Here is an 81,833-nt window from a genome sequence, read left to right as displayed (position 1 = left end):
CTCAACCCACCGGTCATCCGGCAGGTCGGGGTATCAACATATCTGGCGTTGACTTTTGGCACGCTGTTGAGTTCTCAAGGAACGGACGCTTCCTTCGGTCCCGTTTCCGGTCCCTCCGGGCGCTTCCCTTCGGCATTTCGTGTTTCAAACTCTATCAGGCCTTTTTGCTCTTCCCGACCACTCGTTCCGCAGGCATGCTAAAGCGGATTCCGGGTTGGGATCGAGGCTTGATAGGTGCCGCCGACCCCCGACTCAAAGTCGCGTTGGGGCCAGGCAGGAGTACGACAGTACATGCGGTCGGCCGACGCAGGCAAATCGGTTTCGGTGGGCCCATGGCCCGTCAACCCGCAGCACTCACGCGGAACCGTCACTTCCTATGACTTACCCTTCTGAACAGCACGTCGCCCCCTCACGGACGGTGACGACGGCCCCGCACTTTTCTCCACCCCTGGAGGCTCCCCCATGACCATCGTGACGGCCCCTCTCGCCGGACGCGCAATCGGATTGCCCGCTGTACCCGACCCGGTGTTCGCCGGTGCGATGGTGGGGCCCGGTACGGCCATCGATCCCGTACGAGAGCCGGGTGAGGCCGTCTCGCCGGTGGACGGTGTGGTGGTCTCCCTGCATCCGCACGCCTTCGTCGTGGTCGACTCGGACGGGCACGGAGTGCTGACGCACCTCGGTATCGACACCGTGCAACTCAACGGTGAGGGCTTCGAGCTGCTCGTCAACAAGGGCGACACGGTCACGCGCGGACAGGCCGTGGTGCGCTGGGATCCCTCCGCCGTGGAAGAGGCCGGCAAGTCGCCCGTCTGTCCGGTCGTGGCACTTGAGGCCACCGACGATTCCCTCTCCGACCTCCGCGAGGACGGCGATGTGAAGACCGGCGACGCACTTTTCGGCTGGCAGTGACGCCGTCGACGTATGTCAGGGACGGGCGCGGTGCGCTCGTCGTACATCCATCGCGGCGACCGGGTCGCCGCATAACCGGAGACGGGTGAAATGGAGACAACGCTGCGAGGCGTCGGGGTCAGCCACGGAGTGGCGATCGGCGAGGTCCGGCACATGGGGACCGCGATGCTGGAGCCCCCGGCCAAGTCGATCCCGGCGGAGGAGGCGGAGCGCGAACAGGGGCGTGCTCACCAGGCCGTCGAGGCGGTGTCGGCCGATCTGATCGCCCGCGGCAATCTGGCCGGTGGCGAGGCGCAGGCCGTGCTTGAGGCGCAGGCGCTGATGGCACAGGACCCGGAGCTGATGGCCGATGTGGAGCGGCGGATCGCCGTCGGGAGCACGGCCGAGCGCGGGGTGTACGACGCGTTCGCCTCGTACCGCGCGCTGCTCGCCGGTGCCGGGGAGTATCTGGCCGGGCGGGTCGCGGACCTGGACGATGTGCGGAATCGTATCGTCGCCCGGCTGCTGGGCGTTCCGATGCCCGGCGTGCCGGACAGTGACGAGCCGTATGTGCTGATCGCGCGTGATCTCGCGCCGGCCGATACGGCGTTGCTCGATCCGACGCTGGTGCTCGGCTTTGTGACCGAGGAGGGCGGGCCGACGAGTCACAGCGCGATTCTGGCGCGTGCGCTCGGGGTACCGGCCGTTGTCGCGCTGCCGGGCGCGGGTGAGCTGGCCGAGGGCACCGTGATCGCGGTGGACGGCAGTACGGGCGAGATCTTTGTCGAGCCGAGCGCCGAGAAGCGTTCCGAGCTTGAGGCGGCCGCCGCCGCGCGGAAGGCCGCGCTGTCCGCCTCCACCGGGCCGGGTGCGACGTCGGACGGTCACAAGGTGCCGCTCCTCGCCAATGTCGGCGGTCCCGCGGATGTGCCGGCGGCTGTCGAGGCGGGCGCGGAGGGCGTGGGGCTGTTCCGTACGGAGTTCCTGTTCCTGGACGACAGCAAGCAGGCCCCTTCGGAGGAGAAGCAGATCGCCGCGTACCGCGCGGTGCTTGAGGCGTTCCCCGAGGGCCGGGTGGTCGTACGGGTGCTGGACGCCGGCGCGGACAAGCCGCTGGACTTCCTCACCCCCGCCGATGAGCCGAATCCGGCGCTGGGTGTGCGTGGTCTGCGGAGTCTGCTTGATCACCCGGATGTGCTGCGGACGCAGCTGACCGCGCTGTCGAAGGCGGCCGAGGGTCTGCCGGTGTATCTGGAGGTCATGGCGCCGATGGTGGCCGACCGCACGGATGCGAGGGCGTTCGCGGACGCCTGTCGTGAGGCGGGGCTGCACGCGAAGTTCGGGGCCATGGTGGAGATTCCGTCGGCCGCGCTGCGGGCGCGTTCGATTCTCCAGGAGGTCGAGTTCCTTTCGCTGGGGACCAATGACCTGGCGCAGTACACCTTCGCCGCCGACCGGCAGGTGGGTGCGGTGTCGCGGCTCCAGGATCCGTGGCAGCCGGCGCTGCTGGATCTGGTGGCGCTGTCGGCCGAGGGCGCCAAGGCCGAGGGCAAGAGCTGCGGGGTGTGTGGTGAGGCCGCCGCCGATCCGCTGCTCGCTTGTGTGCTGACGGGGCTGGGTGTGACCTCGCTGTCGATGGGCGCGGCGTCGATCCCGTATGTGCGGTCGGCCCTGGCGAAGCACACGCTGGCGCAGTGTGAGCGTGCCGCAGCTGCCGCGCGCGCGGCGGACACCGCGGCGGGTGCGCGGAAGGCCGCGCAGGCGGTGCTGTCCGGCGAGTGAGCTGAGACGGCCGGGTTCCGGTCCGGGTTCTGGAGGGGCTTCCCGCCGCACAGGGCGGGAAGCCCCTCTGTCGTCGGCTCCGTTCAGTTCGGTAGTGGGTCCCGGTGTTCGGTGTTCAGTGATGGGTCCCGGTGTCGTCCGGGCCGAGATCGAAGCCGGCGCAGTACTCCACGCCGGATTCGGGGGAGACCGGGTCACCGGTGTCCGCGTCGGTGCAGTAGGCGCTGAAGACCTCGCCGACGGTGAGCGGTACGAGACTGCCGTGCTGGAGGCGCCAGCCGTGCAGCCGGTCGGGGTCGCCGCCTCTGGTCGTACGGAGCACCACTCCCCCGGTGCTCTCCAGGGCGATACCGACGGCCAGCACGGTGACGAATTCGGTGGCCCGGGACGAGTCGAGCCGGGCGAGCGCGCCGTCAGGGACGTCCGAGCCGTCGGAGCCGTCCTGCCTGTTGTCGGGGTACTCGGTGCGCTCGGGGAGTTCGGTGCTCTCGGTGCGCAGGACCGCGAGGAGTTGCTCGTCGGCGGCGGGGACGCTGCAGACGAGGTGGTGCGTGCCGGTGCCGGCTCCTTCGAGCAGCCTCAGCAGCAGGTGGGAGGCGCGGTCGAAGGCCGCGCGCCCGATGTCCTGACCGCAGTCGGCGCACTCCCCGAGATCGGCGAGGAGCGTGGTCGCGTACTCCCAGGTGGCCCTGCGGACGGCGGTGCTGATGAGCTGTGGGACGAGGGTGTCCATGGGCTGGCCTGTATAGGCGATGGCGGCGCCGCTCCCGGGGATTCGGGCCGTGAACCGGCCGCGGCTCTCCGCGGTGTCGGGGTCGAGGCCCGAATCCGCGCAGTACTCGGCGTACTCCTCCGGGTCGAAGAGCGCCACGGTGGTGTGGAGCCCCTGGGACGCCAGGGATTTCAGCAGTCCGTCGATCTGTCGCAGATACGTGGCGTGGTCGTCGAAGGTGAAGGTGCGGTAGCGCCGCATCGCCGTGAAGTCCCGCTCGTCGGCCAGCAGGCCCACGGTGCTGGGGACTTCGCGGCGCAGACTGCGCCGCGAAGTCCTGAATGTCTGTTCGCTGTGGTCGGTGTGCGGCATAGCTCCCCCTGAGCACGGTCGATCATTGCTCACTCAGCGTAACCAGGGGGTCTGACAACGGGGTCAGTGGCGCTCGCGGGCGAGGTTCTCGTAGAAGCGGAGGAGTTCGAGGTTGTCCACGGATCCCACGTTGACCGCCTTGTCGAGCGCCGCGCCCTGGAGGAGGCGTTTGACCGGGACCTCAATGCGCTTGCCGGTCAGGGTGTGCGGGATGCCGGGGACCTCGATGATCTCGTCCGGTACGTGGCGTGGCGAGAGCTGTTCGCGGATCGTCGCCTTGAGGCGGGCGCGGAGTGTGTCGTCGAGGACGGCGCCCGGGGCGAGATGGACGAAGAGCGGCATCCAGTAGCCGCCGTCCGGCTCCTCCAGGCCGATGACGAGGGATTCGCGGATTTCGGGGAGGCGTTCGACGGCCTCGTAGATGTCGGCGGAGCCCATGCGGACGCCCTGCCGGTTGAGCGTGGAGTCGGAGCGGCCGTGGATGACGACCGAGCCCCGGTCGGTGAGGGTGATCCAGTCGCCGTGGCGCCAGACGCCGGGGAACATCTCGAAGTAGCTGTCGCGGTAGCGGCTGCCGTCGGGGTCGTTCCAGAAGCGGATCGGCATGGACGGCATGGGGTTGGTGACGACCAGCTCGCCGACCTCCCCGATGACGGCTTTGCCGTGCGGGTCCCAGGCCTGGAGGTCCGTCCCCAGACAGGCCGCCTGGAGTTCGCCGATATGCACGGGGAGGGTGGGTACGGCGCCGGCGAAGCAGCTGCACACGTCAGTACCGCCGCTGACGGAGGCGATCCACAGGTCCTCGGCCACCTCGTCGTGGAGCCAGCGGAACCCGTCGGGCGGCAGCGGCGAACCGGTGGTGGCGACGCACCGCACCCGGGAGAGGTCGTGGTCGCGGCCCGGGTGCGCCTCCGCCTTGCGGCATGCCATGACGTAGGCGGCGGACGTGCCGAAGAAGGTGGCGCCGGTCCGTTCCGCGATGCCCCACTGGGCGTCGACGGCGGGGAAGCCGGGGCTGCCGTCGTACAGCACGATCGTGGTGCCGGTGAGCAGGCCGGAGATGAGGAAGTTCCACATCATCCAGCCGGTGGAGGTGTACCAGAAGAAGCGGTCCTCGGGTCCGAGGTCGCAGTGCAGACCGAGCTGTTTGAAGTGCTCCAGGAGGATGCCGCCCTGGGACTGGACGATCGCCTTGGGCAGGCCGGTGGTGCCGGAGGAGTAGAGGACCCACAGGGGGTGGTCGAAGGGGACCGGTTCGAAGACGGGCCGGGTGGCTTCGGACGCGGCGGTGCCGGCGATGAGGTCCGCCCATTCCAGGGCGCCTTCGGGCGCCGGGGTGCCGAGGAGCGGGACATGCACCACGGCCCGCAGGGTGGGCAGTTCGCGCCGGAGTTCGGCGACGGTCTCCGTGCGGTCGTGCTCCTTGCCGCCGTAGCGGTAGCCGTCGACGGTGACCAGGACGACGGGTTCGACCTGCTGGAAGCGGTCCAGCACACTGCGGGCGCCGAAGTCGGGGGCGCAGGAGGTCCAGACTCCGCCGACGGCCGCGGTGGCGAGCAGTGCGGTGACCGCCTGCGGGACGTTGGGGAGATAGCCGCTGACGCGGTCTCCTGGGCGTACGCCGAGGGCGCGCAGCTCGGCGGCGAGTGCCACCACCTGACGGCGCAGCTCGGTCCAGCTGACCGGCGTCACCTCATGTGTCTCGTCAATATGCAGGAGTGCCGGCTCATGGGCGCGCGCCGGGTCTTCCGCGGTACGCAGCGCGTGTTCCGCGTAGTTCAGGGTGGCGCCGGGGAACCACTGGGCGCCGGGCATGGTGCGGTCGCCCAGGACTCGCTGGTACGGGGTGGTGAACCGTACGTCGAACCAGTCGGCGACGGCGGCCCAGAAGGTGTCGAGCTCATCGACGGACCAGCGGTGCAGCGCCGCGTAGCCGCCCTCGGCGGGAGCGCCGTACCGGTCGGCGGCCCACTCCTGGAAGCGGGTGATCCGGGCGGCGGCGATACGGTCGGGGCCCGGCTGCCAGAGGGGGGCGGGGCTTGCTGCTGCGGTCATGGGGCGGCTCCCGGGCTGACTCGGCGCTGAGATGATCGACGCTGGTGCACTCGACGCTGGTGTGCGTCGGTCGCGTGCGCGTGCGGGGTGTGCGCGGGCACGCGACTGAGACGGACGATGCCATGTGATCGTCTTTCGCACCAGGGTTGCTTCCCCATCGTCGACCAGGCAGATGTGTGCTCCCACCACAGGTGAACGGGAGTTGAACGGAGCACCCGAGGCTCCGGACGGATGGCAGGCTGAGCAGCATGGACGGTCGTGAACTGGTGCGTTCGATGAAAGTGGTCGGTTCGGTGCGGGGGCTGCGCGCGGTGCGGTCCGCCTGGCGCCAACGACGGACGGATGCCAGGGAACTGGCGCCGCGCGGTCCCGAGCGGGCCCGGGTGCCGGGGCCGGTCACGGGCGCCGAGCCGCTGCCCGGCGGTGGCACCGTACGGTTCGCGCGCGCGGAGCTGCATGTGTGCGTCATGGTGGGCGGCGCCGTCTTCTGGGGATGGGACGGCGCGGAGCCGCTGCCCTCGTACGCGCTCGCCGACGTGCCGCCGGAGCCCGATCCGCGGGCCGGGCTCGAACCCGACAAGGACGGCGGCTGGCGGATCGTGTCCGAGCGGGTGACGGTCGCGGTCTCGCGCAACGGCGGGGTGGAGGTCCGTACGCCGGGTGGTGTCGTGCTGCGCCGGGAGCTGCCGCCGCGCTGGTGGGAGCCGGTCGCGGGCGGTCCCGCGCGGTGGGTGCAGCGGACCGAGGTGTCCGCCGACGCGCGCTTCTTCGGGCTGGGCGGGCGCGCTTCGGGGCCCCGGCTGCGGGACGGCACGTACCGGCTGTGGAACACCGATCCGGGCGGTGATTTCGACCCCGGCGACGATCCGCTGTACGTGACGATGCCCGTGCAGCTGGTGGTGGCCGACGCCGGGACGCATCTGGCGTTCCACGACAACTCCTGGGACGGCCGGGTCACGCTCCGGGAGGGCGAGGAGGGCGCGGGCTCGGGGCACGACCGGCCCGGCACGAGCGAGCTGCGGATGGACGGCGGGCCGCTGCGCTGCTGGGTGGTGACCGGTACGCCCGCGCGGGTGCTGCACAGCTGGACGGCGCTGAGCGGGGCGCCCGTACCGCCGCCGGCCTGGGCGCTGGGGCCGCAGCACGCGCGCTGGGGGTTCGGCAGCGCGCGGGAGGTGCGGCGGGTCGTCGCGGGGTACCGGGAGCGTGGGCTGCCGCTGTCCGCGCTCCATCTCGACATCGATCACTACGACGCGCATCAGGTCTTCACGGTGGACCGTGAGCGCTTCCCCGATCTGCCGGGGCTCGCCGAGGAGTTGCGCGCGGACGGGGTCCGGCTGGTCTCGATCGTCGATCCGGCGGTGAAGGCGGAGCGCGGGAACGCGGTGTACGAGAGCGGGCGCGCGGTCGGTCCGGCGGGCGCGTTCGTACGGGACGGGCGGGGGCGCGAGGTGCTCGGTGTCGTCTGGCCCGGGGATTGCGTGTATCCGGACTTCACGGATCCGGCGGTGCGCGACTGGTGGGGCGGGCTCTATGAGGAGCGGCTGGCGCAGGGGTTCGCCGGGGTGTGGCACGACATGAACGAGCCGGTGTCCTTCGCGCCGTTCGGTGACACGACCCTGCCGCGCTCGGCCAGACATCAGCTGGAGGGTAGGGGCGGCGACCATCGCGAGGCCCACAATGTGTATGGGCTCACCATGGCGCGAGCCGGTTATGAGGGGCTGCGGCGACTGCGGCCGGACGAACGGCCGTTCCTCTTCTCGCGCTCCGGCTGGGCCGGGATGCAGCGGTACGGCGGCACCTGGTCCGGCGATGTGTCGACCGGCTGGCCGGGGCTGCGGGCCTCGCTCTCGCTGGTGCTGGGGCTCGGGCTGTGCGGTGTGCCGTACTCGGGGCCGGACGTGGGCGGTTTCGACGGGAGCCCGACCCCGGAGTTGTATCTGCGCTGGTTCCAGCTGGGGGCGTATCTGCCGCTGTTCCGTACCCATGCGGCGATCGACGCGGGGCGCAGGGAGCCCTGGGAGTTCGGCCCGGAGGTGCTCGAACACGCGCGGGCCGCGCTCAGCGGGCGGGAGCGGCTGCGGCCGTACTTCGTGACGCTGGCTCAGCTGGCCCGGCTGACCGGGGCGCCGTACGTACGTCCCGTGTGGTGGGGCGCGCCGGAGGACCGGGCGCTGCGCGACTGCGAGGACGCGTTCCTGCTCGGCGACGCGCTGCTGGTGGCGCCCGTGCTGGAGCACGGTACGGACCGGCGGGCGGTGCGGCTGCCGCGCGGCCGGTGGTACGACACGGCCACGGAGAAGGCGTACGAGGGTCCCGGCCAGGTGCTGCTGGACGCGCCCCTGTCACATATCCCCGTCCTGGCACGGGCGGGCGCGGTGATACCGGTACGGGGCGAGGACGGCCGGCCCGAGCTGGAGGCGTGGGCCCCCGCCGCGGGGCGCTCGGGGGGCGGTCTGGTGGTACGGGACCCGGGTGACGGGCCGCGGGAGGCGGAGGTGGAGCGCTACACCTCGCGGATGGTGAACGGCGAGGTCCGGGTGGAGCGGGTGACGGACGAGGGCTCCGTGGAGCCGGAGTGGCCGGTCCGGGTGCGGGGGCGCTGAGCCGGGGCCGGGGTCGGGGCCGGGGTCGGGGTCGGGGCCGGGGCCGGTGGGGTCACGCCCGGCGCCCGGCGCCCGGCGCTCAGGGACGTGCCCCCGTACCCTCCGTCCCGTAGCGGCCCGCGAACCAGGCCCGTACGGCGACCGTGTGCAGCGGGAACGCCAGCTCGGCCGGGCCGCGCAGCAGTCGCCAGCCGGTGGTCTCCTCGGTCGGGACCGAGGGCGGCAGCCGGTCCGCCGGGCGCTCCGGGAGCAGCCCGAAGAGCAGCAGATGTCCGTCCGGGGAGCTGAGCGCGTCGGCGAGCCGGACGTCGTGCGCCGGTGCGTCGATGCCGGTCTCCTCCCGCAGCTCCCTGACGACGGCGTGCCGCCAGTCCTCGGTACGGTCGATGAACCCGCCGGGGAGGGCGAGACCGCCGTACGCGGGCTCGATGGCGCGGGTGATGACGACGAGCGCGGTGCCCTTCTCGTCGGTCACGGGGAGCAGCGCGACGGCGACGGGCAGCGGGTTGAGATAAGCCGTGGCACCGCAGGCCGCGCACGTACGGGGCCAGTCGGCTCCGGGCGGGTACGGAGTGCCGCAGCTGCCGCAGTGCGCATGCGCCCCCGCGGGCTTCTTCTGGGACTCGGACACGCGCGGACTGTATCCGACCGCTCTTCCGCGCGGTCCCCGGAGCTGATAGATGAAGGTGCCCATGACACGTCTGATATCCGCACTCCGCGTCCTGGCCGCCTCCGCCGCCGCTCTGCTGACCGTCGCCGCCACCGCGCCCGCCGCGCGGGCCACGGCCGAACCAGTGGCTCCGGAGGGGTTCGTGGCGCTGCGCACGGTCGCGCCGACGATCATCCAGGAGATGCGCTACCTCACGCCGCACAACTTCGTGGGCGAGCCCGTGGACGGCTACCGGCAGCCGGTCTGTCTGGTCACCCGCCCCACCGCCGAGGCGCTGCGCACCGCGCAGCGGAAGCTGCTGCGGCAGGGGTACTCGCTGAAGGTGTACGACTGCTACCGGCCGCAGCGGGCCGTCGACCACTTCGTACGGTGGGCCGAGGATCTCCAGGACGAGCGCATGAAGCCGGAGTTCTATCCGCGCGTCGACAAGTCGCGGCTGTTCGCGGACGGTTACATCGCGGAGAAGTCCGGGCACAGCCGCGGCAGCACCGTCGATCTGACGCTCGTCAAGCTGCCGGCCCTGCCGACGCGGCCGTACCGGCCGGGTGAGCGGCTCACTCCCTGCTACGGGCCGAAGGCCGAGCGGTTCCCCGACAACTCCGTCGACATGGGCACCGGCTTCGACTGTTTCGACACGCTGTCGCACACCGACGATCCACGTGTCCAGGGCGAGCAGCGCGCGAACCGGCAGCTGCTGAAGTCGACGCTGGCCGGGGTGGGGTTCACCAACCTGCCCGAGGAGTGGTGGCACTTCACGCACAAGCCGGAGATCTTCCCGGACAGCTACTTCGACTTCCCGGTGGCGTGGCGTTCGGTCATGGGGAACTGAGCGGGCGACGGCCGGCCGGGGCCACCCCCGTCGGCTCCGGCCGGCCGTCTCCCGGTGGGACGCGTGCGACCCGTATCCGGTTCACGGGAAAGCCATTACGGTGCCCGTATGGCGCAGCGAACATATGAGCATCGGACGAGTGAGCGGCAGACGAACGAGCGACAGCCGGCCGAGCCGCGGACCTTCGATTCGTACGAGGAGTTCTGGCCCTACTACGTCGCCATGCACTCCAGGGCGGCGACCCGCTGGCTGCATCTCACCGGCACGCTCACCGGACTCGCGGTCAGTGCCTACGGGCTGGCGCGCGGGCGGAAGCGGTACGCGGCGGCCCTGCCGCTGATCGGATACGGGACGGCCTGGCCCGCCCACTTCCTCATCGAGAAGAACAACCCCGCCACATTCGGTCATCCGGCCTGGTCGCTGCGCGGGGATGTGCAGATGATCCGGATGATGCTGGCGGGCCGCGACCGGGAGCTGGCGGAGACCGCCGCCAAGTGGCTGGCCGCGAACCGCCCCTGACGCGCCGGGGCGGTCCGTACGGGCGGGGTCCGGCCGTACCGCTCAGGTCGTGGTGGCGTGCTCGCGCTGCCGCGCCGCCAGGGTCATGGCGTGCTCGACGACGGCCACCAGCACTTCCTTGACCGACTCGCGTTCGCGCGCGTCACACATCACCAGCGGGACCTCGGGGTCGAGGTCGAGCGCGGTGCGTACGGTCTCGCCCGGGAAGCGGTCCGCGCCCTCGAAGCAGTTGACGGCGACGGTGAACGGGATGCCGCGCCGTTCGAAGTAGTCGACGGCGGCGAAGGAGTCCGCGAGGCGGCGGGTGTCGGCCAGCACGACCGCGCCCAGGGCGCCCTGGGCCAGTTCGTCCCAGAGGAACCAGAAGCGGTCCTGGCCCGGGGTGCCGAAGACATACAGCACCAGGTCCTCGCGGAGCGTGATCCGGCCGAAGTCCATGGCGACCGTGGTGGTCGTCTTGCCCTCGACCCCGTCGACGTCGTCGACAGGCTGACCGGCCTCGCTCAGCACCTCTTCGGTGCGGAGCGGTCTGATCTCGCTGACCGCGCCCACGAGAGTGGTCTTGCCCACCCCGAAGCCCCCGGCGACCAGGATCTTCAGCGTCACCGGTTCGGCCGGACGCTGCCTGTGGCTAGAGCGCCCGAAGACCATTGATCACCTCGCGGAGAATGCTCACGTCCGGCAGTTCGGCCGGCGGAACGGGACGGGTTACATGCACGATTTCGTCCTCCACCAGATCGCCGACGAGGACCCTGACCACCCCGACGGGGAGGTCGAGGCCCGCGGCCAGCTCGGCGATCGACTGGGGGCTGGTGAAGCAGCGTTCGACGATCTCCACGTGCTCGGGGGAGAGCGTCTGGTCCCGGCCGGGGTCACCGGCCGCGGGTTCGCAGACGACGAGCGCGATCAGGTCGAGCCGGTGGCGCGTCGCACTGCTGGTGCGGCCGCGCGTCATCGCGTACGGACGTACTACCGGTCCGGCTTCGCCGTCGAACCAGTGCTGCTGATCCTGATCCGCCTCGCTCATCGCAGCCCGCTCACCCTCCGGCGGGCAGGCCGGTCCGTGGGGCCGTGCCCAGGTGGACGCCGACCCGCTTGACCATGAGCGTCATCTCGTAGGCGACCTGTCCGACATCGGAGTCCGCGTCGGACAGGACGGCCAGACAGCTGCCGTCGCCCGCCGCGGTGACGAAGAGGAACGCGTCGTCCAGCTCCACGACGGTCTGCCGGACCTGGCCCGCCTCGAAGTGCCGGCCCACGCCCTTGGCGAGGCTGTGGAATCCGGAGGCGACGGCCGCGAGGTGCTCGCCGTCCTCACGCGTGAGGTCCTTGGACGTTCCGGTGGCGAGCCCGTCACCGGAGAGCACCACCGCTTTCCGGATGCTGGCGACCCGGTCCACGAGCTCGTCGAGGAGCCAGTTGAGCTCTCCGACGGCGTTGGGGTCCATGGCGTGGCGTGCTGCGGCGTTCGGTGCGGTCATCGACCGTCCCCCTCCGATGTGGTTCCTTGTATCTCGCCGGGGCCGGTGGGGTCCTCGGCATCGTTCTGCAGACGACCGCGCTGCCAGCCCCGCTGGAGCGAAGCCATGCGGCTGCGCACTTCGTCCGCGTCCCGCTCGGTGTCCTGGCCCGTGGCGGGCGTGCGGTCGGTGCCACGGTCCGGAGCGGCGTCCTTCAACTGGGGGGCCAGACTGGCCTGCCGGATACGGCGGGGCAGTCCGTCGATCGTGGGCGGGGCCCCGTCGGACACCGGTCCGCCCGGTGCCGAGGAGCGTGCGGGCTGGGCCGGTACGCCGGACCAGGTGCGGCCCGTTCCGCCGGCCGGCGGTTCCGGCTCCGCCGCGGCGCGGCCCGCCTCGTCCACGCGCCGGCCGCGGTCCACGACCAGGGTCGGGGGCTTGCGGCGGGGCAGTCCGACCGGGCGGTCGGACGCGGCGGCGTCCACCGGGCGCTGCGGCTGCGCGTGCCGGCCGCGCGCGTGCTGCGCGGGGCGGCCGTCGCGCCGGTCGCGGAAGTCCCGGGCGTCGGCCCGCGGACCGCGTACGTCATCACGGCCCAGCAGCCCGTCAGCCGCGTCGCCGGTGTCCCGGACGCCGTACGGGTCGCGTCCGTCACCGGCGTACGGAATGTCGAGGCTGGAGTCGCGGAGATGCTCCCGCGCGCGGAACAGTCCGCCGCGCTCGCTCTCCGTGTCCTCGATATCGGCGATGCCGTCACCTCCGCCGAGCAGCGGCCCGCTCTCCCTTTCGAGAGCGCGTACCGGAGGTTCGAGTTCGACCGGGCCGTCGAGCACGGACGGGTCGCTGCCGAGTCCGGCGGGGACCTGTGCGAGCGCGGTGCGCCGGCCGCCGCCACCGCCGTCGGCGCGATGGCGGCCGCGCTCCGTGGTGGACTTGCGGTCGAGCCGGAAGCCGGTGCCCTCGGTCTCGGGCGCGTCGGTGAGCAGCGCGACCGGCAGGAACACGATCGCGGTGGTCCCGCCGTACGGGGAGGGCTGGAGCGAGACGCGTACGTTCTGCCGCTGGGCGAGCCGGCTGACCACGAACAGCCCGAGGCGGTCGGTGTCGGACAGCTCGAACTCGGGGGTCTCGGCGAGCCGCAGATTCGCGTCGAGCAGCACTTCCGGGGCCATCCCGAGACCGCGGTCGTGGATCTCCAGGGTGAATCCGTTGGCGACCCGCTCGCCGTGCACCTGCACCGCGGTGTGCGGGGGCGAGAACACCGTGGCGTTCTCCAGGAGTTCGGCGATGAGATGCGTCAGGTCGGCGACCGCGGGGCCGCCGACACCGATGCGCGGCAGCCTGCGGACCTCAATGCGCTCGTAGTCCTCCACCTCGGCGACCGCCGCGCGCACCACGTCCATGAGCTGGACCGGCTTGCGCCACTGCCGGGACGGCGCGGCTCCGGAGAGGATCACCAGGCCCTCGGCGTGCCGTCGCATACGGGTCGTGAGGTGGTCGAGCCGGAAGAGGTCGGCCAGTTCCTCGGTGTCCTCCGTACGGCGCTCCATGGTGTCCAGGAGGGTGAGCTGACGGTGGAGCAGGACCTGGTTGCGGCGGGCGAGGTTGACGAACACCTCGGAGACGCCGCGCCGGAGGTCGGCCTGTTTGACGGCGGCCTCGACGGCGGCGCGCTGGAGCGTGTTGAGGGCCTGGCCGACCTGGCCGACCTCGTCCCTCTCGTAGTCGAGCCGCGGCGCCTCGGTCTCCACGTCGACCGGTTCGCCCGCGGCGAGCCGGCGCATGACGCTGGGCAGGCGTACGCCGGAGACCTCGTGGGCCTCCTTGCGGAGCCGGGACAGGTCGCGGATCAGATCACGTCCGACGCGTACGGACACGATGATGGAGACGAGGAGGGCGACGAGGCCGAGGGCGGCGGCGAAGCCGACCCGTACGAAGATGTCGTTGCGTACGGGGTCGATGTGGTCCCGGTACAGCTCGGTGGCCGCGTCGCTCTCGCGGGTCAGGTCCTCCAGGACCGAGGCGGTCATCTGCTGCCAGCCCGCGGCGTCGAGCGTCTTCGGACTCTCGGTGGCGCCGGCCGCGATGAGACGGTTCTCCGCCTCGCGCAGGGCGAGTGTGGCGGGGGTGCGCCAGTACTGTTCGAGCGTCGCGCGGTCCGAGAGCGGGAGGTCGGCGAGGTTGGTCTCGTAGAGCAGCGTGCGGTTGGCGACGAGGTCGGAGGCGGCGCGGACGTCCTCGGGGGTCACTCGGCGCGCGATCAGCGCGGAGGCGACGAGCGCGTCCTCGCGGGAGAGCATCTCCCGCGCGCGGTCGAACCCGATCAGTGCCCGGCCCCAGTTGTCGCCGTCGACGTCCTCGTGTCCGTACAGGGAGGCCAGGAAGTTGTGGCTGGGGTCGACGAGTCCGTTGTAGAAGGCGAGCGCCTTCTCACGGGTGACGGTGCTCTCGTCCACGGAGCGGCGCATCAGCGCGAGGCCTTCGAGGGAGCCGATGACCCGGTCGAGCCGCTCGGCCGAGATGGCGTCCAGGCGGTCGCGCACCGCCGATTCGGCTTTTCTGACGGTGACCAGGGCGCGGTCGGTGTCACCGCGCCGGGCGCGGAGTTCGGTCAGGGAGTCCGCGGCCGTGGGGTCGGCCAGAAAGATGAGCGTCTGGCGCCGTTCGCTCTGGAGGACACCGACCGACTCCTCGACGGGGTTGCCGACGGTTTTGATGACATGTCTGACATCGATGAGCTGTTTGGCCTGGCTGCCGGCGAGCGTCGTGGCCAGACCCCAGAGGACGGTGAGTGCGACGAGCGGCACGAGCAGCAGCGCCACGATCTTCCGGCGGATGGATTTCCCGCGAAAGCGCATGGCCTCCCCCAGCTCGATCTCCCGCCCGGTCGCGGAAGATTCTCCGTCAACAAACGGCGCGAGCCTACTACTGTCGCACCGGCAACTCGAAGACACATCCGGATGATTTTCGGCCGCCCCTTGATGCCTTGATCATGAGTTGTCCTGGTATTCGGCGAGTTGGCTTCCTTGACGCGCACGACGAAGAGCAGACGGGACGGTAGATATCCGGCCGGAACAGATGGCTGAAACTTAATGTTCGGCGAGGGTACCGGGAATCTTCCGGGGCTCCCATTCGTCCTTGTGTGCGGGGATCAGGGGTTGGTTGGGAGCACTGCGGGCGGTTTCGCGTATCACATTCGGTTCCGTGGCCGGCGTGAAGCGGAGCGAGCCGGGCAGTCACCCTTGAGACGGACATGGGTGGGGAGTGACGGTCCATGGAGACGGACGAGCGGCGTGGCGCGGCGTCGGCGGAAGGGTTCACGGAGGTGTCCCGTGGGCTCTGGGTCGAGGAGCCCGCGAAGCGGTATCGCATGCCGGACGCGGTCAGAACGGCCGCTGTACGCGCGGTGATCATCGCCGCGGTCACGCTGATTCAGGCCATGATTGCGTTCCTCAGTACGCTCGCCGGTTCCTGGCTGGCGTTTCCGATGGTGCTGAGCAGTGTGGCCTCCACGGTGGTGGCGACCTGGGGTGTGCTGGACGTATGGGTGACGCGCCAGGTGTGGAACCAGCGCAACGGCGTGGTGTCCGTACCGAGCAGCACCGCGCGCCAGTTGCGCCGGGAGCGGCGCAGGGCCAGGCGCGCGGCGCGTGCCGCCGCGCGGAGTGCGGACCATGGAGGAGGCCGGATACGACGCGGGGCCCGGGCCGAGGGAGAAGCCGGGGCTCCGGAGACGGGCGTCCAGGACGCGGGTGTTCAGGACGCGGGTGTTCAGGAGGCCGGGGCTGCTACTCCGCTACGGGCTCCGGCGTCCGTCTGAACATCCGCGTCGCGGTGATCTCCCCGTGCACGGTCTCGCCGTCCGGGTCCTGCTGCGGCAGCCCGGGGCGCAGATGCTCCTCCACACTGATGTACTTCAGGCCCGCTCGCAGATCGGCGTCATTGCGCAACCGGATGACCAGCGGGAATTCCGCGAGCGCGGTCGTGTCGAAGAGGCCCGTGGTGTAAAGGAGCTGCACTCCCAGGGCGTCGGAGACCGCGCGCTGGAGCTCCAGCAGATAGGTGGCGTTGGCGCGGCCGATCGGATTGTCGAGGAAGAGCGTGCCCGCGTGCCGGTGCTTGTCGCGGCCCCGGTCATTGCTGCGCAGGGCCGCCATCGTGCAGTAGAGGGCGATCGCGGCGGTGAGCAGCTGACCGCCGGAGAAGACATCGCCCATCTGTCCGACGGGAACCCGCTCGGCGCGCAGGACCGCGTCGGGCTTGAGGATCTCGACGGCGACGCCCCGGGGCTGGAGCGCCGCCTGAACTCCGCGCAGCAGCAGGGACATTCCGTCCCTGCGCAGATCGGAGTTCTTCTTGAGGGCCGCGCGGGTCGCCTCGTCGACGACCTCGCCGAGCCGCTCGGTGAGCGTCGTACGGTCCGGCTCCTCGAAGCGGATCCGCAGGAACTCCTGGCCGGACCACTCCCCCAGCCCTTCGGGCAGCCGGGAGAGCCGCTGGGCCGAACGGAGCGTCGTGAGCGCGGATTCCACCAGACCGCGCAGCCGGTCCACGATCGAGTCGCGGTTGCGCTCCAACTGCGCGAGCTCGTCGGTCAGTACGCGCAGCCGGGGCGCGAACGCCTGGGCCCACGCGGCGGCGTGCTCGGGCAGCGCGGAGGCGGGCAGTTCCCGGATCTGCTGACGGGCGGGGGTGCGGACCTGCTCGTAGCGGGTGGCGTTGGCGTGCCGTACGAGCACGTCGCAGGCGTCGCGTACGCCGGCTTCCGCCGCGGAGAGGTCGGCCGCGCAGGCGCGCAGTGAACGGCGGGCCTCCGCCGTGGAGTGCCGCGCCTCCTCCGGCGTGCCGGGGTACGGCTCCGGCGCCTGGGCCTCCTCGTCGCCGCGCTTCGGATCGTGGTCGTCGGCCGCCGCGCCGCGCAGCAGATCGCGCAGGAGGGCGGCCGTCTCGTCGAAGCCGCCGGCCCCGTCCTCGGCGGCGCGGTGCGCGTACAGCAGCTCGCCGTGCGCGGCCCGCGCGGCCTCCAGCGCGTCGGTCCGTACGGCCAGTTCGGTGGTGGCGGTACGCAGCAGGGTCTGCGCCTGCTCGGCGTCGGCCGGGACCAGCTCCGCCGGCAGCTCGGTGTGCGCGTCGCCGTCCTCGGGGGCGAGCCGCTCGGCCTCGCCGCGGAACCGGCCCAGCTGCTCGCTCGCGGTGGAGGCGCGCGACTCCAGCATCTGGACCAGCGACTCGGCGCGGGCGGCGGCGGCCTGCCGGGACGGGCCGTCGGCGCCGTCGGTGGATTCGAGGAGCTGGGCGGCGCGGGTACGGACCTTGTTGGTGAGCCGGTCCAGCTCGGCGAGGGCGGCGCTCTCGTCGCTCTCCGCGCGCGCCTGCTCGGCCCGCAGATCGGCGCCGACGCCCACCTTCTCGTAGAGCTGGGAGGCGGCGCGGTAGGCCTCGCGCAGAGCGGGCAGCGCGGCGCGCGGGGCGTCCGCGTCCGGCTCGGGGACGGTCTCCGGGGCGCCCGCGATCTCGGCGCGTTCCGCGCGCAGGGCGCGGGCGGTGCGGCGGGCGTCGTCGGCGGCGCGCTGGGCGGCCCTGCGGTCCTCGTCGGCGGCGCGCGCCCGCTCCAGGCATACGGTCGCGCGCGCCTCGGACTCGGCGGCGTCGTCGGCCAGTTCACGCAGCTTCGCCTGCCAGCCCGACCGCTCGCGGAGCCGGAACGCGAGACCGGCCAGGGCATCGGCGGCGCGGCGGGCGCGCTGCGCGGCCTCCTGCCGTTCGTCGCGTACCCGCGCGGTGTCCGCGGCGGCCTCGTCCGCCTCGGCGCGCGCCGTACGGGCCTCGGCGAGCGTCGTGGCGGCGGTCTCGGCCGATTCCCGTGCGGTCGCGGCGGCTGCCGCCAGCTCCAGCAGCATGCCGGGCGGGCAGTCGGCACGCCAGGAGCCGAGCCGGGCGGCGAGCGAGCGGTCACCGGTGAGCCGGGCCGCGAGCACCCGGATCTCCTCGTCGCGGGCCGCCGCCCGGCTGCGCAGCGCCTGGCGTTCCTCGTCGGCGGCGTGTTCGTCGTGCATGGCCGGGTTCGGCGGGACGAGGAACACCCCGCTGTCGGCCGGTCCTTCGGAGCCGGGGCCCGGTACGGGGGCCAGCAGCGCGGCGGCGGTGCCCACGGCGACGGCCGAGCGCGGCAGCAGCGCGGCGCCCGCGAGGGCCTCGCGGGCGCGGGCGTGCGAGGCGGGGTCGGTGATCACGACGCCGTCGACCAGCTCCGGCCTGGCGGCCAGCACCGCGGCGTGGTCGCCCGGGTCGACGGCCTGGGCCAGATAGCGCCAGCCGGGGAGGGCGGGGATGCCGTGCTCGCCGAGGTACTCGACGGTGGCGAGGACATCGGGCCCCGGCGGCAGCAGCCCGCCGTCGCCGAGCGCGCCGAGGATACGGGAGTCGTCGGCCGCGGCGGTGCGCAGATCGAAGAGCTGCCGCTCGGCGGAGGTGACGCCCTGGTCGAGCAGTTCGCGCAGCTCGTCGGCGTACCGGTCGAGGTCTTCGGGGCTCAGCGGCCCGTCGGCGGTACGCCGGGAGGTGTGCCTCACCGGGGCGTCCGGCTCCTGGTCGCCGGTGCCGTCGCGCGGGGCGGGGACCGGGGCCTGGGCCGCGGCCGTCGCGGGCAGGCTGAGCAGTTCGGCCAGCCGCTCGTCCTGGGCGATCGACTCCGCCGCGCGGCGCTCCGCGTCGTACGCGTGCTCCGCGGCCCGCGCGGCGTCGGCGGCGCGGGCGGCGGCCAGTTCGGCGCGGGTCTCCGCGGAAGCCGTCTCCCTGGCCCGGTCGGCGGCCGTGCGCGCGGCCTCGCGCGCGGTGTCCCAGCCGGCGACGGCGGACTTCTCCGCGTCGCTCGCGGCCAGCGCGGCACGGGCCGGATCCGCGTCGGGCGCCGTGTCGTCGAGCCAGCCCGCGCGTACCGCCTCGGCCGTCTCCTGGCCGACCTCGGCCAGACGCAGGCGCAGATGCCCGGCCTCACTGCGGGCGCGCTGCGCCTCGGTGGCGGCCGAGGTCGCGTCGCGATGGGCGGCCTCGCCCGTCTCCTGCAGCGTGGCGGAACGCTCCTCCTCCTCGTTGGCCAGCCGCTCGCCGTCCTCGGCGGCGGCGTGCAGCGCGCGGACGAGATCGGCCGCCGCGGTGGCACGCGCGGCCAGCGCGGGCGCGGCGTCGCGCTCGGCCTCCCGGATGGCGACGGCCACACGCGTGGAGCGGTCGGCGGCGGCGCGGTGGCGCAGCACGGCCTCGGCGGCCTGCCAGGCGGAGTGCAGCGTACGGGCGTCCGTCAGCTCGCGGCGCTGCGCGGCGGCGCGCTTCTCGGCGACGGTGAGGGCCAGCGAGGCGTGCCGGTAGGCCAGTTCGGCGGCGATCAGCGCGCTGCGGCCGCGTGCCTGCTCGGCCGAGGTGACCGTATGGGCGGCGGCGGTCACCTGCTGCGCGAGATCGGCGGCCCGCTCCCGCTCCTGGGCCGCGCGGGCCGTGAGCCGGCGTACGAGCGTACGGGCCCGGCGCTCGGCGCCGGCGTGGATGTCACGGGCGCGGGCGCGGGTGTCGGCGGCCTCGACGATCCGGCCGAGCAGATCGACGGACCCGGCCGTGAAGTCGCGCTCGGCGGTGAGTTCGGCACGTCGGCCGAGCTTGTTGCCGAAGCCCCCGACGAGATCCGCGAGTCCGTCCGTGTCCCGGGTGTCGGTGACGGCCCGCAGCAGCAGATCGGTGAAGTCGGAGTCCTTCTTGACCGCGAAGAGGCCCGCCGCCTCGCCCTCGTCGGCGTTCATCTCCCGCTGGTAGCGGAAGAGTTCGGGGTCGAGGCCCAGATCGCCGAGGTGCTCGTTCCAGCGGTCGTGGATCTCCTCCCAGTGGACATCGAGATGCGGATAGAACTTGCCCGCCTCGGTGAGCGAGTCCCGGAAGCCCTTCATGGTGCGCCGCCGCCCCCGGGCGCCGGAGGCGCCCTCCACGGGCGGCCGGACAGCGGTGGACTCGGCGACGGGCAGGGAGTCGAGGCTGAGCCCGGGGCCCGGCCGGAAGGAGTACCAGCCCTCGGCGAACTTCCGCGGATCGTTGGACACCTGACGGCCGCGCCACTCACTGGCCTTGCCGACCACCACGAGTTCACCGGTGAGCGTGTGCTGCCACTCCAGCGCGACATGCCCGCAGTCGTCCGCGAGGAGGAACTTCCGCAGCACACCGGAGCTGGCGCCGCCGAGCGTATTGCGGTGTCCCGGCAGCATCACCGAGAAGATCAGCTTGAGCAGTACGGACTTGCCGCCGCCGTTCTCCAGGAAGAGCACGCCCGCGGGGGCGGGGCGGCGCGGCGGGCCGACCGGCTCCTCCTCGAAGAACTCCGCCTGGGCAGGGGCGGGGCGGGGCACGGGCGCGCCCACTCCGCGCAGATCGAGCACGGTGTCGGCGTAGCGCGCACCGGCAGGGCCGATGGAGTAGAGGCGGACCCGGGACAGCTCGTACATGGCGGGACTCTCGTCGTGGTGGGGGGCGGGTTCAGGCGTGGAACGGCAGGCCGGCGTCGGCGGCCAGCTCCAGATCATCGCCCTCGGGCGGTGGCAGCAGGGTGGCGGAGCCGTCGGTGACGGGGACGACGCCCAGCTCCAGCAGCTCGGCCATGGCGGCGTGGCCCGCCATGTCGCGGACCTGGAGCTGGTAGCGGGCGGTGGTGCGGTAGGCGCCGCCGGCGTCGTCGCCGGTGCGCTGGAGAAAACCGGAGTCGGTGAGGAACGCGACGGCCTTGCCGACGATGCCGGTGGTGGAACCGGCCAGCCTGCGGGCGTCCTTGGTGGCGCCCGTGGCACTGCGCCGTGCGTAGATCCGCCACGCGGCTTCCAGTCCCGGCTCGCCGGTCGACGGGTCGGTGTTCTCCCCCTGCTCCTCGGCGCGCTCCTCCAGCCGACGGCACGCCTGCCGTACGAACGCGTCGACGCCGTTGACCGTGATCCGGCCGATGTATCCGTCGTCGGCGAGGTCGGCGGGGCGGGGGAACGCCATGGCCGCGACGGCGAGATGGGCGAGGCCGTGCAGGAAGCGGTCGGCGGAGTCGGTGGAGGCGCGGCGGGCGTAGTCGCCCATCCGGACGGCGAAGACCGAGTCCTCGCCGGCGGTCACGGCCATGCCGGCGCGGGGTGAGACCTCCAGGACGACGAGACCGAAGCCGGTGGCGATGGCGTCGGCGACGCGGGCGAAGGCGGGGTCTTCGCGGTAGCGGCGGAGGAGTTCGGTGTACTCGGTGTCGCGGGCGGGGAGCAGCTTGGGCTGAAGGCCGAAGGAGACGAGGCGGGCGGCGTCGGCGGCGTCTGCGGGCGTTACGCCCGCGGGGGGCGTGGTCTCGGCCGCGTCGCCGTCGCCGGTCTCGGTCCACGCGGCGGGGTGCTCGGCGTGGTGGTCGCTCACGGGGGGGTCTCCTTGTGCGGCTTCGGTTGCGGTCGTTGTCGCTGGGCCGGGGGCGGTGCGGTGCGCCGTCCGGCGGGGGTGCGGTTGCGGTTGCGTCGTCGTGGGCCGGGTGCCGGGGCCTCCGGAGGTGCGTATCCGGACTGCGCTGCGATCGATATGCGACTCCGTCGCGTGGTCACCGCGCTTCGCGCGAGCTGCGACGCTTTACGTCCGGACACGCACCTCCTCCGACCCCGACCCCCTCTCCCCGGTGGGCCCGCTCGCCTCGCGCACGGCCGGGCCGGTCCGTGACGGGCGGCGAAGGGGGCGCGCAGGGGTCGTGTCCGGGACACTAAAGCGTGATGTGTGGCGCGCGACCGCCCGTGTCCTGACTGTGGCCAGATCCGCGCCGTAAATCATGCCGTCCCGGGCGCGAGCCCCGGAGCGCACCCCGGCAACAACCCACACACGGCCACCGGCCCCGGCCAAAGACGCCCGACCCACGACCCCCCGCCGGAGGCGTACCGCCCCGGAGCGCACCCCGGCAACAACCCGCACCGCAACACCGACCCCGGCCACAACTCACGCGCCCCCGGCCCGCACCGCGCCCCCGGCGCGCACGCGCACGCGCAAGCGGGCCGTGCCCACGATCAAGTCCGCCCCGCCGAACTCGGGGTCGTCCAGCCGCGTGCCGTCGTCGACCGCGAACAGCAGGCTCTCCTCCCCCTGCCGGTACGCCGTGCCCACCGGCGGGCTCGCCGCGTGGATGGCCAGGAGCGCGACCAGGTACGGCAGTTCGGGATCGCGGCGGCGCGCCTCCGCCAGCAGGCCCGAGAGGCGGCGCGGGGCGTCGTGTTCCAGGTCGAGCAGTTCCTTGGCGCTCGCCAGTTGTTCTTCGCTGAAGCGGCTGTCGTCCGGGGTCGCGATCAGGTCCGGTTCCGGCATCTCCGCGCCCAGGTGTTCCCGCTCGACCGGTGGCGTCAGCAGCAGGTCGATCAGGTCGCCGACGCGGACGGAGACGGGCGTGCGCAGGCCGGTGCCGCGGGCGAAGAACGCGTCCGTGACGCGTGTGGCGCGCTCGACGGGCAGCGGCAGCAGCGGGGCGAGCAGCTGGCCGTACAGGTCGAGGCCCGTGTGGGCGGTGGGACGGGCGAAGGCCTGGCGGTCCTGTTCCGCGCGGAAGAGCGGGCCCGCCTCCAGCAGCCGGGACTGGAGCTGGGTGTGCCGGCGGATGCAGTCCTTGACGATGTCGACCAGCTCGGCCGCGCGCCGCTTGTGCTCGGCGGTCTTGGGGTCCGCGCCGGTCTCGGCCTCGTCGCGCGCTTTGCGGATGTTGGTCAGGATCGCGTTCTCGTGGCGGTACCGGTCGGCGACATGGCCGAGGGCTTCGTCGATCAGGTCAGGCACGGCGTTGAGCCAGTCCACCGCCCGTACGTTGCGGCGGGTCGCCTCCAGCGTCCTGCGGAGCGTCTCCGCGTACTGCACGGTGCGGTATCTGGCCTGTTCGGCGGCGAGTTGGGCGTCGGCGAGTCTGCCGCGGCTGATCAGCACTTCGAGCTTGACCTCGGCGGCGATCTGCGCGCTGGTGACGTCCGTGTCGAGCGCGCCGACCAGGACGTTGACCGCTTCGTCGGTGGTGCGCAGGAAGACGCCGCCGCCGTGCCCGGGGACCTCTTCGATGAGCTTGAAGTCGTAGTCCCTGCGGGTGTAGACGCCGTCGGTGCCGAACGTGCCGTACACCGCGCGGAATCCGCGGTCCACGCTGCCGACGTTGATCAGATTCTCCAGCACCCAGCGGGCGACGCGCTCATGCTCCGCGGCCGGGCGCCGGGGCGCCTGGGCGGCGACGCGTGGCAGCAGCCGGGAGACGATCTGCTCGTGGTCGGCGCCGGTGTCGAAGTCCATGTTCAGCGTGACCAGATCGATGGCCGAGAGCGCGACCTCGGCCATCGCGTAGACGGAGTACTCACCCGCGAGATTGGCCTTGCGGGTGTCCAGGTCGTGCAGTGGGGCGGTGCAGGCGAGCGCGCGCAGCCGCCGCGCGAGCCCTTCGTCGGCGGCCGGGCCCATCGCGGGCCGCGGCCCCGCGCTGAGCTGGGGCGGAACGAAGTCCGTCGGGGCAGGCGAAGTCACGCTGCACAGATTATGTCCTCGCACTGACAACGGGCGAAACGGTGCGGAAGCGGCCCCCGTCTCACTCGGTCCCGTCCTCGGCGACGAGCCGCGCGTACACCTCCACCAGCTGCTCGCGCGAGTCGTCCAGATACGTGGCGAGCATCCGTTCCGTGCCTTCCCTGTCCCCGGAGGCGAGGGACTCCAGGAGCTGCCGGTTCCGTACGAGGTACGGCTCGTGCAGCAGACGCGGGTCGTCCACCACGTGGAAGGCGAGCCGCAGTTCGGCCAGTACGGCGCTCATCAGTTCGTCGGTGCGTACGCTTCCCGCCAGCGCGACCAGTTCGCGGTGGAAGTGGATGTTCGCCGTCGAGACGCCTTTCCAGTGCCCTTCCCGGGCCGCCCGCCGGCCGTTGGTGACCGCCTTCTCCAGGCCGCCGAGTGCGAACGGGGGCTCGCCGAGGCCGCGTACGACGGCGCATTCGATCAGCCGGCGCGTGCGGTAGATGTCCTCGACGTCCTCGACCGCGAGCACCCGCACGAAGACGCCTCGGTTGAGTTCGTGGACGAGCAGCCGCTCGTGCGTGAGCAGCCGGAACGCCTCGCGCAGCGTGTTGCGGGAGACGACCAGCGCCTTGCCGATGGACTCCTCCGAGAGCCGTTCGCCGGGCTGGAAGTACCCCTCGGCGATGCGGGTGCGCAGGATGTCCGCGACGCGTTCCGCCGTGCTGGTGCGGCCCAGCAGGGGGCGGTCGTCCGCCAGTTCGCCGAGTTCGGTCCCGCTCGTCGCCACAGCGCCCTCTTCCGTCTCCGTCCGCGTACGGACTCATCGTAGAAGCAAGAACGAAACAACAAGAGTCTTGTCGGATCGTTGAACAATCCCCTACGGTCTTCTCAGCTCACGGTCCCAGCACACTCCCCTTTCTGCGAGGTGCAGATGAGCACGACGGAAACACGCCTGAGCAAGGACGGACTTCCCGACGACACCGGCGCGTTCGCCTGGCTGCGGGCCCTGGGGCCGCAGGGGCGCCGGGCCTTCGCCGGCGCGTTCGGCGGCTACGGCCTGGACTCGTACGACTTCTTCACGCTGCCGCTGTCCATGGTGGCGATCGCCGCGTACTTCAGCCTCGACACCGGCCAGACGGGGCTGCTCACCACCGTCACCCTCGTCGTCTCGGCCATCGGCGGGGCGATCGCCGGGGTGCTCGCCGACCGTATCGGGCGGGTCAGGGCCCTGATGATCACGGTCATCACGTACGCGGTCTTCACGGTGCTCTGCGGATTCGCGCCCAACTACGAGACGCTGCTGGTCTTCCGCGCCCTCCAGGGGCTCGGCTTCGGCGGCGAGTGGGCGGTCGGCGCGATCCTCGTGGCGGAGTACGCCTCCGGCAGGCACCGCGGCCGTACGCTCGGTGCCGTCCAGAGCGCCTGGGCGGCCGGCTGGGCGCTCGCCGTCATCGTCTACACGCTGGTCTTCCAGTTCCTGGACGCGGATACCGCGTGGCGCGTGATGTTCTGGACGGGCGCGCTGCCCGCCCTGCTGATCGTCTACGTACGACGGAACGTCCATGACGCGCCCGAGGCCGCCGCGCAGCGCCGCGAGAGCGCCCGGAAGGGCTCGTTCACCGCGATCTTCCGCCAGGATCTGCTGCGTACGACCTTCTTCGCGACGCTGCTGTCCACCGGCGTGCAGGGCGGTTACTACACGCTCGCCACGTGGGTGCCGACGTATCTCAAGGACGAGCGCGGCCTCACGGTGGTCGGCACCGGCGGCTATCTGACCTTCCTGATCTCCGGGGCCTTCACCGGCTATCTGACCGGTGGCTATCTCACCGACCGGCTGGGCAGGAAGAAGAACATCGCGATCTTCGCCGTCCTGTCCGCCGTCGCCATCCTGGCCTACATCAATATCCCGGCGGGCTCGAACGGGCTGCTGCTCGTGCTCGGATTCCCGCTCGGCTTCTGCATGTCGGCCATCTTCAGCGGCTTCGGCTCGTTCCTCAGCGAGCTGTATCCGACGGCCGTACGCGGTACCGGCCAGGGCTTCACGTACAACACCGGGCGGGCCGTGGGCGCGCTCTTCCCCACCCTTGTCGGCTTCCTGGCGACCAGCTGGGGAGTCGGGGGCGCCCTGGTCTTCGGCGCGGTCGGTTACGGTCTCGCGGTACTCGCGTTGATCGGGCTGCCCGAGACCCGCGGCCGCGAACTGCTCACAACCGAGCCGATCGGAAGGTGACCACATGACCTGGGCGTCCATCGATCTCAACGCCGATCTCGGCGAGGGCTTCGGCCACTGGCGGCTGACCGAGGACGAGGAACTGCTCTCCGTCGTCACCAGCGCCAACGTGGCCTGCGGCTTCCACGCGGGGGACGCGGCCACCATGCGGCGGGTCTGCGGCTGGGCCGTCGAGCGCGGGGTCCGGATCGGCGCCCAGGTCTCGTACCGCGATCTGGCCGGCTTCGGCCGCCGCTCGATGGAGGTGCCCGCGGACGAGCTGGCCGCCGAGATCGCGTACCAGATCGGCGCGCTGGAGGTGTTCGCGAAGGCGGCGGGCGCCCGGGTCGCCTATGTCAAACCGCACGGCGCCCTCTACAACCGGGTGGTCCATGACGCGGAGCAGGCCGAGGCCGTGGTGGAGGGCGTGCTGCTGACCGGCGAGCGGCTGCCGCTGCTCGGCCTGCCCGGCTCCCTGCTCCATGACGTGGCGGAGAAGGCCGGACTGCCCGTCGTCACCGAGGCGTTCGCCGACCGGGCGTACACCTCGGAGGGCACGCTGGTGCCGCGCGGGCAGGACGGCGCCGTGATCACGGACGCCTCGGCGGTGGTGGAACGGTCCGTGTCCATGGCCCGGTTCGGCGTGGTCACCTCCCTGTACGGGCGGTCCGTCGGTGTCCGCGCGCGCTCGCTCTGTCTGCACGGCGACACCCCGGGCGCCGTCGATCTCGCCCGCCGGGTGCGCCGTCGGCTGGAGGCCGCCGGTGTCCGGGTGGAGTCCTTCGTATGAGGGCGCTGCCGGTCGGCGACCGGGCGCTCCTCGTCGAACTGGCCGACGGCGAGGAGACGGCCGCGTTCCACGCCGAGCTGCTGCGCCGCCGCGCGTCGGGCGTCCTGCCGCCGGTGCGGGAGATCGTCCCCGCGGCCCGGACCGTACTGCTCGACGGCCTGGACGATCCGGCGGGCTTCGCCGCGGGGCTGGACGGCTGGCGGGCCGAGGCCCCGGACGCGCGCGTGGCGGACACCGTGGAACTGCCGGTCCGTTACGACGGTCCCGACCTGGCGGAGGTCGCCGCGCTCTGGGGCGTGCCGGACCGGGAGGTGGCGCGGATCCACTCGGCGGCCGAATTCCGGGTGGCGTTCTGCGGGTTCGCGCCCGGCTTCGGTTATCTCACCGGGCTGCCCGCGCGGTACGCCGTACCCCGCAGGCCCACGCCCCGTACCGCCGTCCCGCCGGGTTCGGTCGCTCTCGCGGGCCCGTACACCGGGGTGTATCCGCGCTCCTCGCCCGGCGGCTGGCAGCTGATCGGGACGACGGACACCGTCCTGTGGGACCCGGCGCGGGTGCCGGCGGCGCTGCTCGCGCCCGGGACGCGGGTGCGCTTCGTACCGACGGGGGCGGGCCGATGACGGACCGGGCGCCAGGGCCTGTCCGGCGGATCTTCGCGGGCCCGCGACGCCTGGCACCGCACCTCGCCGCGTTGTCGGAGTCGTCCGAGTACGTCCAGTACGAGGCCGATCCTCCGCCTTGCGATGCACGGCACCAGACGCCGCGACCTGATCCGCAAAGATCCGCCGGACAGGCCCTGGCCGTCGTACGGTCCGGGGCGCTGACCACCGTGCAGGACCTCGGCCGGTTCGGGCACGCCCATCTGGGGGTGCCGCGCTCCGGGGCCCTCGATCCGCCGGCGCTGCGGCTGGTCAACCGGCTGGTGGGCAATCCGGAGGGCGCCGCGGCGCTGGAGACGACGCTCGACGGCTGTGCGGTACGGCCGCGCTGCGCGGTGACCGCGGCGGTCGCCGGGGCGCCGTGCCCGGTCCTGGTCGACGGCCGCCCCGCCGCCTGGGGCGCTCCCGTGCGGGTACCCGCCGGCGCGCTGCTGGAGGTGGGGAGGGTCGTCTCCGGGGTCCGGAGCTATGTGGCGTTCGGTGGCGGGGTGGCGGTGGAGCCGGTCCTCGGCAGCCGGTCGACGGATCTGCTGTCGGGCCTCGGACCGGCGCCGCTGCGCGACGGTACGGTCCTGCCGATCGGCTCCGTGACGGGGCCCGCGGCACCGGTCGACGGAGTGCCGACGCAGGCCCCGCCCGCCGAACTGGTGCTGCGGATACGGCTCGGGCCGCGCGACGACTGGTTCACGAGCGCGGCGCCGCGCACGCTGACCACGCGCCTCTACCGGGTCTCGGCGGCGAGCAACCGCATCGGGCTGCGTACGGAGGGACCGCCCCTGGAGCGTGCCGTCTCCGCCGAACTGCCCAGCGAGGGCATGGTGACGGGGGCCGTGCAGGTGCCGCCCGACGGCCGGCCGCTGGTCTTCCTCGCCGACCATCCGACGACCGGCGGGTATCCGGTGATCGCGGTCGTGGCGGAGCGCGACCTTCCGGCGGCGGCGCAGGCCGCGCCGGGGACGCCGGTGCGGTTCGTGGTGGTACGGCACCGGACGTCCAGGTGACGCCGGGAGGACCGCCGGCCGGCCCGGGAGTGGCCACGCGGTGACCCGATCCGGCGAAGCGCACCACCCCTCTCTCATCAACCTCCTTAAAATCACCAGTAGTTGTGAGGCCCTCCGGTAGGCTTGACGGTAATGCCCCACATGTGCGGGGCGGATGGCTCGGGGGGGCTGATGCGCGTGACGGAGTCCGGGGTGCGCATGGGCCTCAGGGGCCGCAACGGGATCGTCTCCCTCGTCGATGAGTGTCTGCGACAGCCGCCCACCGCGGAACGGCCGGTGACGATGCTGCTCGGCCCGCGCGGCAGCGGTGCCAGCGAGGCGCACAGCGCGCTGATGGAGCGGTTCGGCCCCGAGAATCCGTTCGCCTATGTCAATCTCGCCACCGAGCACGGGCTGCTGCCGCGCTACGGTCTGGGGCTGCTCGCCCGGCAGCTCGAACGGAAGCTGCCGCGATACCGCCGCTCCCACTTCCCCCGGCTCACTCTCGGGCTGCTCGCCTCCGACCATGAGCTGCGGATGACCAGCCTGGCCGAGGGGCGGCGCAATATCCGGCGGGAGCTGGACGCGTTCCAGGAGCGAGCCGAGGCCCGGTACGGCGACTATCTGGCGGCCTTCTTCGAGGTGGCCGGCGGCGCGGTGGGAGCCCCTGACGGCGCGTCGACCGCGGCGCTCGCGCTGCTGCGGGACGCCCTGCGGCGCGGCCGTCGCCGGCTGCCCGGCCGTAAGTTCACCGGAAGCGCCGCGTGGTACGGCGGTCATCCGCTCATCCGGAGCCAGGACCCGTGGGAGGCGCTGGTCGAGCTCAACCTCTGGCGGCACGACGGCGACGCGGAGGACGAGCACCGGCTCGACCGCGTGCTGTTCTCGGCGTTCCTGGCGGATCTGCGGGGGAACGCGGCCCACTCGTTCACGCCGCGCTCGTATCTGCTGCTGCTCGACAACTCCCATTCGGAGTACGGCCGTCGCTTCCTCGATCTGCTGATCCGCGCCCGGCACGACGACACCGTGGTGGCGGGGCTCTCCTGCGATCCGCTGACGATCGTCGCCAGCTCCAACCGCTGGCTGCCGCGCTGGGGCCCGGCCACCGGCGACCAGTGGCCCTGGCAGCTGCGCGGCCCGGACCGCGCCTCTCTCACGGACTGGAGCGAGCACCGGCCGACCCGTGACAGCGACGACACCTGGTGGTATCCGCTGCGGCTGCGGGATCTCAACCTCGACGAGGTCCGGATCCATATCGAGCTGGAGCTGCGCCGCCACTCGGATCTGGCGCCCTTCACCCGGCTCGCGCCCTTTGTGCACCGGCTGACCTGCGGGCTGCCGAGCGCCGTGCACCAGGTCCTTGAGGTGCTGCGGCACTCCGACGTACCGGCCGAGGACGGCCCCGCGCAGGACCGCTGGCTGCGCGGGCTGCCCGACCGTACGCTCCGCGACGGCGAGGAGACGCTCACACTCGCCGACGCCGCGCTCGACCATCTGCTCCAGGGCATCGACGAGCCACGGCGCGCCACGCTCGCGGAGTGCGCCGCCGCGCGTGATCTGTCGATCGGTACGCGGGTGCTCAGCCCCGGCGACCCGCTCTTCGGCGAGATGCGCGCCCGCTGGCTGCTCCTCGGCCCGGTGGGCGTGACGCCGGCGCTCCACCCCTGGCTACGGCGGCTGCTGCTGTGGCGGCTGGCCCGGCGTCCCGACGACTGGGACACCGTGCACGAACTCCTCGCCGAGCACTTCGGATCCGTGGGGCGCACGGTCCAGGAGATGTACCACCGGCTGGCCTGGGGCCGGATCGACGAGGTCACCGCCCATCTGGTCGGGCGCTTCCCCGGGGTCCCGGCGGCGCAGTGGATCAGTGAGTTCAACGCGATCACGGCGGCGCCCAACCGGCTCGTCTCCACGGGCGGTCCGCTGGACCTGCTCGCCGGGCTCGGGCCGGGCCGGGCCGGTGAAACCGTCACCACCGCCGCGGTGATCCGGGAGCTGATCATCACCCGCTGGGTGTGGAGCGATCCGCTCGCCGACCCGGGGATGCGGCTGAACGATCTGATCGCCGACGGGTTCAACCAGCTGTCGCGGCTGCGCAGGAACGATGTCGTGGCGCTGTTCAACGAGGCGGAGCGCTATCGCCACTGGCGCCATCCGCTGACGTCCACGAGCGAGGGGTGAGCGGGATGCGCAGACTCGAATGGCCGCTGCACATCGTGCGCCGCGTGGTGATCGGGGTGGTCGTCGTCGCCGTACTCGCGGTGGCGCTCCCGCTGGGCATCCGCTGGATCGGGGACACCCTGGCCCGGTGCGACGACGGTGTCGTCAAGCGCGGCGAGAACGAGGAGTGCGTCGGCGTCAGCGACGGCTCGTTCCACTTCGCGGGCCATCTCGCCACCGTGGTGAAGAAGATCAAGGAAGAGAACGACCTGGTGCGCGAGGAGGCCAAGAAGGAGCCCTATGTCAGCGTCGCGTATCTGACCTCCTTCACGCTCACCAACGACGACAGCAACTCCGAGGACTCGGTACGGCACGAGCTGGAGGGCGCCTATCTCGCGCAGTACCGGCACAACCGCGGCGATCTCGCCTCCTCCCCCAGGATCCGGCTGCTGATCGCCAATACGGGAAGCAGTTCCGCGCACTGGAACTACACGGTGGACGAGCTGATCGACCGGAAGGACTCCGACGACAAGCTGGTGGCCGTCACCGGTCTTGGCCCCAGCACCGGACCGAATCTGGAGGCGCTGAGGAAGCTCTCCAAGAGCGGCCTCGCCACCGTCGCCAGCACCATGACCGCCACCAATATCCAGGGCATCCCCGGCTTCGTACGGGTCTCGCCCACCAACGTGGACGAGGCGTACGCCGCGGCGGCCTACCTGAAGCGGTCAACGGAGCTGCGCACGGCGGTGGTCGTCCAGGACGCCGCCACGTCCAATCTGTACGCCGACACCCTGGGCACCGCCTTCACCAAGGCGTTCCCCGACAAGAAGACCGGCCACCGGCTGGTGGCGGAGCGGATGACGTTCGACTCGTCGGTACCCGGCGGCGCCTGGAAGAACGAGCTGCGCTATTTCCCGGCGCAGCTCTGCGACACACGGCCGCAGGTCATCTACTTCGCGGGCCGCGGGCGGCACCTCACCAACTTCCTCGACGCGCTCGCCAACCGCAGCTGTACGGACCACACGTTCACGGTCCTCGCCGGTGACGACACGTCGAACCTGGACCGGGAGCAGATCGCCCACGCCGTCGAGAACGACGTCACGGTGCTCTTCACGGGGCTGGCCCACCGCGACATGTGGCGGGCCGATCCCGGGCGGGTCTCGGAACGCTCGGCGCGGTACTTCCAGCCGGGCGGCCGGATGGACGAGTGGTTTCCGAACGACGACCGCTACGACGGTCAGGACATCATGGCCCATGACGCGGTCCTGACCGCCGCCGAGGGCATCCGGATGGCGGCGATCGGCGGTCCCGACGCGGTGACGGGGATCACGGTGCGCCGGATGTTCCACCAGATGAACGGGCCACAGCAGCTGGCGGGGGCGAGCGGGTTCATCTCCTTCCAGAACAACGGCGATCCGCGCAACAAGGCCGTCCCGATCCTCCGGCTCAACGCGCAGGGCCGCGCCGAACTCGTCGAGGTCTCCTCCGCCCACGGCAAACCCCCCGAGGGGCAGTGACCCGGCGTCAGCGACGGCCCATCGTTCCGGCCCGGCCGGGCGCGGTCCCGTAGCCACCGCCGCCCGGGGTCCGCATGACCAGGACGTCGTCGGGACCCACCTCCGCCGAGTCGACGCCCCGCAGCGGCGTGACCGTGCCGTCCGCGCGCTCCACCGCGTTGCTCCCGAGCGCGCCGGGTCCGCCGCCCGCCATGCCGTACGGCGCGACCCGGCGGTGTCCGGTCAGCAGCGTCACCGTCATCGGCTCCAGGAAACGCAGCCGCCGTTCGACGCCGTCGCCGCCGTGCCAGCGCCCGCCGCCGCCGCTGCCGTCCCGTACGGCGAACGCGTCGACCCGTACCGGATAGCGCCACTCCAGTACCTCCGGGTCGGTGAGCCGGGAGTTGGTCATATGGGTCTGTACGGCGTCCGCGCCGTCGAAGCCGTCGCCGGCGCCCGAGCCGCTGGCCACGGTCTCGTAGTACTGCAGCCGGTCATTGCCGAAGGTGAGGTTGTTCATGGTGCCCGAGCCCTCCGCCTGGACGCCGAGGGCCGCGTACAGCGCGCCCGTGACGGCCTGGGAGGTCTCGACATTGCCGGCGACGGTCGCCGCCGGAGGGACCGGCGCGAGCATCGATCCTTCCGGTACCCGCACGTCCAGGGGCTCCAGACAGCCGCTGTTGAGCGGGATGTCGTCGGCGACGAGCGTGCGGAAGACATAGAGCACGGCGGCCATCACCACCGACTTGGGCGCGTTGAAGTTGCCGGGCAGCTGGGGCGAGCTGCCGGTGAAGTCGAGGACGGCGGACCGCGCTTCCCGGTCGACCCGGACCGCGACCTCGATCACCGCGCCGCCGTCGGTCTCGTAGCGGTACGAGCCGTCGTGCAGCTCCGCGACGATCCTGCGTACGGACTCCTCGGCGTTGCGCCGTACATGGCCCATGTACGCCTGGACGACGTCGGTGCCGAACTCGTCGGTCATCCGGCGCAGTTCGGCGATGCCCTTCTCGTTGGCCGCGATCTGGGCCCGCAGATCGGCCAGATTGGTGTCCGGGTCGCGGGAGGGATGGCGGGCGGTGGTGAGCAGCTCCCGGGTCTCAGCCTCGCGCAGCCGTCCGTCCCTGACGAGCAGCCAGTTGTCGAAGAGCACGCCCTCCTCGTCGATGGTGGTGCTGAAGGCGGGCATGGAGCCGGGGGTGATGCCGCCGATCTCCGCGTGGTGGCCGCGCGAGGCCACCAGGAACTCCAGCGTTTGCCCCTGTTCGTCGAAGACGGGGGTCACGACCGTCACATCGGGCAGATGGGTGCCGCCGTGGTACGGGTCGTTGATGGCGTACACATCGCCGGGCCGCAGCGCGCCCTCGTTGCGCCGGAGCACTTCCTTGATGGATTCGCCCATCGAGCCCAGATGGACGGGGATATGGGGCGCGTTGGCGATCAGATTGCCGTCGGAGTCGAAGAGCGCGCAGGAGAAGTCGAGCCGCTCCTTGATGTTGACGGAGTGGGCGGTGTTCTCCAGGCGCACGCCCATCTGTTCGGCGATGGCCATGAAGAGGTTGTTGAAGACCTCCAGCAGGACGGGGTCGACGTCCGTGCCGACCGCGACCCGCGTGGGGCGTGGCCGTACGCGCGTGAGCAGCAGATGGCCCCGTTCGCCCAGGGCCGCCTGCCAGTCCGGCTCGACGACGGTCGTGGCGTCGGCCTCCGCGATCACCGCCGGCCCGGTCACGGTGTCGGTGGGGCGCAGATCCTCGCGGCGGTACAGCGGGGTGTCCCGGACCCGGTCGCCGGTGAACATCCCGACGGTCGCGTACGGTTCGCTTCCGCCGGTGCCGGTGGCCGGCGTGGGCGCGTACGGGGCGTGCGGGCCCGACGCGCCGACGGCCTCGACCGATACCGCCTCCACCACCAGCGGTTTGTCCATGGTGAAGGCGTAGCGCGCGAGGTGTTCGGCCACGAAGACCTCGGTCATGGCCGCGGCCCCGTCCAGGGGTACGGGCAGGCTCGCGTCGGTACCGGCGTACCGCAGCAGTACCCGCGCGCGCGTGGTGATCGCCTCGTCCGGCACGGAGTCGGCGCGCAGTTCGGCGCGGGTGCGCTCGGCGAGGGAGTCGCACAGCTCGCGCACCCCGCGCACGGCCGGTTCGGTCAGCTCCGCCTCGACGGACTGCTCCCGCATGGCGGTGGCGTCGGCGAGCCCGATGCCGTACGCGGAGAGCACGCCCGCGAGCGGCGGGACGATCACGGTGTCGACGCCCAGCGCGTCGGCGACCGCGCAGGCGTGCTGGCCGCCGGCCCCGCCGAAGCTGGTGAGGGCGTAGCGGGTGATGTCATGGCCGCGCTGTACGGAGATCTTCTTGACGGCGTTGGCCATGTTCAGGACGGCGATCTCCAGATACCCGGCCGCGACCTCCTCCGGGGTACGGCTGACGCCGGTGGCCCTCCGTACCTCCTCGGCCCGCCGCGTGAAGCGCTCCCGTACGACCTCCACGTCCAGCGGCTGGTCGCCGTGGGGGCCGAACACGGCGGGGAAGTGGGCCGGCTGGACACGGCCCAGCATCACCTGCGCGTCGGTGACGGTGAGCGGGCCGCCGCGCCGGTAGCAGGCGGGGCCGGGCACGGCGCCCGCCGAGTCGGGGCCGACGCGGTAGCGCTGTCCGTCGAAGTGCAGCACGGACCCGCCGCCCGCCGCGACGGTGTGGATGTTCATCATGGGCGCGCGCATCCGCACCCCGGCGACCTGAGTGCCGAGTTCACGCTCGAACTCGCCCGCGTAGTGCGAGACATCGGTGGAGGTGCCGCCCATGTCGAAGCCGATGACCCGGCGGAAGCCCGCCTGTCCCGACGTACGGGCCATCCCGACGACCCCGCCGGCCGGTCCCGACAGCACGGCGTCCTTGCCGCGGAAGTGCGCGGCCTCCCGCAGGCCGCCGTTGGACTGCATGAACATCAGCCGGATGCCCTTGAGTTCACGGGCGATCTCGTCGACGTAGCGGCGCAGGATCGGGGAGAGATAGGCGTCGACGACTGTGGTGTCGCCGCGCGGTACGAGCTTGATCAGCGGGCTGACCTCGTGGGAGCAGCTGACCTGCGTGAAGCCCGCCGCGCGCGCGGCGTCGGCGACGGCGCTCTCGTGCGCGGGATGGCGGTAGCCGTGCATCAGGACGACGGCGGCGCTGCGGAAGCCGTCCTCGTGGGCGGTGCGGAGGGCGGCGGCGACGGTGTCCGTGTCGAGCGGCCGTACGGTCGCGCCGTGGGCGTCGATACGTTCCGGGACCTCGATGACGCGTTCGTAGACGGCCTCGGGCAGCACGATCTGGCGGTCGAACAGCCGGGGCCGGTTCTGGTACGCGATCCGCAGGGCGTCCCGGAAGCCCTCGGTGATGAGGAGGACGGTCGGCTCGCCGCGCCGTTCCAGCAGCGCGTTGGTGGCGACGGTCGTCCCCATCTTGACGACGTCGATCCGGTCGGCGGGCACCGGATCACGGGGACCGAGGCCGAGCAGCAGCCGGATGCCGGCCACCGCCGCGTCCTGGTACCGCTCCGGATGGTGCGAGAGCAGTTTCCGGGTGACCAGCTCCCCGTCGGGGCGCCTGCCCACCACATCGGTGAAGGTGCCGCCCCGGTCGATCCAGAATTCCCAGCGCCCGGTCATTCCCCCATTCTGGCAAGGGGAGCGCCCGGCGACAGTGCGGCGAGCGCGCGGGAGAGGGCGAGTTCGGCGTGCAGATCGAGCCGGGCGCCGGTGCCGCGGGCCCAGTGCGTCATCTCGTCGCCCGCCAGCCGCAGCAGCTCGGGCAGCAGATCCCGGCAGCGGCGCGCCACCCATCCGGTGCCCGAGGTGGCGAGCCAGCGCAGCGTGGCCGCGCGGCTCGGCGGGGTCTGGTCGGCGACCAGCGAGGGTTCGGGGCCGAGGGCCAGTCCCCGTTCGGCGAGCAGTGCGTGGAAGCGCGCGGCGATCATCCGGTGTCCTCGCTCGGCGGGGTGCAGCCGGTCGGCGCTCCACAGGGACCGGTCGGCGACCCAGGACGCCTCCGCCATATGCAGATGGACGGTGTCGTAGCGCGCCGCCAGCGCGTGGACGACGGCGTTGACGGCGCGCTGCCGCCGGGCGAGGGGCATGGCGAGCGGCGCGGGCAGCCCGAGCATGCTGCCGGGGTCGGGCAGACAGGTCGTCAGCAGGACGGTGCCGCGCGCGGCGAGGGCGCCGCAGACCCGGTCGAGGCGCAGGGCGAGGTCCTGGATGTCGAAGGCGCGGCGCAGGGTGTCGTTGACGCCGACGACGACGGAGGCGATGTCGGGCGCGAAGGCGAGGGCGGCGGGGGTCTGCTTCTCCTCGACGTCGCGGGTGAGCGCGCCGCTGACGGCGAAGTTGTGGAACCGTACGCCCGTTCCGGGGTCGCCCACACCGGCGCCGAGCAGCGCGGCCCAGCCCCGCCACCCGCCGTCGACGGGGTCGCCGATCCCGGCGGTGAGCGAGTCCCCGAGCGCGGCGTACCGCGGCACGCTCGGGAGCGCGGCGGCGTCCGGGGCCCGGTCCGGCTCCGGATCCCGGTCCCGGTCCTGATCCCGTTCCCGGTCCCGGTCCCGGTCCTGGGCCTGTCGTTCCTGGGCCTGGGTCGCGTCCGCAGGCAGCGCGCCGCTGTCCGCCTCCGTCGTCATCTCGCCTCTCCCTCCGGCTGGTGAACCTGCTGGACCTGCGACGGAACCCTGTTCAGCATCGGTACGTCGAGCGGGACATCATGGGCCGCGAGGAAGGCGGAGACCGCCTTCTCCCAGCTGAAGAGTTCCGCGCGGGCGCGGGCCGCGGCGCGGCGGGCCCCCTCCGGACGGGCCAGGAGCTCCTGGATCGCGTCGGCGAAGGCCGTGGCGTTGTCGCGGGCGGCGATGCCCGCGTCCCCGATCACCTCGCCCAGCGCCGACGAGGCGCTGGCGACGACCGGCGTGCCACAGGCCAGCGCCTCCAGCGCCGACAGCCCGAAGGTCTCGGCCGGTCCCGGCGCCAGACAGATGTCCGCGGCGGCCTGGAGATCGGCCATCGCCGCGCGGTCGCCGACATGGCCGAGGAAGAGCGCGGGCAGCCGCTCGGCGCGGGCCCGGCGGACCAGCCCGGCCCGCAGCGGACCGTCGCCGGCGACGACCAGCACCGCCGGCACGCCCCGGTCCCGCAGCGCGGCGAGCGCGTCGAGCGCGGCGCCGGGACGCTTCTCCACCGACAGCCGGGAGCCGAGTACGAGCAGCGCTTCACCCGGACGCGCGTACCGGGAGCGCAGCTCGGCGTCGTACCGCTCCGGCGTGCACCGGCGCAGATCGACACCGAGCGGTGCGCGCACCACATTGCGGGCCCCGATCCGGAGGAACTCCCGCTCCGCCCACTCCGTGGTGCAGACGATCCGCGAGTACGCCCAGGCGGTCCGCAGATTGAGCCGGTCCGCTGCCCGGCCCGCGGCGACTCCGGGCACGCCCCAGGTGCGCAGCACCCCGTCCGCCGTCTCGTGGGAGACCATCACGGACGGGACGCGGTGGCGGCGTGCCCACTCCCCCGTCCAGCGCAGGGTGGTGCGGTCGGAGACTTCGAGACGGTCGGGCCCGATGTCTTCGAGCACCTCCCGCAGCCGCCGCCGCGCGCTCAGCACCCGGTATCCGCCGGTGCCGGGCAGTACGGGCCCCGGCAGTGTGATGACCCGCCCCTGCGAGGTGTCCGCGTGGGACTCCCGCTCCCCCGGCACGATCAGCACCGGCTCGTGCCCGGCCGCGAGATACCCGCTGCCCAGCTCGTGGAGCGCGGTGCGCAGTCCGCCCGAGGCGGGCGTGACGAAGTTGGCCAGCCGTACGATCCTCAGCCCGCTCACGCGACCACCGCCGTACGGGCGCCGAGCACCTCGGTGTAGTGGCCGAGCAGCTGGTCCCCGACGACGGCCCACGTCCTGCCCTCGACGGTGGCGCGTCCCGCCTGCCCGTAGGCCGCGCGGAGCGCGGGGGCGAAGGCGAGTTCCTCCACGGCCGCGGTGACGGCGTCGGTGTCGTGCGGGGTGACCAGCAGTCCGGTGCGTCCGTGGTCGACGAGGTCGAGCGGTCCTCCGGCGGCGGGCGCGATCACCGGCACCCCGCTGGCCATGGCCTCCTGCACGGTCTGGCAGAAGGTCTCATAGGGGCCGGTGTGCGCGAACACGTCGAACGAGGCGAAGGTCCGCGCCAGGTCGTCGCCGGTCGACCGGCCGAGGAAGACCGCGCCGGGCAGCGCCCCGCGCAGCGAGGTCTCGCTGGGGCCGTCCCCGACGATGACGACGCGGACCCCGGGCAGCCGGCAGGCCCCGGCGAGGAGTTCCACATGCTTCTCGGGGGCCAGCCGGCCGACATAGCCGACGATCAGCTCGCCGTTGGGCGCGAGCCGCCTGCGTAGCTCCTCGTCCCGCAGTTCGGGCCGGAACCGTACGGTGTCGACGCCCCGCGGCCAGAGCCGTACCCGGGGGATGCCGTGCTCGGCGAGGTCGTTCGCGGCGGCGCTGGACGGCGCGAGGGTGAGGTCGGCGGCGGAGTGCACGGCGCGGATCCGCCGCCAGGCCGCGGCCTCGCCGGCGCCCACATAGGTACGGGCGTAGCCCGCGAGGTCGGTCTGGTAAACGGCGACGGCGGGGACACCGAGCCGGGCGGCGGCCGTCATGCCGCGTACGCCGAGCACGAAGGGCCCGGCGAGATGGACGAGTTCGGCGCGGTGCGCGGTGATGGCCGCCGCGATGCGCCTGCTGGGGAGGGCCACCCGTACCTGCGGATAGCCGGGCAGCGGGAGTGAGGGCACGCGTACCACGGGGCACGGTGCGTCGATCTCGGCATCACCGGCGACGGCCGGGGCGATGACGAGCGGATCATGACCGCGCGCGGCGAGATGCCGGGCGGTCTGGAGGGCGCAGTGGGCCACCCCGTTGACATCGGGCGGGAAGGATTCGGTGACAATGACGACGCGCATATCCGTGTTGTCGTCGCACCGAACGTGTCCCTGCCAACGTGGATCTTTCCGCGTGGGGAACGTCCCGTGAGCATTGGACGCGGGACGTTCCCCCGGACGCGACGAAGGCGCACAGACCGTACGGACCGGCTTGCGGAGCGAAGGTTTCCGGCCGTACGCGCCACCGGGCGGCGGTGGCCGCCGCTCTCACCGCGCGGCGGCGTCCGGGCCCATCCTGCTGCGTACGGCGGTCTGCACCTCGGCCTCCTCGGCCGGATCCGCGGCCAGCCGCCGCAGCCTTTCCGCCACGCGTACATCACCGGTCTCGGCGTGCAGGGCCGCGACTTCCCGGGTGGTCTCCTCGCAGTCCCACAGGCATTCGACGGCGAAGCCGGTGGCGTAGGAGGGATCGGTGGCGGCGAGCGCACGCGCGGTCCGGCCGCGTAGATGCGAGGAGGCGGTCTCGCGGTAGACATGGCGCAGCACGGGCGCGGCGCAGACGATGCCGAGGCGTCCCGCGCCGTCGACGAGGGTCCACAGCCGCCGGCTGTCGGGCCCCTCGGCCCGTACGGTCTCCCGCAGCGCGCCGAGGACCAGCGCGGTGTCCTTCGTATTGCCGCGGCAGGCGAGCACGCCCGCGGCGGACGCGCCGAGCGCGTCGGGCCTGTGCACCCAGCCGCGGGCCCGGTCGACCGCCTCGTCGCCGCACATCCGCTCGAAGGCGGCGACGGCCGCGTCGGCGACGGTGCGGTCCGGTCCTCCGGCCGCCGCTTCGATCAGATCGAGGACGACGGGGTCACGGACCTCGGCGAGATAGTGCAGGGCCGCGCAGCGGGCGCCGTCGGGGCCGTTGCGCGCGGCCTCGACGATCAGCGGACGGTCGTCGGGCCCGGCGACGGCGGTGAGGCAGCGGGCCGCGGGCCCGTGCATCTCCGTGCCGCGTTCCAGTGCCTGCTGTGCCCAGTCGAAGACTGCCCGCACGCTCCAGCCGGGGCGCGGACCGCTCGGCCGCAGCTGCCGCTGCCAGCGGTCGAACGAGCCCTGTTCACCGGCGGCCCTGATCCGGGCGCCGACCGCGGGCCGTGGATCGTCGGCCCAGAGCCGCCAGGGGCGGGGCTCGAAGGCGTCCCGTACGACCGACGCCAGCTCGGCGTCGCCCTCGGGTCCCGCCGGGAATCTGGCGAGGATGGGGACGGCCAGGGAGCGCAGCCCGGTGTCGTCGTCGCGCAGTGCCAGCTCGTCCAGGGCCCAGGCCCAGTTGGCGCCGGTCGCCGCGTACCGCCTGAGCAGGTCGAGGGCGTCGCGCCTGCCGTACGCGGCGAGATGGCCGAGCACGGCGAGCGAGAGGCCGGTCCTGGACTCCTCGGTGTCGAAGTGGTCCTCGGCCCGGAAGAGATGGTGGTCGATGGCGTCGAGACCACCGTGGATGTCCAGATACAGGCGTGCGTAGTACAGCGAACGGTTCTCGACCTGCCAGTCGTGGCGGGGATCGTTCAGTACGCAGTGGTTGAGGGCGGCGAGCGCCTCGGCGCGGGGTGCCGCGAGCGCGTGCAGCGTGCCGTCTCCGCGGCCCCTCTGCAACAGCCCGAGCAGAGTGCCGCTCGGCGCTATGACTGGATCGAACATGGGGAAAGCCTCACATCAAGCTGTCGACGCAACCGGGGGTGCGACCGGGGGACGTGGCACCCTTCTGGCCCTAGACCGCGCGGCAACATGATCGGCCGACCGTCGTCTTCCGCTTAATGCAGACCATCTTCCCTGCCTCTCGTCGATGACCCGTTGCGGGCCCGACGTCATGATGACCCAGCCATTTCGCCACCGCGACCACATTTACGACGTCTCTCACCCGGGGCATCACTGGGCGCCGAACAGCTCCAGAAGGTCCGTCTTCCCAAACATCCGCGCGGTATCCACGGCGGAGGGGTTTCCTCCGGATGGATCCGCGCCACCGGCCAGCAGCGCCCGGATGACGGCGTCCTCGCCCTTGAAGACGGCCCCGGCGAGCGGGGTCTGGCCGCGGTCGTTGACCCGTCCGGCGTCGGCGCCGCGCGCGATCAGCGCCTCCACCGCCTCGGCGTGGCCGTGGTACGCGGCGAGCATGATGAGGGAGTCGCCCCGGTCATTGGTGAGGTTCGCGGGCACACCGGCGTCGACATAGGCCGCCAGCGCCCCGGTCTCACCGCGCCGGGCCAGATCGAAGACCTTCGTGGCCAGCTCGACCACTTCGGGATCCGGTGTCTCACTCATCGGTGGACCGCCTTTCGGACCGGCTCGCGCGCCGGCTCACACGCCGTTGACCTGGTCCGTACGGCCTGAATGCCGTACGGATAAACCGACAGGGTACTGCGGACCGCGCCGCGCGCGGGCGCCACGCGCCCCCTGGGCCAGCACAGTGAAATACCTGCCATTTCACTCATTTGCACCTTTTATCGCATAGATACTTTCGGTGATCCTGGAAGAACTCATGGTGACTGTCCCCTCAAACCAGGAGAATTCTCATGATTCTGTCCATGTCAGGCGTGGTGCTGCTCGGAATCATCGTCTTCCTCTTCTTCCGCAAGGACGGACTCAAGGCGTCCCACGCCATGGTCTGCGCCCTTTTCGGCTTCTATCTCGCGGGCACGGCCATCGCGCCGAGCATCACGGCGGGCGGCGCGAGCCTCGCCGGGCTCATCGGCGGGATCAAGTTCTGACGCCCGCCCGCCCCCTTCCGCACCATCAGGAGACAGACGTGGCCCGGCGACCACTCCCCCGCATTCTGACCAGCGGCAGCGCCCAGATCGCCCGCAGTCGCGAGCTGGCCCGCACGGCAGCCGACAGCGCCACCGATGTTCTCCATCCGCTGATCACGGTCTCCCGCGGTCTGCGGATGCTGGCCGCCGCCGCGCGCCAGAAGTGGGCCGGCACCCCGAAGGACCGGCGCGGTCCCGCGCTGTTCGTGGTGGCGGCCTGCGTTCTGGTGGTCGCGCTCATCCCGTACGGGCCGCTGCTCGGTCTGATCGCGCTGATGGGCGTGGCCGGCTGGAAGGGGCGCGACACCGCGCCCGTACCGACCGGACCCGACGACACGGAGGTGAAGCGGCTCCAGTCCCTCTACGAGGCGCTGGTGCCGTACTTCGCCGTACCGGAAGACCCGAATCCGCTCTACGCCCACGGCGGCGCGTGGGGTGCGGCGTTCGACGACCACGCCTTCGACACCGGCGGACGGCTCACCCGGCTCCAGCTGAGGTACCCCCCGTACTTCCCCGACAGCGATCCCGATGTGCGCGCGCGGATCGAGCAATTGCTCCAGGCCAAGTGCGGGCGCGGGCGCGAGTACCTCTTCGAGTGGGAGGAGGAGGCCAACCAGCTCACGGTCACCGTGCTCCCCGCGCTGCCGACGGCCATCGCCGCCCAGACCTTCGTCACCGCCCCCGGCGAGACCCTGCTCGGCTTCACGGACGACGGGGTGGTGCGACGCACCGTCCCGGTCATGGCGGACGGCGAGAGCCGGGACGAGCCGCCGGTGCTCTGGCGGACGGGACCGCGCTCCACCGAACCGCATCTCCTGGTCACGGGCCCGCCGGGCAGCGGTGCCACCAGCCTGCTGCGCTCGCTCGCGCTCCAGGCCGTCCAGCACGGCGAGATCCTGATCGTGGAGGGCGGCGGAACAGGGGAATTCAGCTGTCTGGCCGGACGTAACGGCGTGCTGGCCGTGGAGTGCGGACTGGCCGGGGCGCTGGCCGGTCTGGAGTGGGCCGCGAGCGAGACGGAGCGCCGGCTGATCGCCGCCAACCGGGCGGGACAGTCCGGCCGTCCCGCGCCCGAGGACACCAGGCGCCCGCTGTGGATCCTGCTGGACCGGCCGAGCGTCTTCGGTCATCTGGCCGCCGCCGAGGGACGGCCCGATCCGCAGGAGCTGCTCCAGGTGCCGCTGCGGCACGGCAGATCCGCGCATGTGACGGTCGTCGTGGCCGACCAGTTGGACAGCCTGGACACGCTCAGCGAGGCCGTACTCACCTGCACGCGCGCCCGGGTCGTCCTCGGGGCCGCCGCGCCCGCGCAGCTGGAAGCGGTGCTGGGCGCGCCGCCGCGCACCACACCCCCGGCGGACGTCCCGCCCGGCCGGGGGTACGCGCGGCTCGGCACCGGACCGGTGCTCAGGCTCCAGGTCCCGGCGACGCCCGACCCGTACGACGACGGGACGGGCGAGGCGCACCGCCGCGCCGTCCTCGGACTTCTTCCGGAGCGTCACCCGGCGGTCGCGGCGCCCGACGAGGACCGCGACAAGGACCGCGGCGCGGTGGAGCGGACCGCGGCGCCGTCGGTCCCCGACCAGGAGCGCGACCCCGGCCGCGCGCCGGTCCCCGCTCCGGGGCCGGTCGGCGCCGTCGTACCCGCCGAGGGCTGACGCGGCCGACGAGCAGCCGAGAGGCCCTAGGCGACGAAGGTGCGCGGTGCGTCCGTGCCCGTGCTCGCCCCGGTCTCCACGAGCCGCGCCGCCGCCGCCAGCCGGGCCGCCGCCTCGACGGCGACCGGGCCGCCCACCGTGAACGGCAGCCGTACGTATCCCTCGAACGCCCCGTCGACCCCGAAGCGCGGCCCGGACGGCACCCGTACGCCGACCCGTTCGCCGACCTCGGCCAGGCGGGATCCGGACAGTCCGCCGGTCCGCACCCACAGGGTCAGCCCGCCGCCCGGCACCTCGAACTCCCAGCCGGGCAGCTGTTCACGTACCGCCGCCACCAGCGCGTCGCGGTTCTCGCGCGCCTGGGCCCTGCGCAGGGCGACGGCCTCCTCCCAGCCGCCGTTCCGCATCAGCCAATTGACGGCGAGCTGCTCCAGCACCGGCGTGCCCATGTCGGCGTACGCGCGCGCGGAGACCAGCGACCTGATGACATCCGGCGCGGCGCGCACCCACCCGATCCGCATCCCCGCCCAGAACGCCTTGCTGGCCGAACCGACCGTGATGACCGTGCTGCCCGCCGGGTCGAACGCGCAGACCCGCCTCGGCATCGGGAGATCCGCGTCCAGCCGCAGTTCGGACATCGTCTCGTCGACGACCAGGACCGTGCCCGCCGACCGCGCGGCGTCGACCAGCTGCCGCCGCTGGTCCTCGTCGGCCAGCGCGCCCGTCGGATTGTGGAAGTCGGCGACGACGTAGGCGAGCCGGGGGGCCGCCTCCCTGAGCACCTGACGCCAGCGCCCGAGGTCCCAGCCGGCCAGCCCCTCCGCCATGGCGACGGGCACCAGCCGCGCGCCCGCCTCCCGCATCAGCTGGAGGATGTTGGCGTACGACGGCGACTCCACCGCGATCCGCTCGCCACGGCCCGCGAAGAGATGGCAGATCGCGTCGATCGCCCCCATCGCGCCGGTGGTGACCATGATCTGCTCCGGCATGGTCGGGATGCCGCGCTCGGTGTAGCGGCCGGCGAGCAGCTGCCGCAGCGCGGGCAGCCCGGCCGGGTAGTCGCCATGGGTGTGCGCGTACGGCGCCAGCTCCTCCAGCGCGCCCTGGACGCCCCGGGTGAGCCAGGGCTCGGGGGCCGGCAGCGCGGCGGTGCCGAGGTCGATCATCGACCCCAGCGACTCGGGCGGCAGCGGCTCCAGACCGCGCGCGGGCAGCGGATTGCCCGCCGGTACGGCCGTCCAGCTGCCCGCGCCCCGCCGGGACTCCAGGAACCCTTCCGCGCGCAGCGCCTCGTACGCGGCGGCCACCGTCGTACGGCTCACGGTCAGGGCGAGCGCGAGTTCGCGCTCGGCGGGCAGCCGGGCCGCGACGGGGACGCGGCCTTCGAGGACGAGCAGCCGGATGCCGTCGGCGAGGGCCCGGTAGGCGGGCGGTCTGCGGGTGCCGGGTCCGGCGGGCCCGCGCTGCTGGGTCTTGAGCTGCCGGGCGAGCTGAGCCGCGCCAACGGCAGAAGTCCACTGAGCCATGGAAATCAGTCCACCTTCCCCGAATTGGCCATGGTTGGCATCTGCCACCCCGCCACAGAGTGTCACGTACCAGTCCACCATCGCATCAGGGGGCACCACCATGTCCATCACCTCCGGTCTCCGGGGTCCACATCTCACGCGGCGGCTGGTCCAGCTGTACGCGGGACTCGCGCTGTACGGGGCCAGCGCGGCGCTGCTGGTACGCGGCGGCCTCGGTCTGGAGCCATGGGGTGTGCTGCACCAGGGTCTCGCGGAGCTGACCGGACTGACGATGGGCGTCGTCTCGATCATCGTCGGCGCTGTCGTGCTGCTGCTCTGGATACCGATCAGACAGCGCCCCGGGCTCGGCACGGTCTCCAATGTCTTCGTGGTCGGCATCGCCATGGACGCCGCGCTCGCCCTCGTCCCCGAAGGCCACGGGCTGGGCGTCCGTATCCCGCTGCTGATCGCAGGCATCGTGCTCAACGGCGTGGCCACCGGGCTCTATATCGCGGCCCGGTTCGGCCCGGGGCCGCGCGACGGGCTGATGACCGGGCTGCACCGGCTGACCGGCCGCTCGGTCCGGCTCGTCCGTACGGGGATCGAGGTGGCGGTCGTCGTCACCGGCTTCGTTCTCGGCGGATCGGTGGGCATCGGGACGGTCGCCTACGCCCTGGCCATCGGCCCGCTCGCCCAGCTGTTCCTGCGCGTCTTCGCCATCCCGGCGGCGGACAACGGCAGCACGGTGGTCGCCACCGGGTCACCGGGGCAGGCCATACTGCGGCGATGACTCGCGTACCCCACCCCTATCTGGACCGGCCGGCCCCGATCGCGTTCGCCCATCGCGGCGGCACGGCGGACGGCCTGGAGAACACCGCCGCCGCGTTCCGCCGCGCCGCCGGGCTCGGATACCGCTACTTCGAGACCGATGTGCACGCCACCGCGGACGGCCGGCTCGTCGCCTTCCACGACTCGACGCTGGACCGGGTGACCGACGCCCGCGGCCGGATCGCCGACCTGTCCTGGAAGGACGTGCGCCGGGCGAGGGTGGCGGGGACCGAGCCGCTGCCGCTCTTCGAGGAGCTGCTCGAAGAGTTCCCCGACGCGCGCTGGAACGTGGACATCAAGGCCGCCCCCGCCCAGCTGCCGCTGGTCGAGCTGATCCGCAGGACCGACAGCTGGGACCGGGTCTGTGTGGGCTCCTTCTCCGAGGCCCGGGTGGCCGGCGCGGCCCGTCTCGCGGGCCCCCGGCTCGCCACCTCGTACGGGGTACGGGGCGTGCTGGGCCTGCGGCTGCGCTCGTACGGCATCCCGGCCCCCGTCCGGCCGGGCGCCGTCTGCGCCCAGGTCCCCGAGACCCAGAACGGCGTCCGGGTGGTCGACGAGCGCTTCGTACGGACGGCGCACGCGCGCGGCCTCCAGGTGCATGTCTGGACGGTCAACGATGCGGATCGGATGGGGGCGCTCCTCGATCTCGGTGTGGATGGCATCATGACTGATCAACTGGAGACGCTGCGCTCGGTGTTGACCGCGCGGGGAGCCTGGCATTGACCGGGCGCGGCGTGCGCCGGGGAAGCTGGGCGAAGCTACGGGGAGAGCGAGGAAGCACCGGTGACCGCTGACACCGTGGACCGTGCCGACGGTCCGGCCGAGGGGGCGTCGGAGCGCAGACGCGAGCAGCGCGGCTGGTACTTCTACGACTTCGCCTGCTCCGTCTACTCGACGAGCGTGCTCACCGTCTTCCTCGGCCCCTATCTGACGTCGGTGGCGAAGGCGGCGGCCGACGCGGACGGCTTCGTCCGTCCGCTGGGCGTACCCATCCGCGCGGGCTCGGTGTTCGCGTACACGGTCTCCGTCTCCATCGTGGTGGCGGTGGTGGTGATGCCGCTGGTCGGCGCCGCCGCCGACCGCTCGGGACGCAAGAAGCCGCTGCTCGCGCTCGCCGCGTATCTGGGGGCCGGCGCCACGGCGGGCATGTTCTTCCTGGACGGTGACCGCTATCTGCTGGGCGCGTTGCTGCTGATCGTGGCGAACGCCTCACTGGCGGTCTCGATGGTGCTCTACAACGCGTATCTGCCGCAGATCGCCGGGCCCGAGGAGCGTGACGCCGTCTCCTCGCGCGGCTGGGCGTTCGGCTACACCTCGGGCGCGCTGGTGCTCGTCCTCAATCTCGTGCTCTACACCGGGCATGACTCGTTCGGCGTCTCGGAGTCGATGGCCGTACGGATCTGTCTGGCCTCGGCCGGTGTCTGGTGGGGCGCCTTCACGCTCGTCCCGCTGCGCCGGCTGCGCGACCGCCGGGTGGTACGGGACGGCGCGGGCGCGGTCGGCACCGGCTGGCGGCAGCTGATCGCGACGCTGCGGGACATGCGCCGCCATCCGCTGACGCTGTACTTCCTGCTCGCCTATCTCCTCTACAACGACGGCATACAGACGGTGATCTCGCAGGCGTCGGTCTATGGCTCCGAGGAACTGGGCCTGGACCAGACGACCCTGATCACCGCCGTGCTGCTGGTGCAGATACTCGCGGTGGCCGGCGCACTGGGTATGGGCCGAATGGCCAGGTCCTACGGGGCCAAGCGGACGATTCTCGGCTCGCTCGCCGTCTGGACGCTCATCCTCGGGGCGGGGTATTTCCTCCCGTCCGGGGCGCCGGTCGCGTTCTACGCGCTGGCGGCGGCGATCGGGCTGGTCCTGGGCGGCAGCCAGGCGCTCTCCCGCTCGCTCTTCTCGCATCTGGTGCCCAGCGGCAAGGAGGCCGAGTACTTCTCCGCGTACGAGATGAGCGACCGCGGCCTGAGCTGGCTGGGCCCGCTGGTGTTCGGGCTCGCGTTCCAGCTGACCGGGAGCTACCGGGATGCGATCATCTCGCTGGTGGTCTTCTTCGCGCTCGGTTTCGTCCTGCTGGCGCGGGTACCGGTACGCCGCGCGATCGCCGCCGCGGGCAACCCCGTACCGGAACGGATTTAGACGTTGAAGTCAAAGGGCGGTAGTGTACGCGTTTGGCCTGCCAGGCGGACCGTTACTGCGTAGTCGGGAAACGAAAACGCTGGGTGACATCTCCCGTTAGATGTGACAAACCGGGCGTCGGCGGGTACGCAATCCTGGAATGACCAGCGGCACAGACGGGCGACGCATGACCCGGAACGGGAATCTTTACCGCCGACCGGACGTTGACCGGATGACGACGACAGCGACACCTGTCCTGTGGGCGACAAGCCCGGGAGGCACGATTCATGAGTGAGCGAGCTCTCCGCGGCACGCGACTTGTGGTTACCAGCTACGAGACGGACCGCGGCATCGATCTGGCCCCGCGCCAGGCGGTGGAGTACGCATGCCAGAACGGCCATCGATTTGAGATGCCGTTCTCGGTAGAGGCGGAAATTCCGCCGGAGTGGGAGTGCAAGGCGTGTGGCGCCCAGGCACTCCTGGTGGACGGGGATGGCCCCGAAGAGAAGAAGGGCAAGCCTGCGCGCACGCACTGGGACATGCTCATGGAGCGGCGCACCCGCGAGGAGCTGGAGGAGGTGCTGGCCGAGAGGCTGGCCGTCCTGCGCTCCGGCGCCATGAACATCGCCGTGCATCCGCGGGACAGCCGGAAGTCCGCCTGACCGCGTAACCACCGCACACGACAAGCGAACAGCACCGAAGCCGCGGGCCGCGTCACATCCCATATGTGACGCGGCCCGCGGCTTCGCTGTCCCCTGCCGGTACCGGTGGGCACCGGTACCGGCAGGGCGGGCTCACGGGGTGAGCGGCGGGCGAGGACCCTCGTCCCCGGGGTGGTGGCCGGTCCGCGGCTCGTCGTCGTGCTTGATGACCTCGCCCTGGACCACCTTGCCGTCCGGCCGGCGCATCCGGGCCTGCTGGAAGGCGTCGCCGAGACTGCCGGGCACGGCCGCCTGGCGCATCCGCCGCTCCAACGACCGCTCCGCGTACCGGCCGAGGGCCATCCGTACCGGCGGGATGAGCAGAAGCAGCCCCAGTACGTCGGTGATCAGCCCCGGCAGCATGATCAGCAGGCCGCCGAGCATCAGGAAGCCGTTGCCGGTGCTGCCGGTGCCGGGCTCGGTCCCGGGCACCTCGCCCGGCTGTCGCTGCTGCTGCCGTTGCACGGTCTCGGTGAGATTGCGGAAGGCGCGGCGGCCGGCGCTCTTGATGACCACCGCGCCGAGCACGACCGCGCCGACGAGCAGCAGCAGGACGGTCAGCCCGCCCGCGACATCGGCCACCAGGATCAGCAGCCAGATCTCCAGCACGAGCCAGGCGGCGATGCCCAGTGGGATGAGGGTGCGGGCGCGAGAGCGCTTGGGAACGGTCCGGGGCGAGTGCGCGGTCGTCATGGTTCCAGTGTGCCTGGGGACGCGTCCGGATGGCGTATGGGGGCGAGCGGAATGATCAAGCGGATCCGGCAGATCCGGTTCCGTTCGACCCGGTTCCGGCAGGGCCGGTTCCGGCAGGCCCGGTTCCGGTGCGCCCGGTGGACTTGCGGCCCAGCAGTCGGTTGGTCCGGGACTCGACGCCCCAGGCCGTGACCCGCCACAGGGCCTCGACGAGGATGTCCTTGCTCATCTTGGAGTCGCCGAGTTCGCGTTCGACGAAGGTGATGGGCACCTCGACCACATGACAGCCCGCCTCGACGGCCCGCCGGGCCAGATCGACCTGGAAGCAGTAGCCCTGGGAGGAGACGGCGTCGAGGCCGAGCCGCTCCAGGGTCTCCCTGCGGAACGCCCGGTAGCCGCCGGTGACATCGCGGATCGGGACGCCGAGCAGAACACGGGAGTACGTGCTGCCGCCACGGGAGATCAGCTCGCGGGTCCTGGGCCAGTTGACGACCCGTCCGCCCGGCACCCAGCGCGAACCCAGCACCAGATCGGCGCCCTTGAGCGCGGTCAGCAGCCGGGGCAGTTCCTCGGGCTGATGGGAGCCGTCGGCGTCCATCTCGACGAGGACGCCGTAGTCGTGCGCGATCCCCCAGCGGAAGCCGGCCAGATAGGCGGCGCCGAGGCCCTCCTTGCCCCTGCGGTGCAGGACCTTGACCTGACTGTCCTCGGCGGCCAGTTCATCGGCGATCTTGCCGGTGCCGTCGGGGCTGTTGTCGTCGGCGATGAGGATGTCGGCCTCCGGCACCGCGGCGCGCACGCGGGTGACGATGGTCCTGATGTTCTCGGCCTCGTTGAAGGTCGGGATGATCACCAAGGCTGTACCGAGCGGGCCGTACCGCCTCTGGCCACCGTCGTTCACTGCTGCCCCTTAATCGCCGTACGCAGGTGCCCCAGCTTAGCGAGCACGCCATGGCCGACGACCACCGTGGTGACCCTGTGTCGGTGGGGATGGGCAGTGATGTCCGGAGATGACGGACGGAACCGGAGATCTTGTTACGGAACACATACCGGCGCGGGGAAACCGGAGGAGAACAGGGGGAAACGGAGAGAAACGTGTACTGCGGATCGGGACCCGGCGTCCTTCGGGCCGACCTGGGACCCGCTGGCTGCGGGTCGACCGAAAGCCGTTGTCTACTGAACGCCGGGCCCCATCCGGGGTCGCACCTGCCGAACGGCTGAAACCTTCCCTCGCCCCCGAGACGCGACTGCTGGACCTGGCTCCCAGTGGTGGTGCGCCGGTGCGGCACACCGCCCCATGACCCAGTGGCGTTCGACGACTGCGTGGAGGCTGCCGGACGGACGTCCTGTGGTGGACCCGGCCGAACCTACCCGCCGGTGGCTGCTTACTGTCAATAGTCGTTTGACCTGCGGCGTTGACCCGAATCAGCAGGTCAGTGGGGAAGATCCGCAGGTCGCGGCAGAGGGCGGCGGGCATCGGGCCGCGGCACGAAATGTCCGTACGTCACTCGTTCGGTCGCAGGAAGACCGTTTGTCCCGAGACGACGGTCCGCAGGCATTCGGGCAGCGGGCGGCCGGGCGTCAGATCCGGCAGACCCGGTGTCCCCGAGCGCGGATCGGTGGACCAGCGGGCCACCCGGTCGTCGGGTGCCTGGACCACCAGCTCCTCCGTACGCCACACGGCGTAGTCGGCGGGGGCGCCGGGCACGAGCGTACCGGCGTCGTCACGGCCCATGGCCCGCCGGCCGCCCCGGGTGTGGGCGGTGAAGGCCGCCCGTACCGAGATCCGGTGGTCGGGAGTGCGGTGGAAGGCGGCGGCCCTGACGGTGCCCCAGGGGTCCAGCGGGGTGACCGGGCTGTCGGAGCCGAAGGCCAGCGGCACCCCGGCGCGCAGCAGCGCGGCGTACGGATTGAGGGTACGGGCGCGGTCGGCGCCGAGCCGCTGGGCGTACATACCGTCGGCGCCGCCCCAGAGCGCGTCGAAGACGGGCTGTACGGAGGCGGTGAGGCCCAGTTCGGCGAAGGCGGCGATGGTCGCGGGGGTGAGCATCTCGGCGTGCTCGATACGGTGCCTGGCTCCTCTGATACGGGCCAGGCCCAGCCGCTCGGCGGCGGCGCGTACGCCCTCGACGACGGTGCTGATCGCGGCGTCGCCGATGGCGTGGAAACCGGCCTGGAGTCCGGCCTCGGTGCAGAGGGCGACATGGGCCGCGACGGCGGCGGCGTCGAGCTGGGCGGTACCGGTGTGGGCGGCGTCGGCGTAGGGCTCGTGCAGGGCGGCCGTGTGGGAGCCCAGCGAGCCGTCGACGAAGAGATCACCCGCGGCCCCTACGGCGCCCAGCTCCTGGACGCGGCGGGCGCCCTTCTCGTCGGTGATCCGTTCGGCCCAGTAGCCGTGGACGCGCGGTCCGGGCTCGTCCTCGGCCAGTCGCAGCAGCGCGGTGAAGTCCTCCTCGTCGGAGATCTCCGGCCCGCCGCACTCGTGGAGCGCGCCGATGCCGAGCGAGGCGGCCCTGGCGCGGGCCGCGCGCTGCGCCTCGGTGCGCTGGCGTGCGCTGACGGACCCGTGGGCGGCCGCGCGCACGGCGTGGTGGGCGGCGGCCGTCAGCGGCGCGTCCGGGTGGTAGCCGGTCAGTGAGGTGACGCCGGGGACCAGTTCGAGCAGGGCGGTCGTCACGACCGCGGAGTGCACGTCGATCCGCGTCAGATAGAGCGGCCGGCCGCCGGCCGCGTCGTCGAGCTCGGCGCGGGACGGGGGCCGCTGCTCGGGCCAGCGGGCGGAGTCCCAGCCGTGGCCGAGCAGGATCCGGTCGCCGGGGTGTGCGGTGCGGTGGTCCCGTACGAGCTTCAGCGCCTCCGGCAGGGTCCGGGCGCCGGAGAGATCGAGACCGGTGAGGGCGAGGCCGGTGGCGGTGGTGTGGACATGGGCGTCGGTGAACGCGGGGGTGACGAGCGCGCCTTCGAGGTCGATGACCTCGTCGACCCCGGAGGCGAAGGAGTCGGCGGCGCCCTCGGAACCCACCCAGGCGATATGGCCGCGTTCCACGACCATGGCGGTGGCGAAGGGGTCGGCGGGGCTGTGGACTTCGCCGCGACGGAGGAGGGTGGTGCGGTTGTTCATGTGGACAGTGTCGCGCGGGTCGCCGTCCGGCGGGGGACGCGGGGTGCGTTGTGGTGCCGGGGCCCGGGACCTGCGGCGGCGAAGCGGGCCCCGCGCGTCAGAGGGTCGGGGGGCGGGACTCGTACGCGGTGGAGAGCACGACCGTGGTGCGGGTGGAGACTCCGGCCAGGCTGCGGATGCGGGTGAGCAGGTGCTCCAGGGCCAGGGGGGTCGCCACGCGGACCTTGAGGATGTAGTTCTCGTCGCCCGCCACGCTGTGGCACGCCTCGATCTCGGGGATGTCGGCGAGCCGGTCCGCGATGTCGTCGGGGGCGCTGGGGTCGAAGGGTTTGACCGAGATGAACGCGGTGAGGGGGAGGCCGACCTCCTCCGGGTCGACCACCGCGGCGTAGCCGCGGATGACACCGCGCTGCTCCAGTCGGCGTACCCGCTGATGCACCGCCGAGGTGGACAGGCCGGTGGCCTTGCCCAGGTCGGTGTAGCTCATCCGGCCGTCCTTGACAAGCAATTCCACGATCTGACGATCCAGCTCCTCCATGCGGATCAACCTATTGCCCCGGGCCGCTTCCAGCACAGTCGGGAGTGAGCCGAAGGCGCCCACGAGGGGTCGTGTGACGAAGACCACAGGCCTCTGGGCGGGTCCGTCGAGACCTTACGGTTACCTGGCTCGCGCGACGGGAATTGCTTGCTGTGGTCGAGACCACAAGTGCCTGGTCGGCCCACCCGAGGGGGAATGTCTCCATGCAGAGCCTGAAGCGCGCCGGACGTATCGAACCGGAGCCCGTTGAACTCGTCGACGCCGACGAGCTCGACTTCTACGACACCTTCGAGATGTACCGGGTCGTCTGCCCGGACTGTGCGCAGCCAATCGCGTTGCTGGCGGACGAGGATGTCCTGCCGGAGCACGCGCTGTGCCCCTCCCCGTGGAACCCGTTCGTGCTCTCGGTGTGTGCCGGTACGGGCCGTTCGGCGTCGGAGGCTCCGGCCGCCGACGCGTCGTCCGAGGCTCAGGAGCAGGACACCGCCCTGCTGCTGACGCTGCCGCAGGGGCTCGACTGGCGGACGCAGCCGTTCTCGCATGTCGGCGGTCCCGGGTCACGGCCGTTCAAGGTGCCCGCCCTTCAGCGGCACGCGGCGTAAATACCCCGGCGCCGCACGCTGACGGTCCGTCAGCGTGCGGCGCCGGGGCGTTCAGCGGGTTTCCGGGCCCGCCAAGTGGCGGGCGATCACCATGCGCTGGATCTGGTTGGTGCCCTCGACGATCTGGAGCACCTTCGCCTCGCGCATGTAGCGCTCCGCCGGGAAGTCCGCGGTGTAGCCGTAGCCGCCGAGTACCTGCACCGCGTCGATGGTGACCTGCATCGCGGCGTCCGTGCAGAACAGCTTGGCCATGGCGGCCTGTTGGGAGAACGGGCGGCCCGTGTCGCGCAGCCGGGCGGCGGCGAGGTAGAGCGCGCGGCCGGCCTCGATCCTGGTGGCCATGTCGGCGAGCAGGAAGCGCAGGCCCTGGAAGTCCGCGATGGGTCTGCCGAACTGCCGCCGCCCCGTGGCGTATCCGACGGCTTCGTCCAGGGCCGCCTGGGCCAGTCCGATGGCGCAGGCGGCGATGCCGAGGCGGCCCGAGTCGAGGGCGGAGAGCGCGATGGCGAAGCCCTGGCCCTCGTCGCCGATGCGGCGGTCGTCGGCCACCCGTACGCCGTCGAAGTGGAGTTGGGCGGTGGGCGAGCCCTTCATGCCCATCTTCTTCTCGGGAGGCGCCGCGTTCAGTCCGGCGGCGTCGCCGGGGACGAGGAAGGCCGTGATGCCCCGGGCGCCCTCCTGGCCGGTGCGGGCGAGCACGGTGTAGAAGTCGGCGATGCCGCCGTGGGTGATCCATGCCTTGGTGCCGGTGATGACCCAGTCGTCACCGTCCCGTACGGCCCTGGTGCGGAGCGAGGCCGCGTCCGAGCCCGAGGCGGGCTCGGAGAGGCAGTAGGCGCCGAGGAGGCCGCCGCCGAGCATGGCGGGCAGGTACTCGGTCTGCTGGGCCTTCGTTCCGTAGCCGGCGAGTGCGTGGCAGGCGAGGGAGTGGACGCTGACGCCGAGGCCGACGGTGAGCCGGGCGGCGGCGAGTTCTTCGAGTACCTGGAGGTACACCTCGTACGGCTGGTCCCCGCCACCGTGGGCGGAGTCGTAGGGGAGGCCCAGCAGTCCGGACGCGGAAAGGAGGGCGAAGAGTTCGCGCGGGAAGTGCCCGGCGTCCTCCTCCTCGGCCGCCCGGGGGGCGATCTCCCGCTGGATGATGTCGCGTACGAGAGCGATGAGGTCCTGGGACTCCTCGGTGGGCAGCTGGCGTTCCACCGGTTGCGGGGCGCGGTCGGGCATGGCGGCGCTCTCCTCCCTGTCGGGCGCTACGGCGGTCGCGCGCGCAGGGTATGGCGGCGCCGCCGGCTGGAGTCCGGGGGTGCCCCCGGACGGCAGTGGTGCCCAGCCGATGCTGCCTCTCCGGATCGCGGAAGCGGCTGACCAGCGACTGTGGCGCGTTGAGTATGCCCGATCGGGCGTCTTTCGTCACCGGCGGGCAGAGTCCACGGGCACGGCGGAACTTGGTCCGCACCATTGACCTCAGTGGTCTAGTCCTTCTAACGTCCACCTCAACGCGTTTCGCGTTCATGCCAAGTCAATGCCATGGCTTCGCTGTCCCCCCACTCGCGCTCTCCCTCCCCCACGAGGAGATCCCGTGCTCAGACTCCACCGTCCCCGCGCCCGGTTCCGTGCGCTGATCGCCGCCGCGTGTACCGCCGTCCTCGGCGTGACCCTGCTCTCCGGAGCGGGCAGCGCGTCCGCCGGCGAGACCTCCACCACCACGGCCGCGGCCGGAAGCAAGGTGGTCGGCTACTTCACCAACTGGGGCGTCTACGACCGGAATTACCACGTCAAGAACATCGAGACCTCCGGCTCCGCCGCCAAACTCACGCATATCAACTACGCGTTCGGCAATGTCACCGGCGGGAAGTGCGTGATCGGCGACTCCTACGCCGACTACGAGAAGGCGTACACGGCCGACCAATCCGTCGACGGTGTCGCCGACACCTGGGACCAGCCGCTGCGCGGCAACTTCAACCAGCTGCGCAAGCTCAAGGCACTGCACCCGAATCTCAAGGTGATCTGGTCCTTCGGCGGCTGGTCCTGGTCCGGTGGATTCACCGAGGCGGCCAAGAACCCGGCCGCGTTCGCGCAGTCCTGCCGCGCGCTGGTCGAGGACCCGCGCTGGGCCGATGTCTTCGACGGCATCGACATCGACTGGGAGTACCCCAACGCCTGCGGTCTGACCTGCGACACGAGCGGTCGTGACGCGTTCAGGAACCTGGCCTCCGCGCTGCGTACCGAGTTCGGTTCCGACCTGGTGACGGCGGCCATCACCGCCGACGGCTCGGACGGCGGGAAGATCGACGCCGCCGACTACGCCGGCGCCGCGCAGTACCTCGACTGGTACAACCCGATGACGTACGACTTCTTCGGCGCGTTCGCCGCGCAGGGCCCCACCGCCCCGCACTCGCCGCTCACGTCCTACCCGGGCATCCCGGCCGAGGGCTTCAACTCCGACGCGGCCATCACCAAGCTCAAGGGGCTCGGCGTCCCGGCCGAGAAGCTGCTGCTGGGCATCGGCTTCTACGGGCGCGGCTGGACCGGTGTCACACAGAAGGAGCCGGGCGGCAGCGCGACGGGCGCGGCGCCGGGCAAGTACGAGGCGGGCATCGAGGACTACAAGATCCTGAAGACCTCCTGCCCGGCCAACGGCACGGTCGGGGGCACCGCGTACGCCTACTGCGGCAGCCAGTGGTGGAGCTATGACACCCCGGCCACCATCGCCGGGAAGATGGCCTACAAGAACCAGCAGGGGCTGGGCGGCACCTTCTTCTGGGAGCTGAGCGGCGACACCACCGACGGTGAGCTGATCAAGTCGATCAACTAGAGCCCGCGCGACGGGATCGCGCCGACCGGCCCGCCGGGGGCGGGGAGCCTTCAGCGGCCCCCGCCCCCGGCGACTTACGCGGGGTCCCCGTCGAGGCCGGTGAAGGGGCGCCAGTCGAGGTCCGGCGGCGGCGCGGGGCACTCCGGGGTGAATTCCTCGATCGTGTTCAGCGTGTGGCGCAGCATCCGTACCAGCAGATCGCGCGGGATCTCCCTCGGCAGGTCGTGCTGGTACTCCAGCCATTCGAGCGTGAGCCACTCGACGCTGCTGAGCCAGCCGAGCAGCGCGAGCCGGGCGATCGGCGGGATGTCGGAGCGGCCGTACGCGCCCTGGGCGACCGTGGAGACCAGCCCGGTCCGTACGGCGTCACGGATCGCCTGGACCTGGGTGTCGAAGCCGACGCCGCCCGTGATGATGGTGCGGTACGCCGCCTCGTTGTACTGGGCGAAGCGGAGATACGCCTCGACCGTGCGCTGTACCCGCTGGGTGCGCGGGAGTTCGGCGCCGCCCGAGGCGAGCGAGACGAGTTCGGCGACCGAGTCCTCGACGACGGCGAGGTAGTAGCCGCGCTTGTTCTTGAAGTAGTAGTAGATCAGTCCCTTGGCGACCCCGGCGTGCTGGGCGATGTCATCCATCGACAGCGCGTCGTACGAAGTGTCGGCGAACAACTTCCGGCCGGTCGCGATGAGTTCGGAGCGCCGCGCCTGGGAGCGTGCGGAGCTGCCACGCTGTTCACTGCGATTCACATTCGCGTCCTGGTCTCCGGCTGCCACGGTCTGCGCACGATCGCCCGCAGTATCGCAGAGCGGTCCCGGGCCGCCGCGGGCGGCCGGAGGAGACGGTTCCCTCCGGCCGCCCGGGAGGACGGACGCGTCAGAGCAGGCCCACCGACCGCAGGGCCCGGCGCTGGGCCGCGTCCGGCTCGGCGGGCCAGTAGACGTAGCAGACGCCGCCCGTGCCGGAGGCCACCTTGCCGGAGGCGTTGTACCGCTTGGTACGCAGCCAGATCGTCTCCCATTCCGCGCGCCGGTAGACACGGCGTACGGCGGGGTTGTCCGGCGAGGCGGGGTCATTGGCGATCACATCGCCCTCGGCCGTGAAGCCGATGACGGTCATCAGATGGCCCGAGGTGCCGTAACCCGCCCCCGTCAGCTCCTCCTTGAGGAAGGACTGCGAGGTGATCACGGGGATCCCGGCGCGGATAAGGGTCTCCACGTCGGTGAGCGAGCCCAGCCGGGTCACGGCCGCGCTCATGTCCCGGTAGGTGGTGGCGTACGCCGCGTTGAACGGCCAGTTGCCACAGCCCTTGTACTGGTAGTCGTAGGTGAACCGGGCCGCGTGGCAGACCTGCGGGTCGGCGAAGTCCGGGTTCACCCACGCGAGATCCTCGGCGGTGGGCCGGCGCCCCCAGTACTCGATGATCATCTGCGAGGAGGTGGGGCTGCACCAGGCCTCGCCGCCGTTGTCGTACTCGGGGTACTGCCCGACATGGATGTTCTGCGAGTAGCGCGGCACGATCAGCTCACGGGCGAGCCCCGGTGTGGACGCCGGGACGGTGAACCGGTCCGGGACGTCGGAGGCCATCGCGCCCACCCGGTGCACCGCGGGCGACAGCGTGCTGCCCGGCCTGCGGTAGAGGGTGAGCCGCAGCCGGTACGAGGCGAGGCGCAGCCCGCCGGCCGCGTCGTCCACCGAGAAGGTGTCGGTCCAGATGCTGCTGCGTCCATCGGTCTGGCCGTCGACGGACGTACGCCGGATGTCGCCCTCGCCGTCGCCCGCGGTCCAGCGGCCCATCACGTACCAGGGTGTCGCGGTGCCGTCGGCGTACTGGCCGCGCAGTTCGATCTGGAGCCAGGTGCCGGCCGGGGTGCGTGCGTTCCAGGAGGCGATCACCTCGGTGGCGGGGACCTTCGAGCGGTGCAGGGGTGAGGTCCAGGTCCCGTACTCCCAGGTGGTGGTCGTACCGGTGTGCGGATCGGCGTAGTCCGTACGGCCGGCCGGGGTGCCGATCACGAGCGAGGGCCGGGCACCGGGCACCGCGCGGGTGCCCTTCGCGGTACCGGCGCGCCAGTCCGCGTACGAGGTCCAGAACGCGTTGTCCACGAGAGGGTTCGCCCCCGTGGGAGCCGTTGAGGGGGGTGAGGCGGGGGCCGGGTCCCGCGTCGGGGCGGAAGCGGCGGCGGCCGGTACCGCGCCCGCCGCTCCGGTACCCGCGACGGCCGCGAGCGCGGCGGCCAGCACGGTTCTGCGCGAGGTGGGGCTGGTCATGGGAACCTCCGGTCGAAGGCGGAGAGAACGGGGAAGAGAGCGTGGGGAGAACGGTCGGGACGGTCGGGACATGGGAGAGCGCGGAGAGGTGACGGCTGCTCGACAGTCGTCCACTATCGCGGTTCGCGGTGGGCCTCTGCCAGCGATTCGGCCCGCGTCGGCCCACCAATATTGGTCTTCACCAGTGGCGTGACCTGCGGCGGCGAAGAGGTCCCGACCACGCCCGGTCGCGTGGGGCGCGGCCTCGTAGGGTGGGGCGGATGAACGACCTCACCGAATCCGCCGCTGCGCTGCGCGGCCTGCCGCCCTCCTGCGGTCCCGTGCGGCTGATCGCGGTCGACGGGCACGCGGGCTCCGGCAAGAGCACCTTCGCGACGCGACTGTCGGCGGAGCTGACCGGAGCGCCCGTACTGCGGCTCGACGACCTGGCGAGCCACGAGCAGCTCTTCGCGTGGGTGGAGCGGCTGACCACGCAGGTCATCGAGCCGCTCTCGCGCGGCGCGAGCGCGCACTACGCGCCGTACGACTGGACGCTGCGGCGGTTCACCGCCCCGCGTCCGCTGCCGGCCGCCCCCGTGGTGATCATCGAGGGCGTGGGGGCCGGGCGGCGGGCGCTGCGGCCGTATCTCGCCCGGCTGTTCTGGATGGACCGGGGCGCGGAGGAGTCCTGGGAGCGGGGCCGCCGGCGCGACGGGCCCGGCCAGTCCTCCTTCTGGGACGCGTGGACGACGGCGGAGACACGCCATTTCGCGGCGGACCCCTCGCGGCCCTTCGCCGATGCCCTGGTAACCGAGCGACAGGTGGGGTACGTGATACGCACGGGGCCCCTGACGACCGCGAGGACGGACCAGACCGTCACACAGGGTGATCGGGTTTCGCCTCCATACTGAGCAGTCGGAAATCGACCCCGGGAGAGTGTCCAACTCGGCTTGACCGAGGGGCAGGACAGGTCTTACGTTCTTAATGTGCGGCTTTTCGGAGCCGCCGCAGACGCGAAGCCCCCGGTTGTTCCCCCGTGATCGGGGGCTTCGTTCTGCCCTTAGCACCTGCTCGCCGCCCCCTCCCCCGTGCCGTACCCCTCCCGCGCTCACCCTGGGTCACTGCTCCGCCCACGCTGCGGTGCCCTTAGTCGCACACCCTCTGCGCAGGTACGATGCCTCTCGGTGCGGTCAATTCCCGTCCGCGACAAGGTGGTTCGGCACGCTGCCGGCGGGCGCCCGCCCGGCGGGACATTCCGGGGGCACGGTTTGTGGGGGACCTGATGGATATCGGCACGCAGGGCACGCAAGCCCCGGCCGACCTCGCCTGGGTGCGCGGTGTGGACGCCTACACGATGGGGGCCTACCCCCAGGCCGAGGAGGAGTTCAGGGCCGCCGTACGGCTCGATCCCGGGATGGCCGACGGCTGGCTCGGGCTGCACGCGCTGCGCGTCGACACCACCACCGCCCTGCTGCGCATGTACCGCCACCGCGACCGCTTCGGCGAGCAGCGCTCCCGCCACCGCCGTACCCTCAACTCCTGGTACTGGCTCGGCTGGTGGGTGCAGCCGGTGCTGGAGAGCGGACGCGATCTGCTGCTCGCCCATGCCTCGCACTGGCTGGACGGCCGCCATGTGCCGGAGCTGGACCGGGCCCTCGCGGGTCTGCCGCCGGTGGACGCCGATCCGCAGGTGCGCTTCCTGCACGCCTGCCGCGCCTATCTGGTCAAGGACTGGGACCAGTTGGTGCGCCACACCGAACCGCTCGTCCATGATCCGCTGCTGGGGATCGAGGCCGGTCTCTTCGGCGGGATGGCGCGGGTGCGGCTGGAGATGTACGGACAGGCTGAGCCGCTGCTGTCCACCGCGCTGATGCGCTGCCGCAGCGAGCAGCCGCAGCGCAAGGAGCTGCGGTACTGGCTGGCCCGCGCCCATGAGGGCACCGGACGCAGCGCCGCCGCGCTGCCCCTCTACCGGGCCGTGCACCGGCTGGATCCCGCGTTCATGGACACCGCGGCCCGGCTCGCCGCGATCACCGATTCCGACGGGTACGAAGGACCGGACGACCCGGTGGGGATCGCCTCGGTCGCGCGTGCGGGGCTCGGCCAGGACGTGGCGGACACGGCGGGCGCGGCGGAGTCCGGGGGCGAGCCGGAGGGCTCGGCCGGCTCCGACGTACGGCTCGGCAACGACGCCCAGCCCCAGCTGGGCGGTGTCACCCCGCCCCCGCCGCCCGAAGGCGTACGGGAGAAGGCCCCGCCGCCCGTGTCACCCGCTCCGCCTCGCTTCCCGGACGGCCCGACCGATCCGGCGCTGCTCGCCGAGGCCCTCGCCGAGCTGGAGCGGATGGTCGGTCTGGAGCCGGTGAAACGGCAGGTCAAGGCGGCGACGGCACAGCTGCACATGGCGCGGCTGCGGGCCGGCCAGGGGCTGCCCGTCCAGCCGCCGAAACGTCACTTTGTCTTCTCGGGTCCCTCCGGCACCGGCAAGACCACCGTGGCCCGGATTCTCGGCCGGATCTTCTATGCCCTGGGGCTGCTCGGCGGGGACCATCTGGTCGAGGCGCAGCGGGCCGATCTGGTGGGCGAGTTCCTGGGCCAGACCGCCGTCAAGGCGAATGAGCTGATCGACTCGGCGATCGGCGGGGTGCTCTTCGTCGACGAGGCGTACAGCCTCTCCAACTCGGGCTACAGCAAGGGCGACGCGTACGGCGACGAGGCCCTTCAGGTGCTGCTGAAGCGCGCCGAGGACAACCGCGACCACCTCGTGGTCATCCTGGCCGGCTACCCGGAGGGCATGGACCGGCTGCTCGCCACCAATCCGGGCCTCTCCTCGCGCTTCACCAGCCGGGTCGACTTCCCCAGCTACCGGCCGCTGGAACTGACCGCGATCGGTGGCGTACTGGCCGCCGAGAACGGCGACGTCTGGGACGAGGAAGCCGCGGACGAGCTGCGCTCGATCAGCGGGCATGTGGTCGACCAGGGATGGATCGACGAACTGGGCAACGGCCGGTTCGTCCGGACGCTGTACGAGAAGAGCTGCGCGTACCGCGATCTTCGGCTCTCCGGCTACAGCGGTACGCCGACCCGCGACGATCTGGCCACGCTGCGGCTGCCCGATCTGATGCAGGCGTACGGCGAGGTGCTGTCGGGCCGCGGCCCGGCGAACCGCGGCCCACAGGACATGCCGCCTCCCTTTTAGAGGCTCGGTTCGCCGGGCAGGGCCTGAGCGTTCTGTCAGCGCGCCAGGACCTGGTCCGCCTGGTCCGTGCGCTGTTCACCCACCAGGGCCGCCTTGGGCGCCGTCGTGCGGTGGGACGGGTCGCGTACCTCACCGACCAGCATTTCCAGGACGTCCTCCAGCGCCACCAGACCGAGCACCCGGCCGGACGCGTCCGCGACCTGCGCCAGATGCGTGGCCGCGCGGCGCATCACGGTGAGGGCGTCGTCCAGCGGGAGTTCCGCCCGCAGCGTCGCCATGGGCCGCCAGACATGCTGCGGCACGGCCCGCTCGCCCGCTTCCAGATCGAGGACGTCCTTGACATGCAGATAGCCCATGAAGGCCCCACCGCCCTCCGCGCAGACCGGGAAGCGGGAGTAGCCGGTGCGTACCGTCAGCTCCTCGATCTCGCGCGGGGTGACCGAGGGGGTCACCGTCACCAGGGAGGCGCGGGTCAGGAGCACGTCCGTGACCGGGCGGCTGCCCAGCTCCAGGGCGTCCTCCAGCCGTTCCTGCGCCTCCGGTTCGAGCAGTCCCGCCTGGCCCGAGTCCTCGACGAGCCGGTTGAGCTGCTCGCTGGTGAAGACCGCCTCCACCTCGTCCTTGGGCTCGACATGGAAGGCCCGCAGCACCAGCCGGGCGCAGGCGCCCAGTCCGGCCGTCACCGGGCGGCACAGCCGGGCGAAGCCGACCAGGCCGGGGCTGAACCAGAGCGCGGTCTTCTCGGGCGCGGCCATGGCGAGGTTCTTCGGGACCATCTCGCCGATGACCAGGTGCAGGAAGACGACCAGCGCGAGGGCTATGACATAGCCCAGCGGATGGACCAGGCCCTCGGGCACATGGGCGGCGTGGAAGACGGGCTCCAGCAGATGCGCCACCGTGGGCTCGGCGACCGCGCCGAGCGTCAGGGAGCAGACGGTGATGCCGAACTGCGCGGCGGCCATCATCTGCGGCAGATTCTCCAGACCGTGCAGCACCTGTCTGGCCCGCGCGGAGCCGCGCGCGGCGTGCGGTTCGATCTGGCTGCGGCGTACGGAGACGAGGGCGAACTCGGCGCCGACGAAGAAGCCGTTGGCCAGGACGAGCAGCAGCGCGAAGACGAGTTGCAGGGCGCTCATCGGGGGCCCTCCGCCATCGCGAGGACGCCGGCCCGCTGCTCGGCCGGGGCGCCGGCCGGAAGCTCGGCGGTGCGTACCAGCCGGACCCGTTCGGCCCGGTAGCGGTCGACCTGGCGTACGGAGAGCCGCCAGCCCGGCAGCTCCGCCCGGTCGCCGGGGGCCGGGATACGGCCCAGCAGATCGGCGACGAGACCGGCGAGGGTCTCGTACGGCCCCTCGGGTACGTCGAGTCCGATCCGGCGCAGCGTGAGGACCCGGGCGCTGCCGTCGGCGTCCCACGCGGGGCGGCCGTCCTCGGACGCGACGGGGGCCAGTTCGGGCCGTCCGTCGCCCTCGGCGTCGTGCTCGTCGCGTACCTCGCCGACCAGCTCCTCGATGATGTCCTCCAGGGTGACGACGCCGGCCGTACCGCCGTACTCGTCGACCACTATGGCTATCGGCTGCTCGCTGCGCAGCCGCTCCAGGAGCTGCTGCACGGGCAGGGTCTCGGGGACCAGCAGGGCCGGCACGGCGATCCGTCCGGCCGGGGTGCGCAGCCGCCGCTCCCCCGGCACCGCGAGCGCGTCCTTGAGATGCACCATGCCCACGATCTCGTCGATGCGCTCCCGGTAGACGGGGAAGCGGGACAGACCGGTGGCGCGGGTGAGGTTGAGGACGTCCGCGGCGGTCGCGTCGGACTGGAGGGCGCTCACCTTCACCCGGGGGGTCATCACATGCTGTGCGGTGAGCCGGCCGAGCGAGAGGGTCCGTACGAACAGATCTGCGGTGTCCTGTTCGAGGGTGCCCGCGCGGGCGGAGTGGCGGGCCAGGGAGACCAGTTCGCCGGGGGTACGGGCCGAGGCGAGTTCATCGGTCGGCTCGACGCCCAGCAGCCGGACGAGCCGGTTGGCGACGGTGTTGAGCAGGGAGATCACCGGCCGGAACACGCTGGCGAAGAGGTGCTGTGGGCCCGCCACGAACCGCGCGACCTGGAGCGGCCGGGAGACCGCCCAGTTCTTCGGGACGAGTTCGCCGATCACCATCTGGACGGCGGAGGCGAGCAGCATGCCGATCACCACCGCGATCCCGGAGACGGCCCCTTCGGGCAGTCCGGTCGCGGAGAGCGGGGCGTCCAGCAGCTGGGCGAGCGCGGGCTCGGCGAGCATGCCGACGACCAGCGAGGTGATGGTGATGCCCAGCTGGGTGCCGGAGAGCTGGAAGGACAGTTCCCGCAGGGACCTGACGACCGTACGGGCGCGGCGGTCACCCGCGGCGGCGGCGCGTTCGGCGTCGGGGCGGTCCACGGTCACGAGGCCGAACTCGGCGGCCACGAAGAACCCGTTGGCGAGGATCAGAAGGAATGCCGCGGCGAGCAGCAGAAGGGGGATGGTCATGCCGCCGCCTCTTCGAAGGGGGCGGCGCAGGTACTACCGGACGATCCGTCCATTGCTGGAGGGAGTCACTCCTCGGGTCGCAGGTGCCCCGCGGGCCGGATGAGGCCGTCTGATGCGGAGCGGGGCGCACTTGGCGCCTCCGGCACCAGAGTAATCAAGACACCGGCGAAGAGGGCAGTGCTGTACTGCGGTGGATGGAGCGCCGTACGTTCAGCCGTGGCCGGCGGCGGTGGAGCGGGAGTCGGCGAGCGCGCGCAGGGCGCGGGCGTCACGGATGGCGTGGGCCCTGGCGATTCCGGGCTGGATGGCCAGAACGGGCAGGCTGCTGCCGTCGCTGAGGTCGAGGAAGACCCAGGGGTCTCCGGGCCGCAGATTGACGCGCAGGATCTCCGCCCACTCCAGCCGGCGGCTGCGCGTGATATTGACGACAGTCACTCCTGTGTCATCGGCCACGACCTTGGGGCGGCTGAGCAGCGCCAGCACCCCGAGGAACAGCAGGGCCGTGAAGATGAAGCTCATCCGCTCCCCCGGGCCCAGCTGGTCCAGCGTCAGGCCGATGGCCGTGATGACGGCGAACATGACCACGCCGACGGTCAGCAGCACGGCCCGGGTACGGGTCGGCCGGAAGGTGACCGGAAGGGCGGGCGGTCCGGGCTGACCGGACGGACCGGGCTGGGGCGCGGGGTCGGACATACGTTCTCGGACTTCCGGGAGTGGGTGCGGGGCCGGGTGAGCGGCGCGGGGAATCAGAGGCGGCAGGCGTGGATGGCCGTGGTGAGGATGGCGCGGGCACCCAGCTCGTACAGATCGTCCATGATCCGCTGTGCCTCCCTGGCCGGGACCATCGCGCGGACGGCGACCCAGCCCTCGTTGTGCAGCGGGGAGATGGTCGGCGACTCAAGGCCCGGCGTGAGGGCCACCGCGCGCTCCAGGTGTTCGGCGCGGCAGTCGTAGTCCATCATCACGTACGTACGGGCCACGAGGACGCCCTGGAGCCTGCGCAGGAACTGCCGCACCTTGGGCTCCTCGCCGTCGGCGCCGCTGCGGCGGATGACGATGGCCTCCGAGGTCATGATCGGCTCGCCGATCACTTCCAGGCCCGCGTTGCGCAGCGAGGTGCCGGTCTCCACCACATCGGCGATGACCTGCGCGACGCCCAGCTCGATGGCGGTCTCGACGGCGCCGTCCAAGTGGACGACGGAGGCGTCGACGCCGTTGTCCGCGAGGTGCTTGGCGACGATTCCCTCGTACGAGGTGGCGACGGTCATGCCGCCGAAGTCCGCGACGCCGCCCGCGGTGCCGGGCTTGGTGGCGTAGCGGAAGGTGGAGCGCGCGAAGCCGAGCGGAAGGATCTCCTCCGCGTTGGCGCCGGAGTCCAGCAGCAGATCGCGGCCGGTGATGCCGATGTCGAGCCGGCCCGAGCTCACATAGATCGCGATGTCGCGCGGGCGGAGGTAGAAGAACTCCACCTCGTTGTCCGGGTCGACCAGGACGAGTTCCTTGGACTCCTTGCGCTGCTGGTAGCCGGCCTCATGGAGCATCGCCGACGCGGGTCCTGAGAGTGAACCCTTGTTGGGAACGGCGATGCGCAGCATGAGGTCGGATTCCTTTGTGCGAAGGGGCGGTGGTAAGGAACGGGGCAATACGGGACGGAACGGAACGCGGGTGCTGACGGGAGGCGGGCGTATCAGAGATGGGCGTACACGTCGTCGAGGGAGATTCCGCGCGCGACCATCATCACCTGGACGTGGTAGAGGAGCTGGGAGATCTCCTCGGCGGCGGCTTCCTTGCCCTCGTACTCGGCGGCCATCCACACTTCGGCCGCCTCTTCGACGACCTTCTTGCCGATGGCATGGACGCCCTTGCCCACCAGCTCGGCGGTGCGGGAGGTGGCGGGGTCGCCCTCGGCGGCCTTCTGCTGGAGCTCGGTGAAGAGCTCCTCGAACGTCTTCTTGGACATGGTGAGGCTCACTTTACGCGGCCGGAGGCGGCCCCCTGGCGCCAGGGTTCGGCGATCGTGCGCAGGGTGGTCGCGGTGGCGACGGCGGCGGTGACGGCCTCGTGCCCCTTGTCCTCGTGGGAGCCTTCCAGACCGGCCCGGTCGAGCGCCTGCTCCTCGGTGTCGCAGGTCAGCACCCCGAAACCGATCGGGACGCCCGTGTCGACGGAGACCTGGGTGAGGCCCTGTGTGACGCCCTGGCACACATACTCGAAGTGCGGGGTGCCGCCCCTGATGACGACGCCGAGGGCGACGACCGCGTCATAGCCGCGGCCGGCCAGCACCTTGGCGACGACCGGGAGCTCGAAGCTGCCCGGCACCCGGAGCAGGGTCGGCTCGTCGATGCCGAGGTCCCGCAGGGCCCGCAGGGCGCCGTCGACGAGACCGTCCATGACCTGTTCGTGCCACTGCGCCGCGATCACCGCGACCCGGAGGTCTCCGCAGTTCTTCACACTCAGTTCGGGTGCGCCCTTGCCGCTCACGTCTCTCCTCGAAACCGTTCTCTGCTGGTGTGGGTGTTGGCTGGTCGGTTACTGGTTGCCGCAAGTGGACGCGGTGGCCGCGTCCAGCCAGGGCAGGTCGTGCCCCATCCGGTCGCGCTTGGTGCGCAGATAGCGGAGGTTGTGCTCCCCCGCCTGGACGGGCATCGGCTCGCGTCCGGTGACCCGCAGCCCGTGCCGGACGAGCGCCGTGGTCTTCTCGGGGTTGTTGGTCATCAGCCGCAGCCCGCGGACCCCGAGGTCATCGAGGATCCGCGCGCCCGCCGCGTAGTCGCGGGCGTCGGCGGGCAGGCCGAGTTCGAGATTGGCGTCCAGGGTGTCGTGGCCGCGCTCCTGGAGCTCGTACGCGCGCAGCTTGGACAGCAGCCCGATGCCCCGGCCCTCGTGACCGCGCAGATAGACGACGACGCCGCGGCCCTCCTGGGTGATCCGCTCCATGGACGCCTGGAGCTGGGGGCCGCAGTCGCAGCGCAGCGAGCCGAAGATATCGCCGGTGAGGCATTCGGAGTGGACCCGTACGAGCAGATCCTCGCCGTCACCGATGTCGCCGTGGACGAGGGCGACATGCTCGACGCCGTCGGCCGTGGAGCGGTAGCCGTACGCGGTGAACTCGCCGTGGGCGGTGGGGAGGCGTACCTCCGCCTCACGGCGGACCGTGGGCTCGGACGTACGGCGGTAGGCGATCAGGTCCTCGATGGAGATGATCGTGAGGCCGTGCTTACGGGCGAACGGGATCAGCTCGGGCAGCCGCAGCATCACCCCGTCCTCGCCCGCGATCTCCACGATCGCGCCCGCCGGACGCAGACCGGCGAGGCGCGCCAGATCGACGGCGGCCTCGGTGTGCCCGTTGCGTACGAGCACACCGCCGGCCCTGGCGCGCAGCGGGAAGACATGGCCCGGCCTGACGAAGTCGCCGGGCTCCGCGTCGCCCGCGGCGAGCAGCCGGAGGGTGGTGGCCCGGTCGGCGGCGGAGATACCGGTGGTGACGCCATGGGTGCCCGACGCGTCGACGGAGACGGTGAAGGCCGTCCGCATCGACTCGGTGTTCCGGCCGACCATCTGCGGGAGTTCGAGCCGGTCCAGCTCCGGGCCCTCCATGGGGGCGCAGATCAGTCCGCGGCACTCGCTCATCATGAAGGCGATGATCTCGGGGGTGGCCATCTCGGCCGCGATGACGAGATCGCCCTCGTTCTCGCGGTCCTCGTCGTCGACCACCACGACCGGGCGGCCGGCGGCGATCTCGCGTACGGCCTGCTCCACGGGGTCGAGTGAGAGGTCCTCGGCCTTGTCGGTGGAGTACCAGGTGGGCTGGGCCGGCAGTGTGGTCATGCTGCTGCTCCTTCCAGAGCCGGGGTGTTCGCGCGGGAGCGGAGCCACCAGTCGCGCATCCCCCAGAGGACGAGGACGAGGTAGATGACGTACACGAGGCCGGAGAAGGCGAGGCCGCTGCTGAAGGCGAGCGGTACGCCGACGATGTCCACGAGCAGCCAGGCGAACCAGAACTCGACCAGACCACGGGCCTGGGCGACCATCGCGGCGAGCGTGCCGACGAAGATGTACGCGTCGGGCCAGGGGTTCCAGGACAGTTCGGGGACGGCGACGAAGAGGCCGCCGACGGCGAGGGTGCCCAGCGCCGTACCGGCGAGCAGCACCCCGCGCTCGCGCCAGGTGGCGAACCGTACGGCGATCGAGCCGTCCTGCGCCTGCTGCCTGCCGCGCTGCCACTGGCGCCAGCCCCACAGCGCCACGCCGATGACCAGGAGTTGCTTGCCGACGCCGCCGCTGAGGTGGGCGGAGGCATACGCGCCGACGAGGATGACCCCGGACAGGAACTGGGCGGGCCAGGTCCAGATCGAGCGCCGCCAGCCGAGCGCGAGGGCGGCCAGACCGATGGTGTTGCCGATCATGTCGGACCAGAGGATGTGCTGACCGAAGGCCGTGAAGGCCTCACCGTTCAGCCAGGACAGGGTGTTCACCGGTCGGACTCCTCGGTCTGCGCGGTGCCCGTGCCCGTGCCCGTGCCCGTGCTCGTGCTCGTGGCGGCGGTGGTGCCGAGCAGCCGCTCGACGTACTTCGCGAGGACGTCGACTTCGAGGTTGACCGGGTCGCCGGGGCCCTTGATGCCGAGCGTGGTCAGGGCGAGGGTGGTGGGGATGAGGCTGATGGTGAAGTAGTCGGGCCCGGCCTCGACGACCGTCAGACTGACGCCGTCGACCGTGATCGAGCCCTTCTCGACGACATAGCGCGACAGCCCGGCGGGGAGCGCGATCCTGACCAGCTCCCAGTGCTCGGACGGGGTGCGCTCCAGGACGGTGCCGGTGCCGTCCACATGGCCCTGGACGATATGGCCGCCGAGCCGGCCGCCGACGGCCACGGGCCGCTCCAGATTGACCCGGGAGCCGGTCGCCAGCGCGCCGAGGCTGGAGCGCTTCAGCGTCTCGGCCATCACATCGGCGGTGAACTCGCCGTCCTCGAAGTCCACGACCGTGAGACAGACCCCGTTGACGGCGATGGAGTCGCCGTGCTTGGCGTTCTCGGTGACGACGGGTCCGCGGAGGCGGAAGCGGGAGGAGTCACCGAGGTCCTCGATGGCGGTGACCTCACCCAGCTCTTCGACGATTCCGGTGAACACTCAACGCTCCTTCGTGGTGGGGACTTTGCTGGGGATCGCGGTGATCCTCAGGTCGGGGCCGATCCGTACGGTCTCCGTCATCCGCAGTCGCAACGCCTCGCCGATGGTGCTGATTCCGGCGTCACCGAGGGCGGTACGGCCGGCGCCGAGCAGGACGGGGGCGAGATAGCCGACGACCTTGTCGACGGCTCCCGCGGCGACGAAGGAGCCGGCCAGGGCCGGGCCGCCTTCGAGGAGTACGGAGCGGACGCCGCGCTCGTGCAGGGCGGCCAGCAGGGCGGGGATGTCCAGACCGCGGCCGGCCCGCGGCAGCCGTACGACCTCGGGCAGTTCGCCCGCGTCGGCGTCTTCGGCGATCGCGATCAGGGTGGGCGCCGCGCCGTCGAGCACCCGGGCGCCCGGCTTCACGGCGGTGGCTTCGGTGTCGATGACGACCCGCAGCGGCTGGACGGCGCCTTCGATGCCGCGGACGGCGAGCTGCGGATCGTCGGCGCGCGCGGTGCCCGAGCCGACCACGACCGCGTCGGACTCGGCGCGCAGCCGGTGGACATCGGCGCGCGCCTCGGCGGAGGTGATCCAGCGGCTGGTGGAGTCGGCGGCGGCGATCCGGCCGTCGAGCGTGGCCGCGTACTTCCACAGGACGTGGGGGCGGCCGTGGCGTACGGAGGTGAGCCAGGCGGTGTTGCCCGCCTCGGCCTCCTCGCCGAGGAGCCCGTGGGTGACGGTGAGTCCGGCCGCGCGCAGGGTGCCGGCGCCGCCTGCCGCCTGGGGGTTGGGGTCGGCCACGGCGTAGCTGACCCGGGCGATACCGGCGTCGATCAGCGCCTGGGCACAGGGTCCGGTACGGCCGGTGTGGGCGCAGGGTTCGAGGGTGACGTACGCCGTACCGCCGCGGGCCCGCTCACCGGCCGCGCGCAGGGCGTGGATCTCGGCGTGCGGGCCGCCCGCGCGTTGGTGGAATCCCTCGCCCGCGAGGTGTCCCGAGGCGTCGAGGATCACGCATCCGACGACCGGATTGGGGCTGGTGGAACCGAGTCCACGAGCGGCGAGCGCGATGGCGCGACGCATGGCGTCGGCGTCGCTCACGACGTCGGTTTCCGTGGCCACCGGGTCCTCCTGCCTCTTCGGGCACGGACTCCGGGGCCTGTCGATGACGACAGAGAAACGGGAACGCACAGGGGAACGCCGAGGCCGAAGATCCGGCTCGTCCGAGGACGAACCGCCGACGGCGGCGTACCTGTGAGGGCCCGCCGCGCACTGCCTCCCATCCGGACTTTCACCGTCGGTCCAGGAATCTCACCTGGTCAACCGGCCGCTGGATGCGGTCGGGTCGCGGACTATAACCGCCGGTTCGGAATTACACCGACCCCGGAGTGCGCTGCTACTGGTACCCGACCAGTGTGCCATGGCCGGTCGCGGGGCAACCGGGCGAGGGTTGTGGGCTGACTCACAGGACGGGAGTTCGGACGTACTCGTCTAGGGGGCGAACAGCGCGTCCTGGGCCGCGTCCCGGGCCGTCAGCAGGGCTCCGCGCAGGACGGCCGCGCCGCCGAGCGCCCCGGCTCTGACCTCCGTACGCAGCGGGGACATCGCCGCCAGCCGGTCCTCGACCCGGACCGCCAGCGCCTCGCCGCCCGCGTGGCCCGCTTCGCCCGCCAGCACGATCCGGCCGGGGTCGAGTACGGCACTGACCGCCGCCGCGCCGAGGGCGAGCCGGTCGGCGAGGTCGTCGAGAAACGCCGCCGCGGACCGCGTCCGGTCCGCCGAGGCGCCCCCGACGGCTCTCACCGCGGCGCGCACCAGCGCGGCGGAGGGCGGTTCCTGTGGCGCGGGGACGGCCGAGATGCCGTACCGCTCGGCGAGTTCGGCGACACCCGCCGACCCCGCGAGGGTGTGGAAACCGCCGTCACAGGCGACCGCCGAGGGCAGTCGCGACGTACCGGGCACGGGCAGGAAACCGATCTCGCCCGCCCCCCCGGAGGCGCCCCTGCGCAGCTTGCCGTCGAGCACGACGGCCGCGCCCACGCCGTGGCCGAGCCAGAGCAGGACGAAGGTGTCCTGGCCGCGGGCCGCGCCGAGGCGCTGTTCCGCGAGCGCGGCGAGATTGGTCTCGTTCTCGACCAGGACGGTGGCGGGCAGCCGTTCCTGGAGTACGGCGACGAGCCTGCGGTGCCAGGCGGGCAGTCCGCTGGTGTCGCGGAGTTCGCCGGTGACCGGATCGACCAGGCCCGGGGCGCCGATGCCGACGCTGTGCAGGGGTACGGTGCCCGCCTTCCCGGCCGTACGCTCCAGCAGGGCCACGGCCCGTTCGACGGCGGCCTCCGTGGCGGTGTCGCTGCCGATGGGCAGGACCGCCTCGGCGAGGGTCTCGCCGAGCAGATCCGCGACGACGACGGAGACGCTGTGGGTCCGTACGTCGAGGGCGGCGAGATGGGCTCGGTCCGCGACGATCCCGTACAGCCGCGCGTTCGGGCCGCGACGCCGGTCGCCCGTCTCGCCGACCACCCTGACCAGTCCGGAGCCCTGGAGCCGCTCAACCAGATCGGCGACGGTGGGCCGGGAGAGCCCGGTCAGCGTCTTCAGCTGTCCCGCCGTCAACGGGCCTTCCTGCTGGAGCAGTCGCAGGGCGAGCCGGTCGTTGATGGCTCTGGCGGTGCTCGGGGACGCGGCCATGCCGGAATCCTTCCAGATCGCCGGTGCGGCCCGTGCGCGCCCAGCTCATTAAGGCCTATTTATCAGGCAGGGTTCCTGATAATTTACTCCAGCACCGGACGAGGTGCGTCACCGGGTGGTCGGGGTACGGGCACCTCGCAGGGGAGGAACAGAACGCTGATGCCGGCTGAAGTGGTCTACGACAAACGGAGGTTGCGGCGGGCCAGGTTCGCGATCGCCGCGGTCTTCTGCGTGCACGGAGCCGTCACCGGCAGCTTCGCCACCCGTATCCCGTGGATCCAGGATCACGCCGTGATCAGCGCGGGACAGCTCGGCCTCGCGCTCGCCTTCCCCGCGATCGGCGCGTCCGTCACGATGCCGCTGGCGAGCGGGATCAGCCACCGCTTCGGCTCGCGCAACGCGCTGCGCGTCCTGCTCGCCCTGTGGACGCTGGCGCTGACCCTGCCGTCGCTGGCGCCGAATCTCGTCGCCCTGTGCGCCGCCCTGTTCGTGTACGGCGCCGCTTCGGGCCTCTCGGACGTGGTGATGAACGCCGTCGGGGTGGAGGTCGAGAACCGGCTCGACAAGTCGATCATGTCGAGTCTGCACGGCATGTGGAGCACGGGTGCGCTGATCGGCTCCGCCGCCGGCACCCTCGCGGCCCATCTGGGCAGTGACGCCCGGCTGCACCATCTGCTCGCCGCCACCGTGCTCACGGTGCTGGGCCTGCTGGCCTGCCAGGCCGTACTGGACCTGCGCAGCACCCCCGAGGAGGACCCGCCGCCGCGGTTCGCGCTGCCGCCCAAGTCGGCTCTGCTGATCGGCGCGATCGGGTTCTGCGCGGTCTTCGCGGAGGGCGCGAGCCTCGACTGGTCGGCGGTCTATCTCCGGGACGTGCTGGACACCTCACCGGGCGTCGCGGCGGCGTCGACCACGGCCTTCGCGCTGACCATGGCGGTGGCGCGGCTCGCGGGCGACCGGGTGATCGACCGGTTCGGCGCGGTACGGACCGTACGGACGGGCGGCGCGCTGGCCGTGGTGGGCGGCCTCCTGGTGGTCACCGCGCCGCAACCCGTGGTCGCCATGGGCGGGTTCGCGTTCCTCGGGCTCGGCGTGGCCGTGGTCGTCCCGCTCGCCTTCGCGGCGGCGGGCCGCGCGGGGCCCAATCCGAGCCAGGCCATCGCGGGTGTCGCCACCATCACCTACACCTCGGGCCTGATCGCGCCCTCGGCGATCGGCGCGGTCGCCGACGCGACGTCACTCGTGGTCTCGTTCGGCCTGGTGACGCTGCTCGCCTGTGGCCTGATGGTGGGCGCGGGGGTGCTCCGCACGGGCGACCGCCACACCGTGACGACGGCCACGGACCCCACCGCCAAACCGGCACCGGCACCGGCCCCGACGCCGGAGGCCTAGGGCGTGTCCGGCACCCGGGGTGTCCGTACATCCCGGGTGCCCTCGCGTTCAGCCCGCTATCGAGTCCAGCTGTTCGGCGGCGGGCCGCAGAGCCCAGAGGTCACCCCCCGGCGGCGTCTCCAGCCGCGGAAGCGCCGCACGGGCCTCGCGGTCACCCGCGTCGGCCGCCGCGTGGACGATGTCGCTCGCCGCGAAGCGCTTGAACTCCAGCTCGGGGTGCGGCCAGGGGGCGGCGCCGGTCGCGGCCGGCAGCAGATAGCCGACGGCCTTGAACAGGCTCTGCCCCTGGGGCCCTTCGTACGCCCAGAGGTTCACCCCGACCTGTTCGCCGATGGCGGCGAGGCGCGTGTAGGCGACCAGATCGAACGTCGAGTAGTGCCAGCTGCGTGTACGCGTCAGTTCCTGGGGCTGGCTGCCGTCCGCCGCGATCTGCGGGTCGATGCGCTTCGTGCGGGCATCGAGGACGGTCTTCCGCGCGAGGCTCCGGTCGCCGGTGGCGAGCGCGAGACCGGCGACCTGCATGTCCATGAACGTGCCGTGGTTGTTCTTGGCGGCCGACTCCTCCTTGCCGAAGGGCGAGTTGACCAGCCAGTCCAGGAACTCCTTGTTCCAGGCGCGCATCCCCGCGCGGTCGCCGCTGGTCCAGCCCGGGGCCCCGGTGCCGAGGATCGCGAGGGCGTCGAGGACGCTGGTGTACTGCTGTGAGAAGTCGATGATCCCGATGGCCCGGCCCTCGTACTTGCAGGGGATGAACTGCCCGTGGTTGAGGTTCGGGTTCATCCGGGTGGAGGGGTCGACGAACCAGGTCCGCAGAATCCGCGCCGCGTGCTCCGCGTACTCCTTCTTGCCCGTGTAGTACCAGGCCAGGCTCAGCGTGGTGGTGGAGTTGAAGACCTTCCCGATGTCGGGGCGGTCGGTGCCGGTGTCGACCTCGGGGTTCCGCTCGCCGTCGCGCTGGACGTACGGGCAGCCCCAGGGGTTGGTGTCGGTCTTCGGCTGTGACGGCCACCAGTACGGGGCCTGGCTGAGGTAGTCGTGCGGATCACCGCTGGGGGCCGGTTTCGGCTTGTCGGTGACGGTCCAGGGCCCCTTGCCGAGCCAGGAATCCGCTTGCGCGGTCAGGGACTTGACCGCCGCGCGGAGGGCGGGGTCACCGCGGTCGAGGGCGATACGGGCCTGCCGCATCCGCTTGCCGTCGATCACCACGGTCCCCGGAGCGGCGGGAGCCGCGCGGGGGTGGCCGGAGGGCCGCGCCGCGCCGGAGGACGCGGCGGGGTGCGAGGTGGAGGACGCGGCGGAGGACGTGGCCGGGACGAGTACGGCGGCGACGGTGGCCAGGACGGCGATCAGAACGGCCGGATACCGTCGGGCGGTTCGACTCACTGGGCACTCCTATCATGTACGTGAACAACATTCACGAACGAGGCCGTGCGAGCGTAGAGGCGACCGGTATCGCTGACAATGGCGTGCGCACGATTCATGGATGAGGACGAGGGTCACCATGGACGTGACCGCCGCCCCGGCGGTCCGATCCGGCCTCCGTTCGCCCGTTCCGGGGAAGCGCCGCCCGGACCGCGTCCCCGGGACCCCGCGGCTGGGACCCTGCCCCCATGACACCGACCGAGCTGACACAGACGGAGCCGACGCGGACCGAGCCCCCACAGGCGCGGTTCGCCGCCCGGACCGGCGCCGGCCCGCCCTCCCCCGGCGCGGCGCTGGAACTGACGCTGCGACGGATGCGTGCCGTCCGCTCCGCCTGGCCGGCCGGGGACGGGGTCGCGGTCTTCCACCGGATCTTTCTGGCGGTCCTGGAGCCGGCCGGCCCAGCCGGCCCCCCGCCGGGCCCCCTGGCGGTCCGCCTCGCCGAGCGCTATCTCTCGGCGGTCGAGACCGCCGCCGACGGCGGCCGGGCCCCCGCCTGCTGGCGCCCGCTGTTCCACCACCGGCGCCATCCGGACGTACGGCCGCGCCAGTTCGCCCTGGCCGGAATCCACGCGCTCACCGCACACGATCTCGCGCCGGCCGTGGTGGACGTCTGCCATCAGGCCGACTGCGAACCATCCGCCCTGGAAGGGGAGTTCGACCGGGTGGGCGATCTGCTCACGCTCCTGGAGGAGCGCATCCGCGAGAACGTGGCGCCGGGCCCCGAGCTGCTGAAGGTCACCGATCCGCTCACCCATCTGCTCGGCAGCTGGAATCTGGAACGGGCGCGCGAGGCGGCCTGGTCGTCGGCCCGGGTGCTCTGGGCGCTCCGGGACGCCGCGCCGCTGGCCGAGGAGTTCAGAGAACGCATGGACGAGGCCGCCGGGCTGACGGCGCGCTGCATGCTGACCCCCTGGCGGCCGGATCCGTACCGTACAGAGCTCCAAAAGTTGAGTACTCAACAAGACAGTGGCCTAGGGTAGTTGTCCCATCACCCGTACAAAGGAGTGCACATGCCGGTCGCCCTCGGTCTCGGCCTTCCGCAGATGAAGAAGTACGACCTCGGCCGCGATGTCGCCACCGTGGCACGGGCCGCGGAGGAGACCGGATACGAGAGTCTCTGGGTCTTCGAGCGCGTTCTCTTCCCCGAGCCCGCCACCCAGGGGCTGTACGGCGTACCGGGGCTGCCCTGGCCCGACGCCTACCGGAGCGTCGCCGACCCGCTGATCACCCTCACGCTGGCCGCCGCCGCCACCGAGCGGGCCCGGCTCGGCACGAGCGTCCTGGTCGCGCCGCTGCACGTACCGTTCCAGCTGGCCCGTTCGCTGGCCTCGCTCGATGTCGCGAGCGGCGGCCGGGTGATCGCCGGTCTGGGCACGGGCTGGTCGCTCGACGAGTACGCCGCCGCCTCCGTCGCCCCCTTCGAGAAGCGCGGCGCGGTCCTCGACGAGGTGCTCGATGTCCTCGCGGCCGTCTGGGGCCCGGACCCGGTCGCGTACGAGGGCGAGCTGACCACCATCGCGCCGTCCGAGGTCGGCCCCAAGCCGGTCCGTCCCATCCCGGTCTATCTGCCCGCGAACAGCCCGCGCGCCACCCGTCGCCTGGTGGACCGTGCTGACGGCTGGGTGCCCGTGGCCATGGGCGCGGCGCAGCTGACCGAGCAGTGGCGGCAGGTGCGGGAACTGGCCGCCGAGCGCGGCCGGGAGCGTCCGATCGACGTCTGCGCCCGCGCCAACGCGAGCTACAGCGCCAAGCCCTTCGAGGGCGAGGGCCGGCAGCCCTTCCAGGGCAGCGTGGCGCAGATCGTCGAGGACCTGGTGGCACACGCCGAGTCGGGCGTACCGGAGATCATGCTGGACCTCCAGAGCACGACGCGTGACGCGGCGGAGCTGGTCGACGTGGCGGCCGAGGTGTACGCGGAGGCGCGCGCGGCGGGCGTCTGACACACACGGCACGAGCCCGGCGGACGTCTGACAGACACACAGCACGAGCCCGGCGGACGTCTGACAGACCCAGGCGGGAGCCTGTCGGAGACGACGACGGGGCCCGGTCCTCCCCTCCCGGAGCGGGCCCCGTCGCCGTCAGTCCTCCGGCAGCTCGACCGGCGCCAGCTCGTCGTACAGATCACCCGGCCCCGGGTTCGTGGCGTCCGTGGCACCCCCGAAGTGGTTCATCACGCCCCACACCGCGTTGAGCGCGGTCTGCACGGCGCCCTCCGCCCACCCCGCGGTCCACGAGATGTCGTCGCCCGCCAGGAAGATCCCGCGCTTGTCGGCGGGCAGCCGGTCCTGCATGAAGTGGGTGAACAGCCGTCGCTGGTAGCGGTAGTGACCCGGCAGATTGGCCTTGAACGCGCCCATGAAGTACGGCTCGTTCTCCCAGGAGACGGTCACGGGGCTGCCGATGAGGTGCTTGCGGATGTCCACCTTGGGATAGATCTCGCGCAGCGAGTTCAGCATGACCTCCATCCGCTCCTCGGCGGAGAGCGGCAGCCACTTGAGGCTGTCGTCGCACCAGGTGTACGAGAGACAGATGACGGCCGGCCGGTCGGGGCCGTCGTCCAGCAGATACGTGCCCCGGGTCATCCGGTCGGTGAGCGTCATGGACATCGTGTCGCGCCCGGTCGGCACACCCCGGTCGTCCACGGCCGGATCCAGCCAGAACGGCCGGTCGACCGGCACGAACAGCTTGGACGACTCCATGTAGTGGGTGCGCTCCATCGCCGTCCAGTGGTCGATCGGGAAGAGCGAGTCGTCGCAGGCGATCTTGGAGAGCAGCAGCCAGGACTGCGCCGTGAAGATCGCGGCGCGGTAGGTACGGATCCGGCCGGAGGCGTCCGTGACGGTGATCCGGTTGCCCGAGGTGCGGTGCAGCCGGGTCACGGCCGGCAGCGGTGCCCCCTCGCGCAGGGACGACAGCGAGGTCCCGGCCGGCCAGTACGTGATCTTCCGTGGCTCGTCCTCCCACAGCCGCAGCGGAAGCTGCTGGCTGCCGCCGACGATGGAGCGGTGGTGGTCGTCGGCCTCGGTGTACACGACCCGCAGGATCTCCAGGATGGAGTTGGGGAAGTCGGTGTCCCAGCCGCCGGTGCCGAAGCCGACCTGGCCGAAGATCTCCCGGTGGCGGAAGGACTTGAAGGCCGGGGAGTCGCAGAGGAACCCGTAGAAGGTCTGGTTGTCGAGCTTCTCGACCAGCCGCGCCCAGATCTCCCGGATCCGCGGCACATCGCGCTCGCGCAGGGCGCGGTTCATGTCGGAGAAGTCCGCGCCCTCCTCCAGACACGTGGTCCAGGCGTCCATCACCTCGCGGTAGACCGGCGGCAGATCCTCCACGGTCTTCGCGTAGTGGGACTCGCCCTTGAGATCGACCACGGTCGACGGGGTGCCCGGGGCCAGTGGATTGGGGAACGGCCGGGTCTCCAGACCCACCAGATCGATGTAGTGCCGCAGCGCGGTGGACGAGGGCGGGAAGCGCATCGCGCCCATCTCGGCGGTCAGTTCAGGGTCGCAGCCCTCGAAGCCGACCGTACGCAGCCGGCCGCCGATCCGGTCGGCCTCGTACACGACGGGCTTCAGGCCCATCTTCATCAGCTCGTACGCGGCGACGATGCCGGAGAGCCCGCCGCCGATGACGGCGACCTCGGCGCCGTGCTCGGTCGCGGGTATCTGGCCGAGCCCGGCGGGGTGCGCCAGATAGTCGTCGTACGCGTAGGGGAAGTCCGGTCCGAACATGGTGATCGGCGGCTGTACGCCGGCGGGCTGCGCGTCGGCGTGCTGGACGGCGGTGGGCACCGTGGACGTCATGGGGTACGGACTCCTTGCGGGGTACGGCGGGACGGCCGGTACGAGGGTTGGACGAGGGCGGGCGGGAGCGGCTGAGCGCGGGCGGCTCGGCGGTGGTCGGCTCAGGAGTGGCCGACTCGGAAAGCTCGGCTCAGGAAGGGGGGCTCAGGAAGGGGCGGCTCAGGAGTGGTCGGCTCGGACGAGCGCGGTGTACAGCCCGGGATGGCGGTCCCGCAGATACGGATTGGCGGCGCGGGACGCGCTCAGCAGTTCCCCGTCGACCTCTCCGAACACCAGCTCCTCGCTCCGCCCCGCCCGCGCCCTGGCAGCCCCGTCAGGACCGGCGAGACAGCTCAGCCCGACGAACTCGAACCCGCCCTCCTGGCCGGTCCGGTTCACATACGCCACATACATCTGGTTCTCGAAGGCGCGGACCGGCACGACGGATTCGGGGACGAACTGGAACGGGTGCATCTGGGCGGTGGGCACCAGCAGCAGATCGGTACCGGCCAGGGCGTGCGACCGTACGTTCTCGGGGAACTCGACGTCGTAACAGATCATGATCCCGATCCGCAGCCCGGCCAGCTCGGCCTGGACGACGGGCCGCTCCCCCGGGGTGAACCACGCGCGCTCGAAGTCGCCGAAGAGATGGGTCTTGCGGTAGTTGGCGAGCCGCGCGCCGTCGGGGCCGATCAGCTGCGCGGCGTTGTAGATCCGCCCGCCGTCGCGCCCGGGGCCGTTCCCGGGACCGCTACCGGGACCGCTCCCGGAGCCGGAGTCGCGTTCGGGGTAGCCGTACAGCACCGCGAGCCCATGGCGTACGGCGATCTCGGCGACGGCCGCCGCCCCCGGGCCGTCAGCGGACTCGGCCAGCCGGGGCACCTGGTCGCCGAGGGCGTAGCCGGTCAGGAACATCTCGGGACAGACCAGCAGCCCGGCGCCCGCGTCGGCGGCACGGGCCGCCGCCTCGTCGAGCACCTTGAGATTCCCGGCGACCGAACCAGGTCGGCCGGAGCTCTGGAGCAGGGCGGTACGCAGCGGCGGCATGGCTGACCTCGGACGGAGCGAAGGGAGGCGGGGGTGACGGCATTGACGCTACGGTCCGGCCGCCGCCCCGGACAAGACGCGACCGTTGCGCGCCGACCACCGATCCATTGCGTGCTCGGCGGCTCCCTCGGCGATTCGTTGCGCTCAGCTCGTCGCGCTCAGCGGCGGGCGCCGCCAGCGGTCTCCTCTAGACGAGTAAGCCCGAAGTAGCGTCGTCCGCCCCCGGGCAGACGGGACTTCGGACTTACTCGTCTAGGCCCGAGTAGCGCCTCAGCAGCGGGGACAGCACGAGCACGGACTTCGTACGCTCCACATAGGGCTCGCCCGCGATGCGTTCGAGCACCTGCTCGAAGTGGCGCATGTCGGCGGCGAAGACCTGGGCGATCGCGTCCGCCTCTCCGGTGACGGTGGAGGCGGACACCACCTCCGGCAGCCGTTCGAGGCCCCGTTGGATCGCTTCGGGCGAGGTCTTGCGGCGGCAGTAGATCTCGATGAACCCCTCGGTCTCCCAGCCGAGCGCCGCCGGATCCACCCGTACGGTGAAGCCCGTGATCGCACCCTCGGCGCGCAGCCGGTCTACGCGCCGCTTCACCGCGGGCGCGGACAGGCCGACGAGGGAGCCGATATCGGCGTAGGAGCGGCGGGCATCCGCGGCGAGGGCATGGACGATGCGTTCGTCGAGATCGTTCAGTCGCACGGCTGGTGGTTCACTTCTCTGCGGTGGCCGGAGGGGCGGCGGGGGCCGTCACCGAAGTAGAACACGGGCCCGCGGGACCCGGTGACGTGTGTCCTTCGGGCCGGGCTCACAATGAGGCCGATGCCGGTGAAAGACCGACAACGGGGTAGATGAGGCCAGTGATGAGCAACGAGCAGCGTGTGGTGGTCGTGGACTCGCCGTACCGGGACAGCGCGGCGGCCCGCGGCGCCGCGGCCGAGTTCCTTCAGCAGCACTGCCCGTGGGCCGATCTGGACGCGGTACTGCTCGTCGTCTCGGAGCTCGTCACGAACGCCGTCCGGCACACCCCGGGGTGGTGGCGGCTCCATCTCACCGCGGAGGACGCGACGTTGACGGTGGAGATGGACGACTCCAGCCCGGAGCCGCCGGTCGCGCGCACGCCCGACTTCTCCGGCGGCGGCGGGTTCGGCTGGCACATGGTGCTGAGGCTCGCGGGCCATGTCGAGGTCCGGCCGCTGCCGGACGGCAAGCGTGTGCAGGCGGTCTGGCAGCGGCCGGCGGTCGGCGCCCCCGTCTGACCGGGCACGGGCACAACGGCCGACGGCGTACGGAACGACGTACGGGACGACGTACAAGGGGGGCGCTCCGCAGCCGCGGCGCGCCCCCCTTGTGCCGCGTACGCCGCGGCGCGACTCACTCCACGACGAGCAGCCCCGCCCTCAGCCGCCCGGTGATCCGCGACAGCAACCGGGACACATGCATCTGGGAGACGCCCAGTTCGGCACCGATCTCCGACTGGGTCATCTCGTCGCCGAAGCGCATGCGCAGGATGCGCCGCTCCCGCTCGTCCAGCTCCTCGATCAGCGGCTTGAGCGCCTGGATGTTCTCCGCCGCCTCCATCCCGGCGTCCGGCTCGCCGATCCGGTCCGAGAGCGGGGCCGGGGAGCCCGACGCGTCATCCGTCGGCATGTCGATGGAGCCGGCCGTGTAGCCGTTGCTCGCGACGACGCCCTCCATGACCTCGTCCTCGTCCAGGCCGAGATGCTCGGCCAGTTCAGGCGTGGTGGGCGCGCGGTCGAGCTGCTGGGAGAGCTCGTCGGTCGCCTTGGCCAGATCGATCCGCAGCTCCTGGAGGCGGCGCGGAACGTGCACGGCCCAGCTGGTGTCCCGGAAGAACCGCTTGATCTCGCCGACGATGTACGGCACGGCGAAGGTCGCGAACTCCACCTCACGGCTGAGCTCGAAGCGGTCGATCGCCTTGATCAGCCCGATGGTGCCGACCTGGACGATGTCCTCCATCTGGTCCGCGCGGTTACGGAACCGGGTGGCCGCGTAGCGGACCAGCGCCAGGTTCAGCTCGATCAGGGTGTTGCGTACGTACTGGAATTCGTGGGTGCCTTCTTCCAGCTCCGCCAGACGGACGAAGAAGAGTTTCGAGATTTCCCGCGCGTCCTTGGGTGCCACTTCCGCCGGGCACTCCACGTAGGGAAGTTCCAGCTCCGCCGCCTCCGCGCGCTGCTGGGTTCCGTACTGCGTGCTGTCGGTCGGGACCGTGCTCGCCGTGGACACTTTGTCCTCCCCTGCTCCGTGGTCAGTGCACAGCGCGTGTACCCGCATCCGGCACACTCATGCCTCACCAGTTGTGGGATCAGGAAATGCGGCGTGGGGGCGCCGCGCCACCCCCCCGCGGGGCCGCGCCCGCCCCCCCGGGGGGGGGTGGGATAATAACCCCAGGGGGGCCGCGCCCCGCCCCCCCCCCCCCAGCGGGGTTGGGGAAGAAGCAAAAAA

At 72.0% G+C, this 81,833-nt stretch carries 67 protein-coding genes and 1 riboswitch; of the genes, 26 read left to right on the top strand and 41 right to left on the bottom strand.

The genetic code is table 11. The annotated features are described in order from the left end of the window. Positions 1-462: 462 nt before the first annotated feature. Complete coding sequence (locus ACFRKB_RS33365) at positions 463-912, top strand: PTS sugar transporter subunit IIA (protein ID WP_383110359.1); 450 nt, start codon at positions 463-465, stop codon at positions 910-912. Between the two features lie 90 nt (positions 913-1,002). Continuing rightward, a complete protein-coding gene (ptsP, locus tag ACFRKB_RS33360) occupies positions 1,003-2,673 on the top strand; it encodes a phosphoenolpyruvate--protein phosphotransferase (RefSeq protein WP_383110358.1) in 1,671 nt (556 codons plus the stop codon). A 115-nt stretch (positions 2,674-2,788) separates the two neighbouring features. Here ptsP and ACFRKB_RS33355 read toward each other — a convergent pair whose 3' ends face one another. Further along, positions 2,789-3,757, bottom strand: coding sequence for a hypothetical protein (locus ACFRKB_RS33355; RefSeq protein WP_383110357.1), 969 nt, complete (start codon positions 3,755-3,757; stop codon positions 2,789-2,791). Positions 3,758-3,820: 63 nt separating this feature from the next. Then, positions 3,821-5,812 (bottom strand): acetoacetate--CoA ligase, encoded by a 1,992-nt coding sequence (locus ACFRKB_RS33350; protein ID WP_383110356.1) that lies wholly within the window; start codon positions 5,810-5,812, stop codon positions 3,821-3,823. A gap of 248 nt (positions 5,813-6,060) precedes the next feature. Here ACFRKB_RS33350 and ACFRKB_RS33345 point away from each other — a divergent pair, with 248 nt between their 5' ends. Then, positions 6,061-8,418, top strand: a complete 2,358-nt coding sequence (locus ACFRKB_RS33345; RefSeq protein WP_383110355.1) for a glycoside hydrolase family 31 protein — start codon at positions 6,061-6,063, stop codon at positions 8,416-8,418. 79 nt (positions 8,419-8,497) lie between these two features. Here the strand turns inward: ACFRKB_RS33345 and ACFRKB_RS33340 are convergent, their stop codons facing one another. Further along, complete coding sequence (locus tag ACFRKB_RS33340) at positions 8,498-9,049, bottom strand: NUDIX domain-containing protein (RefSeq protein ID WP_383110354.1); 552 nt, start codon at positions 9,047-9,049, stop codon at positions 8,498-8,500. Between the two features lie 61 nt (positions 9,050-9,110). Here ACFRKB_RS33340 and ACFRKB_RS33335 point away from each other — a divergent pair, with 61 nt between their 5' ends. Next, positions 9,111-9,917 (top strand): M15 family metallopeptidase, encoded by an 807-nt coding sequence (locus ACFRKB_RS33335; RefSeq protein ID WP_383110353.1) that lies wholly within the window; start codon positions 9,111-9,113, stop codon positions 9,915-9,917. 108 nt (positions 9,918-10,025) lie between these two features. Then, positions 10,026-10,436, top strand: coding sequence for an Mpo1-like protein (locus tag ACFRKB_RS33330; RefSeq protein ID WP_383110352.1), 411 nt, complete (start codon positions 10,026-10,028; stop codon positions 10,434-10,436). Between the two features lie 42 nt (positions 10,437-10,478). On the opposite strand, the gene ACFRKB_RS33325 is transcribed toward ACFRKB_RS33330, so the two are convergent. Genes ACFRKB_RS33325 through ACFRKB_RS33310 form a run of 4 tightly spaced genes read right to left on the bottom strand, consistent with a single transcriptional unit; the run spans position 10,479 to position 14,754 of the window. Further along, positions 10,479-11,087 carry a GTP-binding protein gene (locus tag ACFRKB_RS33325; RefSeq protein WP_383110351.1) on the bottom strand — a complete coding sequence of 203 codons (609 nt, stop codon included), beginning with the start codon at positions 11,085-11,087 and terminating at the stop codon, positions 10,479-10,481. After that, complete coding sequence (locus tag ACFRKB_RS33320; RefSeq protein WP_030355580.1) at positions 11,068-11,463, bottom strand: DUF742 domain-containing protein; 396 nt, start codon at positions 11,461-11,463, stop codon at positions 11,068-11,070. Before ACFRKB_RS33320 ends, ACFRKB_RS33325 begins: the two co-directional genes overlap by 20 nt. Positions 11,464-11,473: 10 nt before the next feature. Further along, a complete protein-coding gene (locus ACFRKB_RS33315) occupies positions 11,474-11,917 on the bottom strand; it encodes a roadblock/LC7 domain-containing protein (protein WP_365977243.1) in 444 nt (147 codons plus the stop codon). Beyond that, the gene (locus ACFRKB_RS33310) at positions 11,914-14,754 is read right to left on the bottom strand and encodes a nitrate- and nitrite sensing domain-containing protein (protein WP_383110350.1); all 2,841 of its coding nucleotides are present in this window, start codon (positions 14,752-14,754) and stop codon (positions 11,914-11,916) included. Before ACFRKB_RS33310 ends, ACFRKB_RS33315 begins: the two co-directional genes overlap by 4 nt. 416 nt (positions 14,755-15,170) lie before the next feature. On the opposite strand from ACFRKB_RS33310, the gene ACFRKB_RS33305 reads away from it, so the two are divergent. Continuing rightward, positions 15,171-15,716: a hypothetical protein gene (locus ACFRKB_RS33305; RefSeq protein ID WP_383110349.1), complete on the top strand. Its 546-nt coding sequence runs from the start codon at positions 15,171-15,173 to the stop codon at positions 15,714-15,716. On the opposite strand, the gene ACFRKB_RS33300 is transcribed toward ACFRKB_RS33305, so the two are convergent. The 4 genes from ACFRKB_RS33300 to ACFRKB_RS33285 all read right to left on the bottom strand — a co-directional run bounded on the left by ACFRKB_RS33300 (position 15,685) and on the right by ACFRKB_RS33285 (position 24,200). Further along, positions 15,685-20,382 (bottom strand): hypothetical protein, encoded by a 4,698-nt coding sequence (locus ACFRKB_RS33300; protein ID WP_383110348.1) that lies wholly within the window; start codon positions 20,380-20,382, stop codon positions 15,685-15,687. The two genes, ACFRKB_RS33305 and ACFRKB_RS33300, sit on opposite strands and share 32 nt — an antisense overlap. Positions 20,383-20,413: 31 nt before the next feature. Continuing rightward, complete coding sequence (locus tag ACFRKB_RS33295) at positions 20,414-21,316, bottom strand: hypothetical protein (RefSeq protein WP_383110347.1); 903 nt, start codon at positions 21,314-21,316, stop codon at positions 20,414-20,416. A gap of 561 nt (positions 21,317-21,877) precedes the next feature. Continuing rightward, positions 21,878-23,428, bottom strand: a complete 1,551-nt coding sequence (locus tag ACFRKB_RS33290; protein ID WP_383110346.1) for a hypothetical protein — start codon at positions 23,426-23,428, stop codon at positions 21,878-21,880. 61 nt (positions 23,429-23,489) lie between these two features. Then, positions 23,490-24,200: a GntR family transcriptional regulator gene (locus ACFRKB_RS33285; protein ID WP_383110345.1), complete on the bottom strand. Its 711-nt coding sequence runs from the start codon at positions 24,198-24,200 to the stop codon at positions 23,490-23,492. A gap of 144 nt (positions 24,201-24,344) precedes the next feature. On the opposite strand from ACFRKB_RS33285, the gene ACFRKB_RS33280 reads away from it, so the two are divergent. The 6 genes from ACFRKB_RS33280 to ACFRKB_RS33255 all read left to right on the top strand — a co-directional run bounded on the left by ACFRKB_RS33280 (position 24,345) and on the right by ACFRKB_RS33255 (position 31,728). Continuing rightward, complete coding sequence (locus ACFRKB_RS33280; protein WP_383110344.1) at positions 24,345-25,643, top strand: MFS transporter; 1,299 nt, start codon at positions 24,345-24,347, stop codon at positions 25,641-25,643. A gap of 4 nt (positions 25,644-25,647) precedes the next feature. Next, positions 25,648-26,412, top strand: a complete 765-nt coding sequence (locus ACFRKB_RS33275) for a LamB/YcsF family protein (RefSeq protein ID WP_382883730.1) — start codon at positions 25,648-25,650, stop codon at positions 26,410-26,412. Then, positions 26,409-27,032 (top strand): 5-oxoprolinase subunit B family protein, encoded by a 624-nt coding sequence (locus ACFRKB_RS33270; RefSeq protein WP_383110343.1) that lies wholly within the window; start codon positions 26,409-26,411, stop codon positions 27,030-27,032. Before ACFRKB_RS33275 ends, ACFRKB_RS33270 begins: the two co-directional genes overlap by 4 nt. A 176-nt stretch (positions 27,033-27,208) precedes the next feature. Next, positions 27,209-28,072: a 5-oxoprolinase subunit C family protein gene (locus ACFRKB_RS33265; RefSeq protein ID WP_383110363.1), complete on the top strand. Its 864-nt coding sequence runs from the start codon at positions 27,209-27,211 to the stop codon at positions 28,070-28,072. Between the two features lie 171 nt (positions 28,073-28,243). Further along, on the top strand, positions 28,244-30,232 hold the full coding sequence (locus ACFRKB_RS33260; RefSeq protein ID WP_383110342.1) for a hypothetical protein: 1,989 nt from the start codon (positions 28,244-28,246) through the stop codon (positions 30,230-30,232). A 5-nt stretch (positions 30,233-30,237) separates the two neighbouring features. Continuing rightward, positions 30,238-31,728, top strand: coding sequence for an ABC transporter substrate-binding protein (locus ACFRKB_RS33255; RefSeq protein WP_383110341.1), 1,491 nt, complete (start codon positions 30,238-30,240; stop codon positions 31,726-31,728). Between the two features lie 7 nt (positions 31,729-31,735). Here the strand turns inward: ACFRKB_RS33255 and ACFRKB_RS33250 are convergent, their stop codons facing one another. The 6 genes from ACFRKB_RS33250 to ACFRKB_RS33225 form a co-directional block, all read right to left on the bottom strand. Then, entirely contained in the window at positions 31,736-35,362 is a 3,627-nt protein-coding gene (locus tag ACFRKB_RS33250; protein ID WP_383110340.1) for a hydantoinase B/oxoprolinase family protein, read from the bottom strand. Then, entirely contained in the window at positions 35,359-36,369 is a 1,011-nt protein-coding gene (locus tag ACFRKB_RS33245; RefSeq protein WP_383110339.1) for an SGNH/GDSL hydrolase family protein, read from the bottom strand. Before ACFRKB_RS33245 ends, ACFRKB_RS33250 begins: the two co-directional genes overlap by 4 nt. Next, entirely contained in the window at positions 36,366-37,559 is a 1,194-nt protein-coding gene (locus tag ACFRKB_RS33240; RefSeq protein ID WP_383110338.1) for a glycosyltransferase, read from the bottom strand. Before ACFRKB_RS33240 ends, ACFRKB_RS33245 begins: the two co-directional genes overlap by 4 nt. After that, complete coding sequence (locus tag ACFRKB_RS33235; RefSeq protein WP_383110337.1) at positions 37,556-38,674, bottom strand: glycosyltransferase family 4 protein; 1,119 nt, start codon at positions 38,672-38,674, stop codon at positions 37,556-37,558. The genes ACFRKB_RS33240 and ACFRKB_RS33235 overlap by 4 nt, the downstream gene beginning before the upstream one ends. Positions 38,675-38,860: 186 nt before the next feature. Further along, positions 38,861-40,279, bottom strand: a complete 1,419-nt coding sequence (locus ACFRKB_RS33230; RefSeq protein WP_383110336.1) for a HEAT repeat domain-containing protein — start codon at positions 40,277-40,279, stop codon at positions 38,861-38,863. A gap of 228 nt (positions 40,280-40,507) precedes the next feature. Further along, positions 40,508-40,900 (bottom strand): ankyrin repeat domain-containing protein, encoded by a 393-nt coding sequence (locus ACFRKB_RS33225; protein WP_383110335.1) that lies wholly within the window; start codon positions 40,898-40,900, stop codon positions 40,508-40,510. A 251-nt stretch (positions 40,901-41,151) separates the two neighbouring features. On the opposite strand from ACFRKB_RS33225, the gene ACFRKB_RS33220 reads away from it, so the two are divergent. Both ACFRKB_RS33220 and ACFRKB_RS33215 read left to right on the top strand, forming a co-directional pair. Beyond that, complete coding sequence (locus tag ACFRKB_RS33220; protein ID WP_030355560.1) at positions 41,152-41,346, top strand: hypothetical protein; 195 nt, start codon at positions 41,152-41,154, stop codon at positions 41,344-41,346. 38 nt (positions 41,347-41,384) lie between these two features. After that, positions 41,385-43,043 (top strand): hypothetical protein, encoded by a 1,659-nt coding sequence (locus ACFRKB_RS33215; protein WP_383110334.1) that lies wholly within the window; start codon positions 41,385-41,387, stop codon positions 43,041-43,043. 26 nt (positions 43,044-43,069) lie between these two features. On the opposite strand, the gene ACFRKB_RS33210 is transcribed toward ACFRKB_RS33215, so the two are convergent. Beyond that, the gene (locus ACFRKB_RS33210) at positions 43,070-44,569 is read right to left on the bottom strand and encodes an SCO1417 family PLP biosynthesis transcription factor (RefSeq protein ID WP_383110333.1); all 1,500 of its coding nucleotides are present in this window, start codon (positions 44,567-44,569) and stop codon (positions 43,070-43,072) included. 100 nt (positions 44,570-44,669) lie between these two features. Here ACFRKB_RS33210 and yczE point away from each other — a divergent pair, with 100 nt between their 5' ends. From yczE to ACFRKB_RS33190, 4 genes are all read left to right on the top strand, one after another. Next, entirely contained in the window at positions 44,670-45,338 is a 669-nt protein-coding gene (gene yczE, locus ACFRKB_RS33205) for a membrane protein YczE (protein ID WP_383110332.1), read from the top strand. Next, entirely contained in the window at positions 45,335-46,099 is a 765-nt protein-coding gene (locus tag ACFRKB_RS33200) for a glycerophosphodiester phosphodiesterase (protein WP_383110331.1), read from the top strand. The genes yczE and ACFRKB_RS33200 overlap by 4 nt, the downstream gene beginning before the upstream one ends. A 60-nt stretch (positions 46,100-46,159) precedes the next feature. Further along, complete coding sequence (locus tag ACFRKB_RS33195; protein WP_383110330.1) at positions 46,160-47,518, top strand: MFS transporter; 1,359 nt, start codon at positions 46,160-46,162, stop codon at positions 47,516-47,518. A 266-nt stretch (positions 47,519-47,784) separates the two neighbouring features. Then, on the top strand, positions 47,785-48,159 hold the full coding sequence (locus ACFRKB_RS33190) for an RNA polymerase-binding protein RbpA (protein ID WP_003959706.1): 375 nt from the start codon (positions 47,785-47,787) through the stop codon (positions 48,157-48,159). A 132-nt stretch (positions 48,160-48,291) separates the two neighbouring features. Here the strand turns inward: ACFRKB_RS33190 and fxsA are convergent, their stop codons facing one another. From fxsA to ACFRKB_RS33170, 4 genes are all read right to left on the bottom strand, one after another. Continuing rightward, on the bottom strand, positions 48,292-48,891 hold the full coding sequence (gene fxsA, locus ACFRKB_RS33185) for an FxsA family membrane protein (protein WP_383110329.1): 600 nt from the start codon (positions 48,889-48,891) through the stop codon (positions 48,292-48,294). 55 nt (positions 48,892-48,946) lie between these two features. Beyond that, complete coding sequence (locus ACFRKB_RS33180; RefSeq protein ID WP_383110328.1) at positions 48,947-49,792, bottom strand: polyprenol monophosphomannose synthase; 846 nt, start codon at positions 49,790-49,792, stop codon at positions 48,947-48,949. A gap of 603 nt (positions 49,793-50,395) precedes the next feature. Next, positions 50,396-52,012, bottom strand: coding sequence for an amidohydrolase (locus tag ACFRKB_RS33175; protein ID WP_383110327.1), 1,617 nt, complete (start codon positions 52,010-52,012; stop codon positions 50,396-50,398). A 97-nt stretch (positions 52,013-52,109) separates the two neighbouring features. Further along, entirely contained in the window at positions 52,110-52,550 is a 441-nt protein-coding gene (locus ACFRKB_RS33170; protein ID WP_365977271.1) for an Lrp/AsnC family transcriptional regulator, read from the bottom strand. 203 nt (positions 52,551-52,753) lie between these two features. Between ACFRKB_RS33170 and ACFRKB_RS33165 the strand changes: the two genes are divergently transcribed. After that, positions 52,754-53,152: a hypothetical protein gene (locus tag ACFRKB_RS33165; protein ID WP_382527578.1), complete on the top strand. Its 399-nt coding sequence runs from the start codon at positions 52,754-52,756 to the stop codon at positions 53,150-53,152. 51 nt (positions 53,153-53,203) lie between these two features. Here ACFRKB_RS33165 and ACFRKB_RS33160 read toward each other — a convergent pair whose 3' ends face one another. Further along, on the bottom strand, positions 53,204-54,376 hold the full coding sequence (locus tag ACFRKB_RS33160) for an acyl-CoA dehydrogenase family protein (RefSeq protein WP_383110326.1): 1,173 nt from the start codon (positions 54,374-54,376) through the stop codon (positions 53,204-53,206). A gap of 355 nt (positions 54,377-54,731) precedes the next feature. On the opposite strand from ACFRKB_RS33160, the gene ACFRKB_RS33155 reads away from it, so the two are divergent. Then, positions 54,732-55,967, top strand: a complete 1,236-nt coding sequence (locus tag ACFRKB_RS33155) for a glycoside hydrolase family 18 protein (protein ID WP_383110325.1) — start codon at positions 54,732-54,734, stop codon at positions 55,965-55,967. Between the two features lie 74 nt (positions 55,968-56,041). Here the strand turns inward: ACFRKB_RS33155 and ACFRKB_RS33150 are convergent, their stop codons facing one another. Together ACFRKB_RS33150 and ACFRKB_RS33145 are read right to left on the bottom strand one after the other, a co-directional pair. Then, positions 56,042-56,713, bottom strand: a complete 672-nt coding sequence (locus ACFRKB_RS33150) for a TetR/AcrR family transcriptional regulator (protein ID WP_383110324.1) — start codon at positions 56,711-56,713, stop codon at positions 56,042-56,044. A gap of 127 nt (positions 56,714-56,840) precedes the next feature. After that, positions 56,841-58,235 (bottom strand): peptidase C39 family protein, encoded by a 1,395-nt coding sequence (locus ACFRKB_RS33145; RefSeq protein WP_383110323.1) that lies wholly within the window; start codon positions 58,233-58,235, stop codon positions 56,841-56,843. Between the two features lie 260 nt (positions 58,236-58,495). Here ACFRKB_RS33145 and ACFRKB_RS33140 point away from each other — a divergent pair, with 260 nt between their 5' ends. After that, entirely contained in the window at positions 58,496-59,125 is a 630-nt protein-coding gene (locus ACFRKB_RS33140) for a uridine kinase family protein (RefSeq protein WP_383110322.1), read from the top strand. Positions 59,126-59,496: 371 nt separating this feature from the next. Beyond that, positions 59,497-61,413 (top strand): AAA family ATPase, encoded by a 1,917-nt coding sequence (locus tag ACFRKB_RS33135; protein WP_383110321.1) that lies wholly within the window; start codon positions 59,497-59,499, stop codon positions 61,411-61,413. A gap of 35 nt (positions 61,414-61,448) precedes the next feature. Here the strand turns inward: ACFRKB_RS33135 and ACFRKB_RS33130 are convergent, their stop codons facing one another. From ACFRKB_RS33130 to ACFRKB_RS33080, 11 genes are all read right to left on the bottom strand, one after another. Next, positions 61,449-62,549, bottom strand: a complete 1,101-nt coding sequence (locus tag ACFRKB_RS33130) for a hemolysin family protein (RefSeq protein ID WP_383110320.1) — start codon at positions 62,547-62,549, stop codon at positions 61,449-61,451. Further along, positions 62,546-63,922: a hemolysin family protein gene (locus ACFRKB_RS33125; protein ID WP_383110319.1), complete on the bottom strand. Its 1,377-nt coding sequence runs from the start codon at positions 63,920-63,922 to the stop codon at positions 62,546-62,548. The genes ACFRKB_RS33130 and ACFRKB_RS33125 overlap by 4 nt, the downstream gene beginning before the upstream one ends. A gap of 210 nt (positions 63,923-64,132) precedes the next feature. After that, a complete protein-coding gene (locus tag ACFRKB_RS33120; protein WP_383110318.1) occupies positions 64,133-64,615 on the bottom strand; it encodes a PH domain-containing protein in 483 nt (160 codons plus the stop codon). A gap of 53 nt (positions 64,616-64,668) precedes the next feature. Further along, positions 64,669-65,517, bottom strand: a complete 849-nt coding sequence (hisG, locus tag ACFRKB_RS33115) for an ATP phosphoribosyltransferase (RefSeq protein WP_383110317.1) — start codon at positions 65,515-65,517, stop codon at positions 64,669-64,671. Between the two features lie 92 nt (positions 65,518-65,609). Further along, the gene (locus tag ACFRKB_RS33110; RefSeq protein ID WP_030355539.1) at positions 65,610-65,882 is read right to left on the bottom strand and encodes a phosphoribosyl-ATP diphosphatase; all 273 of its coding nucleotides are present in this window, start codon (positions 65,880-65,882) and stop codon (positions 65,610-65,612) included. Positions 65,883-65,890: 8 nt separating this feature from the next. Continuing rightward, complete coding sequence (gene ribH, locus ACFRKB_RS33105) at positions 65,891-66,403, bottom strand: 6,7-dimethyl-8-ribityllumazine synthase (protein ID WP_030355538.1); 513 nt, start codon at positions 66,401-66,403, stop codon at positions 65,891-65,893. A 48-nt stretch (positions 66,404-66,451) separates the two neighbouring features. Then, positions 66,452-67,741 (bottom strand): bifunctional 3,4-dihydroxy-2-butanone-4-phosphate synthase/GTP cyclohydrolase II, encoded by a 1,290-nt coding sequence (locus tag ACFRKB_RS33100; RefSeq protein WP_383110362.1) that lies wholly within the window; start codon positions 67,739-67,741, stop codon positions 66,452-66,454. Positions 67,742-67,746: 5 nt separating this feature from the next. Beyond that, the gene (locus tag ACFRKB_RS33095; protein ID WP_383110361.1) at positions 67,747-68,328 is read right to left on the bottom strand and encodes a nicotinamide mononucleotide transporter family protein; all 582 of its coding nucleotides are present in this window, start codon (positions 68,326-68,328) and stop codon (positions 67,747-67,749) included. Positions 68,329-68,393: 65 nt separating this feature from the next. Further along, positions 68,394-69,053 carry a riboflavin synthase gene (locus ACFRKB_RS33090; RefSeq protein WP_383110316.1) on the bottom strand — a complete coding sequence of 220 codons (660 nt, stop codon included), beginning with the start codon at positions 69,051-69,053 and terminating at the stop codon, positions 68,394-68,396. Then, positions 69,054-70,121 carry a bifunctional diaminohydroxyphosphoribosylaminopyrimidine deaminase/5-amino-6-(5-phosphoribosylamino)uracil reductase RibD gene (gene ribD, locus ACFRKB_RS33085; RefSeq protein WP_383110360.1) on the bottom strand — a complete coding sequence of 356 codons (1,068 nt, stop codon included), beginning with the start codon at positions 70,119-70,121 and terminating at the stop codon, positions 69,054-69,056. 182 nt (positions 70,122-70,303) lie between these two features. Beyond that, positions 70,304-70,434, bottom strand: a riboswitch (FMN riboswitch). Between the two features lie 95 nt (positions 70,435-70,529). Then, complete coding sequence (locus ACFRKB_RS33080; protein ID WP_383110315.1) at positions 70,530-71,726, bottom strand: ROK family transcriptional regulator; 1,197 nt, start codon at positions 71,724-71,726, stop codon at positions 70,530-70,532. A gap of 159 nt (positions 71,727-71,885) precedes the next feature. Between ACFRKB_RS33080 and ACFRKB_RS33075 the strand changes: the two genes are divergently transcribed. Then, positions 71,886-73,118, top strand: coding sequence for an MFS transporter (locus ACFRKB_RS33075; protein WP_383110314.1), 1,233 nt, complete (start codon positions 71,886-71,888; stop codon positions 73,116-73,118). A 48-nt stretch (positions 73,119-73,166) separates the two neighbouring features. Here the strand turns inward: ACFRKB_RS33075 and ACFRKB_RS33070 are convergent, their stop codons facing one another. Further along, positions 73,167-74,501 (bottom strand): alginate lyase family protein, encoded by a 1,335-nt coding sequence (locus ACFRKB_RS33070; RefSeq protein WP_383110313.1) that lies wholly within the window; start codon positions 74,499-74,501, stop codon positions 73,167-73,169. Between the two features lie 227 nt (positions 74,502-74,728). Here ACFRKB_RS33070 and ACFRKB_RS33065 point away from each other — a divergent pair, with 227 nt between their 5' ends. Together ACFRKB_RS33065 and ACFRKB_RS33060 are read left to right on the top strand one after the other, a co-directional pair. Then, positions 74,729-75,523, top strand: a complete 795-nt coding sequence (locus ACFRKB_RS33065) for a DUF5995 family protein (RefSeq protein ID WP_383110312.1) — start codon at positions 74,729-74,731, stop codon at positions 75,521-75,523. A 30-nt stretch (positions 75,524-75,553) separates the two neighbouring features. Next, positions 75,554-76,483, top strand: a complete 930-nt coding sequence (locus ACFRKB_RS33060) for an LLM class F420-dependent oxidoreductase (protein WP_383110311.1) — start codon at positions 75,554-75,556, stop codon at positions 76,481-76,483. A gap of 138 nt (positions 76,484-76,621) precedes the next feature. Here ACFRKB_RS33060 and ACFRKB_RS33055 read toward each other — a convergent pair whose 3' ends face one another. From ACFRKB_RS33055 to ACFRKB_RS33045, 3 genes are all read right to left on the bottom strand, one after another. Then, positions 76,622-78,343 carry a flavin monoamine oxidase family protein gene (locus ACFRKB_RS33055; RefSeq protein ID WP_383110310.1) on the bottom strand — a complete coding sequence of 574 codons (1,722 nt, stop codon included), beginning with the start codon at positions 78,341-78,343 and terminating at the stop codon, positions 76,622-76,624. A 159-nt stretch (positions 78,344-78,502) separates the two neighbouring features. After that, entirely contained in the window at positions 78,503-79,369 is an 867-nt protein-coding gene (locus ACFRKB_RS33050; protein WP_383110309.1) for a carbon-nitrogen hydrolase family protein, read from the bottom strand. A gap of 244 nt (positions 79,370-79,613) precedes the next feature. Continuing rightward, positions 79,614-80,066 carry an Lrp/AsnC family transcriptional regulator gene (locus tag ACFRKB_RS33045; RefSeq protein WP_383110308.1) on the bottom strand — a complete coding sequence of 151 codons (453 nt, stop codon included), beginning with the start codon at positions 80,064-80,066 and terminating at the stop codon, positions 79,614-79,616. Between the two features lie 161 nt (positions 80,067-80,227). Between ACFRKB_RS33045 and ACFRKB_RS33040 the strand changes: the two genes are divergently transcribed. Further along, positions 80,228-80,623 carry an ATP-binding protein gene (locus ACFRKB_RS33040; RefSeq protein WP_383110307.1) on the top strand — a complete coding sequence of 132 codons (396 nt, stop codon included), beginning with the start codon at positions 80,228-80,230 and terminating at the stop codon, positions 80,621-80,623. Between the two features lie 115 nt (positions 80,624-80,738). Here ACFRKB_RS33040 and ACFRKB_RS33035 read toward each other — a convergent pair whose 3' ends face one another. After that, positions 80,739-81,614 carry an RNA polymerase sigma factor SigF gene (locus tag ACFRKB_RS33035; RefSeq protein WP_383110306.1) on the bottom strand — a complete coding sequence of 292 codons (876 nt, stop codon included), beginning with the start codon at positions 81,612-81,614 and terminating at the stop codon, positions 80,739-80,741. Positions 81,615-81,833: the final 219 nt, after the last annotated feature.

The organism is Streptomyces scopuliridis (assembly GCF_042790125.1).
Lineage (GTDB): Bacteria > Actinomycetota > Actinomycetes > Streptomycetales > Streptomycetaceae > Streptomyces > Streptomyces scopuliridis_A.
Note: the sequence above shows the minus strand (reverse complement) of the source record. Positions and strands in the feature narration are given on the sequence as shown.

Coding starts and splice junctions, on each gene's coding strand:
- ACFRKB_RS33365 (WP_383110359.1), top strand. CDS start 463: ATGACCATCGTGACGGCCCCTCTCGCCGGACGCGCAATCGGATTGCCC.
- ptsP (WP_383110358.1), top strand. CDS start 1,003: ATGGAGACAACGCTGCGAGGCGTCGGGGTCAGCCACGGAGTGGCGATC.
- ACFRKB_RS33355 (WP_383110357.1), bottom strand. CDS start 3,757: ATGCCGCACACCGACCACAGCGAACAGACATTCAGGACTTCGCGGCGC.
- ACFRKB_RS33350 (WP_383110356.1), bottom strand. CDS start 5,812: ATGACCGCAGCAGCAAGCCCCGCCCCCCTCTGGCAGCCGGGCCCCGAC.
- ACFRKB_RS33345 (WP_383110355.1), top strand. CDS start 6,061: ATGGACGGTCGTGAACTGGTGCGTTCGATGAAAGTGGTCGGTTCGGTG.
- ACFRKB_RS33335 (WP_383110353.1), top strand. CDS start 9,111: ATGACACGTCTGATATCCGCACTCCGCGTCCTGGCCGCCTCCGCCGCC.
- ACFRKB_RS33330 (WP_383110352.1), top strand. CDS start 10,026: ATGGCGCAGCGAACATATGAGCATCGGACGAGTGAGCGGCAGACGAAC.
- ACFRKB_RS33325 (WP_383110351.1), bottom strand. CDS start 11,087: ATGGTCTTCGGGCGCTCTAGCCACAGGCAGCGTCCGGCCGAACCGGTG.
- ACFRKB_RS33320 (WP_030355580.1), bottom strand. CDS start 11,463: ATGAGCGAGGCGGATCAGGATCAGCAGCACTGGTTCGACGGCGAAGCC.
- ACFRKB_RS33315 (WP_365977243.1), bottom strand. CDS start 11,917: ATGACCGCACCGAACGCCGCAGCACGCCACGCCATGGACCCCAACGCC.
- ACFRKB_RS33310 (WP_383110350.1), bottom strand. CDS start 14,754: ATGCGCTTTCGCGGGAAATCCATCCGCCGGAAGATCGTGGCGCTGCTG.
- ACFRKB_RS33305 (WP_383110349.1), top strand. CDS start 15,171: ATGGAGACGGACGAGCGGCGTGGCGCGGCGTCGGCGGAAGGGTTCACG.
- ACFRKB_RS33300 (WP_383110348.1), bottom strand. CDS start 20,382: ATGTACGAGCTGTCCCGGGTCCGCCTCTACTCCATCGGCCCTGCCGGT.
- ACFRKB_RS33280 (WP_383110344.1), top strand. CDS start 24,345: ATGAGCACGACGGAAACACGCCTGAGCAAGGACGGACTTCCCGACGAC.
- ACFRKB_RS33275 (WP_382883730.1), top strand. CDS start 25,648: ATGACCTGGGCGTCCATCGATCTCAACGCCGATCTCGGCGAGGGCTTC.
- ACFRKB_RS33270 (WP_383110343.1), top strand. CDS start 26,409: ATGAGGGCGCTGCCGGTCGGCGACCGGGCGCTCCTCGTCGAACTGGCC.
- ACFRKB_RS33260 (WP_383110342.1), top strand. CDS start 28,244: ATGCGCGTGACGGAGTCCGGGGTGCGCATGGGCCTCAGGGGCCGCAAC.
- ACFRKB_RS33255 (WP_383110341.1), top strand. CDS start 30,238: ATGCGCAGACTCGAATGGCCGCTGCACATCGTGCGCCGCGTGGTGATC.
- ACFRKB_RS33250 (WP_383110340.1), bottom strand. CDS start 35,362: ATGACCGGGCGCTGGGAATTCTGGATCGACCGGGGCGGCACCTTCACC.
- ACFRKB_RS33245 (WP_383110339.1), bottom strand. CDS start 36,369: ATGACGACGGAGGCGGACAGCGGCGCGCTGCCTGCGGACGCGACCCAG.
- ACFRKB_RS33235 (WP_383110337.1), bottom strand. CDS start 38,674: ATGCGCGTCGTCATTGTCACCGAATCCTTCCCGCCCGATGTCAACGGG.
- ACFRKB_RS33230 (WP_383110336.1), bottom strand. CDS start 40,279: ATGTTCGATCCAGTCATAGCGCCGAGCGGCACTCTGCTCGGGCTGTTG.
- ACFRKB_RS33225 (WP_383110335.1), bottom strand. CDS start 40,900: ATGAGTGAGACACCGGATCCCGAAGTGGTCGAGCTGGCCACGAAGGTC.
- ACFRKB_RS33220 (WP_030355560.1), top strand. CDS start 41,152: ATGATTCTGTCCATGTCAGGCGTGGTGCTGCTCGGAATCATCGTCTTC.
- ACFRKB_RS33210 (WP_383110333.1), bottom strand. CDS start 44,569: ATGGCTCAGTGGACTTCTGCCGTTGGCGCGGCTCAGCTCGCCCGGCAG.
- yczE (WP_383110332.1), top strand. CDS start 44,670: ATGTCCATCACCTCCGGTCTCCGGGGTCCACATCTCACGCGGCGGCTG.
- ACFRKB_RS33200 (WP_383110331.1), top strand. CDS start 45,335: ATGACTCGCGTACCCCACCCCTATCTGGACCGGCCGGCCCCGATCGCG.
- ACFRKB_RS33190 (WP_003959706.1), top strand. CDS start 47,785: ATGAGTGAGCGAGCTCTCCGCGGCACGCGACTTGTGGTTACCAGCTAC.
- fxsA (WP_383110329.1), bottom strand. CDS start 48,891: ATGACGACCGCGCACTCGCCCCGGACCGTTCCCAAGCGCTCTCGCGCC.
- ACFRKB_RS33175 (WP_383110327.1), bottom strand. CDS start 52,012: ATGAACAACCGCACCACCCTCCTCCGTCGCGGCGAAGTCCACAGCCCC.
- ACFRKB_RS33170 (WP_365977271.1), bottom strand. CDS start 52,550: ATGGAGGAGCTGGATCGTCAGATCGTGGAATTGCTTGTCAAGGACGGC.
- ACFRKB_RS33165 (WP_382527578.1), top strand. CDS start 52,754: ATGCAGAGCCTGAAGCGCGCCGGACGTATCGAACCGGAGCCCGTTGAA.
- ACFRKB_RS33160 (WP_383110326.1), bottom strand. CDS start 54,376: ATGCCCGACCGCGCCCCGCAACCGGTGGAACGCCAGCTGCCCACCGAG.
- ACFRKB_RS33145 (WP_383110323.1), bottom strand. CDS start 58,235: ATGACCAGCCCCACCTCGCGCAGAACCGTGCTGGCCGCCGCGCTCGCG.
- ACFRKB_RS33140 (WP_383110322.1), top strand. CDS start 58,496: ATGAACGACCTCACCGAATCCGCCGCTGCGCTGCGCGGCCTGCCGCCC.
- ACFRKB_RS33135 (WP_383110321.1), top strand. CDS start 59,497: ATGGATATCGGCACGCAGGGCACGCAAGCCCCGGCCGACCTCGCCTGG.
- ACFRKB_RS33130 (WP_383110320.1), bottom strand. CDS start 62,549: ATGAGCGCCCTGCAACTCGTCTTCGCGCTGCTGCTCGTCCTGGCCAAC.
- ACFRKB_RS33125 (WP_383110319.1), bottom strand. CDS start 63,922: ATGACCATCCCCCTTCTGCTGCTCGCCGCGGCATTCCTTCTGATCCTC.
- ACFRKB_RS33120 (WP_383110318.1), bottom strand. CDS start 64,615: ATGTCCGACCCCGCGCCCCAGCCCGGTCCGTCCGGTCAGCCCGGACCG.
- hisG (WP_383110317.1), bottom strand. CDS start 65,517: ATGCTGCGCATCGCCGTTCCCAACAAGGGTTCACTCTCAGGACCCGCG.
- ACFRKB_RS33110 (WP_030355539.1), bottom strand. CDS start 65,882: ATGTCCAAGAAGACGTTCGAGGAGCTCTTCACCGAGCTCCAGCAGAAG.
- ACFRKB_RS33095 (WP_383110361.1), bottom strand. CDS start 68,328: ATGATCGGCAACACCATCGGTCTGGCCGCCCTCGCGCTCGGCTGGCGG.
- ribD (WP_383110360.1), bottom strand. CDS start 70,121: ATGCGTCGCGCCATCGCGCTCGCCGCTCGTGGACTCGGTTCCACCAGC.
- ACFRKB_RS33080 (WP_383110315.1), bottom strand. CDS start 71,726: ATGGCCGCGTCCCCGAGCACCGCCAGAGCCATCAACGACCGGCTCGCC.
- ACFRKB_RS33075 (WP_383110314.1), top strand. CDS start 71,886: ATGCCGGCTGAAGTGGTCTACGACAAACGGAGGTTGCGGCGGGCCAGG.
- ACFRKB_RS33065 (WP_383110312.1), top strand. CDS start 74,729: ATGACACCGACCGAGCTGACACAGACGGAGCCGACGCGGACCGAGCCC.
- ACFRKB_RS33060 (WP_383110311.1), top strand. CDS start 75,554: ATGCCGGTCGCCCTCGGTCTCGGCCTTCCGCAGATGAAGAAGTACGAC.
- ACFRKB_RS33055 (WP_383110310.1), bottom strand. CDS start 78,343: ATGACGTCCACGGTGCCCACCGCCGTCCAGCACGCCGACGCGCAGCCC.
- ACFRKB_RS33050 (WP_383110309.1), bottom strand. CDS start 79,369: ATGCCGCCGCTGCGTACCGCCCTGCTCCAGAGCTCCGGCCGACCTGGT.
- ACFRKB_RS33040 (WP_383110307.1), top strand. CDS start 80,228: ATGAGCAACGAGCAGCGTGTGGTGGTCGTGGACTCGCCGTACCGGGAC.